Genomic DNA, 115,343 nt, shown 5'->3' with positions numbered 1-115,343 from the left:
GGTATCTTTAGCCCCATGAAGGCCATCGCCTTCGTCCTCCTGCTTACCACTCTGGCTGCCTGCCGGAACGATGCACTCGTGCCCAGTGAACCTCAAAGACCGTCGGAGGTAAACGCAAAGAAAGGTTTTGGTGACATTATCTTCTACGCCCTGGCCGGGGGTATCCAGCTCGACAAGTACTCGACCAAAAATCCGGAAATGCTGCTACAGTCGGTGACGATTACCGGCCTGCAAACCGGCGAGCAAATTAAAGGTATCGATTTTCGGCCGAGAAACGGGAAATTGTACGGACTGGGGAGCACCAGCCGGATTTACGTGATCAATCCCGAAACCGGTGTGGCTACTATGGCGGGTACAGGACCGTTTACGCCTATGCTGACCGGCAATGTGGCCGGCTTTGACTTTAACCCGACCGTAGACCGCATCCGGATCGTCACGGATCAGGGGCAGAACCTGCGGGTAAATCCGGACAATGGTATGGTGGTGATGAACGGGGTAGACGGCATGATTAACGGCCAGGCCGGTGCCCGGATCTCGGCGGTGGCCTATACCAACAACATGGACGGGGCAATGACCACGACGCTGTACGATATTGATATCAGCAGCCAGAAGCTCTTTAAGCAGATGCCGCCCAACAACGGTACCCTGGTGGAAGTCGGTTCGCTGGGATTAAAGGTAGTCGGTGAGGGTGGTTTTGATATTTCACCCAGCGGAGTGCCCCTGGCGCTATTTGAAGTAAATAAAAAAGCCACGCTGTTCACCATCGATCTGGAGACGGGCCGGGCCACCACCATCGCCAAGTACGACAAAGACCTGATGTATACCGGCATTGCTATTCCGACCATGCCTTAGCCGGCAATTTCCCGTAGTGCTTTTACAAAGGCATCCAGTTCCGGCGTGGTGGTAAACAGGTGGGGCGTAACCCGCACACCCTGCACGTTGGCGGAATCGATGGCTACCGTAAAGATCGTGTACCGGTCGAACAGGCGTTTCGCCAGTTCGACCGGTTTTATGGTTTTAACGCCCACATTGGCAATGGCGCAGGTCCGGAAAGGGTCGGCGGGGGTGTTCAGGATAATGTTGGGGTGGTTCCGAACCTGATCGGTCCAGTAGCGCTGCAGATAGCGCAGCCGGGCCTCCTTGCGGGCAATGCCGATCTGCTGGTGAAAGCGGATGGCGTCCTGAATCGCCAGATCGGTTGCTACCGGATGGGTGCCGGTATGGTTCAGCTTCCGGATATCATCGTCGGCAAAGCCCGATTCGCCAAACATCGGCCAGAGTGGCTGAATTTTGTCTTTCCGTACATACAGCAGGCCCGCGCCCAGCGGGGTTCCCAGCCATTTGTGCAGGCTGCTGCCGTAGTAGTCGCAGCCGCCCAGATCGGCCATGCGGAAGTCCAGATGCCCAAAAGCGTGGGCACCATCCACCAGGACCTCCACATTGCGCCGGTGAGCCATCTCCACAATTTTCCGGACCGGCAGGATCTGCCCCGTAATATTCACCATATGGCAAACCATCAGCAGCCGGGTCTTGGGCGTAATGGCTTTTTCGTACAGGCTGACAATGGCTTCGTCCGATTCCGGATGATTGGGAATAGAAATCAGCCGGTTGACCATGCCGTACCGACGGGCCTGGAGCCTGAACATATCGAGCATGGCCCCGTAGTCCTGCTCGGCCATCACAGCTTCGTCGCCCGGCTTCCAGTTGATGCCCGCAATAACCGTATCCAGCGATTCGGTGGTGTTGCGGGTGATAATTACCTCCTCGGTTGAGCAGCCCAGCAGCCCGGCCAACTGCCTGCGGGATTCCAGTTTATCGTCGAACTGCCGGGTGCGCATGTAGTACGACGATACGGCGTTTATCCGGCGGATATGCTGCTGGTAGTTGTCGAGTACGTCCTGCGCGGCCAGGGAGTAGTAGCCATTTTCGAGGTGAATAAAATCGCTGGTGACGGTATAGGCCGACCGGATTTGCTGCCAGAAGGGTTCGTCCCGCGCCAGTTCGGTGGGCGTTAAGGCCGCTACCCGGTCAAACGCTTCGGCCGGGTTAAAGCCGGACAACATCGTCAGACCGGTGGTGCCGGCGATGGTTTTCAGAAAGTCACGTTTTGTCAACGGGGGCATAGCGGCAAGGACGTTTTGGCTGTTTTTCTCGGCCTAATGTACGCAATCTTACGGGCCGTCAAAACTTCACCACACCCCAGAAGGCTTCTTTCGGCTGGTAATTCTGGTCGAATAACAGCGGGTAATCTTTCCGGCCGGGAACGGGGAAGTTATCCAGCCAGGTCGTTTTGTCGGATACATTCCAGAACGTAACGCCGGTCAGGGTCCGTTTGTGTTTCCGGAAGGTGTCAAACAGCATTTTATACTGAGCGGTCTGCTGTTTTACCATCTCGGGCGTCAACTGACTGGTATCGGTGGGCTTTTTCGCCCGGCGTTCGTGCTCTTTGGGGTAAACCGACACATCTAATTCTGTGATCTGAACCTGAAGGCCCAGGCCGGCAAACTGCCGGATGGATGTTTCCAGTTCCTGCCGGGTCGGCTCGTAGATGGACCAGTGCCCCTGAAGGCCCACGCCGTGGACCGGCACTTTCTTGGCGGTCAGCTTCTTCAGCAGCCGGTAGATTTTTTCCCGCTTGGCGCTGTTTTCGGTATTGTAGTCGTTGTAGAACAGTTTGGCATCCGGGTCGGCTGCGTGGGCGTATTCAAACGCTTTTTCGATATAGTCTTCCCCGATGATTTCGTAGAACTTCGACTGCCGGTAAACAGCCTCGCTGGTATCGGGAACGGCTTCGTTCACAACATCCCAGGCGTATATCCGACCTTTGTACCGGCCAACCACCGCGTCGATGTGTTGTTTCAACCGCCCCAGCAGCACGTCCCGGCTCACCTGTTTGCCGGTAGAGTCGGTAAAGAACCAGCGTGGCGTCTGGTTATGCCAGCACAGGGTATGGCCCCTGACCTTCAGCCCATTCTTTTGGGCAAAATCCACAATTGCGTCGGCATCGCGCCAGAGATACCGGTTTTCTTCCGGATGAATAGGCCCCATCTTCATCGCATTCTCCGGTGTTACGCTGCTAAACTGCTGTACGATCAGATCCGCTTCGGGACCCGTCAGGTTCCGGGGGCCAACAGCCACGCCAACGGGAAAATAGTTTTTATAGGCTTCCTTTAAAGAAGGGGTGGCCGGCGGTTGTACCGGCTTCAGGGTAGCCGCCGAAAGCAGCAGGCCACCGGCAAAAAGGGCTAATCCAATAGTTTTTTTCATGGGTAAGCAGGTCGTGTTGTTTAGGAATAACAGTCTGGTTACGGCGTATCGGTCCGGAACGGCGAAGCCGGTAAACCTTCTTTGTTGTACAGATTCGGGTTGACGGGGTTGTCGGCCCAGGCATAGCGCACATATCGGGGCGAAGGCACCTCATCGCTCCACACCACTACAGTACCACCGTCGATGCGGGCTTTTGCCCAGACGAATTTTTTGTCGCTGCCGGCAATGGCAAACTCACCAGGGGCTTCGCCATCGCTGGTAACCAGCCCGCTGCCCACGTGGTCGAAGCTGATGATGATCCGGTTGCCGTCGATCGTCGCCGATTGGTACAGCGGGCCGGAATAAACCACATTTTCGTGGTAAGCCAGTTTCAACGCGGCCAGTGCCAGCCGTTCCCCCACATCTTTTTTGTTATCGGGGTGAATATCGTTCCACTCGCCCAGGTCGATGGCTACCACCATAGCTGTGTTGGGTACCGACAACGCATTGCGCTGGGCCTCCCGCAGCACGGCCCAACTGCTTTCGGACGGCAGGTAGTTGTAATCCATAAAGCCCGGAAGCTGAACGTACAGAAACGGCAGATCTCCCTGCTTCCACTGACGTCGCCAGTCACGAATCAACGCCCGTTGCAGGGGTTCGTATTCCTGGGGCCGACCGGCATTGCTTTCGCCCTGATACCAGCAAAAGCCCTTGATGGCATAGTCGATGGCCGGAGCCACCATGGCATTGTACAGCGCCGTGGGCTGATTCTGCGCACTGATGCCAACGGCTGGACTGCCCCCGTCTGGATTGGCCCTCGATACAGGCCGGAAGGCGGTGCCTACTTTATACTGCCAGGTTCCTTTCAGGTCAACGGTGTCGGCTCCCGCAAAAATACAGTAGGGCTTATCGGGCACAAAGCCACCTTTGCCGGCGGTGTTGGTCACCCGCACCACAAACACGTTGCGGCCGGGCTTCAGCACATCGGCCGGCACTTTATACCGGCGCTGCGGGTACTGGTAGGTGGTGCGACCCACCGGTTTGCCGTTGATGTAAAGCTCATCGGCGTCGACAATCCGGCCCAGAAACACGCCGGCCGCCCGGCCCGCCATCGAGGCTGGTAGCTGAACCTCCCGGCGGTACCAGACCACGCCGTTCAGGTCTTTAACACCCTGATCTTCCCAATAACCCGGAACGTTGATGTTGCGCCAGCCTTTGGGCGTGTAGGCCGGGGCATACCAGTTAACCGCACCTGCCAGGCCCAGATCGGCCGGGGGCGCGGGGCGGGGGGCGGCAGCGGCCCGGCGACTGAGGCTATTGACGTACGCCGTGTCTTTGTTTTTATCGATGAGCGTTTGCTGCACCGGCATCCCGGTAAAGCCCTCCTCGCTCATCCAGGCTTCAATGGGCGTACCCCCCACGCTGGCATTTATAATGCCAATGGGCACTTTGTACCGCTGATACAGCTTTTTGGCGAAAAAATAAGCCACCGCCGAGAACGGCCGGACGTTTTCGCCGACCGCAGCTTTCCATTCGCCCTGCGGAAAATCGGTTACGGGGCCTTGCAGATTGGTCAGCGTCGGTACCCAAAACTGGCGAATCTGCGGATAGTTGGCCTCCGCAATGTCCCCGGCATAGGTTACGTCGTGGATATTCATCTGGTGAACCATGTTGCTCTGCCCGCTGCAAAACCAGACATCGCCCAGCAGAATATAGGTTAGGGTCAGCCGGGACGCACCGCCGGTAATGGCCATAGAAAACGGCCCGCCCGCCGGCATAGGCGGCAGGGTAAGCCGCCATATGCCCGCGTTATCCGTTGTGGCCTTGTAGGTTTTGCCGGTAAACCGGACGGTTATTTTCTCCCCGGCCTGAGCCCAGCCCCAGATGGTCAGGGGGGTGTTTCGTTGCAGCACCATCCCATTGCTGATTAACCTGGGCAGGCGAAGCTGGGCCTGCGCGGTCAGGCTCGTCATGAGCAGCAACCAGCAGAGAGCAAAACGGTTTATCATGGTAGGGTCAGGAATAGCCAGGTTCTGGTGGCTGGCGGCTCATATCCGGCTCCGGGCCGGTCGGTAATCAGGCAACCAGGGCCGCTTTCTTGTGATCCGCCAGGAATTTAGCCAGGCCGAGATCCGTCAGCGGATGGTTCAGCAGGGCCGTAATGGCGCTCAGCGGTCCGGTCATCACATCGGCCCCAAACTCGGCACATTTGATAATGTGCATGGGGTGCCGCACCGAAGCCGCCAGAATGTTGGTTTCAAAACCGAAGTTATCATAAATCAGCCGGATCTGTGCAATAAGCTCCAGACCGTCCGTTGAAATATCGTCCAGCCGGCCCACGAACGGCGATACATAGGTGGCCCCGGCCTTGGCCGCCAGCAGCGCCTGTCCCGCCGAGAAAATCAGCGTACAGTTGGTCCGGATACCTTTTTGGGCAAAGTATTTAATGGCCTTGATGCCGTCTTTGATCATCGGCACCTTCACCACAATGTTAGGGTGCAGAGCCGCCAGGGCTTCGCCCTCCTCAATGATGCCGGGCAGATCGGTGGCAATTACTTCGGCGGAGATGGGGCCGTCGACCAGTTCGCAGATGGCTTTATAGTGGTTAATTACGTTCTCCTGACCAGAAATACCTTCCTTCGCCATGAGCGATGGGTTGGTGGTAACGCCGTCGAGGACGCCCAGGTCACTGGCTTCTTTGATGTCGGCGAGATTGGCCGTGTCGATAAAAAATTTCATGGTATTTGGGTCAGATATATTGGTTGATCAGACTTTCCAGCCACTCCTGCTTGCCGCTGCGCAGTGGGGGTTCGCCGTTTTCCAGCGTGTAGGCCCGCAGATCGTCCAGCGACAGGGTACCTTCTTCAAAGGCTTTGCCTGGCCCGCCATCGAACGAAGCATACCGCCCGGTCCGGAACGTCAGGTAATCCGACTCCCGCAGAATCCGGTCGGCCACGATAAACGCCCGGGCAAATGCATCCATACCGCTGATGTGGGCCACAAACAGGTCTTCCGGATCGGTCGAGTTCCGGCGTACTTTGGCGTCAAAATTTATGCCGCCCGGTTTGATGCCTCCTGCCTGATGAATCACCAGAGCGGCTTCGATCAGTTCGTAGAGGTTGATGGGAAACTGATCGGTATCCCAGCCGTTCTGGTAATCGCCCCGGTTGGCGTCGATGCTGCCCAGCATGCCGGCATCGGCCGCTACCTGTAGTTCATGGTCGAAGGTGTGACCGGCCAGGGTGGCGTGGTTCACCTCAATGTTCAGTTGAAAATCCTTGTCCAGGCCGTATTGGCGCAGGAACCCGATCACCGTGGCGGCATCGTAGTCGTACTGGTGTTTGGTGGGTTCCATGGGCTTGGGCTCGATAAAAAACGTGCCGGTAAAGCCCTGCTTCCGGGCATAGTCGCGGGCCATGGTCAGGAACCGGGCCAGGTGTTCCACCTCGCGCTTCATATTGGTGTTCAGCAGCGACATATAGCCTTCCCGGCCACCCCAGAACACGTAGTTTTCGCCGTTCAGGGCGATGGTGGCATCAATGGCGTTTTTCACCTGGGTGCCCGCGTAGGCTACCACGGCAAAATCCGGGTTGGTGGAGGCCCCGTTCATGTACCGGGGATTAGAAAAAACGTTGGCCGTGCCCCATAACAGTTTCACGCCACTTGCCTGCTGCTTCTGGCGGGCGTATTCCACAATGGCCTGCAGCCGCTGCTCGTACTCACGGGCCGATGATCCTTCGTCGACCAGGTCGATGTCGTGGAAGCAGTAGTACGGCGCACCGATTTTGGTAAAGAACTCAAAGGCGGCATCCATCTTATGCCGTGCCCGGGTCAGCGCATCCGACGCCTGATCCCAGGGGAAGATACGCGTGCCGGGACCAAATGGATCTCCGCCGGTGCCGCAGAAGGTGTGCCAGTAGCTGATGGCGAAGCGCAACTGCTCGCGCAGGGTCCTGCCGCCTACTATCAGGTCGGGATTATACCATTTAAAAGCCAGCGGATTTCGGGAAGCAGGGCCTTCGTAGCCGATAGCGTTGACTCCCTTGAAGTATTCCGTGTCGCCCAGGGTAATCGGTGAAACGGGTGAAAGCGTTGACATGCGTCTGAACGGGTTTATGAGTGATTGACTGCCTGACCGATGCGGAATCTACCAGTATCGGATATTAGGTGTAAAGTTGACACATAAATTTTAAATGTCAAGCAGACACGTAAACTTTTTTTTACAGAAGCGCCGAATAGCTTATTTTGCACCAGCACGTTTACCTTAGCAACAGCGCGTAGCGCAAGTCAGCTTGATTATGACCGGTACCCAGCATTTCATGTTAGATCAGTATAAACAGCAGCATCCGTATCTGGTAGCTTTAGATTCCATCATTCTGGGTTTCGACGGTGACAATCTTAAGGTCTTGCTGGTGAAACGGGGGGTGAATGAAGAAACCTGGTCGCTGATGGGGGGCTGGCTGCAACCCGATGAAACGCTGGACCGGGCGGCAAACCGAATTCTGTTTGAGTTAACCGGATTAAACGATGTGTATCTGGAGCAGCTTCATGCCTTTGGTGATCCGCACCGGGACCCCATCACCCGTACCGTGTCGGTGGCGTATTTTGCATTAATTAAGGTGGGAACCGACGAATCCGGTCTTTCCGATGCCTACCAGGCACAGTGGTTCTCGGTCTACGAGCTACCCCACCTGCTTTTCGACCACGCCCAGATGATCGAGCTGGCCCTAAAGCGGCTCCGGTACAAAGCCGCCCATCAGCCCATCGGCTTTGAGCTGATGCCCGAAAAATTTACGATTCCTCAGCTCAAAAAGCTGTTCGACGCCATTTATAACACGGACTTCGACCGGCGAAATTTTAGCCGGAAGATCTTATCGACGGGCCTGCTGATTAAACTGGACGAAAAACAAAAGGGGTTTTCCAAGAAGGGAGCGTATTATTACCAAGTTGATAAGGAAAAGTACCAACAGGCCAGCGAGTCGTTGCTGAGTTTTATTGCCAATTAAGGAATCCGTTACCAGATAGCCCGACGAATTACCCCGCCACTGCCAGCGCCTTCCGGACCTTGTCCAGAAATACCGGCACCTTCACGCGGGGATCGCCTTTGCCCAGCGTCTCAATGGGCAGATAGCCCCGGTAGCCGGACTCGCGCACAATGCGGACAATTTTATTCAGATCAGTTTCAACCTCTTTACCGTCGACGTACAGATTTTCCTTGATTTGCCAGGTAGCGGCATGCGGGGCCAGCCGGGCAATCTGTGCGTAGGGATCGCCGATCCGGAAACTGCCAATATCCAGGTTCACCGTCAGCCATTCTGAACCGACCATCGTAAGGAGTTGTAGCACGTGATCGGCCGTTTCGATAAAGTCGGCGTGGTTTTGCAGGGCAATCATCACCCCGTGCCGGGCACCGTAGTCGGTACATTCGCGGAGGGCGTCGGCTACGCGGTTGGTTACTGCGTCGCGGTTCTGGCCGGCCGTTAGCGTTTTGCCGGAGAAAACCCGCAGGTTGGGCGCCCCAAAACGAGCAGCAAAGCCAATCCAGTTTTTCACCAGGTCAATTTGTGCCTTGCGCTGGGCCGGGTCGGGGAGGGTAAAGTCGTTGCGCACACCGGTGCCGCTGATGTCGAGCCCTAGCCGGAAGGCCATCCGCTTGATGTCGTACACATAGTTATCGGCGGGTAGGGTGGGGTAGTTAGGAAAATAGTACGCCGTTGGATCGACGGCGTCGAAACCCAGGTCGGCGCAGAATGCCAGCACCTGTTCGAGCGTCATCTGGCCGGTGGTGAGGGGTTCATTGAATGAGTACAGGTTACAGCTTAGCTTGATATGGCCCGGCTTCGTCTCGTTGGCAATGGGGAGAGTGGTCGACGCCAGGGGCGTAGTGATGAGCGGCAGGCCGGCTGCGGCTGTTTTCAGAAAAGTTCGTCGGGTCGTCATGGGCAGGTTCAGAAATGGCGAAAGATAGATATAATCGGGGGCCGAGTGGGCGTATTGTAGCCCTCATCCAGCATCATCTCCGGAAACGGTTCCAGGGCAATGGTTTTGTCGTGGTGGTAAAGGGGATACAGACCGGCCACCAGGGCGGCTATCGTTCGCTGGTGGATAAATGGGGCGTTGGTGCCCATCTCATCTTCGTGAGCCATCCAGGGGGAGCCGGGTCCGGGCGTGTACATGAGCATCAGGATAGTTTTGCCAGACAATTTACAAAATTTCCTTATCTGATTTCGGAGACTGAGTGTACATAACCAAATACCGGCGTATAGGGATCAAAACGACACTATCCCAACGAGCAAACAGACTCGTTGGGATAGCAGAAGTCGGAATGGATGTATTGTATTACAACAGTACCGGCTGACCTGTGCGCACGGATTCGTCGCAGGCGAAGGCGATACGGAGGCTGTTGACGGCATCCTGCAGGTGATCGATCAGGTCGAGATCGTTCTGAATAGCGCTGAGGAAATAGCGTTGCTCGCGGTTGCAGAGCTCCTGGTGATCGGGCTCGTCCTGCATATCGATCCAGTTGTCGGCCTGGGTAAACTGATCGTTCTGGTCCAGCGTGGCATAATGCACCCGCAGCGATTCGGTTTTGGTGTGCGAGTCGACATCGTCGGATTTACCGGCGGCTCCGGCGTTTTTGGCGACGATGGACACACAGCCTTTCGGGCCGATTACGTCTTTGACAAAAAAGGCGGTTTCGCTCATCATGGGTCCCCAGCCGGCCTCGTACCAGCCTACCGACCCATCGTCGAACCGGATCTGCAACTGACCGTAGTTGTAGTTGCCGGCCGGGATCTCGTCGGTCAGCCGTGCACCGATGGCGTTGACCTGCACGGGTTTGGAGCGGGTCATCTGGCACATCACGTCGATGTAATGCACGCCACAGTCGACAATCGGGCTGAGGCTTTTCATCAGGTTGCGGTGCACAGTCCACATGGTGCCGTGGCTCTGCTGGTTCAGGTTCATGCGCATCACCAGCGGCCGGCCCAGGTCATGCGCTATTTCGACAAACTTCGCCCAGGAGGGGTGATGGCGCAGAATATACCCGACCACCACCTTTTTACCCGCCTTTTGAGCGGCTGTCACCACGCGCTCTGCCCCTTCGACGGTATCGGCCAGGGGTTTTTCAATGAACACGTGGCAACCCTGTTCGAGAGCCATGATGGCAAAGGCTTCGTGGGTGTCGGGGTAGGTAGAAATGCAAACAGCGTCGGGCCGGGTCGTTTGCAGGGCCGTGGCATAGTCATCAAATAACGCATAGCCACCGCCGAGTTTTTCATTGAGGACTTGTTTGCTGTTGCCGGTGGAGACGATGCCGCAGATTTCGAAATCGGCCAGCAGTTGATAGGCTTTCGCGTGCGAAGAACCCATGTTGCCGCAGCCGACAACGAGGACACGCACAGGATTGATTGATTGGGACATGCAAAAAGAAGCAGACTAAAACGATATGTTCTGGTCGCCAGGAAAAGATAAGAAGGAAATTGGAAATAAGACCAGGCGACTGCTTTTGCGGATAAGCGACTAAAGGAATCGCCTGGTCGTAGAAACTATTCGTAGTCGTAGCGGCTGCCGCCACCGCGCCGGTTGTCCCGGTCCCGGTCACGTCCACCGCCCCCTTTATTATAGCCACCGCCACCCCCGCCACCGCGGTTATAGCCGCCACCTGAGTTGCCTCCTCCGCCCCGGTTGAAGCCGCCACCCCCGCCACCGCGGTTGTAGCCACCACCCCCGGAGTTGCCCCCGCCCCCGAAATTGCTCCGGCGTGGGCTATCACCCCGTTTCTCTTCTGCTTCGTTTACCACGATTGTCCGACCGCCCACTTCAGCCCCGTCCAGCTCAGCAATGGCTTTTTTCGCTTCTTCATCATTCGCCATTTCCACGAACCCGAATCCCCGGCTTTTTCCCGAAAACTTATCCATGATTATGGTTGCTGAACTAACCTCGCCGTACTCTTCGAAGTACTCCCGCAACTCGTCGTCCGCCACCGAAAAGGGGAGACTACCTACAAAAATTTTCATGATTAACAGTGCTCTAAAAATGATTTGGTATTCGTCGGCAAAATAGGGTTATTTTAACAAAATCTGCTGATTCGTAGCTAAATTGTTGTGAGATTGTAAACGAATTTTATTGAAGGTTGGCATCTTCCCGGCTGTTAAAGGTATCGCCCTGCTCAATATCGCCGGTTTTGAACCCTTTTGTAAACCAGTATACGCGCTGGGCTGAGGTACCGTGCGTAAAGGCATCGGGTACTACATACCCCCGCGTTTGCTTCTGAATGCGGTCGTCGCCAATGGCGTTGGCCGCCCGCAGGGCCTCTTCAATATCGCCGGCTTCCAGATAATTCCGCTCCTGGTTGATGTAGTGCGCCCACACCCCGGCCAGAAAATCGGCCTGGAGTTCGAGCCGGACAGACACGCGATTATTATCCACTTTACTTAACCGGCCCCGGAGCTGAGATACCTGGTCGGTTATACCCCATTGGTCCTGAATGTAGTGGGCTACCTCATGGGCTACTACATAGGCCATCGCAAAATCGCCGGGCGCATTGAACCGGGTGTGGAGCTCGTCGTAAAACGACAGATCGATGTACAGCTTTTTGTCGCCAGGGCAGTAAAAGGGCCCCATAGCCGCCGAGGCCATGCCACAGCCTGACTGCGTACTGCCCCGAAACAGAACCAGTACCGGTGGCCGGTAGCGTTCGCCCCGCTGCGCAAACAGTTTTGTCCAGACATCTTCGGTATCGGCCAGTACTGTTTTCACAAACCGGGCCGCTTCATCTTCCTGGGGGTTACTGGTTTGCACCTGGGCGGGCGCACCGGTATCCGAGTCGGTGCCGATATAGGAGGACGGATCACCACCCAGCAGATAAATGATAACAGCGATGATGACCGTTCCCAGCCCACCACCTACCAGCATTCCGGACCCACCGCTTCCCCGGCGGTCTTCTACATTACCGCTTTCGCGTCTGCCTTGCCAACGCATGATTCTGTTTTCAATTAAATTCGTTCAAGCAATCAACCAGCGTATAGGCTTTTTGTTTGGCGAAACCGTTGGAATGGGAGTGGCGTTAGCGTACTGGGTTCATTCGCGTTACAAACACTCGTCTCGCCCGTCTTGCGATACAATCGCGGACGAGCGAGAGCGAGAAGCACAGACACGGACGAGCTCCGCTTACTTACGAAACGCCTTTGAACAACTCCTGCTCGGCAAACGGCTGATTGTACAGGCGCTTGCCGGTAGCTTTGAAGAAGGCGTTGGCTGCGGCTGCTCCGGTTGGTGGCAGGGCGGGTTCGCCCAGACCGGTCGGGTCAATGCCGTTGTCGACAAAATGCACGTCGACCTCCGGAATTTCGTTGAGCCGGATCAGCCGGTAGTTGTTGTAGTTGGTCTGCTCGGGCGTGCCGTTCTGGAACGTCATTTTCCCGTACATAGCATGGCCCAGTCCATCAACGATACCACCCATGATCTGCTGCCGGGCACCGCTCTGGTTCACCACGATACCGCAATCGGCGGCTGCGTAGATCTTCTGCAACACGGGCTTGCCTTTCTGCATCACCACTTCGCCGACCTGCGCTACGTACGACAGGTGCGAGAAATACACGCTGAAGCCCTGGGCTACATCTTTCTTTTTGCCCCAGTTCGACTTCTCGGCGGCCAGCTTAATGACCCCGATCATGCGGTCGATGTCGTATTTAACATCGCCAACCGGCGCTTTTTTTGCCTTTTCGAGCAGATCCAGCCGGAACTGTACCGGGTCTTTACCGGCCGCCTGTGCCACTTCGTCCAGGAACGATTGCTCGGCAAAGGCCAGGAAGTTGGTAATGGGTGCCCGCCAGGCTCCCGTGGTGATCGGCGATTTATGGTCGACGGAGTCAATGAGCAGATTTGGTACCGCACCCGACGGGAAATTATGCTCCCGCGTGGCGTTACCGGCGTTGATGCTGGCACCGCGCAACCGGTAGCCGATCATAGTTCCCTGCGCATCCAGCGCGGCTTCAAAGCGGTACCGAACGGCCGGCCGGTAGCTGCCGCCGGTCATATCGTCTTCGCGGGTCCAGATCACTTTTACCGGCGCTTTTACCAGCCGCGATACCTCTACAGCATCATGCACATAATCGGCCTTGAGCCGGCGGCCGAAGCCACCACCCTGACGGGTCAGGTCTACGGTTACCTTATCGGGTGTAATGCCCAATAGTTTTGCCGTTTCGTTGCGGGCCAGCTCAGGGGTTTGGGTGGGTCCGATGAGTTCGGCGCTGACGGGTTTATCGCCGTCGAACTTCACGTGCGCGAAGAAGTTCATCGGCTCCAGCGGGCTGTGGGGCAGGAACGGACACTGGTATTCGGCCTTCACTACTTTAGCCGCATTTTTAAAAGCCGCTTCGACATCGCCGTCTTTCCGGCGCACGGTGGCGTTGCCGCTGGCAAGCATCTCCCGGAACAGGCGGTCGTGGTCGCTGCTGCTTTCCAGTTCATCAGCTTTTTCGTATTCGGCTTTTACGGCCGCGCGGGCTTTTTTTACCTGCCAGGTCGACTTGCCGACGATGGCGATATTGTCTTTAAACGTCACCACATCCACAATCCCCGGCATGGCCTTGGCTGCTATGGCATCAACCGATTTGAGCTTATTGCCAAAAGTGGGCGGATGCTGCACCATCGCAATCAGCATGCCCTCCCGTTGGGTATCCAGCCCAAACAATGGCTTACCGGTGGTGATGGCTTTGTTGTCGACGTTGCGGACGCTGCTACCGATCAGCTTGAAATCTTTCTTGTCTTTCAGCTTCACATCCGTCGGTACGGGGATCTGAGCGGCCTCGTTAGCCAGTTCACCATAGGTAGCTTTGCGCTTGCCGGCCGCGTGAATGACAGTGCCTTTGTCGGTCGTTAGTTCACCCACCGGTACGCTCCAGCGTTTGGCGGCTGCTTCCATCAGCATCTGACGGGCAGTAGCGCCGGCTTTGCGCAGCCGCGTCCACGAGTGCGGGATGGAGCCGCTACCTCCGGCCACCTGCCGCTCGAAACGCTTACTATCCAGCGGAGCCTGAAGCACCTTTACTTTGGTCCAGTCGACATCCAGTTCTTCGGCTACGATAATGGGGAAGGCGGTTTTGATACCCTGTCCCACTTCGGGGTTGGGGGATAAAATGGAGACAGTCCCGTCGGGAGCAATCGACAGGTAGCTGTTAAACTCAACGGGAGCCACAGCAGAAGCGCCATCGGCTTCGATATGGTCAAGGGCACGGGTGCCGGTCCAGGTGAAGCCCAGCAGCAAACCACCGCCACCAGCCGCCGTCCATTTTAGAAAATCACGTCTTGAGGTTGACATATCTTGGATGGGTTTGAGGTTTGAGGTTTGAGGTTTGACGTTGGGTTCCTGCGCGTGGAAAGCGTCAGGTAAAACCTCAAACGCCAAACGGTAAACCTCAAACTATTTTTTCGTTGCTGCTACTTGGACGGCCTGACGGATACGATGATAGGTGCCACAGCGGCAGATATTGCCCGACATGGCCGCGTCAATGTCGGCATCGGTCGGTTTGGGGTTGCGCTTCAGGAAAGCGGCAGCGGTCATAATCTGACCGGCCTGGCAGTAGCCGCATTGCGGCACATCGATCTCGTCCCAGGCTTTCTGTACCGGGTGGTCGCCGTTGGCCGACAGACCTTCGATGGTGGTGACTTTGGACGTGCCGACGGCCGATACCGGCAGGACACACGAGCGGGTGGCTTCGCCGTTAAGGTGGACCGTACAGGCACCACACGCAGCAATACCGCAGCCATATTTGGTGCCTACCAGGCCAAAATTGTCGCGCAGAACCCACAGTAGCGGGGTATCCGGGTCAACATCCGCCTGATAGTCACGGCCGTTGATTTTTAATTTATACTGAGCCATGGTTTGGACGTATAGATATAGGGTTATGATTTCGGACCAAATTACAAAATTTGGAATAAATGATTGTTCCTCAGGGTAAGAAAGGCATACGACATTTTGAACTACTCAATTGGGCCGGCTTAGAGTATGGCTAGTGGTAGGAGCCATTTATCCCGCAGATCGTGTTTGTGTAAACCCTTGCCGGTTCCCTCCCGATTACTCCAATACCTGGTCCGAACAGTTCCGGGGCAACGTAGTTAGCGTATAGTGAGGAGCGAGCGGTTGGCGGGCCGTGTGTTTGCTGCCGCCGGTAATTAATTTACTAAAACCAGACAAGCTCATGGGAATCAGTAAAATGGTTGATAAGGTTAAACACGAGATTGAGGTAATACTGGGAGACGAAACCAAAGATAAGACGTACGCCAGTGAGAACGCCTTCCGCGACGAGCAGGCTGCGCAGGAGGCTTTTACCGCGTCCGTCCGGAAATTATTTGACGTAAACGGCTGGTCGAATTTACCCGGTCTCAATTCAGAATTTAAGCTCTATGATTCGGCGGGCCAACCGAAACCGAACGGGGAGCCGCAGGTGGGCGATTATATCCGGATTAATATTCCCGGTCCAACGTCGGAGAACTGGGTACAGGTCACCGACCGGCATCAGGGCGATACAAGGGCCGAATTTACCGTGAAGCCCAGCCCCGATCCGACGGAGAGCGGAGAACGGGAGCAGGGTGAAATTGACCATTTTTTTGCGAAGGAGGCTAGTAGCACGTTCCGGGTCGAGCGGCAGGGTAACCAGTTGCGGGCGTTCGAGATTGGCAAAAACGAACGACCAAATAACCAGGGTAAGGAAGCCGGCAACCGGGCGATTACCAACACGCTGGTAGCCACCGGAGGCTGGATGTTTTTTCAGCAGGTGCAATGGGAAAAGCTGACAGACTATCTGGTCCATCTGTAAGATGTAGCCGGTTTTTCGGGGCTTCATACCTGGGCAAAGTCCCGAAAAACCGGTTAATTGGTATGGACTAAACGCTGGTCGATAAATAAACCCGCAAACCCGAATAACCAGGAGAGCCCAGAGTAAAGCATAGCCGTACAGCGAGCCGATGCGGGGTGGAAAAAGCAGTCTGCCCGCTTAATCAACATAATCAGGTTCGGTTTGTTTACTAATCAGGAGCAAATCAAGCCGTTATGTTATCGTTTCTTTTCAAGAAGGCCTCTTCGCGGCCACCGTGGTTTGTGTCTAATTTTGATTCAGCCACCGGACTGGTCAAGGCGCTGGCCAACAGCCTGCACGGCGAAGGGTTTCCGGGGGCCGGCAGCCTTCCGGAAAGAGAGTGGCTGGCCCAGGCTATAAACCTCCTGCCCTGGCCGGTGCAGCAGCGCCTGTATATCATGGGGAGCGCCAAAGGGGCGGTAGCGCCTGAGCAACTCGCTTCGGTGCAGGCGGAAGCGTTTGCCGAATGGGTCGTCAGTCTATACCCCAAAAAGACGTATCCGGCCATTTTTATCGGCTCTTCCAACGGGGCCGCCATGCATCTGGCAGCCGCTATGGGGGTTCCCTGGCTGCCGCAGACGTTCCTGATTCCGGTTAAAACGCCCAACCTGTCGCCCGACGATCCCAAAGGACGGATCGCGTGGGCCACCCCCTTTGCCCAGCAACTGCTGGATCACAACCCGGCTCTGCAACTGCACCACATGATGGACCCGCTTCAGGATCGGCCGATGATCCCGCATACCTCGTATTTCCGGGTAAAGTTGCGGAGTCTGGGACCGGCGTATGCGTCGTTTATCCGGGATCACCTGGCTGAAGGCGGCACCGTGTTTCTGATCGACTGCCAGAAACGCTGGCCAGTTACGCAGGTAGGAGACCGGCATTATTTTCAGTTCGGCGGGTTGGGTGGCCTACGGCCGGAAGAATACCAGCAGGGCAGTGAGCTGGTAACCGAATTTCTGCGTGACGCCGGTGCGGACGTTGCCAAATGGGATGCTCCGGTACCGGATTGTGAACAGCCGGAGTCGGAGTGGGGTTTTGTGGCTTCGCTTGGGGAGGAGGTATCGCAACTGGCTGAAACAGCTGGCTATCGGGTGAGCCGCCTGGTTTTTGATGAACCGGAAGAACTGAGTCCGCACGTAGCCGATTTGTATCGCTGGTGGTACCGGCAGCGGGGAATGCCCGCCCGTACGCTCCTGGCGGAGATGTTTTTTCTGGTGGAGCCGTATTGGGCTTTGCGTACCGGAGCGGTTCCGTTCTGGATAGCCTTCAATGCGCAGCCGTCTGCCGAGCGTTTACGGCATTACCTGCAGCAGACAGAACCCTTTGACAACATATTCCTGCTGCCGTTCTCAAACGGGGTGGCGGGTCCAGGCCTTGCTACCGAAAAAGAACTGAACGCCATTCTGGATGCTGCCCGGCAGCGGAGTGGGTTTCTGGGAGCCTCGCCCGGTCGGTATCCATTTGATTTCGGTATCTACGCCCGCTACGAAAAAGACCTGAAGGAAAAAATGCCTGTGCGGTACTCCATAACGCCCAGACTGACCACTACAGACGTGGCGGCTTTTACCCGGCAGACCATGACGGACAGGCCAATCGGTTCGATATGGATTGGCTGACCAGCCGCCTGCCGGCAATCAAGGTATCTGCTGTAAAAAAACCTGGCTAAATTAGTTGCTCGTTACTTTGTATATATAATTTTCTTATATATATTTGGTTAACGATAGCCAACATACGAATGAGCCGGACCGATTCACGGGAACTGCTCCGGGGAACACTCCGGACGATAGTGCTGAAACTGTTAGCGGAAAATCGCCGGATGTACGGCTACGAAATTACCCAACAGGTTAAGGAGCGGACAGGGGGTACGATTACGTTGACGTACGGGGCGTTGTATCCGGTGCTGCACAAACTGGAAGAGGAAGGCTGCCTGCTTACCGAAACCGAAGCGGTAGACGGTCGCCTGCGAAAATACTACTCGTTAACGCCTGCCGGTACGGCTACGGCTCAGGTAAAGGTGGCCGAATTCGAGCGGTTTATGGCGGCCATGCAGGCTCTGATGCAGGCCGGCCCGGGCATAGCTAACCAGAAGCACTAACTCAACATATCCCGTTTATGTATCTGCTGACCGACCACCAACTGGATACCCTGCGTAGTCACCTGCGCCAGAGTGCTATTTCCCCCGATCTGCTTCCCGAACTGACCGACCACCTCGCCTGCGACCTGGAAGAGGCCATGTGGGCCGGTATGTCGTTTGACGAAGCCCTGCCGAAGATCCTGAAGGAAGCATCGCTGGATACCCTGTCGCAGTTGCAGGAGGATTATTGCAGCATTCTGGGCCTGGAGCCGGAGTCCGAACCCGCCACGCTGCGCGACATTGTATTCATGAACCGCAACAAGCTGTACGGAGCCTACGACCTGCGCGAACATTACACGGTAGCGACCGAACAGGCCCTGCTCTGGGGCATTGTTATTTTTTCGGTAACGGTGATGGCGCTGGGCCTGCACGTCAGCCGGCAGGTGCAGCGGGAGCGCAGTAAAACACCGGTCAGAAGCATCTATAATCAGCCTATTTTCCCCCAAAAAACCGGGAGTCTGGCCATTAAACCCGGCTAATGGTCTACCAGGAACCGATTACCTGCAATGGGTGAATAGACAGTTCTCAGCGGCTGCACCTTTCTAACTGTCAGTATTCGGGGATTGGGGCTTTGACCGCGTCTCCGGCCGCTCGCCGTTGGGTAGTCGCCAGTCCCGCTGCGGACCAAAGGGCATTTTCCACAGCTCAACCAGCGTTAGCTCCTCTTCGTCCCGGTAGGCCGGAACGCCAATGGTCAGGTCTTTCTGGGCAATATCCATGCGGTGGGTGCGGTGCAGCCGGTCCCACCACGAAAACAGCGTACCCCAGTTGGCGTTAAATTCGTCTTTGATGATGGAGTGGTGAATGCCGTGCATCCGGGGCGTTACCAGCACCGTATTGATCCACCGCTCTACCCGCTGGGGTAGTTTCCAGTTGGCGTGGTGGAACTGGGCGGCAATTTCAAAGACTATCTCGTAGAGAAGGGCCGCCAGGACGCTGATGCCCAGTGTCACCACCGTAGCTGTCCGGAACAGAACGCTCAGCAGCAACTCCCCGAAATGGAACCGCATGGCCGTAGAGACATCCATATCCAGGTCGGTGTGGTGTACGTTGTGGAAGCGCCACAGCAGCGGAACTTTGTGGGTTGCGTAGTGCCAGCCATAATAAGCATAGTCGAAGAGAAGGAACCCCAGAGCGGTATGGACCCACGCCCACCCGCCTTCCTGCGGCAGCAGCCAGTTGAGTAGGCCCAGGCCATTCCGGGCGGCCCAGGCAGCCGCCAGCAGGGGCACCGGCAGCAGCAACAGGCGCAGGGTGATAAACGCCGGAATGGAGAAACCAATGTTGCGCAGCACCCTGCCCAGAGTCCGAAACTGCTGCCGGCGCAGCGGACTCCGGGCTTGTACCCACAGCAGCACCGCAAAGGCTACCACCAGCAGGGGGGCGCCAACGTAATCGAAGAGAGGAATGGTGAACATGGGGTAGTCGGGTGGTTTGTCTATAAACATAACCGGCCGGACTACGGTTGGGTTTGGCCGCTGCTTCCGGAAAAAATTTACCTGACACTCAGTAACGTATACTTGACCGGGTAAAACAATAGCACGTTGGTCGGCTTGATAGTAAGCACGTGCAGATCAAACCACAACCGAAGACGTGTACCTGACCATTGAGGGTAAGAAATGGCTGAGAGACGGTGAACAGCCGCAGATACATGCCGACTGCTGTTACTGCCGGCTGCCATTGCGTTAACGCTTTTTACGTGCGCACCAAACGAAAACTTCTGGTTGGATTCTTCGATTCCCCGTATAGAAACACCGGCCGGCGAGATTGCTTACATCCGTACTAAGTGGAAAAATGGAAAGCATATCGAAACTGTGCTGTATGACCGGCAGGATCGGGTTCTGGAGGTATTTTGTTTTGGAAGGAACAACTCAAAACGTCTGAACCGCTACACCGGAGAAAACAATACAACAACCATTTCTTACGACCACAGTGACAGCGTTCCACCCGGCTATGTAGAAATTGACACCCTACGGCGCGAGTTTGATGCGGCAGGAAGAGTGGTTGTTGAATCCCGTACCAGTGTCTCGTTTCAAAGCCATCAAAAGCCTGTTGTACGTGGCTTTACAAAACGTGCGCTTACGTATACGGCTACCGGTGATACGCTTTTCAGAACTCTTGCCGATAGTTATAAATTGCCCGACAATGATTCTACACAGGTAGCGAATATTACCCGGTGGGAACGGGACAACAAACAACGGCTCAGGCACCACTATCGGCTGTATGTTATACGCCTGGGAAGACCCAGCGGGCTTGATACAATTTTTCTCTACTCGCGTCGGTATGCGTACGACGCTACCGGAAAACTGCAAACGGTCTGGTTTGATGATATGTACCTGGACCAGCATTATAGCCCCGCCGGACCTGATACGGTTTGGTACCAATACGATTCCCGGAACCGCCTGGTGGCAGAACGGCATCAGTACACGACTGATATGCGAAACAAACGGGAAATGGACACAACCCGACTTGCTGCAAGTGAAAAAGAGTCTATCAGGTATTATAGAGATTTGTTCCTCAAACCGGGTTCTTTTTGGTATAACAACCGGGTCGACAGCGTTCAGTACCGATACGAAACATTCGATCCTGCCAGGCACCTGCCCCTAAAGATTCCCGTTGAGGAGTAAGCAAACAACCTACTCAATCGCCTGGGTCCATTCGTTATGGCCGCACCGCTCGCATTTCTCGGGCTGGTTGGCCGGCTTGTCTTTATGATTACCGCAACTTTTGCAGACGAAAACTGTAGGTGATGGTTTCTGCTGGGCCAGAAAATCGGTGTCCCAATCGGGCAACCCCGATCAATAAGGCAATGTTTAAGCACTGGGTTTGGCAAAAAACCATTCTGTGAGGGAATGACATTAAAATAGAAGAATACGGAGATTGGCTTGTCCGGATTCAGGCTTACTGCCGGCTTTTTTGCCGCTTCTGCATTTCCTGCATGAACTTCTGCCGTTCGGCGGGCGACATATTCATCATGCCCGCCGGATCGGGGGCGTCTACTTTTTTGTAGTCGCTGGGAATCTGAAACAGCGAAGCCGCCACGGGTTTGGTATCGTACCGCTCCAGTTCCATCAGCATTTCGCCCCGGCCGGTACTGGTTGCCATCCGGACAAAGAACCCATCGGCTCCCTTCTTTTTTAGTTCCTCGTACAGATTGGCGTTGCCCATGCTGCGGTTGGCACGCATCAGGGCCTGCATGTCGGCGTAGCCGGGGATTTCTTTGGTGGTCCAGACGTCCATAGTACCCTGCCCGATCTTGACTTCGGCATGGGTGGTATTCAGGTTCTTGATTTTTTCTTTACCGATTACGGTGACGGTAATGTTCTGGGCACCGGTGGCTTTTTCTGCGTCTTTGAGGGAGGTTTCGCTGTATGTGCGATTGGCTTCGTTCAGCATATACAGGGTATTCGGTTTATTGGCCAGGAGCAGGATCGTCTGCTTCATCGACCGGGATACACCGGGCAGGGCCACGTTTATTTCCGTCCGTACGTTGCCTTTGGCGTAGTACATGGTACTGGTCGAGGATACCGCCTGTGGCCCACCCATCATGGTGGTTTTATACTCCACGGTACCCTGCTGGGCGAGGGTGGGGAAGGAAAGGAGGTGAGCAACAAAGGAGAAAGGGAGGAAGGGGGACAGGAGCGAAAGGATACGTTTCATGGTAGTATGGTTCGTTTGTGCTGTACTTATTTTCACCTATTAATCAGACCTCTATAACGACTAATTGTTTGCCGATTGTACGCCAAAACAGAAAATCGGCCATTCCGGCTACCGCAGTAACCCAAACGGCCGACTCTTCTCTTTCCGGTCTCCCTGCCTCCTACATTTCCTTCATCAACCCGCGCTTACGGAGCAGCGGCTTAATGTCGGGCTCGGCACCCCGGAAGTTCTTGTAGAGCGTCATAGGCTCGTCGGTGCCACCGCGCTCCAGCACGTTCTTGCGGAACGACTGGGCCGATTTCTGGTCGAACAGCCCTTTCTGCCTGAATACCTCAAAGGCGTCGGAGTCAAGTACTGCCGACCAGATATAGCTGTAATACCCGGCCGAGTAGCCTCCCGCAAACACGTGCTGGAAATACGTGCTGCGGTAGCGCGGAGGAATCTGATCGATCAGGCCGATTTTATCCATTGCCTGCTTCTCAAAGGACACGATCTCATTTGCCGATGGGGTCTCGCCCGGCTTCAGTGTGTGGTACGCCATATCGAGCAGCGAAGCCGCCAGGTACTCGCCGGTGGCAAAGCCCTGGTTGAACAACTGACTCTTTTTGATCTTCTCGATCAGGGCGTCGGGAATAACCTCGCCGGTTTTGTAATGTTTGGCGTACAGCTTCAGCATTTCCGGCTCCGGTGCCCAGTTCTCCATGATCTGCGAGGGCAGCTCCACAAAATCACGCGGCACCGACGTGCCCGACTGGCTGCCGTATTTTACGTTCGACAGCAGGCCGTGGAGGGCGTGACCAAATTCGTGGAAAAACGTTTCTGTTTCGTTCATCGTAAGCAGGGCCGGGGTATCGCCGGTCGGCTTGGAGAAGTTGCAGACGATGGAAACGACCGGAGTAATTTTCTTGCCGTTCTCGACTTCCTGACGCCGGTAGCTGGTCATCCAGGCACCTCCGCGTTTGCTGGCGCGGGGGAAGAAATCCATATACATGATGCCGATGTGGCGCCCATCTGCTTCTTTCACTTCGTAGGCCACTACATCCTCGTGGTAAACGGGCAGGTCGGTTCGTTTTTCAAAGCGCAGGCCGTAGAGCTTGTTGGTCAGCGTAAAGATACCCTCGCGAACGTTATCAAGCGAGAAGTACGGCCGCAGTTCCTGCTCATCCAGCGCGTATTTTTCTTTCCGCAGCTTCTCGGCGTAGTAGCGCCAGTCCCAGCCTTCGAGCTTCTGGTTCTTATTTTCTTTGTCCATCAGCGCCTGCAGTTCGGCGGCTTCCTGCTTGGTCACGGGCACAGTAGCCGTCCAGAGCTGATTGAGCAGTTCGTTTACTTTGGCCGGTGTTTTGGCCATGCTTTCCTCCAGCACGTAGGCCGCGTGGTTTTCGTAGCCCAGCAGTTGCGCTTTTTCGGCGCGAAGGGCTACCAGGCTGGCCATGATGGCTTTGTTATCCTGGGCGTTGTTGTGGTTGCCCCGCTCCAGATAGGCTCTAAAGATCTGCTCCCGCAGGTTACGGTTGTCGGCATATTGCAAAAACGGCATCACACTCGGGTTTTGCAGGGTAAAAACCCACTTACCGGCCAGGTTCCGCTTATTGGCATCGTCGGCCGCAGCGGCAATTACCGATGCGGGCAGTCCACTCAGGTCTTCTTTCTTGTCGATCACCAGCGTATAGGCATTATTTTCGGCTAGCAGGTTCTGGCCAAACTTCAAGGTCAGCACCGAGAGTTCACCGTTGATCTTCCGCAGGCGCTCCTGCTTCTCGGGCGAGAGAGCCGCTCCGCTTCGGACAAACCCTTTATAGGTTTTTTCGAGCAGGCGCTGCTGATCGCCGGTCAGTTTAAGCTTGCTCCGCTGGTCGTACACGGCCTTAACGCGCTGGAACAGCACCGGGTTCAGGTTAATGTCATCGTAGTGTTTCGACAGGCGCGGGGCAACAGACTGGGCCAGTTTTTGCAGCGCATCGTTGGTGTTGGCGCTGTTGAGGTTGCCAAATACGGTGTTTACCCGCTGCAGCAGGTTGCCGCTGGCTTCCAGGGCCTCAATGGTGTTGGCGAAGGTCGGGGCAGCTTTCTGGCTGGTGATGGCCGCAATCTCGGCCGCCTGCTGCTTCATCCCTTCGTCGAGGGCGGGTTCAAAATGCTCCGGCTTGAACTTATCAAAAGCCGGCACCCCAAATGGGGTGTTGTACGGGCTGAAAAACGGGTTTTGTGAAGTAGGAGTTTCCTTCACCTGCGCAGATGCCGCCAGCACAGACACCGATAGCAGGAGGGCAAGGGTTACTTTCATATGGGGAATAAAAATTTAAATGAAGTCATGCAAATACTTTACAAAAAACGGCTTAATGGGCGGATTCGTTCCCAGGAGGGGGGTGAACAATGGTGTATCATAGAAACAGGTAGCGGAGTTTTCGGGTAATTGATTTGACGTAAATAAGCCTGTTGGTACGTTGGCTGCCGGTTTGTCATATCTCAAAACTGTTGCCCCGGCTGCGTAGTTGTGATACAAACCCTATAAATTATGTATAGCTCAACGTTTTTTATAAAGAAATTTAACTCCCGGACCCCTGCTTTCAGGGTAAAGGGGGTAACCTTCCTGTTACTGTTCGTACTGATAATAGGCTGGACTGGCTGCCGCCGGCAATTGCAATCGAATAATGCCTCCAATCGGGGCGAGCGCCTGGAAGTGAAAATAGGAGAGATCAGAGAGGTAGCGTTACCGGGTGCTTTGATTACGCCGGTTGAACTGGTCGGCACCAGCGAAAACAAGGAGATCGTAGAGGTTTCACGTCGGCGGCTTACTGCTCCGATCGATACTCTGAGACCGAGCGATCCGGGACCGGCCGTTTTTGAGATCAAAGGAGTGACAACCGGCACCGCTCGTGTTACCTTCTCCGAGAAGCGCACCGACGGCAAAGGAAAAGAGAAGCTCCGGAAAGCCTACGTGGTGAAGGTGGTACCCAATTAAACAAAGAGACGTTATGAAAAAGCTTATGATACTTAGCTGGCTGCTAATGGTCGGCCTGAGCGGGTTCGCCCAGGGGGTAAACTCGACCAGACAGGCACCCCGGCCACCCCGCACGACTAACCATAACCAGCAGGCGATGGAAAAAGCCCAACAGAAGCGCCAGAAGGCCCGCGATGCCCGGCTTTCTGCCAGCGATACCCTCCAACAATTCCGGCTCCGGCCCGATTCGCTCCGACGCGGAGGGGCCATGAAGGTGGATACGTTGTAAGTTGATTAGCGGGCTCACCTAAGCAGCGACAGCACCGCTTCGTCACCCGTGACGGCGCTTGCCGGGCGGGGGTGTTCGGCGTTGAAGACGCTCAGTTCAGCGGGGGAGAGTAGCGTATTAAGGCTTTCGTCAATTTTGTTGTCTTTCAATACCCGGTTGAGGTCCAGCTTCAGGTGTTTGGCCAGGAAGCGGTAGGCGGCTTCGCGCTTGCTGGGGCCGTAGTCGTGGCCTTCGGTGGGCAAGTGGACGTTCTCTACCCGGTTTTCGGCGTTGTAGTAGCGGTAGATGTTGCGGATGTAGGGGTATTCAACGTCGGGGGTATTCTTGGTCCAGTCTTTCCCGTCGGAGACCAGCAGCAGCGGGCGGGGAGCGGCCAGGGCGGCTATTTCGGTATTGTTGGTCTGGTGCGTAGGGCGGACGTGAATCGGCATTCCGCTTTCGCAGACGCAACCGCCGAAAAAGTGGGCCGACACCATTACTACCGGCACCGCTACTTTCACCCGCTGGTCCAGCGCCGTCAGCAGGAATGTCTGCGTGCCACCGCCGGACTCTCCCGAAACGCCCACGCGGTTAGGGTCGACCTCTGGTAAGCTGGTCAGGAAGTCCAGCGCCCGTATACTGTTCAGCGTTTGTAATTTCAGGGCTTCCGGTAGTTTGTGGTCGCACTGTTTGGAGTCGCCATAACCGAGCATATCGTACACAAATACCACCGCGCCCATGCGGGCCATGGTGGCGCAGCGCTGCTGAGTCTGCTCCACAAACCGGGCGTCCTGTTTCGCCGTGTGGCCGTGTGGGCACAATACAGCCGCAGTCTTGCCTTTCATGCCTACGGGGCGATACAGATTACCTGTTACAAAAAAGCCCGGTACACTTTCAAAAGCTACATTTTCGACTGTATAGCCGTTCATGGTTCGCAGGCTGTGACGCATAGGTTTTAGCGGAGCAAAGGCCGGCATCTTCTGTAAGCCCATACCGTCCAGAATACCCTGCCGGATCTGCGCGGCCCGTTTCTCCCAACTGCCTTTATCGTGGTGCGTCTGACCATTCGCCTGCAACGCTGCCGCACCTTCGGCTTCGGTAAAAAAGGCTCCCTGGCGCAGGTCCGGACGGGTAGGGTTGGGTTGGGCGGCACCCGGTTGGGCCGCAATTACAAAGGCCAGGAGTATGGCCGATAACAGATAAGCAGACCGGAAGCGCATAAACAATGAGCGTTTAGGAGAGATAATACAGCAGGAAAAGGCAAGGCAACGTCCAATCTAATCGGCCGGTGTGTGGAGTAAACCAGTGACGTTAATATGTTAAATTATTTATGAAGAAAATTATATTTTTTGGATGAATTGTCTATAAAAGGTAAGGTTTTTGTGGCTGTAGCGGGTGTGGAATATAATTCTACTTAATCTGTAGGCAATTAGAAACAGATTAGGAATTACTGTTACGTAACTCACAGATTACCAGAGTTGGTATAGTTATTGACTGGTTGGGCGTATTTACTCTTCAACTTAACTGCCGGATATGATGACACCTGACCATTCCCACAATCTCCATAGTTTGAGAAGCGAGGAAACGGACCAAACCCGGACGTTTCCCGTCATTGAAGAGCAACTTCATGTTGACAAGCAGGTTGTGGAAACAGGCAGGGTGAAAATCTCCAAGCAGGTTCGGGAAGAAGAGCAAACGGTGGATGTTCCTATTGTAAATGAGGAAGTAAATATCGAGCGAGTAACGGTAAACCAGTACGTTGAAGCGGCACCGGCGGTTCGCTACGAAGGAGAGACCATGATTATTCCGGTTCTGAAAGAGGTGGTGGTCGTTGAGAAACGGCTGATGCTGGTGGAAGAACTTCATGTAACAAAGCGCCGGACAGAAACTACTGAGACGAGACAGGTGACTCTTCGCCAGGAAGAGGTAATTGTTGAGCGTTTTCCGGGCAACAGGACCGTCTAATAGCTGTCTATTTACTTCCATTAATCAATTAGTTACTCAATTTAAACACACGGAACTATGGCACAGACAGTAGTCGGCATTTTTGACAATGCCCATGATGCACAACAGGCAGTAGAAAAACTAGTTGACAAGGGCTTTAACCGGGGTGATATTGACATGACCAGCCAAAGCGAAGGTTATCAAACCGATGGATCGTATAGCCAGCAAGGGTATTCAGGCAACACAGCCGGCGGCTCTATGACTGATCCGGGCGGAAATTATACAGACAGCTCTGTAAATTCCGGACCGACGGGCTATACCACGGGTTCAGGTACTACCCCGGATTATAACCGGAGCTCCAGCGGAACCTGGTCTGACGATACCCGAACCGACCGCGATTACCGGGATCGCGATAAGGATTTCGGCGACAGCATCGGTGATTTCTTCCGGTCGCTGTTTGGTGGTCGGGACGATAGCGACGCATACCGGAACTACGCTGAAGTAGGTCGCCGGGGCAGCATTGTGGCGGTGCATGTAACCACCACGCACGAGGCAGAACAGGCCGCTGAAATTCTTGACGATTGTGGCGCCATCGATGTCGATGAACGGGCCAGTCAGTATCGAAGTGGTACAATGGGCGCAATGGGAGGCAGTGGTATTGCCGGTGAAAGTGACAAGACTACCCACCTGCAGGCCGATGCCGGTATGGGTACCGACACGACTATGACCGACCAGGATTACAACCGCACCGATAACGACCGGGCTATTCCGATTATTGAAGAGGATGTGCAGGTTGGGAAGCGGGAAGTTGAAACCGGTGGTGCCCGCATCCGAAGCCGGATTGTTGAGCGTCCGGTCGAAGAGCATCTGCGGTTGCGTACCGAACATGTTCAGGTAGAGCGTAATCCAGTTAACCGCCCTGCTTCCGACGCCGATCTGAATGCGTTCAAAGAAGGCGAAATTGAAGTGACCGAGCGTGCAGAGATACCTATTGTGAACAAGGAAGCGCGTGTGGTAGAAGAAGTCAAGGTATCGAAAACCGTAGAAGAGCGGGACGAAACCGTTCGGGAGACAGCCAGAAAAACGGAAGTAGATGTAGACAAGATGCAGTCTGACAAAAATCGCATGACTGGCGATACCTACCGCGACGACACAAACCGTCGCGACAATTTCTAAGCCGGGTAAAGCACCCGACACCAGAAACGGCAGGCTCTAAATGGGGCCTGCCGTTTCTGGTTTGGTAGTGCATGAATAGTGAAATTACATCAGCTCAACGTCGTAACACTGATTGGCTTCCGTGTCCAGGTCAATATCGATTGTCTGCCCATTGGCGGCCCGGAACTCACAGTAATGAAAACCCGGTTCTACCGTAGCAACGGGTGATTTGGCATCGCTGCAACCGGGTGCGCTGCCGCTTACTTTAGACAGTGTGCCGATCTTTTTGCCGTCGACGTAACAATCTACCTTGATGTTTTTGATGGCTTCGTTGCTCGACCAGAACACGATCTTGCTGATCGTCTGCGGTTCGGGGTCGTTGTTGTGCTTACACGAGATAATGCTGAGAGCCAGCAGGCTTACCGTCAGCAGGTTGCGGATAAACGGTTTCATTTTTGGGGTGTGTTTGGTGTGGAAAAGTAACGATACAAAGGTGCTGCCGCGTCCGGTAAACTGAAATGGGGTTTTGCTCCAATGGCTGAAACTGGCTGTCGAAACGGTGATTTCGGCTGATGAACCGGTATGAAGATTATACTCCGGCGTTCAAGCCCGGATTGTTCGGCTGGTGGGCAGCCGGGCTCCTGCAAAATTGCCGGCCAGGCGTTGAATCTTACCTGAGTGCAATTTGTTTTGGAGTAAAGAAACCAAAGTAAATGTGGGTAAAATTGTATTCTGCTGGTTTTTTGTTCTATAAAACACACAATTACAGCCTAAAAATTTGCAATTGTGGCTTTGCCCCTTAACTTGCTTTGGAGAGTGGTACCCGTAACGTTAACCGAATAGTGATGATGAATATTGAGATAAACCTGGATGCCCTGATCCGCTACCGGATTACGCCATCGCAATACGTGTTCCTGTTTCTGACCCATACCCGGCAGTATGCTGCTTTGTATAAGTACGGACAGGAAGGCAATGGGTTTACGGCGGAGGAGATTCAGGACCTGATCGACCGGGACTTTATTATTGACCTGAACAAAGACGGCTATTATTACGTCGATTTTTTCGTAGTGACCGACGAGATCGGCAAAGACCTGTTCGAGACCGACCGCGAGAAAGCGGCCCTGGAGTTTTGGAATGCCTACCCGGTGCAACTCCGTGACCCTGATACCGGCCAGATCTATTCTTTGGTCAAAACCAACAAACCGCGTTTTCTGGCCGACTATTACCTGCGCATCGGCCATTCCGACGAAAAGCACCGGCAGGTGATGGAAGCGCTGCACTACGCCATTGACAAAGGTATGATCGACATGACCATCCGCCAGTGGTTCGATTCGGAGCAGTGGACGCTGATTCTGGAGATCAAAGGGCTTCAGCAGGCGGCATAGTCAGAAACCGCCGGGCGGCCGCCCGGCGGTTCTCAATTCATCCCTTCTTCTGTTCCTTCGCCCAGCTATCCTTCAGGGTGACGGTCCGGTTGAAGATCAGTTTGTCGGCCGTGGTGTCCGGGTCGAGGCAGAAGTAGCCTTTGCGCATGAACTGAATCCGGCCTTCCTGCGCATCGGTTTTAATATTCTTCAAGGATGGTTCGACCAGGCCACGGACTACCTGTAGCGAGTTCGGGTTGATGAACGCCTTGAAATCGCCCTCAGATGGGTCTTCTACCGTCAGCAGCCGGTCGTACAGCCGCACCTCGGCTTCAACGGCGTGCGGGACGGATACCCAATGGATGGTGCCTTTTACGTTGATGCCCGATGTATCGGAGCCGGAGCGGCTTTCGGGAATGTAGGTGCAGCGCAGTTCGGTTACTTCGCCGGCATCATCTTTCATCACCTCATCGCATTTGATGATGTAAGCCCCTTTCAGGCGCACCATGCCGCCGGGAAACAGCCTGAAAAATTTCTTCGGCGGGTTTTCCATAAAATCTTCCCGCTCGATCCAGACCTCGCGGCTGAAGGGCACGTCGCGCTCACCGGCGGCCGGGTCTTCGGGGTTGTTTTCAATCCGCAGCGTTTCGGTCTTGTCGGCCGGGTAGTTGGTCAGCACCACTTTCAGCGGTTTTTCGTCCAGCACGGCCATCACGCGGGGGGCGGTTTTGTTCAGTTCCTCGCGGATGCAGAACTCCAGCAGCCCTACGTCGATCAGGTTCTCGCGCCGGGCAATCCCGATGCGGTCGCAGAACTCCCGAATGGATGAGGGCGTGTAACCCCGGCGACGCAGGCCCGATATCGTCGGCATGCGCGGATCATCCCAGCCGCTAACGTGGCCTTCGTTGACAAGTTGCAGCAGTTTCCGTTTACTCATGACCGTATAGGTCAGGTTCAGCCGGGCAAACTCGATCTGCTGGGAGGGGAAGATGTCCAGCTTTTCGATAAACCAGTCGTACAACGGCCGGTGAACCACAAACTCCAGCGTACAGAGTGAGTGAGTGATGTGCTCGATGGCGTCGGACTGCCCGTGGGCGAAGTCGTACATCGGGTAAATGCACCATTTGTCGCCGGTGCGGTGGTGATGCGCGTGTTTAATACGGTACATCAGCGGGTCGCGCAGGTGCATATTGGGCGAGGCCATATCAACTTTGGCCCGCAGCACCTTGGTGCCGTCGGGGAACTCTCCGGCTTTCATGCGCCGGAACAGGTCCAGGTTTTCTGCCACCGGTCGGTCACGGTAGGGGCTATTGGTGCCCGGCTCGGTCGGGGTACCTTTCTGGGCCGCAATCTGTTCGGCGGTAGAATCATCCACGTACGCCAGCCCATCCTGAATCAGCTTTTCGGCGAATTCGTACAACTGATCGAAGTAATCGGAAGCATAAAATTCATTTTCCCACTCGAAGCCCAGCCAGCGCACATCGGCCTTGATGGAGTCGACGTACTCCACATCTTCGGTAACGGGGTTGGTATCATCGAAGCGGAGGTTGGTCTGTCCGCCGTACTTATCCGCCAGCCCGAAGTTGAGGCAGATGGATTTGGCGTGACCGATATGCAGGTAGCCGTTCGGCTCAGGCGGAAAGCGCGTGTGAACGCGGCCCCCGTTTTTGCCGGCGGCTAGGTCTTCTTCAACAAGTTGCTCAATAAAATTCAGGGAACGTTCCGCCGGATCGCGGTCAGCGGATTCTTTGGGTACTTCCGTCATGTAACGTACAGGTTGTAAAAAAGCGAAATTACGGGGATTAGACGGTATTGACAAATGATAAGGGCGGGCAAACCGGCTGATTTTCTTTTTGCGTGTATTAACACGATTCTTTTTGAACAAAGCGGGGCGATTTTGTAGTTTGCATAAAACACACCGCCGGTTGCCCACCCTGGCCCGGTGGTGGTCCACGCTATTATTATGAGACGTTGTGTTTTTGTCCTTGTGCTTCTCCGGGTACTTACAGGTTCAGTTTATGCACAAACGCCGGCACCGACCTTAGCGGAGCCGGCCGACCTCACCAACTGTATTCAGTACGCCCTGCAAAACCAGCCGAACGTGCGTCGGGCCCTAATCGATCAGGAAATTACGGAGCGGACAGTGCGCAGTGCTTTAGCTGCCTGGTACCCGCAGATCGGCTTCGGCTACAACATCCAGCATTTTCTGAAACTGCCGGTGACGCTAATTCCTGATCAGGCTACGGGTGAACGGCGTCCGGTAGCCCTGGGCGCCAGAAATACCTCATCGTTTCAGTTTACGCTTAACCAGAACATCTTCAGCCGGGATTTGCTGCTGGCCAACCGTACGGCCGATGTCTACCGGGCGCAGGCGACGCAGGCTACCGTCAGCAATAAGATCGACGTGGTGGTGGATGTCAGCCGGGCCTTTTACGACCTCATCACCACCCAGTGGCAGGTAACGATTCTGGATCAGGACATTGCCCGGCTGCTGCGCAGTCAAAAGGATACCCGCAACCAGTACGAAAGCGGGCTGGTGGACAAGACCGACGTGCAGCGGGCGACCATTGCGCTGAACAACGCCCGGGCGCAGCTAAAGCAGTACCGCGAGCAGGTGAGCAGCAAATACCAGACGCTGAAGCAGCTTATGGGCTACCCGCCCACGGTCGGGCTCAGGGTGGCGTACGATACGCTGCAACTGACGAATGAGGTACTGCTGGACACCAATCAGATGGTGAATCCACAGAACCGGATCGAGTACCAACTGCTGCAAACGCAGGGGCTGCTGCTGGATGCCAACGTGTTGTACAACAAACAGGCATATCTGCCGACGGTGTCGGCTGTCGCCAACTATAATTTCCTGTACCAGAACAATACCTTTTCGCAACTGTATTCGCAGAGTTTTCCGAATTCGCTGATCGGGCTGACCCTGGGTATGCCTATTTTTCAGGGTGGCCGGCGGGTGCAGGAAATACGGCGGGCCGAGTTGCAGGTCAGGCGGTTGCAATGGGATCTGGCGGCTCTGACCAGCGCCGTCGATGCCGAGTATGCCAGAGCGCTGGCCGATTACAAAGGTAATCTGGCCAATTACTACGCCTTGCACGAGAACCTGCTGCTGGCCCAGGATGTGTACCGTATTCTGAGTTTACAGTACCGGGCCGGCATCAAAGGGTATCTGGATGTGGTGATTGCCGAAGCGGATTTGCGAACGGCGCGTTTGTCGTTGTACAACGCGCTGTATCAGGTGCTGGCCAGTAAGCTGGAAGTGCAGCGGGCGCTGGGCGCTATCCGGTTCTAAAATTTTGTTACATGGCGCACGAATGATTAATTGATAAACGAGCAGAAATAGGCTTGCTAATCATAGATGTTAAGGAATTGACCGAGCCATTTTAGGCTTGCCCCTCCGGGGCAGTAAAAAGTTCACCAAAAGGCTGGGGCTACAAACCGCTGACCCCTCCGGGGTAAGTAGATAGATATAGTTACCCCGGAGGGGTCAGCGGTTTGTAGCTACTGCCGAAACGTGCCTTATTCGCTGCCCCGGAGGGGCAAGCCAAAATGGCTCGGTTAATTCCTTAAAACCAAAGAGGGGCAAGCCTATTTCTGCATGGTTATTTTCTTAAAAAAAATAAAGCGCTAACCTGTTTTGGCTCGCTTTAATACGTATGAGAGATTACATAAAACAGACAGGATTATGGGGGCTAATCTTATTGCTTGTAGCCTGTGGCGATAAAAAAGCCGGGCAGCAGCAGGGGCCACCGCCCCACACACCTGTAACGGCGGTGAAAGCAAGCCGGGAAAATGCGGTGTACTATGACCAGTTTCCGGCCACGGTTATAGCGGTAAAGGAGGTGGAACTGCGGCCGCAGGTGGCCGGCTATATCACGGGTATGCACTTTCAGGAGGGAAGCCGGGTCCGCCGGGGGCAGAAGCTGTATTCCATCGACCAGCAGCAGTACCAGGCGGCCTACGAGCAGGCCCTTGCCAACCTGAATGCCGCGAAGGCCAGTCTGGTGCGGGCGCAGCAGGATGCCGAGCGCTACAATACCCTGGCGCAGCAGGATGCCGTGGCCCGGCAACTCGTTGATAATGCGCGGGCCACGCTGGCATCGGCCCAGCAGCAGGTAGCGGCTGCCCAGGCCAATGTGCGGCAGGTGCAGACCACGCTGCGCTACACCACCATCAACGCACCCTTCGACGGTACCATTGGCATCTCGCAGGTGCGGCTCGGGGCGGCTGTGACGCCCGGTCAGACCTTGCTGAACGTGATCTCGTCGGATAATCCCATTGCGGTGGACATTAACATCGACGAAGCCGAAATCCCCCGCTTTACCCAACTACAGCGCCGGCCGGCCGCCCCGCGTGACTCGCTGTTTACGCTTCAGTTGCCGAATGGTAACCTGTATGCGTATCCGGGTTCAATCCAGACCATCGACCGGGCGGTTGATCCGCAGACGGGAACGCTCCGGGTCCGGCTGACCTTCCCGAATCCGGAGGGGCAACTGAAGGCTGGGCTGAACGGTAACGTGCGGGTGAAAAACAACACCAGTGCCTTACCGCTGCTGATACCGCAGAAGGCCGTGACCGAGCAGATGAGCGAGTATTTTGTGTATGTGGTGGGCGACAGCAGCAAAGTGACCCAGAAAAAAGTGACCCTCGGTGTACGTATCAACGATAAAGTGATCGTGAAAGACGGCCTCACTGAAGGCGACCTCGTCGTCACCGAAGGCACGCAGAAGATCCGGGAGGGAGGGGTTGTGAAGGTAAACCAAAAATGATTGAGTGGTTGAATGAAAACTAAGCCGGTCTCATAGTTCACTCAACCACTCAATCACTCAATACCAGACTTATGTTTGCAAAAATATTCATCGACCGGCCGGTAACGGCCATTGTGCTGTCCATCGTGATCGTGGCCCTGGGCTTGCTGTCTATGCTGGGGCTGCCGGTCAGTCAGTACCCCAGCATTACCCCGCCGGTGGTGCAGGTCTCGGCAACCTACATCGGGGCCGATGCCCAGACGGTGGAGCAGACCGTGGCAACGCCCATTGAAACGCAGGTGAACGGTACCCCCGGCATGAGTTATGTGCAGACCAACGCCACCAACGACGGCCGCATGAGCATGAACGTGACCTTCGACGTGGGAACGGACGTGAACATTGCCGCCCTCGACGTGCAGAACCGCGTGGGCATTGCGCAGCCGCAGTTGCCCGAAGAGGTAAACCGGCTGGGCGTTACGGTCCGGAAACGGAACCCCTCGCTGTTCATGCTCGTGGCCATTTACTCGCCCAAGGGTACGCATAATGTCTCGTTTCTGGATAACTACGCCAATATTTATATCCGCGATGCCCTGCTGCGGGTCAAGGGCGTCGGGGATATTTTCAGCCGGGCCGATGATTTCAGTATGCGCATCTGGCTCAAACCCGACCGGCTGGCGCAGCTCGGCATCACCGCCGACGAAGTCACGGCGGCTCTGCAGGAGCAGAATCTCCAGATTGCGGGCGGCTCAGTAGGCGGGCCTCCGCAACCGCAGTCGCAGGCGTTTGAGTACACGGTGTTTACCAACAGCCGGCTCAGTTCGGAAGAGGAGTTTCGGAACATTGTGGTCCGCAGCGATCCGGCAAGGGGCGCGCTGGTCTACCTGAGCGATGTGGCGCGGGTGCAGTTGGGCAAGTTTTCCTATACCAGCAACTCGTTTGTCGACGGTAACCGGGCGGCTTACCTGCTGCTCTACCAGTTGCCGGGCAGCAACGCCCTCGAAACGGCCAAAGGCGTGTATGCCGCTATGGATGAACTGAAAAAGTCGTTTCCGAACGACGTAGCCTATGTGGTTCCCTTTGAGTCGGTGTCGGTGATTCAGGTGTCCATCAGCGAAGTGGTCAAAACGCTGCTGGAGGCCATCGGGCTGGTGATTCTGGTGGTATTTCTGTTTCTGCAAAGCTGGCGGGCCACGCTGATTACGCTGTTAGCTATTCCGGTATCCATCATCGGCGCGTTCGCGGTGTTTACCCCACTCGGCTTCACCATCAACACCCTGACGCTCTTCGGCTTTGTGCTGGCTATCGGTATTGTGGTCGACGACGCCATTGTGGTGGTCGAAGCCGTGCAGAAGAATATCGACGACGGCATGTCGAACCGGGACGCTACCCTCGATGCCATGCGCAAGATTTCGGCTCCGGTCGTTGCCACCTCGCTGATTCTGGCGGCCGTGTTTGTGCCGGTCGGGTTTATTCCCGGCATTGTGGGGCGGCTGTACCAGCAGTTTGCCATTACCATTGCCGTATCGGTGCTGCTGTCGACGCTGGTAGCCCTGTCGCTGACGCCCGCACTTTGTATGATGCTGCTGAAGCCCATGCACTTCAGCGAGAAGTCGACGGGCCTGAACAAGTTCTTTTACCGATTCAATCTGTGGTTCGGGCGGGTGACCGATTCGTATTCTAACAGTGTTAAGCGGCTGATCCGGCGGACACCGCACGTGGTCATCGGCCTGGTGGTGCTGTATGCCGGCACGGTGCTGCTGTTCCGGGTCAAGCCCACCGGTTTTATCCCAACCGAAGACGAAGGCCGGATATTTGTGACCTACGAAATACCGGAAGCAGCCTCCACCGCCCGCAGTCTGGAGGTGCTGAACCGCATGATGACGATCCTGAAACAGCAGCCGTACGTCAGCCACTTTTCCGCGCTGGGCGGACTGAACGTAATTACGTTTGCCTCCAAATCAAACAGCGGCACCATTTTTATCCAGCTAACGCCCTGGAGTGAGCGGAAAGATCCCGGCATGGTGGCTGATTCCCTGGTGGGCAAACTACAGCGTGCCTTTGCGGGGCTGTACGATGCGCGGGTACAGGTGGTGCAGCCGCCGGCTATTCCCGGTTTGGGGCAAAGCTCTGGCTTTACGATCCAGGTTCAGCAGCGGCAGACCAACGACGATGTGCGGGCGTTCGATGCTGTGGTGCAGAACTTCCAGGCCGAAGCCATGAAACGCCCCGAAATTGGCCGGGTCTTTTCGTATTTTACCTCAAAGAGTCCGGCGTACCGGGTAGAACTGGACCGGGACAAGGCTAAAAAACTGGGTATCTCCGTCAGCAATGCCTACCGCACCATCCAGACCTTCCTGGGCAGCCAGTACGTCAACGACTTTATTCTGTACGGGCGTAAATTCCGGGTAGTGGCGCAGGCCGATACCAATTACCGGACCGATGTGCAGAACGTCGGGCAGTTTTACGTCCGCAACCGGGATGGGCAGATGCTGCCCCTGAGCACTGTAGTCTCCACCCACATCATTGAAAATGCCCCGCTGATCTCGCACTTTAACCTGTTCCGCTCCGTCGAGTTGAACGGCGGAGCCCGCGAAGGCTACAGCAGCGGACAGGCCATTGAGGCCCTGCGCGAAGTGGCCGAAAACGTGCTGCCCGCCGGGTATTCGTACGATTTCTCGGGTCTGAGCCGGGAGGAGATCAATGCCGGCAACAGTTCCATTTACATTTTTGCGCTGAGTATCGGCTTTGTTTTTCTGTTTCTGGCGGCCCTGTACGAGAGTTGGTCCATACCGTTTTCGGTGCTGCTGTCGGTGCCCATTGGTGCCCTGGGGGCTATTCTGGCTCTGCTGCTGTTTCCGTATCTGAGCAACAACATATACGCCCAGATCGGGTTGATTACCCTGATTGGTCTGGCCGCCAAAAACGCCATTCTGATTGTGGAGTACGCCAAAGAGCGCGTCGACAACGGCGAAGACCTGCACGAAGCCACCATCGACGCCATCCGCCTGCGGTTACGCCCCATCCTGATGACATCGCTGGCGTTCATTCTGGGCGTTATTCCGCTGGCTATTGCCAGTGGGGCCGGGGCCGTGGCCCGGATGACCATCGGCCGTACCGTACTGGGCGGGATGCTGGCGGCCACGTCGCTGGCCATCTTTGTGATACCCGTGCTGTTCATTGGCATTACGCGGCTGGCCTACGGCAAAAAGGGACTGGCCGAGTTACGGAAGAAAGCGGAAGCGCAGGAGGCCGAGAACCAGCCGGAGCCGCAGCCCCAAACCGTGGATAAATAAGCGGTAGAGGCAATTAGACCTTATTTTTTAATTATGCAAAAGACCCTGTTTTCGTTTGTCTGCCTCCTGACACTGGCGCTGCACCCGGTGGCAGCCCAGACAACCCAGCCTGTTGCTGCCGCCAAAGCAGCCACGTACACCAATCCCCTGAACGTACAGTTTGGTGACCCGTACGTGTTATACACCGGCGGAACGTATTACATGTACGGTACGGGTGGTGGCGCAGATAAGGGCTTTGCCGCCTATTCGTCGAAAGACCTGGTGAACTGGAAATCGGAAGGGCAGGTCTATTCCCACGACAACAAAAACGGCTGGAGCGATCCAAAAGCCAGTTGGGGCGGTGCGTACTGGGCCCCTGAAGTGTATGAAGTAAAGGGCAAATTCTACCTGTTTTACAGTGCCCAGTGGAAGGAAAATCCTACCAGGGAAGTAGAAAACTTTCGCATCGGGGTGGCGGTAGCCGATAAGCCTACCGGACCGTTCATCGACTTGGCGAACCGCCCGATTTTTGATCCCGGCTACCCCGTTATTGATGCCAATGTGTTTTTCGATTCCAACGGGCGGGTCTATCTGTACTACTCGCGGGCGGCTTACAAACATCCGGTAACGAGCGAAGTGGCCGACTGGGCCAGACAGAAAGGCTGGTTTACGGAAGTTGAAGAAAGCTGGGTGTACGGCGTTGAACTGAAGCCTGATTTTTCCGGCACCATTGGCCAGTCGGTTTTAGTGCTGCGGCCCCCTGTCCGCCTGAACGACAAACAGGCCGAATGGGAAAGCCGGTCGGTAACGGCCAAGGAGGTGAACCGCCGGTGGACGGAGGGCTCCGTTACCTTCAAAAAAGGAGGACTGTATTACATCATGTATTCAGCCAACTATTTTGGCGGGCAGCATTATGCCGTTGGGTACGCTACCGCAACGTCGCCGTTGGGTCCGTTCAAGAAAGCCGCCAACAATCCGGTGCTTCAGAAAAATACGGCCAAAGGCGTTACGGGTACGGGGCACAACAGCATCACGTACTCGCCCGACGGCAAAGAGATGTTCTGTGTCTACCACGGCAGAACTACCAAAACCGGCGATGAGCGCGTTGTTTTTATTGACCGTATGCAGGTGAACGATGGGAAAATAACGGTCTTCGGTCCAACGACTACTCCGCAAAAACTGCCCTCCGGCATAAATACAGTTCGTAACCGTTAAAATGGGCGGAAGACTTAGCGCTTGTCTACTAGGTTTTAAACCAGTGGGCGTTCCGGTCGAGCAGGTCGATTTTACCAGAGAAGAAAAACCCTGTGAACAGATCACCAAGCGTATCCATAATGGAAAGGGCGATGATTCGCTGCCTTGACAATCGCGTGTTTGACAGGCGCTCGTACGTCCTGACGATGATGTCATAATAATCGGGGTAGTCCAGAACATAGCGGCTAAACTCCCGGTGGACATCACCAAAATCCGCATCGCCAAAATCTATCACGCATGCTAACTGCCCGTTTACCAGCAGTATGTTTTCGTGGTGGCTGTCGTTGTGGCAAAAGCGGAAAATCGACTGGGCGTTTGTGTCCAGAATGGTATGATATATGGTCAGAACCAGGTCCTGGTACGTTTCCGGAATAAGCGGATGATCCAAAAACCGGAGTAGATCACCATCCGTTTCTTCGTTGATCTCCAGTTCTTTGTTGTTCAATAGCGCCAGCTCGATCAACTCGGGTTCGGTTAACGTATTGCCCAGTTCATAGTGGAACTGGCCCAGCTGCTCGCAGAGCGATGTTCGTTCAGCCTCGGTCAGGTCGGCCCAGGCCTCGCTCATCATTCGGCCCGGTGCATACCGGTAGCCGTACATTCTCGGGTTTTCGCAAACAAAGATTATTTGGGGAATTGGAAGCAGCGGGTTCTTCTCATTGAGCGTTTTCAGAAGGTTACCTTCGACGACCAGGTTGTTTTGCTCTTCCTCATATTTTTCCAGCCGTTCCTGTTTAACCAGGTACGTTTGCTGGTCGTACGTATCGGCGTACCAGATCGTGTTGCACATGCCCTGCCCCATCTGGGAGAGGCTAAGCACTTTTTGGCCGAGCCTGTGCTCAATAGCTGATTTTAACGTATCATAATCGGTAAGCATACCTCCTGATCATTATAAACTTTATGCGTAAACTATTGGATGAAAAAGTTTTGGACAGGATGTTTGATAGCCGCTTAACGTTACGGCCGCACAACTGCCGGCAGTACCTCTTTGATACTGTTGTAAATCGCTTCGTTCGACTGGTTCCTTTGCCGAGAAATAGATTTGCTTTCCGTCGATCTTCACGATCCGAATCAGCGGCTTCTGGTCTGAATTCAGAATCAGTTTGACGGTTTTTACCTCGCTGGTTTTAAAATAACCCTTCCAGACAGTTCCCAGGGCAAAGCCATTGGTTCGTAGGATAATGGCAGGGAGCTGATCCACAAGGTCAACAGCCCTGTTGATGTCGACCTGCTGCCTTTCTGCCTCATTCAGGGTGTTGTAGCCGGCAAGCAGATACCGGGCATTCGATTCGGTTACCGCAAAGCCAATGGCAATAAACAGTAAACTGATTCCGAGCAGTACGTAAATCATTGCTGTTTTGCTGATAATTGGTTTTATGCCAGTAAATTACCGTGTAAATCAACTACAATCTACACTTTTGGTCTAGGGTATAGGTCAGCATTACCAAACCACTGGAGTAGGTTTTGGTATCGGCAAGGGTTAACGGTATCCTGTTTTTAAGATTTCCGGCCAGCGGCTTGCCGGCACCGAGCAGAATGGGATGAACCGCCAGGATGATTTCATCAATAAGGCCAAGGCTCAGCAGTGAGGCCGTCAGATCGGCCCCGCCAAACAGCCATATGTCTTTGCCCGGCCCGCTTTTAATCTGCTTCACGGCTGCCTCTGTTTCCTCGCTGATCAGAATGACGCCGGGCTTTACGTCGGTAAGGGTAGTCGAAAAAACATAAGTGGTCAGTTCCGGCAAACCGGGCATATCGGCATCATCCATGGTCAGCAAAAGCTCGTAGGATTTTCGGCCTATAAACATACTGTCGATTCGTTTATAAAAATCCGACATGCCATAGTCCTGATCGGTGAAGCACCAGTCGTATTCACCATTCGGTCCTTCAATGTAGCCGTCTAAGCTTACCGCTACCTGTAAAATGACTTTTCGCATAAGAATGTCCGTGAATAGTGGCCCAATATACAGCACATGAACTTAAACCAGATGGGCAAAGTAATTGTATAAAGTAAAGCGTCGCATCAGCGGCAGAAAATAGCCGGCTAAGAACGAACTACATGAAAAATATAAGTGAGATTACCTTCAGGAATGACTTTGTTGAAACCTTTCCGGGCGATGATACCGGCAACAGAAAGCCGCGGCAAACACCCGGTATGTTGTATAGCAAAGCCTTGCCGACTCCGGTTGACAAAGTGACTCTGTTGGCCTGGAGTGACGAACTGGCTGAAGAACTGGAACTAGCAAAACCAGGTTCGCAGGAGGAGATCGATTTGTTGGGTGGCAATGCGGTAACGCCTTCCATGTACCCGTATGCAGCCTGCTACGCCGGTCACCAGTTTGGTAACTGGGCAGGACAACTGGGCGATGGCCGGGCCATTACGCTGGGTGAACAGGTTACGTCGAAAGGGCAGAAATGGGAGTTGCAGCTCAAAGGCGCAGGACCAACCGCCTATAGCCGCCGGGCAGATGGCAGGGCTGTATTGCGGTCGTCGGTCAGGGAGTACCTGATGAGTGAAGCGATGCATTATCTCCGGGTGCCCACCACCAGGGCTTTGAGTCTGGTCAGCACCGGTGAGCCCGTTTTGCGCGATATGTTTTACGACGGAAATCCGGCGTATGAACCCGGTGCCATTGTGATGCGGGTGGCTCCCAGCTTTTTGCGTTTCGGGAATTTCGAGTTGTTGGCGGCCCGAGAAGAGATCAATCAGTTGCGGAAACTAGTCGACTGGACCATCGACAACTATTATCCTCACCTGCAGGGCGAAGACCGGGTGCTGACCTGGTACCGGGAAGTGGTTGACCGGACCGCGAGGCTGATGGTGGAATGGATGAGAGTGGGCTTTGTACACGGCGTGATGAATACCGATAACATGTCGGTTCTTGGCCTGACCATCGACTATGGGCCGTATTCGTTTGTTGATAATTACGATCCCCGTTTTACGCCCAACACCACCGATCTGCCGGGCAGGCGGTATGCCTTTGCAAAGCAGCCATCGGTGGCCAAATGGAACCTGGGCTGTCTGGGCGGGGCCATTCTGCCGCTGGTTTCCGGTCAGGAGGAGTTGGTCAAAATTATCGATGAGTACGATGAGGTGTATTGGACGGCATTCTATTCCATGATGGGCAATAAAACAGGGCTGGATGAAGTCAGAGCCGAGGATATTGCATTGATTGACGACCTGCAAACCATGCTGGGTACCGTTAAACCGGATATGACGATTTTTTACCAGCTTCTAAGCCGGCTTCCGGCAGAAGCTGACAACAAAGAAGACGTGCTCCGGCACTTTGAGGATAGCTTTTATCAGGACCTTGCTGAAAAACAGGCTGATCTGTTCTTCGACTGGGTGAAACGCTATCAGGCCAGAATAACGACCAATACCATAAGCGCTGAAGAAGCCGGCAAACGGATGCAGGAACATAATCCCCGCTTTATTTTACGTAACTACCTGCTTCACCAGGCCATTGAAGAGCTGGACAAGGGAGATGATCGTCTGTTTGTAAAACTACAGCAGGCTCTCAGAGAACCTTATTCGACAAAATACGATGCGTTCTTTCAGAAGCGGCCATCCTGGGCAAGCCAGAAAGCAGGCTGCTCCATGTTAAGTTGCAGTTCCTGAATTCATCCGAAGCGAAAAGCATATTCTGAAATCCAGGAAGATTTTTATTCCTGGATTTCAGAATATAAATGGCTGATAGTCAAGAAATTGTAATGAAAAATGGTTGAACTATATAAACGTAGAAGACGTTATTCTACTATACCACTCAACGAAACCCATGCCGGAGTTTATTCCATCAATTATCCTGTACACCGCCGACGCCATGAACGAGCGGGGCAAAACGGTGCTGGAGCAATACCCACAGGCCGAGATGCTGGAAGTGCGGCAGCATAACCGCCTGCCCGAGCTGGGTATGGGTCACTTCAAAGTAAAATCAGATGTGCTGGTGCTGGGTCGGCTCAAAACGCTGGAGTGCAAGTGGAGCGGTCGCAGCTCGGATTATATTGCGCCCAGTCTGGCCAATGGCTGCTTTGCCGGCTGTGCGTACTGCTACGTCGACCGGCACAAGAAGGTGAACCCCATTACGCTGTTTACCAATGTGGAGGAGATTCTGGCAACCATCGATACCCACGTGATGAGCCTGCCCTGGCCCAAAGAACCCAACCAGACCGATCCGGTGTACTATACCTATGACATTGGGTGTAACTCCGATATTTCGGTCGACTACAGCCTGTCCGATGGTATCCGGAAAGTATTCGAGTTCTTCCGCGACCATCCCCGCGCCAAGGCGACCTTTGCCACCAAGTTTGTCAACCCCGACCTGCTCGATTTTGATCCGCAGGGTAAGGTACGCATCCGCTTCAGCCTGATGCCCTCACACGTGAGCAAGCTGGTGGATGTCCGGACGGACTCCATCGAGAAGCGTATTGCCGCCATCAACGACTTTTACGAGGCCGGCTACGAGGTACACGTCAACTTCTCGCCCGTGATTGTGTATGGGGGGAACGGGGGCGACCGTCGCCAGTGGCGGGACGATTACCGGGCGTTGTTCCGGCAGTTGGACGAGGCCCTGCGGCCGGAAGTGAAGGCGCAGCTCAGGAGCGAAGTTATTTTTCTGACCCACAACCAGTGGCAGCACCAGGCCAACCTGGCCATCAACCCCAAGGCCGAAGAACTGCTTTGGGTGCCGGAGTTGCAGGAGAACAAGCGCAGCCAGTTTGGTGGCTGGAACATCCGCTACAATCACCAGCTCAAGGCGAAGATGATTGCCATTTTTCAGCGCCTGATGGTAGAGGAAATTCCCTGGTGCGAGATTCGGTATATATTCTGACAAAAAAGGCTCCTTCGTTCAGAAAGAGCCTTTTTTGTTACCTAAACACTGTTCGATTGCTGTTTGCCCTGTCCGGGCGTTTCGCCAATTATAGTGTTTCCGTTGGCTTTCCGGTTGCCGGTGCCTTTATGGATTTTATCGGCATCGTCCGGCAAATCCAGCTTATCGCTATCGGTGCTTTTGCTGTTGGTAGCGGTCCGCTGTTCGGTATCCCGGTTGCGATGTTCCTTTTTCTCGCCTTTGTCGATGATACCGCCACCGTCGTTCTTCTCCGGCGCAAAATAGGGCTGGTTTTTCATAGCCTCTCGTGTTACAAGGGATTTGCCCACGTTTAGTTGCTGTGCCCACCTTTGTTACCGCCGGTAGAACCACCCCCACTCTTGGAGCCTTTGCTGCTGTTACTGTGTGACGTAGCACTGCGCGTTCCTTTAGAACCATGCTGCGTACCGGTATTGGTCTCACCCTGTCCGTTCACCACCGGGCCTTCCAGCTTTTCGGCGGCTTTCTTCAAATCTTTATCGGCCATAACGTTGTTTGTTGGTTGGTTTAATGGTTAACTGGTTTATTGGTTTGCTGGCTATTGAACCACTCAACCAATGAACTAATCAACCAATCACCGTTCGTGTTCGCGCATGTAGGTATCCACCGAGAAGCGGCCGGAGCCGATAATCAGGAAGATAATCATCAGCATCAGTACCAGAACCGACAGCCAGAGTTCGGAATTAAGGGCCGAAAAGCCACGGGAGATATTGACGAAGAAAACAGCGCCGATCAGAATAGGTAACTGGATCAGAATAGCAAAGCGGGTGAGGGCACCCATTGCGATCAGCAGCCCACCCACCAGATGCGCAAAGGCTACATAGTGAACCAGCACCACCGGGAATAATTGAAAACGAACCCCGCCCACCAGGCGCATCAGGTAATCGGTATCGCCAATGAAACTAACGCCCTTCAGGAGTAAGATTACTCCCAGCATAATGCGTAGCGCGTCCATCCACACGGGGTGATGTGTATCGCCCCAGTGCTCAATCCGGTGTAAAACGTTCATAGCTGTTTCGGTTTAGATCAACAGAAAGATACAACTATTCCCGGAAAAAATACAAGAACGCCGGCAATTAATTATCACCGGGCGGCAAACCGCTGGGCGGCAAACCGCAGATCGGCCACAAGGGCTTTATGGTCAGATTCAGGAACGGCAAGCGTCCGGAAGCGGGTGGTTTGGAAACCGCTGTTGACAAAGGCATGGTCGAGGGGGAGGTAGGCTGGTGGGAAAAAAGCCGGCCAGGTGGGCTGCCGGCCAAAGCCCTGCCGGCAGGCGGTCAGCTCCGGCATGTCCAGATAGTCTTTGTACACCGGCGACCACATAGTAACGTTAAAATCACCCAGCAGCACCGTTGGCTTCGTCTGCTGCCGGGCCAGTTGCGACACATAGGCCAGTTGCCGGTTGCGCTCCCGAAACCAGGATGGTATTACCGGTGTGCGCGGGTGAACGGTAATGAGCGACACCGGTTGCCCCTTGACCCTTGTCTGGATATGGATGACCCGTTGCTGCCGGGCCGACGCCTGATCCGCTACAAAAGGCGTTTTGCTGCCAACCAGCAGGTAGCACGGCCCTTTCGACCAGATACTGACCCGGTACGGATAGCGGGTCGCCAGCGACTGCATGGCCTGAATACCCGCCGGGGTCATCTCCTGCAGCACAAACACATCCGGGTTTTCGCGTTCGATAAGCTGCCGGATGGGCTGGTAGTTGTGGCGGGAGAACAGCACATTGGCGTGCAGCACCCGGACATCCGCTGGAGCGGCAGCGGCCGGTTGCCTGCCACTAACCCACGGATACACCTGAACGCCATGCCAGAGAAAACACCCGATTGCCGGCAGCACCAGGTAGTGGGGCCGGATCAGCCAGTACAGCACCAGCACCGCCGAGACCAGGAGATACTGAACCACAAAATGGCTAAAGAGCTCGAACAGGAAAAACCACCGCCCCAGCAGGGCCAGCAGTGAGACCGCCAGCAGGGCCAGCGTGGCGGCTTTAGCCCAGAAAAAAACGGATTTGTAAGCCGGTCTCCGGCGGGCAGAGCGCCGGGTCGCAACGGGGTACGGTGCTGTCGTATTCGTTGGCACGTTGGATAAAACGTCGTTATTGTATCGGTACAACAACCGGTTCTGCTGCTATGGTTCCGGCCTCAGATAACCGGGCAACTGGTACTACCCAGGTTGCGTGGCCGCTTCTGCTTCGGCATTTTGCCCGGCTTCTCCCGGTGGGGTTTGGGAACCTCCGGGATTTCTTCGTCCATAAAAATAAAGTCGTCGACCATCGTCAGCTCGGTAGGGCGGAGGGGAATAGGCTCAACGGGGAAATGGTGTTCACCGGGGAAGTTATATTGGTCAAACTCAAAGTCGTACAGGTATACATTGATGTAGCCGTCGCGGCTGTACCTGGCGCTGATAGACTGGGTTGGCATCAACCGCTGCCCCAGGCCAATATCCGGCCGGCGTTCCAGGTCTTTTTTGAAGTACGTCTGGTAAATTTTGTAGCGGTTATAATGATACACCACGTTGGCGGAGTCGAGCTGAATGGCAATGTTCAGGTAATACCGGGCAATATCACCCTTATTCTGTACGGCAAAGGCCACGCCCATGTTGTTGAGGGCGCTGCGGTCGAGATGCCCTTCGTAGCTGGAAAACGCCTTTTCGAATTCACCGGTATTTTTGTAGACATTGCCCCTATTGTTGAAATACTGTTTTCGGGTGGAGTCGGCCTCGCGGGCCATCTCAAAATCCCGCAGGGCACGATGGTAGAACTGCTGTGCCCGGTGGGGCTGCTTTTCTTTCTCCATCCGGAGCGCCATATACGCGTAAACAATACCCCGGTTATTGAATAAGTAGGGTCGTTGCGGTCCGTGGGCGATCAGGCTGTCGTACAGGGCCATGGCGGCCGGCAGGTTATCCATCTCCAGCAGGGTGATGCCCAGGCCGTTCAGCGCGTTTACATTTTGCCGGTTGTGCTTAATGGCCCACGAAAAACTCGGGTGGGCTTCATGAATTTTGTTGACCATCAGGTGCATATTGCCGATGTTGGTCAGCAGTTTATCATTCTGCGGGGAGAGCCGGACGGCTTTTTCGAGAAACTCCACGGTGTAGCGGTAGCTGTTTTTTTGGCGGTATACCTCGCTGAGGCCGGCATAGGCGGCCGCCGTGCGTTGCAGCCGGGCCGATTTGTGAAGATCGGCTAGTGCTTCGTCGAGCCGGTTGAATTTCAGCAGCACCATCCCCCGGCTCAGAAAGGCGTCGGCCAGATCGGGGTTCCGGTCGTCAAATACCGCTTCGGCCTGCGTTAAGGCCTCCAGGGCTTCCTCATAATGGCCCTGCCGGTAGCTGACCACGCCCAGCCCAAGCTGAGCCAGCGGGTGGCAGACATCCAGCGCAATAGCCGACTCGTAGGCCATGCGGGCCTCTTTGTAGTTGTGCAGGCTACAGAGCGCATTACCCAGGCCGATATGCGCCGGCACGGAGGTTGGTTTCAGCGAAACCGCACTCCTGAACTCGTTGGCGGCCCGGCGGTAGTCGCGCTGGCCGTAAAAGGCGCTGGCCAGTCCGTAGCGGGCGTCAAAATGATAATCGGGGTGGCGCAGCGACAGGTAACGCTGGTAATACACCTGTGCTTCCGGGTATTTCTTCAAACCCAGCAGGGTCTTGCCCAGGCGAATCAGCAAACCTGGGTTATGTTGTTCTTCCTTTTTATACAGCAATTCGTAAATATGAAACGCATCGGTAAAGCGTTCCCGCGCCAGCAGGATGTCGCCTTTCAGCAGGCGGTAACGGGGATTGTTTTTCTGGCGGATGGCGGCTTCGATGGTTCGTTCGGCATCGGCGGGGTTTTCGTCCAGCAGATAGGCCTGCGCCCGGTTGTACAGCAGGTGACCGGCCTGCTCGGGCCGGGCCGTGGCCGTCTCCAGCAGCTGGATACCCTGCCGGACCTCGCCCATCAGGCACCGGAACACCCCTTCGTTGAGTTGCGAATGCGGCCAGTTGAGGGATGACATCAGGTGCGCGGCTTCGTCGTACCGCCCGGCCCGTCCCAGCACCAGCGCCCGGTTATACCGAAGGGTATCGCTGGGCCGGCCCGCTTCGGCCCGGTCCAGCAACTGAAGCGATAAGCCGAAGTTGCTGCGTTCGGCCAGTTTAATCGCGGTATTGTTCAGCCCTTTGATAGTATCCCGGCCGGCCAGGGACGTGCGTTGCGGATGAAAAGAGACGGAGAAGCGAAAACCTGTTACCAGCCAAAGTACTACTGTAAAGACGGGTAGCAACTGCTTCATATGAGAGCTAGAGGTCGATAAGTTGCCCTTAATATAGAGCCAATAGCATTACGTTGCAAAAAAAATCAGTATACGTACGAAAATTGAAGAAAAAGAATAGTAAATGGCTCCGGTTGGGGGTGGATCGGCCTATTCTTTGTATTTTTGAGCTATACGTATGCGCACTCCACCCAAGAACGAAAATCTGTCGGTCGCCACGCTCGACTTCCTGCTCGATTGGACCTAATAACTGACATAATCACTGATACTGCTATAAAATTTGGTACCAGGTCTCTTCTAACAGTGTTAGATAGCCCAGGGCGACGAATAAAAAGTTAATTTCCGTAACAAAACAAATATGAGTGAACAGGACATGATTCGGGTAACGCTACCGGATGGGAGCGTTCGGGAGTACCCCAGGGGAAGTAGCGGCTTAGCGATTGCTACCAGCATCAGTGAAGGTCTGGCGCGGAATGTGCTGGCCGCGAAAGTAAACGGCGTGGTGCAGGATGCCACCCGCCCCATAGATACCGATGCAACGGTGCAACTGCTGACGTGGAACGATACCGAGGGGAAATCTACGTTCTGGCACTCGTCGGCCCACCTGCTGGCCGAAGCCCTCGAAAGCCTGTACCCCGGTGTGAAATTCGGCATCGGCCCACCTATTGAAAATGGGTTCTACTACGATGTCGATCTGAACGGGCAGCATTTTTCGCAGGACGACTTTAAAAAAGTTGAAGACAAAATGCTGGAGCTGGCCCGGCAGAAGAGCGAATACTCTCGCCGGCCGGTGCCGAAAGATGAGGCCGTTGCTTATTTTGAGGAGAAAGGGGATCCGTACAAAATTGACCTGCTGAAGGACCTGGAAGACGGAACCATTACCTTCTATTCGCAGGGCAACTTTACCGACCTGTGCCGGGGGCCACACATCCCGAATACCGGCTTTATCAGGGCGGCTAAGGTCATGAACGTGGCCGGTGCCTATTGGCGGGGCGACGAGAAAAACAAGATGCTCACCCGCATCTACGCTATTACATTCCCGAAGCAGAAAGAACTGGACGATTACCTGCACCTGCTGGAAGAGGCAAAAAAGCGGGATCACCGCAAGCTGGGTAAAGAACTGGAGCTGTTTGCTTTCTCGGAGAAAGTAGGGCAGGGATTGCCGCTCTGGCTGCCAAAGGGTACGCTGCTGCGGGAGCGGCTGGAGAATTTCCTGCGCAAGGCGCAGATCCGGGCCGGCTACTCGCCGGTGGTCACTCCGCATATCGGTAGTAAGCAGCTTTATGTGACCTCGGGCCACTGGGAGAAGTACGGCAAAGACTCGTTCCAGCCGATTCACACGCCCGACGAAAACGAGGAGTTCCTGCTGAAGCCCATGAACTGCCCGCACCACTGCGAGATTTACAAAACCAAGCCCCGCTCATACCGCGACCTGCCCCTGCGGCTGGCCGAGTTTGGCACCGTGTACCGCTACGAGCAGAGTGGCGAACTGCACGGCCTGACCAGGGTACGCGGTTTTACGCAGGACGATGCCCATATCTTCTGCCGGCCCGATCAGGTGAAGGAAGAGTTCATTAAGGTAATCGACCTGGTGCTATACGTGTTCCGATCACTGGGTTTCGAGGATTTCAGCGCCCAGATTTCGCTGCGTGATCCCGAAAACAAGCAGAAATACATCGGTGGCGACGAAGCCTGGGAGAAAGCGGAATCGGCCATTGTAGAAGCCGCTGCCGAGCGGGGCCTGCGCACCGTAACCGAACTGGGCGAAGCTGCCTTCTATGGCCCCAAGCTCGATTTTATGGTAAAGGATGCCCTGGGCCGGAAATGGCAGTTAGGCACCATTCAGGTCGATTATCAGTTGCCGGAGCGCTTCCAACTGGAATATACCGGCTCGGATAACCAGAAATACCGGCCGGTAATGATCCACCGGGCACCCTTTGGCTCGCTGGAGCGTTTTATTGCTATTCTGATCGAAAACTCTGCCGGCAATTTCCCGCTCTGGCTTTCACCCGATCAGGTAGCCATTCTGCCGATTTCGGAGAAGTACGAAGACTACGCCAATGAAGTATTCTTCAGCCTCCAGGAAACCGACATCCGGGGCTTTGTGGATCACCGAGATGAAAAGATTGGGCGCAAGATCCGCGATGCGGAGGTCAGTAAAGTGCCGTTTATGCTCATCGTTGGCGAAAAAGAGCAGGCCGAAGGCAAGATTTCCGTCCGGCGTAAAGGTCAGGGCGACCTAGGTGCGATGAGCATTCCGGAGTTCGTGACTTTATTTCAGGAAGAGGTTAAATTATTAGTTTAGAGTTTGAAGTTTCAGGTTTCAGGTTAAATAACAACTGGTGCATCAGCAACTTGGAACCTGAAACCTGAAACTTCAAACTCTATATTGCAGAGTATCAGCATTTTTTTTAGTTTACCGAAACTTTTGATTACCCCTTACGTTATTTGAACAAATTTTCGTTTTTGACAACGCTAAACACACTCTATGGCATTACAGCGCAGACCACCCCGGCGCGTGGTTGAAGAACCTTACAAGATTAACGAACGTATCCAGGCCCGCCAGGTTCGGGTAGTTGGTGAGAATGTAGAACAAGGTATATACGATATACAGCAGGCCCGGGCGCTGGCTCAGGCCCAGAATCTCGATCTGGTAGAAATTTCTCCCAACGCTGTCCCTCCCGTTTGTCGCATCGTCGATTACTCCAAGTTCAAATACGAACAAAAGAAGAAGCAGAAAGAAATCAAGGCGAAGGCACAAAAGGTTGTTATCAAAGAAATCCGCTTCGGCCCGAATACCGACGACCATGACTTTGACTTTAAGCTAAAGCACGCCATCAGCTTCTTGAAAGAAGGAGCCAAGGTAAAAGCTTACGTGCAGTTTGTGGGCCGCGCCATTGTATTCAAGGAGCGTGGATTTCAACTGCTGGATCGTTTTGCAAAAGGTTTGGAAGAGCACGGCAAGATTGAGGCCGAACCCAAGCTGGAAGGGAAGCGGATGAGCATGTTCATCGCCCCTAAGGTGGTCGCTAAGAAATAAGTGAGCAGTTGGCAGTCTTCAGTAGGCAGCAGGCAGACGGAACTCCGGTTTTTGCCTGCTGCCTACTGGGAACTGCCGACTTTTTTTTCTATCTTTGCGGCCTGTTTTACTTTTTTCAACACGTTAAGGGATTCAGTCATGCCTAAGTTAAAGACTAATTCGGGAGCCAAGAAGCGGTTCAAGCTGACTGGCACCGGTAAAATCAAGCGGAAGCACGCCTTCCACAGTCACATTCTGACAAAGAAATCAAACAAGCGGAAGCGGAACCTGGTTCAGACGACGCTGGTTGATGTGACCAACGAGCAGCGCATTAAAGCACTGCTGGTAGCTTAATTTAGTAAGGGGCGCAGGTTTGCGTCCTGGTTTCATGTTTCACCCGACAACCGGCCTTAAAGAGTAATGATGTATGATGAATGATTAACGATGAATGAATGGAGGCTGCCAGGTACACATTTATCATTCATCTTTATACATTTATCAGTAACGAATTGCCGCCGGCGTCAAAAAACAATTAATACAATATGCCACGTTCCGTCAATCACGTTGCCTCACGCGCACGTCGGAAAAAAATTATGAAGCTGGCCAAAGGCTATTTCGGCCGGCGTAAAAATGTCTGGACGGTAGCCAAGAATGCCGTCGAGAAAGCGTTAGTATATGCCTACCGTGACCGGCGCCAGAAGAAGCGGGATTTCCGTGCCCTCTGGATTCAGCGTATCAATGCCGGTGCCCGTCAGAACGGTCTGTCATACTCTGCCTTAATGGGCGCAATTCATAAATCAGGCATCGAGCTGAATCGCAAGGTACTGGCCGATCTGGCCATGAACCACCCGGAAGCGTTTGCCGCCGTTGTTGAAAAAGTAAAATAAGTCGGCGAGCCGACAGAAATAGAAACCCCGGTCACATGGCCGGGGTTTTTTGTTGCCCTTAGGTTTCCACAACAGGCTAGGCGTAACGAATACGTACTTATACGCTTTACATCGGTCCATTAAGGGTATATATTTGATTACTAAACCCTTAATCTGAGACCGAGCGTGGAAAACATAGCCCCCCAACGGCAAAACCGGCTGTTCAAACTGTTGGCCAACAGCTATAATTATCTGAAAAGTCAATACTATCGTCACTGGCAGGAGCCTTTATCGCGGTCTTTCTTTGCTGAGATAGGAAACCTGCTGAAAACGCTCTTCTCTATTTTATTTCTGCACCCATATCTCAAAGTGGCTATCCTGATGGTGCAAACACTGTGGCTGATTATTCTGCTGCTTTTTCTGACCTACCTGCCTTTATCATCCATGGATCAGGCAACGGATGTCTTCAGCGTTGTTGCGGAGGGTGAAAACCTCTGGTGGACTCTGGGAGCCCATATCTCCGTTTTTGTGTTTGCGCTGACGGTTTGGTTCAGCTGCCGGATGCTGTTTATTTTCTTTGACCTCGGAAAAATTAAAGAGCGGGTGTATACTGAAGAGGCTATCTCTAAACAGCAGGAACATGCGCTACAGGGGCTGATGCGCTGGATACCGCCCTTGCTGGGTCTGTTGCCTTTTTTTATTTTTATGGGCAGTCTGTCCGGGCATTCTGGGAGTGGCATACAGATCGCTGTAGTGGTTTTGCTGATCGGTGGGTACTTCATTGTGCTGAGCCAGAATACCCGGTTTATGAAGGACTTGGAGTTGGATACCGGCCCGGTCGACGAACAGCCGGCAGAGACGATGATTCAGGTGCCGGGCAAAGAAAAAAAGGATTACCTGTCGTTGCAAAAGCATACGTTCGGGCAGTTGCGTGTCCGGTACCGGCTGCTGACGTACGTGATGTATCTTTTCTGTTTTCTGTTGTTTGTGGTTTGCGCAATATTTCCGGTTAACCTTTGGTTCTCGCGGCTGATAGGCGTTGTGGCCGGCGTATTTCTGGCAATGAGCATGTGGGTTTTTCTGGCTCATGCGCTGCTGTTGCTCGATCATCAGTACAAAGCGCCTATTGCCGTGCTGATTGTGGGTATCATTCTTTTCTTCTGGAATACCAATAATCATCAGATCCGGACGGTCAGAGATCCTTATTTTCTAAAGTCGGACGAGCTCCTTATACCGAACCATTTTGTAAAGTGGATCGAGCAGCGGGAAGATTCAATCAATGCCTGGGTAAAAGACGCTAAGGACAAAGGACATACCCAAACGTATCCTATTTACATTGTGGCCGCGGAAGGAGGAGGATTGCGGGCGGCTTACTGGACAGGGGCTATTCTGGGGGAGTTGAGTAAGCGAATCCCTGGTTTCTACAACCGGGTTTACGCACTCAGCACCGTCTCCGGCGGGTCGGTGGGAGCCGCCATCTACACCAAACTGTACGCCGACAGCCTGTCGTACCAGCAGTCGACACAGACCCCTTCCAGGGTATCAGGCACTGTGTACGCGAAGGCTACGGGTATCTTGAGCCAGGATTACCTGTCTCCGCTGACTATGGCCTTTCTGGTGCCGGATATGGTTCAGAAGCTGCTGCCGGTCAGCATTGGCTCTTTTGACCGGGCTCAGTACATTGAAAAAGCGTTGAGTAAAGCGTATACTGATACCGTGAGCCGGTTTTTGCCGGTTGCACCCGCGCCGGGCGGTGCGGTTAAAGCCGGATTTTTCTCGGCTTTTCTCTCCCGTTTTGCCAGTGATGATCGGGTAAGCCCTTACTCGCTGGACTCATCGTTCCTGAGTATCTGGCGCAAAGACAAGCTGTATACGGTACCGTCTCTGTTTATGAACTGCACGCGGGTTGAGGACGGTGCCAAAGTGGTTTTATCTAATCTGCTGATTAAAGGGAATGCCTTTCAGGGGGTAAACAGCCAGGAGGTTATTGACCTGCAGGAGAAGATACACAAACATATTCCGATTGGCACGGCGGCTTTTATGAGCGCGCGTTTTCCGCTGGTGACACCACCAGCTACCATTCAGTCGACCAAGTCTGATCGACCCGACTGGTTTAATGTAGTCGACGGGGGGTATATCGATAACTCCGGTCTGGAAACGGCCATTGCCATTCTGACGAGTATCTCCGAAGCACCGGGCTGCATTGATCGGGTTTATGCGAACGGTGATCAGGCGAAGGCCAATCAGATCCGGGCTTTATTAAGCAAAGTGGAGGTCCATCTGGTGCTTATTAAGAACTCGGAGCAAAACGACGACGATCTTTCCCCTGTTCGGGGGTTGTACGAAATCAAAACACCCCTGCTCGCTTTTTTTAACTCCTGGGACCGGCATATCGGCTCTAAACTCAATATTACCCGGCAGCATTTACGACTGGCGGCCACTCAGATACTGCCGAAAGACTCGGTCAGTATCAAAGTAGATTCCACCCTGGTGCTGTTTGATCTGGACCGAAAGCAGGAATTAGTGCCGCTGGGCTGGTTTTTGTCGAAACGGGCACAGCGATGTATGAGGATTCAGGCCGACAGTTTACCCAATACCAATGCCTATCGGCAGCGTATTAATTTCAATCTGAGGCATATTGCTTCGGCCCGGCCCGCCACTAAGTAAGGCCGGATACACCGTTGGCTAGGTCTCCACCACCATCGTCTTCAACCCGGCCCAAGTGCCGTCGGGCTGGCGGCCGAGCAGGTAGAGCGTAATTTCTGTTTCGCCGACGCGGAAGTACTGCCGGTCGGTGAGGTGCTCGTTCACTGTAGCTTTGAGCTGCCCGAACTGAGCGGTGCGGGCTTTTTCATCCTCACCGTACCATTCTTTTTCTTCCGTAACGGGTGACCAGAAATCGTCTTCGGCTCTTTCTTCAATGGGTATTTCAGCCGGGAGTTGGAGCCATTCCCGGAGGTGAGCGTCGGTAAGCGGGCCTTCCAGGTTTAGGGGGGAGGTGACAAAGTCGACGGGTTCGTCGGATTCGCTGGGGTAGTACAGGTCGGTAAGCAGGGGCTGGAGTTGCGCTTCCAATGATAATTTGTCTTCCATAAATGGGTTACTATTGTTCAGGGCGGGCGTCTTAAAGAACAAAACTTGCGCGGGCAAGTTACATAAAACTGATAACCTAATAAACCATCTCTTCCCATGTTAGACACGCTGATGAATCTGGTGCGCGATCAGTCGGGCGACGCCATTGTAAATAACCCTGCCATTCCGAATGAGCAAAATAACGTAGCCATGGAGTCCGTTATGAACGGTATTCTGGGCGGCCTGAAACAACAGGCTAATGAAGGGAACATCGGCGGGCTTCTGAGTACCATTATGGGTCAACAAAGCACGTCGGCGCAAAACCCCGTAGTGAGTGGGGTTATGAATAATGTAACCGGCCAGTTGGCGGAGCGCCTGGGTATATCACCCCAGATTGCGTCGAGTGTGGCGGCCGCTGTTGTACCGATGGTGCTGAGCCGGCTGTTCTCCAAAGCAACCGATCCGAACGATTCCAGCCTGGATGTAGGAAGCATTATGACCACGGCCACCGGCAATAAGCAGGCTTCCGGTATGGATTGGGCCGGGATGGCACAATCGGCAATGGCCGACGGCAAGCTGGATATGAACGACCTGATGCGCCTGGCCGGCGGCTTCATGGGCGGTGGCAGCAGCGGCAGTTCCGGTCAGCAATCAGGCGGTGGCCTCGGCGGTATGCTCGGCGGCCTGTTTGGAGGAAAGTAGAAGGGAATGATGAATGGGTCGCATTAACCTAATGTAATGAAGCGCCAGCCCGTTCATCATTCATCATTCTTTTGTCAGCCTTCGTGTCAGCTTCTAATCAAAGTTCCGTCATATTGGTCCGTGGGGTATTTTAGGCCTGTCAATCTGTCACAAAAAAAGGGGATTCCGGGGTGTGGCATATGTCTTGTTAGATACAGGATGTCTGTCACAGAATGTCTGGCAGCGTTAACCACAGCAAGAAAGTATAGCTAAACCAGTATTATGGGAAAGATTATAGGCATTGACTTAGGTACAACCAACTCGTGCGTGGCCGTTATGGAAGGTAACGAGCCGGTGGTGATCCCGAATAGCGAAGGCCGTCGGACCACTCCGTCGGTTGTTGCGTTTATGGACAACGGCAACGGCGAGCGTAAAGTGGGTGATCCTGCCAAGCGTCAGGCAATCACAAACCCGAAAAACACTATTTCGTCGATTAAGCGGTTCATGGGGAAACGCTACAACGAGGTACAGAACGAAATCAAAAACGTGTCGTATACCGTTGAGCGTGGTCCGAATGATACCCCCCGCGTTCGTATCGGCGATCGCCAATATACCCCGCAGGAAATCTCGGCGCTGATTCTGCAGAAAATGAAGCAGACGGCTGAAGATTACCTCGGTCAGACTGTAACCGAAGCCGTGATTACGGTACCCGCTTATTTCAACGACGCCGAGCGTCAGGCTACCAAGGAAGCCGGTCAGATTGCAGGGCTGGATGTAAAGCGGATTATCAACGAGCCGACGGCCGCTGCCCTGGCCTACGGTCTGGATAAGACGCATAAAGATATGAAGATTGCCGTCTTCGACCTGGGTGGTGGTACGTTTGATATCTCTATCCTGGAACTGGGCGACGGCGTATTTGAAGTAAAAGCAACCGACGGTGATACCCACCTGGGCGGTGACGACTTCGATCAGGTCATTATTGACTGGCTGGCCGGGGAGTTCAAGGCCGACGAAGGCATCGACCTGCGTCAGGACCCGATGGCCCTTCAGCGTCTGAAAGAAGCGGCTGAGAAGGCTAAGATCGAGCTGTCAAGCTCCTCGTCTACGGAGATCAACCTGCCGTATATTATGCCGGTAAACGGCATTCCGAAGCACCTGGTACGCTCGCTGAGCCGGGCTAAGTTCGAGCAATTGGCCGATTCGCTGATTCAGCGCAGCCTGGAGCCCTGCCGCCGGGCCCTGAAGAACGCCGGTCTCTCGGCCGGTCAGATTGACGAGGTCATTCTGGTAGGTGGCTCAACCCGGATTCCGAAAGTGCAGGAAGAGGTTGAGAAACTGTTTGGAAAGAAGCCGTCCAAGAACGTTAACCCCGATGAGGCTGTAGCCGTGGGTGCTGCGATCCAGGGTGGCGTTCTGACCGGTGAAGTAAAAGACGTGCTGCTGCTCGACGTAATTCCGCTGTCGCTGGGTATCGAAACGATGGGTGGCGTGTTTACCCGCCTGATCGAATCGAACACCACGATTCCGACCAAGAAATCAGAAGTGTTTTCGACGGCCTCCGACAACCAGCCGAGCGTAGAAATCAACGTGCTGCAGGGTGAGCGCCCGATGGCGCAGCAGAACCGGCAGCTTGGTCGCTTTATCCTGGATGGTATTCCGCCGGCCCCGCGTGGGGTACCGCAAATCGAGGTAACCTTCGACGTGGATGCCAACGGTATTCTGCACGTAACGGCCCGCGACAAAGGCACCGGCAAAGAGCAAAAGATCCGGATTGAAGCGTCCAGCGGGCTGAGTGACGCCGAAATTGAGCGGATGCGGCAGGAAGCTAAAGCTAACGAAGAAGCCGATAAGGCTGAGCGCGAGAAAGTCGACAAGGTAAACCAGGCCGACTCGATGGTGTTCCAGACCGAGAAGCAGCTGAAGGAGTACGGCGATAAGCTGTCTTCGACCAATAAATCGGCCATTGAAGATGCCCTGGCGCAACTGCGCACCGCCCACGGTTCCCGCGACGTAGCAGCCATCGACGAGGCTATGGAGAAGCTTAATAATGCCTGGCAGGCCGCTTCGCAGGATCTGTACAACGCCACCAACGCCCAGGCTAACCCAGCCGATGGGGCAGCCGGTTTCGATGGCAACGGTGCCGGCGCGAACGGTCAGGGTGGTCAGCAGACCGGTAATACCGACGGTAACGTATCGGATGTGCCGTACGAAGAAGTGAAATAGTCAGAACTAGGATTTAGCGGCTCTGAAGGATTCGCTGAATATTGAAGCCCCCGCCGGTACCGGCGGGGGCTTTTTGCATTAAATCGTTAGCGTATCCGGCGACTCAATACGTTGCCGCCGAACGGCGCTATACTGCGGGCCAGCGCTTCAAACGCCGGCGCGTTGTGCTTTAGAAAGCGAAGAGCAGCGCGTCTGGTTAGTGTCCAAATCAGTACGCTTCGTTTTGGGCTTGTAAATGCCCTGTTTTTTAGATTCAAGGTTTGCATAACGTTTTCAATTAGTTGGAAATCAACGCCATTGGTTGAAAGGTATTTAGTTGATGCCACTGGTAAAGTAACATTAAGAATGACGTAAAAGATCTTGGTGTATGGGAAAAGTACCAAAAGTGCATTTGATTAGACAGTAAATACCGGGATAGTCATAAAGATTCTTTAAATTGACCGTTGGTATAGCTGACCGTTTACCCAACATGGAACATCATTTTATCCCTACCAACGGCATCCGGCTGCACGTGGTACAGGCCGGTCCGGTCGATGGACCGCTGGTGATCCTGCTGCACGGCTTTCCGGAGTTCTGGTATGGCTGGCGCAGGCAGATCACCGTTCTGGCAGAGGCCGGTTACCGGGTGTGGGCACCCGATCAGCGGGGCTATAACCTGAGTGACAAGCCCGAGGGTGTAGGCGCGTACCAGACCGATACGCTGGTGGCCGATATACTGGGGCTGATTACCGCATCCGGCCGGCAGAAAGTATTTCTGGTGGGGCACGACTGGGGCGCTATCGTGGCCTGGCGCCTGGCGGCCCGGCACCCGGAGCGGTTGCATAAACTCGTCATTCTGAACGTGCCACACTGGCGGGTCATGAAGCAGTTTGTGCTGCGGCAACCCCGTCAGTTAGTCCGTAGCTGGTATATAATCTTTTTTCAACTGCCCTGGATACCCGAAACACTCGTAAAATGGAGGAATTACCGACTGATGGTGCAGGCCCTGCTGGGAACGAGCCGGCCCGGTACATTCAGGCGCGATGATCTGAAGCAATACAAACAGGCCTGGGGGCAGCCAAACGCCTTTCGGTCGATGATTAACTGGTACCGGGCGGCTGTGCGGAAACCACCTACGGAACGGATTAAACCGACCATTCAGGTGCCAACGCTGATTCTGTGGGGCAAGCAGGATCGTTTTCTGATGGCCGAAATGGCGCGGCAGAGCCTGGCATACTGCGCCGAGGGCGAGCTTGTTTATGTTGAGGAAGCCACCCACTGGCTTCAGCACGAAGAAGCAGCAAGGGTAAATACTGCACTAATCGATTTTTTTGCCCGCTTCGGGCCGTTATGAATAGGACGAAATGTAGGCGGTATTTTTTAGGCCGGCGCAGAGCCGGGTAGGGGAGGGGTGCCGGGAAAGGCAGCCGAATGGCGCTGCCGAATAAGGTAAAAAGCCGATTTCCGGCGTTTGTTTTACTATTTCCTAAAAATTTCGTATATTTGTGTATGCGCGTTACTGGCGTAAAACTGGTGGCGCTGAATAGGAAAATTTTGTGAAATACCCCTCTCTTATATGACGGAAGAAACCAACGGCACGGAGGTGCCTAACAACATTATTCCCATTAACATTGAGGACGAAATGCGCGGTGCCTACATCGACTACTCGATGTCGGTTATTATCTCCCGCGCATTGCCCGACGTGCGCGACGGTTTGAAGCCGGTGCATCGGCGGGTACTGTTCGGTATGGCCGAACTGGGCGTCAACTACAACAAGCCCTATAAAAAATCGGCCCGTATCGTAGGGGAGGTGTTGGGTAAATATCACCCCCACGGCGATGCGTCTGTGTACGATACGATGGTTCGAATGGCCCAGGACTGGTCACTGCGCTACCCGTTGGTTGATGGTCAGGGTAATTTCGGTTCTGTCGACGGCGACTCTCCGGCTGCCATGCGGTATACCGAAGCGCGGCTGAAGCGCATTGCCGAGGAAATTTTGAATGACATCTATAAAGAAACGGTCGACTTCCAGCCCAACTTCGACGACTCGCTGGAAGAACCCTCCGTTATGCCGGCCAAATTGCCCAATCTGCTGCTCAACGGCTCGTCGGGTATAGCTGTAGGGATGGCTACCAATATGGCTCCGCATAACCTGTCGGAAGTAGTAGACGGTATTGTGGCGTACCTGGACAACCAGGATATCGATGTTGAGGAACTGATGGAGATCATTCAGGCTCCGGATTTTCCTACGGGCGGCACCATCTACGGGATGACAGGTGTACGCTCGGCCTTCCGCACCGGCCGGGGTCGCGTGATCATGCGGGCCAACGCTACGTTTGAGACCACCAAATCAGGCAAGGAGCAGATTATCGTGACCGAGATACCGTATATGGTCAACAAGGCCATGATGCTGGAGAAAACGGCTGCGCTCATCAACGAAAAGAAACTCGAAGGGATCTCGGCAATCCGTGACGAATCGGACCGTGACGGGATGCGGGTGGTGTACGACCTGAAGAAAGACGCTATCCCCAATGTGGTCCTGAATAACCTGTATAAGTATACGGCCCTGCAGTCGTCATTCGGGATCAACAACGTGGCGCTGGTGAAAGGCCGGCCGATGCTGCTGAACCTGAAAGACATGATCCGGTACTATGTGGAGCACCGCTTTGAGGTGATTACGCGCCGGACTCAATATGAACTGCGCGAAGCCGAGAAGCGGGCGCATATCTTACTCGGTCTGCTGATCGCGCTGGATAACATCGATGAAGTGATTCAACTGATTCGCAGCGCCAAAGATCCGGATGCCGCCAAAGCCGGTCTGATCAGTCGTTTTGAGCTGAGCGAGGTGCAGGCCAAGGCCATTCTGGATATGCGTTTGCAGCGCCTGACCGGCCTGGAGCGCGATAAGATTCAGGCGGAGTACGACGAACTGATGCGCGAGATCGCCGACTACAAAGACATCCTGGCCCGTGAAGAACGGAAGCGGCAGATTATCAAAGACGAACTGGTCGACCTAAAGGCCCGCTATGGCGACGCCCGCCGGACCAAGATCGAAATGTTTGCCGACGGCGACATTGATGATCTGGATCTGATTCCGGACGATGAGATGCTGATTACCATTTCGCATGAAGGGTACATCAAGCGGACCCCACTGATCGAATACCGGTCGCAGGGCAGGGGAGGAGTCGGTTCGCGGGGCGTTGCCACCAAAGATGCCGACTTTACCGAGCACCTGTTCCCGGCTACGATGCACAACTACCTGCTGATTTTTACGCAGAAAGGGCGGCTGTATTGGCTGAGGGTGCATCAGATTCCGGAAGGCAGCAAAGTGTCGAAAGGCCGGCCGATCCAGAATCTGATTAATATCGAATCCGACGATAAGGTGCGGGCGGTGATCAACGTTAAGACGTTAGAAGATGCCGACTATATCAACAACAACTTCATTGTGATGTGTACAGAGCAGGGAACCATTAAGAAGACCATGCTCGAAGCCTTCTCGCGCCCCCGTCAGAACGGTATCATTGCCATTTCCATCGACGAAGAGGACCGGCTGCTGGATGTAGCCCTGACCAACGGCAACAACGACCTGGTCATTGCGTCGAGTGCCGGTCGGGCGGTGCGCTTCAACGAGAACCGCGTGCGCCCGATGGGTCGTACGGCAGCCGGGGTGCGTGGCATTACGCTGAGCGAAGAAGACAAAGACGATAAGGTAATCGGCATGGTGTGCATTAGCCGCGAAGATGCGCAGTTACTGGTCGTATCGGAGAAAGGCTATGGCAAACGGTCGGATGTAGAGGAGTACCGGGTAACCAACCGGGGGGCTAAGGGCGTGGGAACACTCAAGGTAACCGAAAAGGTTGGTAAACTGGTGGGTATTCTGGAAGTAGGGGATACCGACGACCTGATGATCATCAATAAGTCGGGCATCATCATCCGGATGCCGGTAGAGGAGGTACGGGTCATTGGCCGAAATACGCAGGGGGTAAAGCTGATCCGGCTCAACGAAGGCGACGAAATATCGTCGGTGACCAAAATTGAGCGGGACGAAGCGGAGGGAAGCCTGCCGGTGAGCCATCCCGTAGAAGCCGAGACCGCAGAGGGATCAACGGAAGGAGACGCCACAACTGAGTTAACCACTTGATATTACCGGGAATTATACGGTATTTTCCGTAATTTCGTTTTTCAAATAAAATTCAACCTAAATATTGACACATGAAAAAACTTTCGTTGTTCCTGCTGGCCAGTGTGTTTTCGGCGGGAGTGTATGCTCAGGGCCTCGACGCAGCCCTGGAGCAGAGCGTAGCAAAGGACAAAGAAAAGAGTGATAAGGCGATTACCGACGCGAAGGCTTCGGCTAAGGCAAGTACCTGGATGGATCGGGCGAAGACCTACGAGAACATTGCCGTTCAGTACGTGAAGCTGGATTCTAACGCTGCCATGGTCGCTTACGATGCTTACAAGAAAGTTATCGAGTTAGATAAAGATAAAAAAGGTGCTCCGGGTAAGCTGGCCAAAGAAGCCGAGACAGCCATGAAAGGGCAAGGTATGTATAACGCCTTTATGCAGACGGGTGCCGCCAAGTATCAGGGCAAGAACTTTACCGAGGCTGCCAAACTGATGGCGATGGCCGGTGAGGTAATGCCGAAAGACACGACCGCAGCGTTGTATGCCGGTATTGCGGCTCAACAGGCCGAAAACCCAACGGTAGCAAAAGAGCAGTTTGAACGCTACATGACAGTTGGTGGTAAAGATCCCAGTGTTATTTACACCCTGGCGAATATTTACCGGCAGGAGAAGAATGTGGATAAGGCTATTGCTACCCTGGAAAAAGGCTTGGAGATTCTGCCTAACAACAAGGACTTGTCGGCAGAGCGCGTAAACATTATGCTGGCGGCCGGCCGCATGAACGATGCCATTGCCAGTATGAAGCAGTTGGTTGAGCGGGAACCGAACAATGCCCAAAACCTGCTGAACCTGGGTATTCTGTACGATAACTCCGCGAATGAAACGGAAAGAGAGCTTCAGAAGCTGTCTGATAGCGTAAAGAAAGGTCCTGATCTGAGCAAACAACTGGCAACGCAGAAAGATGCGCTGGCCGCTATGCAGGGTGAAGTGACCCGGCTGAATGCCCGGGCCAAGAGGGAGCCGAAAAACGCTGATGTAAAGCGGCAGCTTACGCAGGTAAATCAGATGATTACCGACAAGCGTAACGAAATTGCCCAGCTTGAGAAAGACATTCAGGAGCAGCAGAGCAAGGCAACGCAGTCGGTAGATAATCCGGAGCAGAAGATCGCTGATCTGACCAAGCGTCAGCAGGAGTATCGCACAGCTGCTAAAGAATATTACACCCGTGCGCTACAGGTTGATCCGAATAACTACGATGCTAACTTCAATATGGGTGCGTTGTACTTTAACGAAGCGGTTGCCCTGAACCGTCAGCTGAGCAACATGGATATGAAGGAGTACCAGGCGAAAGGCAAAGAAGTTGAAGGTCGGGCCTGTGGTCGTTTCAAGCAGGCGCTGCCGTACCTGGAAAAAGCAAAGTCGATAAAAGATACGGAAGAAGACCTGAACGAAAACCTGAACAGCCTGCGGGATATTCTCAAGCAGTTTGAGGAGAAGAAGGTAGTCTGTGTAGATTCTAAATAACAGGAAAAGGGCAGACCGGATAGAGGCTGCCCTTATTTTCTGAAGCTCTACTTAACATAATATAAATTATAGAACTAAAGTATCTGTTTTTATCCACACGTAATCCACAACATATCCACGTGGAACACTAAAGTATTCATATATAAGGATTTAGGCAGAAAAGGGCGGTTTCTGAGCAGTTTTTACGTGTTTTCAGGGGGGACTATAGCAAAAAAGACCGGCATCGAGCCGGTCTTTTTTGCCTTTATGCTGGCCTGTTGATAGATTGAATGGATTCACTTATTTAAAATAAAATCCAGACGGAATTAAACCCACCCGCAACGAGTCGATTAGCTGCCCACCCGAACGATACCGGAACACATAGCCAGTCTGGGTAAAGTTTCCGGCATAGGCGCCGTACAATGTATTCGTGGCATTATCGTAGCCCAGGCCGTAAAGGTTTTTCCGGATCAGTGGCGCATCAATCGAGGCCACAGTAGCTGATATGGCCATAGAATAAACCGCATTGTTAAGGGTGAAATAAAGGATCGTACCATCGCCATTGATCACCAGATTATCCGGATTGCCGTTGATGTGCTTACCGCCGATGGTTATCCGCCCCACAATTTGTTTGGTTGTTGCATTTATTCGTATCAATTCTGCCTTCGTTAGCCCATCGGTACTGCTCCAGGTTGGTTTGCCGCTGCATAATACCCAGATGTCCTGGTTGCGATCCATAACCAGTTGAGTGGGTACATCCCCTACGGGAATGGTGGTTATGACAGCATCTGTCTGGGTGTTAATGACGCTTACGGTATTATCGACATCAAACCCGCCGGAATTGGCAACGAAGAGGTCGGTCCCCTTTAGCAGCATACCTTCTGGTCCGGCTCCAGTAGTGAGTTGCTTTACCACGACCCGATTAGCCAGATCAACAACGGCAACTGATCCTTTCGCGCTATTTCCCCAGCAACTCACAAATGCTTTGTCTTTCGAAACGGGTACCATATACCGGCACTGTTCCAGACCGGATTCAATGGTTCCCGTTGATTTAAAGGTATTGGCATCGACGATTTCGACTTTGTTGCTGTTGTTGACCACCAGATACCCTTTGCCGGCAATTTCAACATACGATTGCAGTACATCGCCGATAGCGCGGTTATTCACTTTCTTAAAAATTTCAGTTGTAACCTGGCTTGTCTGCCGGTTAATATAACTGATGGATGCATTTCCTTTCTGAAACGCGCCCTCTTCAATAACCAGAATCCCACTCTCGTAGGGCTCTACAACAACATCAGTGTCAACTTTACAGGCTGTCAATCCGCCAAGGAAAGTAATAGCAAGTAGTGCCTGGTGCAGTAAACGATTTGGAAGTAGCATATTTAGAATTAAACTAATTAAATTTAAAGAAAAAGGTAAACTGATAATTTATTCCGGGCATGGCCCGGTTTTCGACTGTCTGGTATGTAGTATTGCTCAAATTATAGCCCGAAAACATAATACGAAGTAGCTGTTTGTTCCAGCTAAGCTGCTTACTCAATTGGGCATTGATGAGCATATATCCAGGAAGAAATGCGCTAACATCGGTCAGTGTATACCGGCGACTGATATAGGTGTTCTGGATGCCCAGCTCCCAGCCGTTCCAGCCAATCTGGTTTTGTTGATTGAGTGAAATCAGGGGGGCATACATCAGTTGATTTCCTTTTGTTTGTACATCTGAACTGCCAATAGCCTGTTCGTTACTGATCCGGTTGTAGGCTAAGCTAAGTTGGTTATTAATACGTATCTGTCCAACAGACCACATATACCTAAACGCAGTTTCAATACCCCGGCTGCGGACCGTCTGGAGATTCTGTGCCGACCAGTAGGTTTCATTTATACCAGGTCGCCATAGAATCCAATCATGAATCAGGGCATGATAAACAGTGGCGGAGGTTTCCCAGGAAGCGCCTGATGTGGGAGTGCTTTCGGGCTTATGGCGAATTAGAATCCCTCCCTCCTGACTCCAGCCTGTTTCCGGCCGCAGATCAGGGTTGCCCCCTGGTCGCCAGTACCGGTCGTTGAGCGTGGGTACCCGATACACCCGCGACAAATGTGCTTTAGCGGTAATGGTCAGATCATCTCCGGATCGAATCCGGTAGTCGACACCCAACGATGGCACAATGGGCGGATCGAACCCGGTTATCCAGCCCTTTCGTATTTGTCCGGATACACGTAACCGGTTATTTTCGTACGTGGTCATGCCGTAGCCCTCTCCCCGCCATTGGGTTTGCAGTACCTGATAAGCCGGAACGGTGGCCGTTGCCAGGGCTCCTTCTACTCCGGTTTTCAGGTACCAGTTAGCCTGATTACCTTGTAATTCCCATTGTTCTTCTACCCGAAACTGTGTTTGCTTCGCAACCGAGATATCGTCGGTACGAATAACCGGGTTAATATACCGGATTTGTTCGGCCGACTGACTAATTTGTACCAGCGAACTATGCCGGTTATGACTGCCGACTACTGACAAAACAAACCGGAGGGCGTTATCCTGCTGCGTTTCAGTACCCGATATTCCGATGCCCGGCTGTAGTTGCCGGTCGGCTTCGGTGTACCAGCTATTCAGGGAGATGTAGTATCGGTTGGATAGTTTACCGTAGATATCCTGAACGGCGGAGAACTGTCGGACGGCCGCATGTTTTTGTCGTTCTATAGGCTGACCGAAGCGGGAGCTATTCCGGTACGGAAAATCATTGCGGATGGTGAGCCAGGAAATTCCGGTTCGGCCGGTCCACCGGGCATTATCGGTTCCATAACGGGTGGATAGTTGCATACCTCGCCGACCGAAGCTCCCGAACTGCGCCGAGGCCTGAGCGCTGAGTCCAGACTGCCAGCGGGGTTTAGAGGTAAGCAAAACTGCTCCCGAAACAGCGTCGGTACCTACCAGGGTATTGGTAGCCCCCCATTGAACAGAAGCCTGATCGAAGGCGATGGATTGGATGAGCGATAAATCCTGCTGCCCCAGCATAGGCGAATTAATAGAAACGCCGTTCCAGTTAACCGCCGTATGACCGGGACCTGTTCCCCGGATAGAAAGCACACTGAGCATTCCATTCCCATAGTTACGGATGGGAATGGCCGAGAATTGTTCGAGGATTTGGCCCATGTGTAGCAGGGTAGCCATCCGAAGCTGGGCCGAATCAAGCTGGGTGGCTGAGCGCCCGGCGCTGAATGTTTGGTGGGCACGTTCGATGATACGAACAGTATCCAGCGTATGGTTTTGTGATGGTTCCTGAGCCAGAGCAAGTCCTGCTGAGGATAGCCATACCGGGAGGAGCGAATACCAAGGTATTCTCCGGCTGGGTTGCTGCCCATCCCTACGTACACCAATTACGACCATTCTTTATCGATTTTGCGATCAGTTCGCTGTTTTCACCCGAAACAATCGAACGATAGATTCTATACGGCAGGTCTCCTGGCTTGCGTATCGGCTGTGGCCTTCCCACCCCTAAGGGAGCAGTGGCATGAAGTATCGGGAGCCGACAAGTGTAGCATACAGTTGCGGGGACAGCACCGGTCTTGCACCGGTTTCCCTTTTAAGCCCGGATAACACTAATGGAATCCAGACACCGTATTGAAAGACAAAGGTACGGAAAGTTTGGCAGCTTATTCCGGAGAAAATTCGCGGAAGGTGCCATCGGTGTAAAAGATCAAAATACGCTCAATTTTCTTTTCGCGTTTCAGATTGTCTGGTTCGCTAGTAGCCTGCGGTTGACTGTTAGTCGCGTTATTGTCTACCCGTCGTTGCCGTGGAACAGTAGCTGACATACTAGTTTCCCGGTAAGGAGAGGCAACGGTTTCGTCGCGCCTGATTGCCGATTTTGCGGTTATATTGGGCAGATTAATTGATGTTTGTGAATCGTCTTCCAGTATCCAATCGTAACCGAGGTCGGGGAATCGACGAATAATTTTTTGAATAATGTCGAAGCTGGGTCGATTTCGACCCGAGAGGATATGGGAGATACTGGATCGTTGCACACCAATCTCATCAGCAAAGTATGATGGAGACAAGTTCTTGTCAATCAGTATCTGTTTAATTTTGTCATTAATATTCATTTCTGTAAATTAAAGGATATGCTACAAAAGTAAATTCATTATTATAAATCACAAAATTAAATCAATTTAAATTTTTAAACTGATTGACAAAAATAAATGCCGTGACTTACGTCTGTAAACCACGGCATCCGTTGTTAATTTAGCTATGTGAATTACAATTGTAATCGTTAAACCGCTACTTGATTCTCACGGAGAGCATCATTCAGCGATGTTTTCAGATCGGTAGATTCTTTCCGCCGGCCGATGATGAGGGCGCATGGGACCTGGAACGCGCCGGCCGCAAACTCTTTAGTATAACTCCCCGGAATAACTACCGAGTTAGCCGGTACAAATCCTTTATATTCCTTGGGTTCGGTGCCGGTTACGTCAATAATTTTAGACGAGCCGGTAATGGTTACCCCTGCTCCGAGTACAGCTCGTTTGCCGATGTGAGCACCCTCTACTACAATACAGCGGGAGCCGATAAACGCCCCGTCTTCAACTATAACAGGAGCGGCCTGTGGGGGTTCCAGAACCCCTCCTATTCCGACGCCACCGCTCAGGTGAACATCTTTCCCGATCTGTGCGCAACTTCCTACTGTGGCCCAGGTATCGACCATGGTACGCTCATCAACGTAGGCGCCGATGTTGACATACGATGGCATGAGAATTACCCCAGGGGCCAGAAATGAACCATAGCGGGCCACAGCCGGCGGAACCACCCGAACCTTCTTTTCCTGAAAATCGCGCTTCAACGGGATTTTGTCGTGGAAGGTAAAAATACCAACTTCGTCGGGGGTCATCTGCTGGCTGATAAAGTAAAGCAGAATTGCTTTCTTCACCCACTCATTGACTAACCAGGTATCTCCCTCCTGCTCCGGTGGTGTGGCAACGCGAATTTCTCCAGCATTTAATTGCCTGATTACTTCGCGAATTGCTTCCAGCGACGACGATTCGAACAGTAAGCTTCTGTTGTTCCAGACTTGCTCAATTGTGTTTTGACTAAGCATAAGTAAGTAAATAATAAATTGAGGTAACCAATGTAAAAACCCTGAAAATCAGTTCAATAAAATTTGAAAAATTACTGTCCTATTTCAAGTCAGAATTTTATTTGGCGCGCTCCTAAATTGGTAAAACAGGTAAATAAGCTTCCCTATCAGGGAATTTCTGATGCAATATTAAAGGGATTATTTGTAACGACCTTCTTTATGCTTGTTTAATAAAAAGCTTCAAGTTGACAAAATGTGGACAGCAACTCCTGATTGAATTTCTGCTTTTATGTACATTGTATAGTGTTGCCATAGGGAATAATTAGGTGGCTTTAATCAGGACGCTTCTCCAGGAAATATAGAACTAATGCCGGCTGGTATCAGAGTAAAAACTTTGTGGTAGTGCCCGACCGACTCCCGTTAACTAGCTACGAGCTTTAATTTAGGAGTGGATTTAGCCGGAGAAAAGATGGAGTACATTTTATTGAAGGCATTGCGGCCAAAGAGTGCAATTTGTTTTTGCCATTCTCTTTCTTAACATCTATAGAAATTACCTAACGAAGAGAAAGAGGTAGTGGATCAAATATTAGCACACACAGGAAAAGTATACGCAGGTAATTAAAGCGCGGCAAACCGGCATCGAGCCGGTTTGCCGCGCTACTTATCGAGAATTAAATAACGAGTCTGGTTTAGATCGCGTAATTGAAAGAGTCGGGCTCTCTCCTACTCCTTATACAAAACAAATTAATTTATCTCGATTAGCAAAAACATAATCCATATACCATTATATTTAGTAAATTTAAAATTAGTACGAATATTTTTAGCAAATAAAAATTTAATACTAAACTAGTTAGATTGCTAATTAGTATTTTACTAATAATTAACCGCGCACTGTACTATAGCCTTTATTATCTTTGAGCCGTAAAACCAAACACTAGTATAGGAATGGACAAAATAAGAGTTGCCATTAATGGTTTCGGAAGAATAGGTCGCCTGTCATTCAGAACACTACTTGAAAAAGAGAACATCGAGGTAGTAGCCATCAATGACCTTACAGACAATTCCACTTTAGCGCACCTTTTAAAATACGACTCAGTACATGGCCGATTTAACGGAGATGTCTCTTCAGATAATGAGAGCATAACTGTAAATGGCATACGTATTAAAGCCTTCGCCGAACGGGATCCCAAGAATTTACCGTGGCAAGAATTAGAAATCGATGTCGTACTGGAATCAACAGGACGTTTTGTTGATGAAGCCGGTGCCGGTATGCACCTACAGGCTGGTGCAAAAAAGGTTGTGATCTCCGCCCCTGCCAAGGGAAATATCCCAACGATAGTCCTCGGTGTAAATGAAAATACGCTGACCGGTGAAGAAACTATTGTATCCAATGCATCATGCACCACAAACTGCCTGGCACCAATGGCCAAAATTTTGGATGATGCTTTTGGAATTGAAAAAGGATACATGACCACCATCCACGCCTATACCGCCGATCAGAATCTTCAGGATGCTCCGCATTCCGACCTGCGTCGGGCACGTGCAGCAGCGCTGTCGATTGTACCAACGTCAACCGGTGCCGCTAAAGCAGTAGGACTTGTGCTGCCACACCTAAAAGGCAAACTAGACGGCAACGCCATGCGCGTTCCGGTACCCGATGGGTCTATTACCGACTTTACCGTGATCCTGAAGCGTGAAGTTACCGTTGATGATATCAATAACGCGGTAAAAGAGGCAGCCAATAACCAATTGAAGGGCATTCTGGAGTATTGTGTCGACCCGATTGTGTCAGCCGACATTGTGGGTAATCCGCACTCCTGTATCTTCGACGCCAACCTGACTGCCGCCAACGGCACCTTTGCTAAAGTTGTTGGCTGGTACGACAACGAATACGGCTATTCAAGCCGTATCGCCGACCTGATGGAGCTTTTAATGAAAAAGCAACCGGCATAAGTAAAACGGAATTACATTCCGTTTTACAGCGCGGCCTCATCGGCCGCGCTTTTTTTGCATTGCAGGTACTTGATCGAAAACCCTTTGTTGTAAAATAGCTCTTCGTACTTGGTTTTGATACCGAGATGAATGTTGTTCAGCGAAGAACTATATAAATCATGGGTGTATACCAGATCTGTAAATCCATTCTCCGGGAGAACTTGCAGGCTATAATCGAAGAACGCGGTATTATCGGTCTTGAGATGAAGCTTACCCCTTGACGACAATATAGTACTGTAAATTGCCAGGAAGTACGGGTAGGTAAGCCGGTGTTTTTCCTGTTTATCGCGAGGCTGCGGGTCGGGAAACGTAATCCAGATCTCATCCACCTCACCTTCGGCAAAAAACTCCAGCAAATACCGAATGTCCGTACGCAGAAACGCCACGTTTGTAAGCCCGCCGGCCAAAGCAGCCTGTGACCCACGGGCGATCCGGTCGCCTTTAATATCGACCCCAATAAAATTTTTGTCCGGATACGCGTTGGCTAATCCAACCGTGTACTCACCTTTCCCACAGGCCAGCTCCAGCACAATAGGATTATTATTCTTAAAATATTCCTCCCGCCAGGTACCTTTAATGGTTCTAAACAGCGGTTTGCCAGTTTCAATGACGTTGGGACTTTCCCAATTCTGCTGGAATCGTATTAACTTTCTTCTCACGTACTTACAAGGCTTGCAATTCAGCTACCACATAGGTGCTGCCTGTTACAACTACTAAATCCTCCGCCGAAGCCTCGGCTACCGCCGATGCCAGTGCGGCATTTACATCCGGATATACCTGCCCCTGTAACCCTGCTGCTACGGCTTTTATAAATAAATCATGAACAGCCAGGGCACGGGGCGTATTTGCCTGACAAAGATAGTACTTGGCAGATGTTGGCAGCAACGCAAGAACCGATTCAACGTCTTTATCCTGGACAAAGCCTATAACCAGATGCAGTTGCCGGTGCTGTATCGTGGGTATCATCGCCAGCAGGCTTTCAAAGCCGGGTTTGTTATGGGCCGTATCGGCCACTACATAGGGATTTTTCCGTAAAACCTGCCATCGACCTTTTAACCCCGTAAGGCGGGTAACGGAAGCCAAACCGTTTTGCAGTTGCTCAGTACTAACCGGAAACTGCTGCAACAGAAAAACACTTTGCAGCACAGCCGGTAAATTAAGCAACTGATATTGGCCCAGCAGATCGATCGTCAACATAAGAGCTATCAGACTTTCTGAATTCAATGACTGATAGAGAACCTCAACCTGCCGTTTCCCGGTCAAAATGCCCTTATCGATACACAGAAAACTATCCTGCGCAAAATATATCGGGGCCTGTTCTTCCTCCGCTTTTTTAAGGAAAACCGCCGTGGTCTCCGGCTGCCTCTCTCCTATTATAACCGGGATCTGCGGCTTAATGATGCCTGCTTTTTCGGTGGCAATCTTATCCAGGGTATCACCCAGCAAATCCATATGATCCCAGCCAATATTGGTAATCACCGACAAAAGCGGCTGTAGGATATTTGTAGAGTCAAGTCTTCCTCCTAAACCCACTTCAATAATGGCCAGATCAACTTCCTTCCTTGCAAAGTAATCAAATGCCATCGCTACCGTAACTTCAAAAAACGATGGATTTACAGCTTCGATCAGTGCCTGAAAGGTCGTTACAAACTGGGCTACCTCTTCGTCCGGAATAGGTTGACCGTTAATGCGTATACGCTCGGTAAAAGACTTCAGATGCGGAGAAGTATACAGGCCAACCCGATACCCGGCGGCCTGGTAAATGGCAGCCAGCATGTGTGAGGTACTGCCTTTGCCGTTGGTGCCGGCTACGTGGATGGTCTTAAAACGCGTGTGCGGCTGTTCCAGAGCCGCACACAGTTTCTCAATATTCGCTAAGCCAGGTTTGATAGCCTTAGCGCCTATACGATGGAAAACCGGCAGCTTATCGTACAGATAAGCCAGCGCTTCCTGATACTGCATTTATTTAGATGTAATAATAAACGTTATGGTTCCGGTTGAAACCGGTGGCGTAACCGACGATTTAGGAACCAGCCTCAGCCGCTCTACCGCTTTCCGATATACCTCGACAACCGAAGGGCTTACTGTAGTTTGCATCGTCCGCACCGAAATAATATCGCCACTCTGGTCTACCTTCAACTGAAAAACAATCTTACCTGTCTCGTCGGAGTTGTCGTTGACATTCGGGCGGCCGGTCAGCGACCAGCCCGATACGTCAAATGCCACGCCGGAGCCGGTGCCACCCGGCGTTCCGTATAAGCCTTTGGCATCGACTTTTCCGTTCGGGTTTCCCTTATCGCCAACGCCACTGGCGTCGTCGCCGTTATTATTACCTCCTTCACCGGCTGCCCGGCCCGACGTACCGTTAGACCCTCCGCCCCCGGATGTCCGTTTAAAGAGGGCATTCGGATCTACATTCTCCGCCTTTTTTGCCGGTTCTGTTTTGGGAGGGGCTGGCGTAGGCTTGGGTGCCGTTGATTCGGTTTTCTTCGTCTCGGCTTTTTCGGGCACACTCACCGGACTTTCTACCTTGCTGGCAATAACCGGCTTTTCGGTAACAACCTTGCTGGGTTTAGCCTGTTCTACTTTCGGAACAGGCGTTATCGGCGTCTTCTCTACGCGTGGCGTGGTCGTAATTTTCGGGTTAGGTTTGGTCTCGGCCCGCTTTACATCGACCGCTCTGGGCGAAGGACTGGGCTTATTAAAGGTCTGCACATTCCCACTGCCCACGGCATCCGTTCCAAAATTAACCTCCACAAATTCGATCGGCGGAGGCTGCGGTTTCATAAACGAAAGCTTAACAAACAGAAGTATAACCACCAGCAACAGGTTAAAGGCAAAAGAGCCTGCCAGTGCCAAAATGCGAACTTCTTTCTCGTTTTCAAATGCCGTGCGGTTCATCAGGTACCTATAGTTCTTGCCGTACTAACGCTAAAATCGTCTTTTTCGTTTATGAAACAATGCGATGAAGTAAATATTGGGGCAACGGAGAGTTAAAGGAAGAAACGTCTGCTAATTCCGGCAACCAAAAAAGGCAACCGTTTCCGATTGCCTCCTGTTTATTGAATACGATGCACCCGGTATCGGCTAATATTCCATGATCCAGGCATCCAGGCCAGTGATGGCAGATACCTCATCAAGTTTACCTACTGCATCTAATCGGTTAACACTGCTAAACACACCGACCTTAAATAATTGCCCTTTCCGAAATGGCTTAATAATATAAGCATCACTATACCCTTCTTTCCGCATTTGTCGCTGAAAACGACCGGCATTCTGTCGATTTGAAAAGCTTCCGGCAATAACAATGTACTGCGGCCGGACTATTGCGGGTTTACCTTTTTCTTCGGTTACCTGTTTTACTTCAACTATAACCTTTTCGGTCGGCACCGGTTTCGCTGCTGCATCCTCCGGTTTATTATCCTCAACGGCAACAGCCGGCACTGTTTGGGTAGATGTTGCCTGGGGCATATCTACGGCAAGCTGCTTATCCGGTGCACGTTCTGCCGTTGTTCCCGCTACTGGTTTTACCGATACATGTTCAGCCTCCGGTTTGGTCATAAATGATGGCAGATGGAGCAACGACGATGGGCTTAAACTACTTTGCAGCAGATCGTCGGTCTGAATCACCGAAACATAGCTGATTCCAACTAACGAGCCGACAAACACTGCGGCCGCTACCCATGGCCAGTATGACCGGCGACGTCGCTGAGCGTCTTCCTGACCGGCAGGAATCTCCTCGGTTTCCATCAGGCCGGCACTCGTTACTACCGGCACAAACGCCACATCCTCCTTTTGCGCCTGATGGATCCACTCACCTACCTGAACCGGTTGCATGCCGTATACCTCACCATTGAAGTTATGCCGCAACTCTGGGTCAAACTGAAGTTTACCTTCTTCGTTCTGAGTGAACAGCCCAATACCGTCTATAGACAAACTACCTGTCTGCCGGACCTCCTGCTTCAGTTCTGCTACAAACGCGGCAATATGCCGCAGAGCCTCCTCCCGACCACAGCCTTCGTGCAACACAACATAGTTGGTCAGAATGCCGTCGTCCAGGCGAAGCGCTTCATTAAACGCCAGTCTCTTGCGGGGAGGCATATAGAGGCCGGTTGATTCCACATAGGAGGCCGGTAGCAGGTGAGTTAGAAAAGCCCCTAACTCCGGAACGACAATACAGTCGTACTGATACAGCAGTTTTTTGACGTAGGCGCTTACAGGTGTCATGGCAGGTGGAGCAACCGGTTATGGGTTAGAACGAATAGGAAATTCCTCCGAGAAAGTTAAGGCCTTGAACCCGATAATACAAATACCGCTGGTAATTCTGACCGAAGACATTATTTAACGATACGAAGGCGGAGAACTGCTTGCCTAAGAAATAGTCAATTTTAAAATTCAGGTCTACAATGGGTTTCAGCGTATAGGCCTCTCCAGACACAAAATTCTTTGCCCGGATACCCTCGTAAAAGTACAAGTCGGAGGTGATAAATAATTTTTTGTTCAGAATGTAAGAGTTCGACCATTGCCCGGCAATGCGCGGCCGATGCCAGGCCTCCTCCAGCCGGTCGAGCCCGTAACGGAACACATCGCCTTTGAGAATGGATCGAAACTTGTCTTTCTGCGAATAACCCAGCTGCGCCGAAATCGTCAGCACCTTTGCGGTACCGCCATCGTAAAGCGGAAAGAACCTGGAAGTGTCAGGCCATGTATTGTTGAAAACATAAAAATTGCGGTACTGGGCGTACGACACTTTACCCTCATAACTGAATCCCCCACCCAAATCTCCTTTGGTTCCGCCGTAGATGTCCGATAGCTTAACAGTGTTAGATAGCAGTGCCTGCGGCCCTAACCATCTATTTTCTCCTAAAAACGTCCGCAGCGTGTTCCGGATTACGTCGCCGTCGTGGCCCACATAAAAGTGAATATTCCCCGTCGGTACAAAGTCGATTTCCCCGATTGGAAAGCCATACGTTTTGTTAATTCCCTGCCGCTTGTCGGTTTCATTGGCGGCAGTCAGACCGATCATGGCCGTAAACCGGGGTGAGGTGTATTTAAACGCCGGCTTCACCCGGTATACATTCCGGTTATCGACCGGACCATCTGTCCGCTGGGTTACATAGGCATCGGCACCCACCAGGGCCACAAAATTGTCGGTAATACCCACCGAGCCGTTGAAATTGGTACCCCAGTCAAATTCGCTGGCATTGTAGGCATCGTTCAGCGAATAAATTCCAGTCTTCAGCGAATAGTCGATGAGGTTATCCGAATCTACGTTTTCGATACCTACATTGAGGTTGTAGGTATTCAGTCGTTGCCGGATGGTTTCGCGGTCTACCCCTTCCGGCAACCGCCGGCCGTAGAAGTAGTACTGATCGCGGTTATAACCCAGCGTTCCACTTAGCTTAAACTGTTCCGTCAGATACTTTCCGGTAAGCCTTCCTTTCGTTTCGCTCTGGGCCGAGTTTTTACCGTCGACCGGGCCGATAGAGGAAGACAGATGCCGCAGCGATCCTTCAACGCCATAATTTGGCTGGTTATGAATACCCATAAACCCCTCACCGTAGAACGTACCGTAATTACCGGCCCCTACTTTGACATAATTATTGTACACCGGATTCTGGGCCGGCTGCGTAGCCGAGACCGGCAGGGCGTTCAGATTAATTCGCGGATCCCCTACAGATAATTTCCGGTCCTGAAATTCGTAGGTCAGTTTACGCTGCTCGGTGGATGGCTTGACTGATGGTATTTTGTTAAAGATCCGGTTGGCGGGCGGCAGTTCGATGCGCCGGTTTTTCTCCACCGTAATTTCCTGGTTCTCTACTTCGCCCTCCTTTACCGGTGGACGTGCGGGGCGAGGTTGTTGCTGCGCTTCGGCAATCAATGAGGCAGAAAGTATTCCGGCCGCCAGGGTGAGCTGGGTAAGCCGCACGGTCCGGGTGCTACGGGACATAGTGTTAAATAAGGTCAATCGTGTGGTTAGTTACGTTCTTCAAGCGCTTTTAACTTCTGACGGGCTTCATTGACAATCTCCGGCTGCGAAGCATTGTCAATGATTGAACTCAGCACAGCTTTGGCCTGGGCAATTTCGTTCAACCCGACATTGTTGTCGGCTACCAGCAAAAAAGCTTTCCCTTTCCAGTACTCGAACTCGCCAAACTGCTCGTTGAATTTCAGGAGGGTGGCTATAGATTCTTTATATTTCTTTTGCCGGTACTGAATATCGCCGATCAGGTAATTGGCTTCGGCACCGTTAACATCTTTCGCCAGGGCTATGGTCCGTTCAAATTCTTCCTGTGCTTTTTTCTGGTCGCCTTTCTGCAGAGCCGCCTTACCCAGGGCGAGCTGCGCCCGGTTCTGCGCACCCGGCACCACACTACCGGCCGTTAAAATTTCGCGGGCATAATACGTAGCTGAATCTGGTTTGGAGCCGGCCAGGTAGGTATCCATCAGGCCCAGCATAGCCGATACCTGATCGTTTTTGGTGCGTGCCTGTCCCAATACCACCTGGTAGTTCCGTACCGCCCGTGCATAGTTCCGCTGCGCCAGTTCAATCTCGGCCGCCCGGCTTGCCGCCCGAACCGTAAAATCGGAGTTGCGATCGTTAATAATCAGGTTATAGTACCGCAAGGCGTTGGCGGCATCGTTGGTCCGGTAATACGAATCAGCCAGGTAGTACCGCGCTTCGCTGGTACTGGGACTCGCCGGATACTCCTGCATAAAGCCAAGCAGCGCCTGAATAGCCTGAGCGTATTTTTCGTTAAAATATAAGCCTTTAGCATTCTCAAACTCAACTTTCGCTACATCCGTACTACCCGGATTGGTTTTCTTGTACTGTGCCAGCTCACGGCTGAACTCATCCGCCCGGCCGGCATCGCTCAAGGCGTTTTGCAGCCCTAATAAGGCACTCTGCGCTTCGGGAGCGGTTCCGTATTCGTTCAAAATCCGGCGGTAATCGACTACAGCCTGATCGTAGGTTTGCAGGTTGCTGTAGGCAATGGCCCGCTTCAGCAACGCCTGTGGTATGAGTGAACTCTTGGGCTTATCCTGAATAAGTTTGGTAAATCCGCGAATGGCTACCTGGTAAGACCCTTTCTCAAAATCGACATTGGCAGCCTGGAACAGGGCATCTTCCGCATACCGTGAATTTGGATTTTGCCGCAGCACCTGATCGAACATGGCCTTTGCCTCCACATCACGATCCATAAAGCTCAGGATACGGCCTTTCTGGTAAGTAGCGTAATCTTTATCGACCCGGCCCTGCGCAATGGCCTGGTCATAGTACCGCATAGCTTCATTATACTGCTTGTTGGCCAGGTACGAATCGGCAATGCGCACCACAGCGTCACCCACCATACCGGGGTCTTCGGCACTGCCACGGCTTACAAAATCCCGGAAGTACTGGAGCGCCCGCGTGTAATCCTTTTTATTGTAGTAGGCGTACCCTAAGGCATATTGACTTTTAGCCCCGAATTCGGAATTGCGTGCCACCTGGCCATACAGCGGAATGGCTTCGTCGTATTTGCGCTGAGCCGAGAGCGATTCAGCTTTCCAGTAAGTAGCGGCTGTGCGTAGTTCAGCATCCACCGGATTCTGCAACGACTTATCGAAGTTCTGGATCGCCTGGGTGTACCGCTCAGCATTGAAGTCGTTCACGGCCTGGTTGAAGGTCAGCCGCTGGTAGGTAGCGTTGATTTTGGGCGTCCGGCGCTTCAGCCCTTCGATGTAGGAAATAGCGGCCGGGTAGTTGTTGGAAGCAAAATAGGCTTCGCTGATGAGTTCGTTGGCTTCGTTCTCGAATTGGCTGTTCGGGTACCGACGCAGAAACTCGGTCAGCTCTTTGGCGGCTTCGCCCCCGTTATTCAGATCCAGTTGCAGTTTGGCGTGGTTGAAAAAAGCCTCTTCCTGGATAGCCGGATTGAACGGCAACCGGCTCGCCTGATCGAAAGAAGTCAGGGCGTACTGCGGATTCTGCGTCTGCAGGTAACTGATGCCTAAGGTATAGGCAGCATACTGCGCCGTAGTATCTTTCCCGCTCGACACCTGTTTCAACTGCGCAATGGCGTCGGGGTACGCCCCGGTTTTAAACAGCGACTGACCATACCGGAAACGGACCGCAGCCGGCACCCGCACGTTTTTACCGGAAATATACTGGCGATAGTACGGAATTGCTTTCGGGTAATTTCCCTGCTGGTAATACACCTCCGCCGTAAACAGGGCAACCTCCGGCAAGGCACTGGCACCTCCGCGACGCAACAGGGGTTCCGTATACGCCAGCAATTCATCAAACCGCTGTTCCTTATATAAGGCCTGGGTAATCCAGCCCGGCACTTCGTTCTGGTAGGTAGGATCTTTCTCAATCCGCCGGAAATCACTGACCGCTTCCCGGTAGCTACCCTGCCGGAAATTGATAACCCCCGCGTAGTAAGAAGCCGCCGGTGCCACCGCCAACTGGGTATCCTGTTTAATGGCGTTCAGCAAGGGCAAGGCTTTCGGCAGGTTCTGGGTATTGTAGTACGCCAATGCCAGCTTAAACTTGTTCTCTGCCTGCTGGGTATAGTTCTGATTCTGCTGCACGGCCTTCTCCAGAAAACTGATGGCCCGGCCGTAATCTTCTTTATTAAAATAGTAATTCCCCAGATCGGCATAGAGTTGGCCGGCCTTCGGGTGCTCGCTATGGTTCTTCACAAAGCGGTCGACCATCACTTCCGCCCCCGGCTCATCGATGTACAGGCTCGTCAGGGCAACGTAGTACTCGGCTGATACGGCATTCTGGTCGTTGGTATTGAGGATATTCTTCCGCCGATCCAGATACTGCTGGAACTCATACCGGGCAGCGGCATAGTTATCTTTTTCAAACAATTCAACGCCGGTGCGGTAATGATAATCAGGCTCGGTATAACTAAGGGTGCGCTGAGCCGATGCGGTAAGCGGAGCCAACAGGGTTCCGGCGATCAGGAAAGTTCGTCGTAACGGGTACAAGGAGGATAGTAGCATAGATTACACAAAGGTTGTGAATCCTTTGAAAGCATTGTAGTTTCGCCGACAATTTTAGCTAAGCTGCGTAAGCCTGCCCCGTCGGATTACGTTAAAAACGAAAGTACTCTTATTTCCGTATGAAAAAAAAATCCTGTGAAGTGTTTTTATGCTGTGTCTGGTTGCTGGTCGGAATCGTATCCTCTGCTCGGGCCGAAAATGAACCGGCACCCGTACCGACCATCGCTTATACCTTATCCATGCCGCAGCCGCAGACCCACTTTTTTGAGGTGGAAATGCGCCTGAGCAATATGGCCAATCAAACCAATCTTAAAAAATTCGGCTACCTCGACGTGAAAATGCCGGTCTGGACACCGGGCTCGTACCTGATCCGGGAGTATGCCAAAAACGTAGAAGGTTTCTTGGCCCTGGCGAATGGGAAACCAGTTCCCGCCCAGAAGATTAATAAGAACACCTGGCGGATTGCCACTACCGACGAAAACATAACGCTTCGCTACCGCGTATACGCCAATGAGCTCTCTGTCCGAACCAGCCACCTGGACATGAGTCACGGCTACCTGAACGGAGCCAGTATTTTTCTGTACCAGGATGCCCTGAAGGCTTTTCCGCATCAGGTGGTAATTCAACCGTATACCGGCTGGACTAAAGTAAGCACCGGGCTGGAGCCGGTGAGCGGGCAGCCGTTTACCTTCCGGGCGTTGAATTATGATATTCTGGTCGACTCACCCATCGAGATCGGCAACCACCGGACGTTTACCTTCACCGCATCCGGCATTCCGCATACCGTAGCCATGTACGGGGATGTGGAGTACGACGAGAAAAAGCTGGCGGCCGATTACAAGAAGGTCTGCGAAACGGCGGCTACCGTCATCGGCGAACACCCCTGCGAGTCCTATACCTTTATTGTCCACCACTTCGGCAACCCCAGCGGGGGCCTCGAACACCAGAACTCCACCACACTCCAGACTACCCGCGAAGCTTATAAGAACGAAACCAACTACAAGCGCTTTCTGACGCTGGTAGCCCACGAATACTTCCACCTCTGGAATGTGAAGCGTATTCGGCCCATTGCCCTCGGACCGTTCGATTACGACAACGAGAACTATACCCACATGCTCTGGGTGTCGGAAGGCTTTACTTCGTTTTACGAAGATTACATTCTGCGCCGTGCCGGCTACTTTACCCCCGATCAGTACCTGAACATCCTGGCGGGCGACATCAACGGCATTGAAAATCAGCCGGGCACCCGTGTCCAGTCGGTAGCGGAGTCCAGCTTCGACGCCTGGATCAAAGCGTACCGGCCCAACGAAAACTCCATTAACAGCACCATCTCGTATTACACCAAAGGAAGCGTTCTGGCCAATCTGCTGAACCTGACGATTCTGGCAAATACCAACGGTACCCGCAACCTCGACGACCTGATGCGGTTTTTATGGAACGAGTACTACAAGAAACGGCAGCGAGGATTCACCGACGACGAATTCAAAAAAGCCGCTGAGCAGATCGCCAACCGCAACCTGGATGATTTCTTCCGAAAATATATCTACGGTACCGATGCAATCGATTACAATTCATTCGTGCAACCTTTCGGTTTGCAACTGGTTAATGTCGCTATTCCCAATAACCAGGGTTACCTGGGAGCCGGCACAACCTTTGCCAACGGCAAGCTCACCGTCTCCTCCGTGCGCCGGGGCTCGGCCGCCTGGAACGATGGATTAAACGTAAATGACGAAATTCTTTTTGTCGACAGCGTTCGTGTAAGTAACGATCTCAACAACGCATTAACGGGTAAGCGATCCGGCGATAAGGTTCGCCTGCTGGTCAACCGCGACGGTCTCCGCAAAGACCTAACCCTAACCTTAACCGAAAATCCGCTGGTCAGCTACCGCTTCGACATAGTGCCTAACCCCACTTCCCAGCAACGGGCGCTGCTAAACCGCTGGTTGTACATCCAGCACTCGGCGGGTGCGGCTGCGGAGGGACGGTAGTCCATCATACCACCCCATTCCGCTCCATAGAAGCACGCCAGTCGGTGGTCATGTCCTGGAAACGACGGGTTACCTGTTCCAGGAACAGCGGGTCGAGCAGGGCCTCAACGTCTTCGGGACCGGTAACGTCGAGTTCGCTGATTTTATAGGTTTGTTCCAATAATCCGTGTTCAACTTTGACAATAAACTTGTTGTTCCAGGCAAAAAGGGAAATCCGGAACTGTGCATGAGGAATATCTTGCAAATGACGCATAAGAGAAATAGACAATATAGTGGGAACGGAAACCCGACCAGCCGGTTTCTGGTACAAAGCCTGCTGGCGGCTGTTCTTCTGGCAATGATGGGCAGCTGCTCGGATACCAGGCAGGAAGAAGCCGCTCAGTTTTTTCTGAAAGGCAATATACAGCTTAACAAGCAGGAATACCGGGAGGCTATCCGTTTCTACACGGAAGCCATCAACAAAAAGCCTGACTTTGCCGATGCCTACAACAACCGGGGCCTGGCCAAATACCGCAATGGTGACCTGCCTGGTGCCCTGGCCGATTATGACAAAGCCATTGATATCGACCCCAACTTTGAAGCGGCTTACCTGAACCGCGCCGACGTGAGAAATGACCTGAACGACGCCCAAAACAGCCTCGCCGATCTCCAGCGTATCGAAAAAACGTATAAAGACTCGGCGTTTTACCAGGCCCGGCTCGGCGAGACGTACACCCGGCTCAACAACCTTGCTCCCGCCCAGGCCGCCTTTGACAAAGCCATCCGGCTGGACCCCAACAATGCCGAAGCCTTAACCAACCGGGGTGCGCTGCTCTTCCAGCAAAAAGCGTATAAGCTATCACAATTGGATCTGGAGCGGGCCCTGCAACTAAATCCGAAACAGCACGAAGCTCTGAACAACCTCAGCATGATTCTGGCCCGGAGCAAAAATTACGAATCGGCCCTGGCATACGTCAACCGGGCACTCGAGCAAAAGCCCAACCAACCGTACTACCTGAACAACAAAGGATATTACCTGATGATGCTCGACCGGGACAAAGAAGCCTTGCCGTTCTTACAGGAATCTCTGCAGCTTGACAACCAGAATGCCTGGGCTTACCGGAATATGGGGATTTTCTACCTCCGCCAGAAACAAGCGGGTCAGGCGATAGAAGCCCTCCGAAAAGCAGAACAACTCGACTCGTCGGTCGATCAGGTGTATTATTACCTGGGAAATGCGTATCAGGAAACCGACAACCTCCTAAAAGCCTGCGAAACCTGGCAGACCGGTGCGCTTGCCGGTGATAACCAGGCCAGACAGCAACGAACCATTTTCTGCTCCGCCCGTTAAACTCCGCCAAAAAGGCGTTTAACCTTATCCTTGTATTGCTGGAAAGCCGTTGCATTCACCCGTTTGTCGGTAAAGACTTCCAGTAGTCTGGCTTTACTACCCGGCGTGAAAAAATCGGCTAAAGCCAGTTGGAGTTCCGCACGCCCGTGGCTGCTCCGGTACCCAATACCGGCTTCTTCGGCGGTGGTGCGCCCCGTCAGGGGTTGCTCTGTCTCGAAATAGGTTTCCAGTTCGGGTTGCTGAGCCGGGCCGTCGATCATCCGGAAAATATGCCCCCCCTGATTATTAAACAACACAATACGCAGGTTTGCCGGCACATACGAATTCCACAACGCGTTGCGGTCGTAGAAAAACGCAACATCACCAATAAACAGCGTGACAAGCTGATCGGTAGCCAAAGCCGCACCTACGGCCGTACTCAGACAACCGTCGATGCCGCTGGTGCCCCGGTTAGCCGACACGGCTATGTGTTGGTCGGCGCGGATACCGCACAGATTGGCGTACCGCACCGGCATGCTGTTGGCCAGGTGTAGAACAGAATGGGGTGGTACCGCATCCAGGATGGTTTGCACGGCTGCCCATTCGGTAAAAGGCTCCGCCGGTTGCAGCGTCTCCTGGACCAGCTTACCGGCCCGCCGGTCGGCCATTTGCCAACGCTCCAGGTATTCGTTTTCCTCGGGTTCCTCTTCCCCCTGCAAAAACCGCTGGTAATCGAGATCGGCAAACAGCTTCCCGAAAAAGTATAGCGGATCGGTGGGAATCAGTTTAGTCAGGGACTGAAACGAATCGACCAGTCGGTCGGCCGACGGCTGGATATGCCAGTGCTGCCGGGCGGGGTATTTGCGGAGAAATGTTTTCAGATTTCTGGCCAGGAAAGATTGCCCGCACGTTAGCAGCAGGTCCGGTCGCAGTTCTTCCAGGAAGTCTTCTCCTGCAACGCTGCTCAAAAAGGTATCCGATTGGGTAATAAAAAGCTGATTCTGGTGCTGGTTACTGATAATTTCGCCCACCACCGGTACGGCCAGTTCTTCGCTGATTTTCTGCAATACCTCTGTTAGCTTTGGGTGGTAAGGCAACTGCCCCACCGCAATTAACTTACGTTCAGCCCCCTCCCACTCGCTCAGCAATTGGTGCCAGGTTTCGGCAGGTAGTTCCTGCGTTACCAGTACCTGGTCGATCACGCGGACTGGTTCATACCGAAAATGTTCTCCTTCTTTGGGATAGAACGGTTCGCGCAGGGGAACGTTGATATGCACAGGCCCTAGAGGTGTTAACCCACTCAGGTTCAGGGCTTCATTCACCGACCTTTCAATGTACCAGCGGGCATCCGGATGGCTATAGTCGGCCGGTAAATCATAGCTGCGTTTCACGTGACTCCCGAAAATACCGGCCTGAAAAATAGTTTGCCCATCCTGCTGCTGCACCCATTCCCGCGGCCGATCGGCCGTTAGCAGCACCAGCGGTATTTCCTGAAAATAGGCTTCGGCCACCGCTGGGGCGAGGTTGTACACTGCACTGCCGGAGGTGCAGATTATGGCAACAGGTTTAGGTTGCCCATTAACAATACGCTGCTGTGCCAGGCCCAGGGCAATAAATCCGGCAGATCGTTCGTCGGCAATAACCCGCACCCGCAGCTTCGGGTGCCGGGCCACGGCCAGCGTCAGCGGGGCCGACCGGGAGCCGGGCGAAACAATAACATCGGTTATACCTTTCTGGTACAGCAGTTCTGCCAGGTTGACAATGGGTTGCAGGATAGGCACGGAACAATGAGAGTTTAAATCAAAAAAGCCCCCAATGACGGGGGCTTTCCTCAAAACAATGTATGTCTTTTATCCTAAATAAGTTTTCAGCGCTTTGGAGCGTGACGTATGACGCAGGCGACGAATGGCTTTCTCTTTAATCTGACGTACGCGCTCGCGGGTCAGGTTAAACTTTTCGCCGATTTCTTCCAGCGTCATGGCGTGCTCGCCGTTCAAACCAAAATATAAAGCAATCACATCGGCTTCCCGTTGGGTCAGCGTCGACAGCGCCCGTTGTACTTCTTTCCGCAGCGAATCATTGATCAGACCCGAATCCGGTTTATCTTCGCCGTCGTTCTCCAATACGTCGAGCAGGCTATTTTCTTCACCCTGCACAAACGGCGCATCCATCGACACGTGACGACCCGAAATTTTCAGGGTATCTACCACCTCGGCGGCAGTAATATCCAGCACGGCGGCCAGTTCTTCCGGTGACGGCTCCCGCTCAAATTTCTGCTCCAGATCCGAGAACGTCTTCGAGATCTTGTTCAGCGACCCTACCCGGTTCAGCGGCAACCGCACAATCCTCGACTGCTCAGCCAGGGCCTGCAGAATAGACTGACGAATCCACCAAACAGCGTAGGAAATAAACTTAAAACCCCGGGTCTCGTCGAAACGCTGAGCTGCTTTAATCAATCCTAAGTTTCCTTCGTTGATCAGGTCACCCAGTGATAGGCCCTGGTTCTGGTACTGCTTGGCCACCGACACGACAAAGCGCAGGTTGGCTTTCGTCAGCCGCTCCAGGGATAGCTGATCCCCTTCACGAATCTTTTGAGCCAGCATCACTTCCTCGTCGGGCGTAAGCAGATCTACTTTGCCAATTTCTTGTAAATACTTGTCCAGCGATTGGCTCTCGCGGTTGGTAATTTGTTTACTTATCTTTAGCTGTCTCATGGGACGTTACACCGGATTTGTGGCTATATAACGTATTGTGGTAACGCGGCAATACACAGAAAAGTAACAAATCACTCTGGATTTTTGTTCACTGGCTTCGGCAGAAGTACTTTCCGCGACAAACGGTATTTTCCGGTCTTTTTATCGACCTCTACCAATTTTACGCGCACTTCTTCGCCAACCTCCAATACCCCTTCCATGTTCTCCAGTCGCTCCCACTTGATCTCGGAAATGTGCAAAAGTCCGTCTTTTCCTGGGAGGAACTCGACAAACGCACCGAACGGCATAATGGTCTTTACTTTACCGTCGTAGATTTCACCAATTTCGGGAACGGCTACAATGCCTTTTACGCGGCTTAATGCTTTATCCATGCCGTCTTTGTTAGTAGAGAATATACTAACCCAGCCGGCATTGTCCCGCTCTTCGATAACGATAGTCGTACCCGACTCTTTCTGGATCTCCTGCACTACCTTACCACCCGGCCCGATTACGGCACCGATCATGCTCTGATCGATTTTCAGGATGGTAGCCCGGGGCGCAAACGGCTTCAGGTCGGTACGCGGAGCCTCCAGGGCTTTCTTCATCTCGCCCAGAATATGCAGACGACCAGCCCGGGCCTGTTCGAGGGCCTGCGAAAGTACCTCAAATGACAAGCCGTTAACTTTCATATCCATCTGACAGGCGGTAATTCCCTTTTCGGTACCCGTCACCTTAAAGTCCATATCACCCAGGTGATCTTCATCACCCAGAATGTCGGATAAAACAGCATATTTATCTGAGTGCTGATCAGTAATCAGACCCATCGCAATACCGGCTACCGGTGCCTTGATCTTCACCCCGGCATCCATCAACGCCAGAATTCCGGCGCAAACGGTTGCCATTGACGATGACCCGTTAGACTCCAGAATATCTGAAACAACGCGTATGGTGTAAGGGTTATCAGCATCCACCGGCATTACTTTCTTGATAGCCCGGTGGGCCAGGTTACCGTGCCCAATTTCACGCCGGCCCGGTCCGCGATTCGGCTTCACTTCACCGGTCGAATAACCCGGGAAGTTGTAGTGCAGCAGGAATTTGGAATAACCCTGACGCATAGCCTGATCTACGATCTGTTCGTCCAGCTTGGTACCCAGGGTAACGGTCGTAAGCGACTGCGTTTCGCCCCGGGTGAACACGGCCGAACCGTGCGCCATGGGCAGAAAATCAACTTCGCAGCTAATCGGCCGGATCTCATCCAGTTTCCGGCTATCAAGGCGATAGCGTTCATCCAGGACCAACCGGCGGGAAGCCTCCCACTCCAGGTCGTGGAAATACGTTTTGATCAGCGTCTGGTTTACTTCGGTACCTTCGGGGAAGGTAGCCAGAAACTCGTCCAGCACCGCCTTGGCTGCATCCCGGCGGGTCTTTTTATTAGCCTGACCCAGACGGACTGCCGCATAGATCTTATCGTAGCAGAAGGCACGCACCTGCGCCCGCAATTCTTCGTCGTGCGTTTCGTGGCTGTACTCGCGCTTCTCGGTCTTGCCAACTTTGACTTCCAGTTCTTTCTGAGCCTGGCATTGACCTTTAATTACATCGTGGGCGATACGAAGAGCCTCCACCACCTCAGCTTCGGAACATTCCTCCATTTCGCCCTCCACCATGCAGATGTCGCGCTCGGTAGCGCCCACAATCAGATCCAGGGTCGCCCGCTCCAGATCGGAAGTCAGCGGGTTAATTTTGTATTCCCCGTCAATTTTCGCCACCCGCACTTCGGAGATGGGTCCGTTGAACGGAATGTCCGATACCGCCAGGGCTGCCGAAGCCGCCAGAGCCGCGAGCGCATCCGGTAACACCTCCGGATCAGCCGAGATCAGGTTGATGTTTACCTGGGTGTCGGCGTGGTAATCTTCGGGGAAGATCGGCCGCAGCGCCCGGTCGACCAGCCGGCTAATCAGAACCTCATGGTCCGACAGTTTGCCTTCCCGACGCTGAAAGCTACCCGGAATCCGACCGGCAGCCGCAAATTTTTCCTGATAATCGACAGATAAGGGAAGAAAGTCGACGCCTTCTTTAGCGTCTTTGCTGGATACGACGGTAGCCAGCAGCATTGTATTACCCAGACGGACCACCACGGCACCGTCGGCCTGACGAGCCAACTTGCCGGTTTCAATGGTAATCTCTCTTCCGTCGGGGAGTGAAACAGTTTGTGTGGTGATTTGAAACATAGTGTTGTTATTACGCCCTTCTACAGCTTTATACCGCACCGGCGCACCGGTTTACTCTGACTTATTCCTGTTTTCGTCCGCGTTCACCACCTGCATGGGAATGCAAAAATCGGGGAACCCAATGCAGAGCTCCCCGATACGAATGGCTGGTTATTTTCGGATACCCAGCTCGGCAATAATGGTACGGTACCGATTAATATCCTTTTTGATCAGGTAATCCAACAGTCTTCTGCGCTTACCTACCAGTTTCAGCAGGCCCATACGGGTGCTATAATCATGCTTATGAACTTTTAAGTGTTCGGTCAGGTGATTGATCCGGTACGTGAACAGCGCAATCTGGGATTCGGCCGAACCAGTATCTCCTGCTTGTTTCTGGAAACCCTGGTTAGAAAAAATTTCCTGCTTTTTTTCGGTCGTTAAATACATCTGCAGACAGCGTTTGTTACATAAAAAATTTAGCAGCCGCAAAGATAGTGAATTTTACGGCCAAATGCCAATATGGGCGTTTGAAGTTTGAGCCGGGCGGCCGGTGCCGTTTAAAGTTGCTTCGCCTTTTTAACGTCAAACCGCCTTCATCAACCGTTTCTTTAGCCGCTCCAGCGCGATGGTGTACACATCTTTGTCGAACAGCCGGGAGTCGTGCCGGGCCTGCCGCATAAAATAGAGGCCAATCGGAAACAGGACTACGTTGGCCATCCAGGCTCCTACCGGCACCCATACCAGGCCATCTTTGGCGTATTTATCGCCGGTCAGGGTGAGCACGTATAATAAAATGAAAAAGATAATCGACACCAATACGGGTAAGCCAAAGCCGCCTTTCCGAATAATGGCACCTAGCGGTGCCCCAATCAAAAACATAATAAAAACCGAAATAGCCTGGGTAAATTTATGGTGAGTTTCCAGCTCGTACCGGAAAACCGTTTTTTCTTTTTCAATCAGGTAGGACACGTTTGACGAAGCATGCGACAGCAGATTCTGCGCCTGACCCAAAGCCGTCTGCTTCAGCTCCATAAGCCGGAATGGGTGTTTTGCCAGCACCGAATCTACCCAGGTACCAGCCTCAACCTTTTTTACCTGAGGAGGAGCCGCATCTGACTTAAACTGATACGTGAAGTATTGCCGCGAAGTACCGGCTACGCTTAAACTGGACTGTTTGAGATCTTTCTTCAGAGAATCGGTCTGGGATACCAGCTGACTGAGGTTTTTCATATACTCGTGGTACTGAAACTGATCCTCATCTGTCCGTTTAATCCCAAAAGACTCTAAACTCACGACCAGTTTATAATGATGAAACGCATTGCGGAGAAACTGGGCCGGCTGGGCCAGGGTACCGGTACTCGTATACGAGACCCGGCCCGGCTCACCGTATTCCTGATAATCGTTGCCGTCATAGAGTTCAAACACCAGATAGGTTTTGTCCGCGTCGGTGTACATCTTACCGGAATCGGCCAGAATAATTTCCCGGTTACCCGTTTCAATGCCCGTAGTCGGGTGTTTGTAAATCACCAGCCCTTTCAGCGTCACGCCATCAGGCATTTTCTTGTCTACCTTGATACTGTAGCCGGGCAGATCATTGTAAAAAATGCCTTCTTTTAGATTCAGCGACGCTTTGGCGGTTTTAATATCGTACAGGAGACTGTAGCCTTTCAGATTGGCCCAGGGGGCTACTTTATTGTTGAACCAGAACGAAAAGAGACTAATACCGATGGCCACAATCAGCAGGGGTTGCATGGCCCTGGTCAGCGAAATACCGGCGCTTTTCAGGGCGGTCAGTTCAAAGTATTCGCCCAGGTTACCGTAGGTCATCAGCGACGACAGCAGCACGGCCAACGGCAGGGCAACCGGAACCGTATTCAGCGAAAAGTAAAACAGAATTTGACCAAAAGTAGCCAGGTTGATGTCTTTGGAAACAAACTGGTCGACATAGAACATCAGCAGCCGCATCAGGAAAATAAAGATGACCACACAGAGCGTCAGCACAAATGGCCCCCAAAACGATTTGATAACCAGCTTATCTACTTTCTTCATTTAACTTCCAACAATCTCTTTCAGCTTCTCTAACAAACCGTTCCAGAGCGATTTAAGTTCGTCGGCATCCGAGTTGGCGGAGTAGTCAGTGACCCGCAGAAAGGTCGACTGAGTAAGTTCGCTGACATCAACCCGGAAGTCAATATAATTATTATCGGAACCGTTCTCACCGGTATCCAGAAATTCAAACCGAACACTTTTGTTCTGCCGCAGGGAAACCTGCCGCGCGGGGTGACTTTCGTTATCCCAGTAGAAATCATACTTATGGTCGGGTAGCACGTTGACTTTGGTAGCGAACCACTGCGATAAGCCGGATGCCGTACTAATGTACGGGAAAAGCATTTTAGGCGATGCCCGCAACTCATATTCCGCAACAAACTTATACTTCTCCATGTCAGGACATTTAATGGGTATGCAGCAAAGGTAAAGCAAAAAAAAAACGAAAATCAACGCTCTCCCGTTGCGCAAGCGGTATTTTTTGCTACTTTTGCACTACTTAACGGCGGGGTAGCTCAGATGGTTAGAGCGTAGGATTCATAACCCTAAGGTCGGCAGTTCGATCCTGCTCCCCGCTACCGCAAGCCCTGATTTCAGGGCTTTTTTGTTACTTCCCTTTTTCTTTTTCCCTACTTGTCGAGGTTTTTCCTGTTATGACGTTCCAGCACCGGAACGTCATTCAGCGTACCTATTCGGTAATTTTTTTAGATCACATAAGCTAATTGACAGAAAATCTTATATTTATGCCCTTATTTACGCTGTACTGACTATGACCCGGCCCCCGCTTATACTGGCTGTGGACGATAATGATCAAGACTTATTTCTGATTCGGCACGTTTTTGAATTGCTCAGACCCTCCTGCCTCGTCCAAACCTTTACCAATAGTCAAACGCTCATTGATTTTCTCTGCCAAACCGATCAACTGCCTTCACTAATTCTGGTCGACTGGCATATGCCCCTGGATAACGGTATTCATGTGGTCGAAGAAATACGCCGGAGCTCCCGGTATTTTCGGGTACCTATGTTCCTGCTCTCGTCAGATGCCAATCCGACAGGCCATTTCAAGGCTCTCGATAATGCGGCCACCGGCTTCCTTATCAAACCTGCCAACTATGCAGAGTGGAATCGGTTGGCGGAACAACTTGCGCATGATTTTCTGGATGCTTACTTCTGACTACGCCAGCAGTAGTTCGCGGTTTACAAGCTACTTTTCATGAATTTTTAACCAAAAGGGGCTGCTTTTTAATGGGGTCTCAATCTAGCCCTTCGCTAATGGCTGTACCTTTGAAACAAACAACCGGAGATAATGGCAAGCCGGTGTTTCCGCCCCCGTAACAGACCGATAGAGTGTTTTCATAACGTTGAGTATATGCCTTACAACCCGTTGTCATATGATGGCGGGTTTGTTTTTTAGCCTCCCGTATCGTTTACAGGCCTGCCCGACAAAAGCAGGCGGATTAGTATACAGGCAAGGACATAGTTGGCTTTTCATGGTTATAAAGAATAATTGACTTAACGTTTGTGAACTATGGAAGGAGAACATCAGGCAACAACCTCATTTTTCGAGCGCTTTGCCTCCGGTGTCGCTAAAGCAACCGGCACCTCAACCGCATGTATACTGGCCCTGCTCGCCGTTATTATCTGGGCGATCACCGGCCCGCTCTTTGGGTATTCGGAAAGCTGGCAGTTAGTGATAAATACGGGCACCACGATTGTAACCTTTCTGATGGTGTTCGTTATTCAGAAAGCCCAGAATAAAGAATCAAAATCGGTCCAGTTAAAATTAAACGAGCTGATTGCGGCTACCAAAGGAGCCAGTAACCGACTGGTTGCGGCCGAGAACCTAACTGACGAAGAACTCGATATTCTCTATAAACATTATTGTACAATGGCCAATTTAACCCAGAAAGCAAGTGATCTGCGGAAATCCCACTCGGTTGAAGAGGCTATTCGGGAGACAACTAACAAGTTGATAGAAGAAACAACTGACAATGGTTCAGAAACATAATTTTTACATTTTCTTGATTATATATACTTAAATGTTATAATTTTGGCTAATAGATTATTTATTTTAAAACATGTAAACTGAAATAGCGATTTAGTACCGTAAAAACCTACTAAAACATCTGTGTATATGAAGAATCGATTTCACGTTCTTATTGCCGAAGATGATCCGTTTATCAGAAAAGTGTTGCGTCATGCGCTGGAGGATGAGTTTGAGGTCAGCACCCAGGTAAATGGCATTGAAGCTATGTCGTGGCTTGAAAAAGGGAACCCGGTCGATATTCTGGTTACTGACCTTCAGATGCCTCATATGGATGGTCGTGAATTAATCAGGACGGTCAGGTCCAGCCCCCTGTTTGCGAAGCTGCCCATCATCATTTTATCAACCTTTGAAGACAGCAACACCCGGATCACCTGCCTGGAACTAGGTGCCGATGATTATATGACCAAACCGTTCAATCCCCTGGAGGTCAAAGCTAAGATCACGGCGGTTTTGCGCAGGAGCGGCATCCGGCTTGTAAATTCTTAGCGAGTTTAAATACAATACGGTGTGCGCTCCGGCGAAAACTATAACTAACGGCACCTCACCAATAAACAGCGAAAAACCGTGGCTGCGGCAAACAAACGAACTTTTCAGGTCTTATACGTCGAAAACGACTCCAGACAAGCCGAAACATTCACCGCTGCTTTTGGCAATCTGGTTACGATTTCGGTAAAGGCAGATCCTCAGGAAGCCCTCCGGTATCTGGAGGCTAACCATCTGATCGACCTGGTTATTTTCAATGACCAGCTCGATAGTCAGCTCTTTTTCAGGAAAATTCAGTCAAAGGTGTATTTACAGGAACTTCAGGTAATTCTGATTTCGACCCAATCGGAGATTGACCTTAAAAACCGCCCCTTTGGCGATCATGTGATCGATATTTTTCCGCCCGATTATTCGATTGAGAATTTACGGACGCGTTTGTCGTACCTGGTTAAAAAGCGGGACTACGAACAAAGCGTTGGCCATCCGAACAAGGGGGCCCCCATCTGGATGCCGGTCGGTAAACGGGTGTTTGATCTAGCGGTTTCGGTTACAGTCCTGCTTTTTCTGTCGCCCCTCCTGATCATTGTGGCCATCCTGATCAAGCTGGATTCGAAAGGGCCGATATTTTACAGTTCCAAGCGGGTCGGTACCGGTTACAAAATTTTCGATATGTATAAGTTCCGGACCATGCGGACCGATGCCGATAAAATGCTGTCGAGCATGGCCTCCAAGAACATGTACAATAAAGAAACGGCACGGGTTGGCCTGAGCGACGGTCGCTGTGACGTCTGCCGGGCCAATCAAACAGCTTGTCAACGACCACTTTTCCTCGATGACAAGCAGGTCTGCGAAAAACTGTATCAACAGCAGAAACGCGAGAAGGCCATGTTCATGAAATTTAAGGAAGACCCACGGGTGACACGTCTGGGTAAATTTCTGCGCAACACCAGCATCGATGAATTACCTCAGTTGTTCAATATCCTCAAAGGAGATATGTCATTTGTGGGGAACCGGCCGCTGCCACCCTACGAAGCGGAAAAATTGACGGCCTCCGGATACGCCCGCCGTTTTGCCGCTCCGGCCGGGCTTACCGGCCTCTGGCAGGTTACCAAGCGGGGCACCCGCAAAGTTTCAGATCAGGAGCGGATTCAGCTCGACATTCTGTACGCTAAAACATATTCGCTACGCACGGACCTGATTATCCTGCTTAAAACGGTAAAAGCAGTATGGCAAAAGGAGAACGTATAGGTGAGTTTCCGCTTGTTTCCCTCATTACGATCAATTACAACCAGGCCCGGGTTACCTGTGAGCTGCTGGAATCGACCCGCCGGCTTACCTACCCTAACTTTGAGGTAATTGTTGTAGATAATGCGTCAAAAGAAGACCCAACCGATCTTGTTGTAGCCGGCGATTATCCAGGAGTAAGGGTGGTGGTCAGCCCCACAAATCTCGGCTTTTCGGGTGGCAACAATCTGGGTGTTCAGTACGCCAACGGCGAATACCTTTTTTTCCTGAACAATGATACGGAAGTTACGCCCGACCTGATCGACCAACTCCTGCTGCCGTTTTCCGTAGACCCGACTGTAGGCGTTACCTGTCCTAAGATTCGGTTTTTTGACCATCCTACCGTAATTCAGTATGCGGGCTACCACCCGCTGAATAAATTTACCGGCCGTACCTGGGCCATTGGCCTGCAGGAAACGGATCTGGGTCAGTACGACCAACCCGGACCTACGCCTTTTGCTCACGGCGCAGCCATGATGGTGAGCCGGCGGGTTCTGGAGCAGGCCGGCTCCCTGGATGAAATCTTTTTTCTGTATTACGAGGAACTGGACTGGTCGGCCCGCATTCGGCGGGCCGGCTTTACCATTTATTATCAGCCGCAAGCCCTCATTTTCCATAAAGAATCAATGAGCGTTGGGAAAGCCAACCCCCTGAAAGAATATTACCATATCCGGAACCGGCTGCTTTTTATGCGCCGGACTGTAACCGGATTACCGTTATTTGTTTTTTACCTGTATTATTTTGGCATTGCGCTGCCCAAAGCCGCACTGGTTTTCCTGGTTCGCGGACAGGCCGAATACCTGAAAGCCCTGAAAAATGCCATTGTCTGGAATATTAGAAACAAGGCCTGGCAGCCCGCTACCAAGCCGGCTCCGGTGGTCGCCCGATCCCGTTGATACCCTATGGAAACCATTTTCATTAGTTGTATTGCGCTGGTCTTCTACACCTACTTTGGCTACGGTTTGGTGGTCTGGCTGCTGGTGCGTATGCGGGAACGCCGGAAAACTCAGTTTGATGAGCGCTTTACGCCTGATGTCACCCTAATCATTCCGGCCTATAATGAGCGCTCTATCCTGGTGGATAAGGTCGCTAACTCCCTGGCTCAGGATTATCCGAAAGACCGGCTGCATATTCTGGTGGTTACCGAAGGATCAACCGACGGCTCTGCCGAATTCCTCCGGGCCAATTACGCCGGCTTGATCGATGTGATGGGCGGAACGGAACGGTACGGGAAAGTGGCGGCCATGAACCGGGCTATGGATCGCGTTAAAACCTCCATTGTGATCTTCACCGACGCCAATACCCAGTTGAATCTTAAGGCGGTCAGTCACCTGGTGCGGCACTTTTATGATCCCACGGTAGGGGCAGTAGCCGGCGAGAAACGGATAGCCACGCAGCAGAGTGAATCGGCCGCCGGTTCGGGTGAAGGCCTTTACTGGAAGTACGAATCGTTTCTGAAACGACTCGACTCAGATCTGAAAACCATTGTGGGCGCAGCCGGTGAACTGTTTGCCGTCCGGACTGCCTTATACGAACACACGGAGACGGATACGATCCTCGACGACTTTATCATCTCGCTGCGCATTGCCGGAAAGGGCTACCGGGTCGCCTATGAACCTGACGCATACGCACTGGAAGCGCCTTCGTTCTCAATCAAAGACGAGCAGAAACGTAAGGTCAGAATTGCCGCCGGCGGTTTCCAGTCCATTGCCCGGCTAACCTACTTGCTCAACCCCTTCCGGTATGGGCTGCTTACGTTCGAGTACATCTCGCACCGGGTAATGCGCTGGGCGGTTGCCCCGTTTTGCCTGCCCCTTATTTTTCTCGCAAACGGCTGGCTGGCCGGCAAGGCGCTCAGCCACCCGACGCCGGCCGGAACGGTATGGATTGGTCTGCTGATAGGTCAATGCCTGTTTTACGGAGCCGCAGCGATTGGGTACTGGCTGGAGAACAAGCAGATGCGGTGGAAGCTTTTTTTCGTTCCGTTTTATTTTACGTTTATGAATGTCTGTGCCATAGCAGGACTGGTTCGGTACCTGCGCGGTAAGCAATCCGGAGCCTGGGAAAAGGTACGCCGGGCCGACAGTGTGCCGATAAACGTGTAAGGTAATTGGTAGCAGTATGGCAAATTCACTGATTTCGGAGGTACGGCAGGGGCGTTTCTGGATAACCGGTTCAGTAGGAATCGCCGGGGCCTTACTGGCCGGCTTCCTGATTGCCACGGCCGGGTATGTTGGTTCGGCGGTGGTGGTCATGCTCCCGCTGGCGCTGCTGGTCCTGATCGGGATCCTGCTGGAACCCCGTTTTGGGATGCTGGTATACCTGCAGTACAGTTTTCTGATTAATGTGCTGGGGCGTTTTGCCCAGATCGATTTTCCGTTTGGGGTTATTGTCGACGGCATTCTGGTACTTACAGCCTTAAGTGTGGTGCTGAACGGGAAACGGATGGAATGGCACCGACTCAACCACCCTACCTTTTACCTGCTCAGCATCTGGTTCATGTATACACTGCTCCAGTTGTTTAACCCGGAGGCCCCGAACAAACAAGCCTGGCTTATTCATGCCCGTCCGTTTTCGCTGCACTGGTTTTTTGTAGGATTTATTATGCTGGTCACGCCTATCCAGCGCTCCGATATGGTTATCCTGCTCAGAACCTGGCTCATCTGGTCGCTGCTGGCAGCGCTCTGGGCCTTTAAACAACAGTATATTGGATTGACCCCCGGCGAACAACTATGGCTTGACACCTTCGGGGCGAAAACCCACCTCTTATTCGGGCATCTGCGTAGTTTTTCCTTTTACTCCGATGCCTCTCAGTTCGGGGCCGAAATGGCCGGGGTGTCGCTGATCTGTCTGATCCTGCTGCTGGAGCGTAAACAGTGGATATCCCGGCTGGGTTATCTGGTCCTGATCCTGATTTACTTCTGGGGGTATGCGGTGTCCGGTACCCGTAGTGCTTTGTTCATTCTGCTGGCCGGTTACCCGTTTTACCTCTTGCTGAAGCGTGATTTCACCAAAATTCTGGCCGGTGGCGGAGCAGCCGCCGTTCTGCTAGGTATACTCCTGTACACCAATATCGGAAACGATAACTACCAGATTTTCAGGATCAGAACAGCCTTGCGTCCGCTGGAGGACGCTTCCTTCCTGGTCCGGCTCGAAAACCAGCAAAAATTAGCCAACTACCTGCAGCATCTGCCGTTCGGGGCCGGTATCGGCACGTCCGGTGATGCCGGAGCCCGTTTCTCGCCTGACCATTTTGCCGCCCAGATTCCGCCCGATAGCTGGTTCGTCGAACTGTGGATCGAAACCGGTATTGTCGGTCTGACCCTTTACATCCTGATGCTTTTAGCCATTATCGGCATTGGCACTTACAAGATATGGCACCTGAACGATCCCTGGCTTAGGACCATGATGTATTTATTCATTGCCGAATTTACGGGCGTAGCGGTGATGGGGTACTCGAATCCGGTCATCGGCCAGTTTCCGACCAGTTCCATTGTCTTTATCAGTTCCATCCTGTTTACCAGTTGCGACCGCTGGGATACGCCGGTCCGGAAGCCGAATGCGGAACAGGTTCCGGCCTCATGGTAGGTTAACCGCCGATGAGGCCGGCGGTTTTACCCATTCGCCCGTTGCAGCATTATACTGCTTCAGCATTCGGGCCGGGTTGCCGCCCACTACCGAATAGGGCGGCACATCGCGGGTAACAACGCTTCCGCCGGCTACTACCGAATGTTTGCCGATAGTAACGCCCGCCGTTATTACTACATTGGCCCCAATCCAGCAGGCTTCTTCAATAACAATCGGGCGGGTGGTGACTGGCTGCTCCCGGATTGAACGCTGAATATCGGTATAGGTGTGATTCAGTCCGGACATCACTACATGCTGGGCAATGATCACATCGGACCCAATGCTGACCGGACCAATCAAAACTGCTCCAATGCCGACTGTACAGTTATCCCCGATCAGTACCGGCCCGACTCCATTGTTCACCACCGAGAACGACTCGATGGTGCTGTGTCTGCCCAGGGTGAAGGCATTGAACGGCAGCACATCCAGCCTCACCGACGAGCGAATGGCCGATGTCCGGTGCCGCTTATGCACAAACGGATTGACGAACCAGCTCACCCAACGGCGCGGCCGGGCCTGTCCGGCTGGAATAAGCATCCAGTGTATAAATCGCTTAAGACCGGGCCGGTCATCTATGTACGCCTTAATATCCACGGTATTAGGTAGTTTGGGGCTGAGCTGCCAGCCGTTTGGTAATCTCGCTGACCAGTGCACCAACCGAGTTCTCCCAGGTATGCTCGTGCGCAAACGCGATGCGCGCCTGCGGGGTCGACAATTCTTGGCCGGTGAGCGCTTCCTCGATTCCGGTAATAAACTGATCGATACCGCCGGCCAGGTACACATGGTTTTCGAACAGCGACATGGTTTCGGTTTTAAACGCCACGACCGGCTTTCCCATGGCCAGGTATTCGTCGATCTTGCGGGGGTAGTTGCCGATGGTGACTTCGTTCAGGATCTGCGGATTTATCAGCACATCCATAGCCGCCAGATAGGGCGGAATGTCGGCCGGTTTTTTTGAACCCAAAAAGGTAATATTCGGCAACGCATCCAGCCGTTCCTTTGGAAAAGAATCATCGGCATGACCAATCAGCACCACCTGCCAGTCGGGCCGGCGACGGGCAATGGCTTCAATCAGGTCACCGTCGAGCCGCAGTCCCGTCAGCGCACCTGCATATCCGATCCGGGGGCTGGGAATCCGGGCAATATCGGCCGGCGCTACGTCCCCCGACGCTGGTTTGAACAAGGTAAGATCGCAGCCCTGCCCGATGTACACCGAATTCGGGTTATACCGGGCAGCCTGGTTGGTCAGGTAAATTGAATTGCTGGCTACCAGATCAACCTTTTGCATGAGGGCCGGTTCGAGCCGTTCGCCATGACGCTTCCAGTAATTGACGGCCAGGAAATTGTCGCGGAGGTAATAAACGTACAGGGCAGGTTTTACCAATTCTTTCAGGTAAAAGCCCTGCAACATATCGTTGTCGTTGAGCAACACAACCGACGGCCAGTTCAATTGCTTTACAGCCGACCGGATCTCTGCCGCGAGCCGCGAGGCATTCTGCCTATTGAACCAGTCGTAAATGAAATTATCGGGGAGCCAGTTATAGGAACCCAGGACGCTTTTCGGATTCAGCACCCAGAGATTGTTGGCCACCTCTATCAGATGCTGGCCGTTATGGGTAGCCAAAAATTCGTTGCGGAGAGCTGCCCGGCCGGATTTCTTCGACACGGCAGCCGCCCAATCCATAGGATCATTCACGAACAGAACCTTATAGGTTTGCGACAGACAGCGGGCCATATCCCGAATGTTGCTGCCCAGATTCTTCTCTTCCCAGGGCTGTCGGGAGGTAATGACAAAATAGAGGTCATCGAGTGTAGTGCGCATCGAAACCGAATTTAAATCCTGTTAAACTTTGGCCAATAACCTATAGATAAACATGATTATCGGCTTTAAGGAAAGAGATGAAAATACTTTTGACATCTCGCGTCAAAATAAACTGTTTTTTTGTATTTTTATGCATAATGTTCCCATTTCACAAAATATGACAACTCGTTTTTACAGGCAGGAGCAGCAAAAATTTTTGCGTACCTATTGCCTGTGTTTTGGCGTCGTTTTTTCTCCTTTTCTTTGTTTCAGTCAATCAACTCCTGCGGCCCGGCCATCGGCAGGTAATCCGGTGGTAACGGCACGGCCAGACACTGTTTATTTCGACTTCAACCAGGATGTAGCGGCCCAGCTTATCCCGTTTGAACAGCTGGTTAAGCTTGCCGTATCTTTCTCGCCACTCGTCCGGTACGAAGCCAAAGTCTCCGAGTCGCAACAGGCCATTTACCGGTTATCAAAGTATCAGATTCTGCAAAGTCTGAGCGGCTTTGCTTTATACTCTACCGGCGACCAGGCAATTGTTTCAACCAACAATACCGGCACCGAAGCGCTGGGGCAGATTGCCAACGGCTACCGGGTGGGGGTCAACCTTCAGGTTAATTTATATGATGTATTCGGGCGACCCCATTATATGCGCCAGTACAAAGCTAATCAGGAAGCCGCCGTTATCCGCCGGGAGGGAATCGAGTTGCAGGTCAAACGTGAGCTGATAGACGTTTACCAGAACCTGCTGACGGCCCAGCGTATTCTGAAAGTCAGGTTACAGGATGAGCGTAACTCACTGGCAGCCCTGCAGATTGCTGAAGTAGAATTTCAACAGCGCAGAATAGACCCGAACGTTCTGGCTAACGTCAGCAACCGGTATTCGATCGCAAAATCATCGTCTGAGGAAGCCAAGGGTGAACTGCTGAAGAACTTTTTCAATCTGGAAGCCCTGGTTGGCGTACCGCTTACGGAATTAAGACGTAAATAATCTACCCGAATGACAATTCAAGTGTTTTTTCGCGTACTCCGGCAGAATCTGCTCTGGTTCATACTTCTGCCACTCCTTACTGCCGTTACGGTCTTTTTTCTGACCAGTAAGGAAACCAAAAAATACACCTCACAGGCTACCGTATATACAGGTATTGCATCTGGTTATAACCTGAAGTCCGACCAGACGGATGGATATATGGATTATTCCTCCGTAGTTAACGCCTTCGATAATCTGCTGACTACCTTAAACGCACGCCAGACCCTGCACCATGTCGGCATTAGTCTGCTGGAACAGCACCTGCGGCTGGAGCAGCCGGACACCCTGGTCCTGGCCAGCCCTGGTTTTCAGAGATTGCAAAAGGCCATACCCGCCCCTTACCGCCGGAACCTTACCGCCGGTACCGACTCGGCCAGCCTCCACCAGAAACTCGATGCCTTATCGCGAAGCAAAGGTTTAAATCCCGTAAAATCCCTGGTACAGCAGCCTACTTCGTATTATTCCGTAGCGTATATCTCGAAAAATCTGCGGGCAAACCGCAAAAACTCCAGCGATATGCTCGATATGGCCTTTGAGTCGGATGATGCGGCTGTGGCCCAGCAGGCCCTGAGTAATGCCATCCGGTTGCTAAACCAGAATTACACCTCGCTTCGGAGCGCCGAAACCAGCCCGGTTATCCAGTATTACGAAGAAAAAGCCGGGCAGGCCCGGCAGCGGCTGGATCAGGCGGAAGGCCGCTTGCGCGCGTTTAACGTGCAGAACCAGATCATTAATTTCGACGAAGAGACCAAGAATATGGCGTTTACCCGCGAAACCTTCACCAACAACTACAACGAAGAGTTGATGAAGAACCGGGCCGCCCGCGCATCACTCGATGCTTTGAACCGCCGGATGGGACAACGGGGTAACCTGCTGGCCATCAACACCGAAATCTCGAACAAGCAGGCCGAATTGAGTGCTGCTGAAACCCAGTTGATCAATGCGCAGGCCAACAATCAGCCCCGGCCCGTGATCGATCGGCTACAGGCACGCGTTACGCAGGTATCGGAGGAGTTACGGGCCACAGCCCGCAAGTACTACGCTGCGGGCGATTCGCCGGAGTCCGTACCCCAGGAGGCTCTACTGAGCGAATGGCTGGCAAAAGTTATTGCGCTGGAAGAATCAACGGCCCGCCTGACGGTTTTCAGAAAACGGCTGGACGAATACGAAGCCCGGGTAGCCGCCCTAAGCCCCCTGCAATCCCAGCTTCGGCAGTTGACCCGTGAGCTCTCCGTGGCTGAAAAAGAATATTTTTCCTTAACCGAAAATCTGAACCAGGCCCGCGCTCACCGGCAGGACATCGCCATCGACCGGAGCCTGAAGGTGCTCGACCCGCCTACCTATCCGTTCAGGCCCGAATCGTCGAAGCGGTGGGTGTTCGTAGCCGTTGGTCTGGCGATCGGTTTATTTCTGGCGCTGCTGTTAACCGCCCTCCGCTTCTGGCTGGATCAGCGGATCACCACCCCGGAGCAGGCAGAGCGAATAACTGGGCGCCCGGTTGTGGCCCTGTTTCCGGTAGTCCGCAAATTCTCGGTGGATTCCAAAGAGAGCCGAACCGCCCTGAGTATGCTGGAACAGCTAGCCAGCGCCATCAATATTGACATTATCCGGGCCATCGATAAACCACATCCGCCGATCATCACTCTCTTTAGTGTTCGAACCCGACAAGGCAAAACCTGGCTTGCGCATGGGCTTGCCCGGCTGTATGCAGAAACCGGTCAGCGGGTGGCTTACTGCTATCCCAGAACCTCCAACGCGGACCATAAATTCGAACAGGACAACGTGACCTTCCTGCCGTATACCTTACGGACGGATTTTATGAATATGGCGGGTATTGATGAGCTGCTCCTCCCCGATTTTCAGTTCAAGCCTATGCAATACGACAAAATTATTCTTGAACTCCCGGCGCTGATCAGCAGTCCGATTCCGCTCTACCTGGTGAACCAAAGCTCGGTTTCGACGCTGGTAATCGACGCCGACAGCACCTGGAAGCGGGCCGAAAAACTAGCCCTGGCTATGTACATGAAGTCGGCCAGTCCCGCTATTCTTACGGTGCTGAACCGGGTAAGCAAAGACTTTATTGATGCGCCCAGCCGGGCCGATTTCAACCTGAGGCCGGGCAAGCCCGAACGGCTGCTGGAACTACAAGGCACCCGATCACCCCAACATGAACGCTAAGCAGCTAATCTGTAGACCTAAACGTCAGGCCTGTTTTCATGAGTAATGCACAGAAAGCGATCAGCGGAGGCAAGTGGATCACTGTTTCCACGGCCGTATCCACGATTTTTCAGTTTGTACAGGTAACTATTCTGGCGCGTATACTAGACCCGGCCGCTTTTGGCCTGGTCAGCGTAAGTACGCTCATCATCAACTTTTTTTACATCTTCAGCAACCTTGGTTTTTCAAACTCGATCATCTACAAACAGGAAGATGATAAAAAGGTATTATCGAGCCTCTACATCCTGAGCCTGATGATGGGGGTGTTTATTTTTGCGCTCGTTTACCTGAGTGCACCCCTCATTATAGCGTATTATAAAGAACCCCGGCTCGATCCGGTTGTCAAATTAGCGTCCTTATACTTTCTGATTATTTATTTCGGGCAGCTCTATCTGTTTCTTATGCAGAAGGAGCTGCAGTTCAGGCAAATAGCCATCATGGAAATTTCGGGGGCCGTGGTCGGCACTGCCGTAGCCATAACACTGGCCTACAACGGTCACGGCGAATTTTCCCTGATATACGGGCAGTTGGCGATGCACACAGTTCGTACTGCGCTTCAGATCCTGTTTGGGCGAAAACTCTTTACGCCCCAGTTTTATTTCAATTTCGGCCTCATTAAAGAGCATATCCGGTTTGGGGTGTATAACGTAGGTGACGGCTTACTCGGCTTTATCCAGGGCAACTCCGACAATATTATCATCGGAGGACTACTGGGCGTTAAACCCCTGGGGTATTATACCGTTGCCTACCAATTGGCCGTTTTCCCCATCACCAAACTTAACCCCATCATTTTACAGGTAGCGTATCCGATTCTGGCAAAAATGAAAGAAGATGCGTCGGAACTAAAGCGTTCGTATATTAAAATTCTGGATCTTATCAGCTACCTGAATCTCCCGCTGCTGGCCGGCCTGTTTATCACCGCCGATGGTCTGGTACCGCTGGTGTACGGCCCCGGCTGGGAGCCAACGCTGCCCCTGATTAAGATTTTCGTGTTTCAAAGCTTTTTCAGTTGTCTGGCGCATCCGTTGTTTACCCTGGCATTCACCAAAGGAAAGCCCAACCTGCTTTTCTACCTGAATCTGATTACGCTGGCGGTTAAGATACCGCTGCTGTTTGTGTTCGGTAAATACTGGGGGGTCATTGGTATAGCGCTGGCTTTCCTGACGGCCACTATCATCAATCTGGTGATCAATTTCTTTATGGCGCACTCGCTGATTGGCAGTTTCTTCAGGGATTTCGTTGCGAATATCCTGAAACCGCTCACCTTCTGTTTGCTGATGGTGGGCCTGATAGCGCTGTATAAACTGGCATTTGGCCACGAAGGCCCGATCCATCTTTTTGTCCAGATTGCCCTGGGCGGTCTGGTCTTTGTTGGACTTACCCTGAGGTATAAACTGTCGCTGGCCGAAATCAAAGCGTTTCGCCGTTAACTGAAGAATGGACTGATGTTACCCAACTGGCTAAACAAGCATCTTTTTACGTACAATCCGGACAAGCTTCCGGAACCACTTCTGGTGGATCTCCGGGCACGCCTGGCCCGGTTCAGCCCGGAAAACCCGGCGATTTCTATTGTGATACCGGCCTATAACGAAGAAGCCAGCATTCTGAATATGCTCTCCTCGCTGGCTGACCAGCGCGGTAGCGTACCCACTGAAATTCTGGTGGTAAATAATAACTCAAAAGACCGTACGCAGGACCTGCTCGACCGCTGCGGAGTTCGCTCCATCCTGGAAACCCGGCCCGGCGTTGCCAACGCCCGTCAGGCTGGACTGGAAGCCGCCCGCGGCCGGATACAGGCAAACGCAGATGCCGACTGCCTGTATCCGGCCGGTTGGGCAGAGACTATTACGAATCCTCTTAGAGACCCTGCGGTCGGCTGTGCCTACGGGCTGTATTCTTTTTTGCCGGGGCCTACCTCATCGCGGCTGGCGCTGATGGGGTACGAAAAAGCGGCTTATCTGGTCAACAGCATTCGGAACCGGCACAAGGCGTACCTGAATGTGTACGGATTTAACTTTTCGTTTCGCCGGACCGACGCCCTGGCGGTAGGGGGCTTTCTGCTGGACTCGGGTCGGGAGGGCTCGGTAGCCGAACTGATAGCCGCCGGAATAGCCCCGCCCCCGTCGGGCCGGTGCGAAGATGGCTGGATGGCCTTATCGCTCCAGCAGCAGGGAAAAGGCCGGACGGTGCGCGTAACGCATCCGGATGCGCGGGTATGGACCAGTGACCGCCGGCTGATGGCCGACGGTAGCCTGGGAAAAGCCTTTGCCAATCGTGTCTGGAAAACCATCCGGGAGATGGGGGCCTACACCACCCCGAAAACCGACGACACCACCAACCCGTAATTGCAGCCTGCCTATGTTCAGATGGCAGAATCTCAGCAGCACACCCACAGGCAACAGCCTCTTTTTAACGATCCGGATGCTGATCCTGCTGCTGTGGACGCAGATCGCAGCCGGGCAGTTTTGCCGGAATGGTTCAGCCACGGTGGTGTTCACCCAAACGTTCGGCAGCGGATCAAACCGGCCGTCGCTGGCCAGTCAGACCCGCTACGATCTGGTGACGGATCGTTGCCCCAACGATGGCCAGTACAACATTCAGCCGGCGGTGAGCGGCTCCTGTTATACCAACAGTTGGCATGATGTGCCGCAAGACCACACGCCGGGCGACATAAACGGTAATATGCTGGTACTGAACGCAGCCTACATAGGCGAAATCTTTACGCAGCCCCTGCCGGCCGTATGCCAATCGGCTACGTATGAGTTTTCGTTCTGGCTTCTGAACCTCAATCTGGAGATGCCCCCCGGTACCTGCGGTATCCTGGTTCCGCATAATCCCAACCTGACCCTTCAGGTGGTGATGCCGGATGGGACCATCCTCCGGACATTCAGTACCGGGACGATCCAGCGTACGAAATCACCGGTCTGGTACCCGTTTTCGTTTACCTTTTCGGTGCCTGCCGACACCGGCGAAGTACTGATCCGCTTTATCAACAACGAACTGGGAGGATGCGGGAATGATTTTGTACTCGACGACCTACAGGTAATTCAGTGCGGGCAGTGCCGGTATCCACGGCTCTTCATTCCGGATGCGTTTACGCCTAATAACGACGGAATCAATGACGCCCTGGATATTATCGGGCAGGACATAGCGACCTATATGTTGACGATATATAACCGCTGGGGCACCGTTATTTTTGTCAGTAACACCCTCGACCACAAATGGGATGGCACCTACCAGGGGCAGCCTTGTGAGGGCGGTATATACGCCGTAAAAGCAACCTTTGAACACGCTGACAATACCGGACCACCCCAACAATTTATCAGCAGGAAGCAGGTCCTGCTGATTCGCTAAGGCAGAACGTTATACCAACTGATACCTCGTAAACCCTATGAACAACCACTTTGCCGGTGTCACCCTACTGGTCACTCACTACAACCGAAGCAGCTCCCTTAAACGGTTACTGGAAACGTTCCGGCAGCTCGGTTGTTCGTTTGAAGACATCGTCGTTTCGGACGACGGCAGTAAGCCGGACCATCTGACGCTGGTCCGGCAATACGCGCAAACCTACCCATTCCGGCTGATTACAACCCCAGTCAATAAGGGTCTCGGCAACAATATCAACAAAGGGCAGGATGCGGTGCAAACCCCCTATACCCTGTACATTCAGGAGGATTTTGTGCCTAAAGCGTCGTTTGCCCGGCATTTTGCGGATGCGCTGGCGTTTATGCAGCAGGACCCAGGTCTGGATCTGGTGCGTTTTTATGCCTACTTCCGCTACCCCTACCTGAAACCTTACGGCAAGGGATTTTCGGAAATGATCTTCAAACCAGAGCTTTGGTACAGCGACCACCTGAAATTTTACCTCTATAGCGACCACCCTCACCTTCGGAGGAGCCATTTTCCGGACAAGTTTGGCCGGTATGCAGAGGGTATTCATTCCGACAAAACCGAGTTTCTGATGTGCCTGTCGGTCATTAAAAAGAAAGCCCGCGGCCTTTTCCTGAACCAGTTCAGCGAAATGTTCGACCAGCTAAACCCACCCGAAGAACCCAGTACCATCGGCCGGAGCGACTGGCGGCAAAGCCGGAACCCCTTGTTTCTGCTGCTGCGCTGGGGTTACCTTAAAATCAGACTTGTCAAAAACAGCTATGAATTAGCCACGCTCACCGAGTAGCCATTCTCCCGTATTAAACTCTCAATGGAACCAACATCAACGCATTTTCCGGGGGTAACCCTGCTGATTACGCATTTCAACCGAAGCAGTTCGCTCAGGCGGCTACTGGACGCATTCAGCCGGCTTCAGTGTACATTTGAAGACATTGTGGTGTCTGATGACGGCAGCAAGCCCGAACACCTGAGTGTGGTTCAGGCGCTGGCGGAGACCTATCCGCTCCGGCTGATAACGACCCCCAAAAACAAAGGCCTGGCCAACAACCTCAATAAGGGGCAGGTCGCGGTACGTACCCCCTATACCCTATATGTTCAGGAAGACTTCGTCCCCAAAGCTGCGTTTGCCCGGCATTTTACCGATGCCCTAAGGTTTATGCAGCAGGAGCCCGATCTGGACATTGTGCGCTTTTACGCGTACTTCGCCTATCCGTATTTACGGCCCTACGCCAACGGATATTCCGAAATGCTTTACCAGCCCTGGTACCTCGATTACAATAAGATCTACTATTACAGCGACCACCCCCACCTTCGGAGGAGCCATTTTCTGGACAAGTTTGGCCGCTACGTGGAAGGAATCAAATCCGACAAAGCGGAATACCTGATGTGTGTGTCCTTTATAAAGAACAAAGGCCGGGGGCTGTTCCTGACCGACTTCCGGGCCATGTTCGACCAGGTGAATCCGCCGGAAGAGCCCAGCACGGTAAGCCGGAACAACTGGCGTCAACAAAGCCGGAACCCTTTCATTGTTGCGCTCAGAACCGTATATCGGCAGCTAAAATACAATTACGACCTGCATCTTTCCGGCAATAAAGCGCGTATCAACTAAAACAAAACAGGCAGCCCGTCCGGAACTGCCTGTTTTGTTTCAACCCTTACGTTTTGCCTCAACGACTTTTCAGAACTTTACGAATAACTCGTTCCGACCCGTTCCTTATTTCCAGCAGATACATGCCCTCCTGTAAGGCTGACACGTCGAGCTTGTACGTCGACTTGCTTCCGGTTGGGTGAATCGTGAGGTGCCGGTATTGTTTACCCAATCCGGCATCGAACAGACTGAGTTCAAAAGCCTCCGCCCGGTCGGCCGGAATATCGATCAACACATAATCGGTGGTAGGATTTGGATACACCCGAATCAACTGCTCCAATGGGGTTGTGGCGTTTTCGGTGGCTTGCGACTCAGTGACAGCAGCCACAGCCGTTCGCCCTCCGTTGGGCGTCTGGTTCGACGCAATTACAAACACCGGTGTTTCGGTTACCGTGAGTGTCAGTTTCCCCTGTACCGTATTTACCTCCTGCACCTCCATCGTGTTGCTACCTGCTTTTGGGGTGTAGATTTTGGCTTGGGTAGCGGTGCCTAAATCCAGCGTATACTGTGCAGTTCGGCCGGTTTCGTCCGGAACCACCAGTATATACGCCGATTTTCCGCCCGACTCGTAGCGGTCCACAATCGGATCAGCGTGGAGTGTCTGCCTGTAGGTGTACTCACCCAGCAGTTGGTTGACCTGGTAAATGTAATCGGCAGCCGGTTTACGGGTATGGTTGGGGTTCATCAGGCCCGACGAGCCAAACTGGATCGGGCTCAGGAAGTTATCGTCGTATAGCTGATAGAGAAACACTTTTTCGATCCCCAAACGGGCATAAAACAGTGCCGTCCGCAGTATCCAGTCGGCCTGGGTTTGCAGCGCCGATTTGTTACCGATGGGAATGGCTTTGATCGGACTCCCCTGATTGACATCATAACCGGTTTCGGTAATCCAGACCGGCATATCGCCGGCCAGTGCGTGCGCAACGTCGATAAACTCTTTGGCAATCCGGCCGGCAGATGATCCCTCCGGCGCCACTCCCCTGGTTGAGGTTCCACTCTGCGAAGAGTTGGCATCATCGGTATAGAGGTGGTAGTTGATAACATCCCAGCACAGGTTGATTCTGCCGTCGGGCCGATAGCCCCGAAACTCCTTACACCAGTCAATCATCCCTTTCAGGTAGTCGGCACCGGCATAGGCCGAGGCTAGTCCCCCCATCACGACTTTCACCGACGGGTCGGCGTTTTTAACCCCAACGCCCGGCCCCATTGTATTTTTGTGTCCGTCATAAAAAGCTGATAAGTTTGCTGCGTATTCGCGGGCGGTCTGGTAGGCTTTTCTGCCTTTCCACCATTTGTCGCGCTCGTTGTCGCATTCAATATAGGAGATCAGGCCCAGGCCAATTTTAACGGTGTTCACGCCATCGCCGGTCCACCGCTGCGCACTATTTACGCTCAGCAGGGCCGGGTTTACAGCCGGATTATGACCATACCGGGCAATGTACTGAAAAGCCACTTTTGCCTGCTCGATATAGGAATTGGGGTCGGAATAGTCTTTACCGTACCGCACCGGTACGTTCTCAGCATCCCGCTCGGCCTCCGGGTAGGTCAATTGCATCCAGTGGGGAATCGTTTTCAGGTCGGCCAGCACTTCAATGCCTTCTGCTTTACAGCGTTCGTAAATAATATCGTAGTTCCAGCCTCCGCTATGCACCGGATTATAGGTGTATTTCCCTTGCTGGGATTCCAGCTTCTCCCAATCCATGTAATGACGGATACCCGTAAACGTTTTTACGGCCTGAAGCTTGGTTTCGTTAATAACCGTCGGATTCTGGCCATCTTCAAAGTCCCATTCAAAGGCATTGATCCCAAACATATTTTTCAGCTTGATGGCTTTTGCCGGGGCCGGGGTAGGTGTCTGGCTTGATGGCGTATAGGAGCCGTAAATCTCCATTTCGTTGGGATAACCCCAGTATGCATTAATAACCAGGTAACGGACGCCTGATATGGGCGTATCCAGCTTGAACCGGGCGTCACCAGTGGTAGGGCGATTGGGATAGGGCCCAACCCAGGTATTGTATTCCTGCCCCGTAAATGTGGCAATAGGAATCCGCTGCCATTGATTTGTGATAACTGAAACCGTCATGGGGGCATCCTGCATGGAGCCTTCTCCATCGTAAAATTTAATTCCTTCGATGGTCATTTCCTCGCCGTCGAGCAGCGGATAATACGCATCAAAGTTACTTAGTATCTTACCCCATCCGGTTTCAACCCGCACATTGGTCTGCCCGTCGAATAAGCCATCCAGACCGTTGCTCACATTGTTTAGCTGGTACCAGCGCTTCGGGTCGATAGGAATTTTAACGCCGAACGAAACCACCGGCGGATTATTGATCGGAGCTGCCTGCACCGTCAGGCTCCGCGAAACGGCTTCTGCGGTTATAAACTGCGCATTACCCGCCTGAGATGCCGTAATCGTAGCCGGTCCCGCCCCCACTACTGTAGCCTTCCAGCTTCCGGTCGAGTTGGAAACCGATACAACAGCCGGATTGGACGAGGTAAACGAAATTGGGGTTGCGGTATTATTGCTGGTAGCGACCAGGTCAAAAGCGGGGTCACCCACCGTTTTAGCGGGCAGGTCGCCGAAGGTGATCACCGACTGCGTTTGCGAAGGGGGCGGAGTTCCGCCACCAATTACCTCCAGCCAGTTGAAGTTCCAGTCGCCATTGACGGCAAACACCCGCAGCACCTGATCGCCGGCGGGCAGGCTGACCACCATGCTAAGAGTAGTCCAGCTCTGCCAGCCTCCGGTTTGGGGAACGCTAACCTGCCCCAGCACAGCCCCATTTGCTGCCCGAAGCTGAATGATCCCGTTACCGTAGGCGTTAGCTACCCGGAAGTTTACGGTATATGTACCGGCTGTGGTGGTTCTGACGTTGAAGTCAAGCCAGTCATTGGCGTCGATCCGCCCCACGTTGAGCCCCCCGCCGGCGTCTGAGGTGGTCTCCGTCTGGATTCCGAACATGGCATCGTAATCTTCCGCTTCAAGTTTGGCGGGGATTGGTTTGGCGGCAAACGCTTCGAAGTAGTTAAAATTCCAGGCCCCCTGTTCGGCATAGATGCGCAACACCTGAGAGCCGGCGGGCAGCGGGACAATGGTGCTGATGATGGTCCAGTTTTGCCAGCCCCCGGTTTGCGGTACGCTAACCTGCCCCAGTATACTCCCCCCTGCATTCCGGATCTGAATTTTACCGTTGCCGTAGCTGTTGGCTACCCGGAATTTAAAGGTGTAATTTCCCGCCGACGCTACGCTCACGTTATAGTCCATCCAGTCGCCGTCATCGATCCAGCCCACATTCTGCCCTCCGCCGGCATCGGCCGTATTCTCAGTCTGAACACCCGACATGGCATCGTAGTTTTCGGCTTCAATTTTACCCGGAATGGATTTAACCGGTACCAGCTCCAGCCAGTTGAAGTTCCAGTCACCCTGTACTGCATACACCCGCAACACCTGAGAGCCGGCGGTGATTGTCACCGGAATACTAAGGGTGGTCCAGCTCTGCCAGCCCCCTGTCTGGGGTATGCTGGCCTGCCCCAAAACAGCGCCGGTGGCCGTTCTGATCTCAACGACCCCATTTCCGTAACTGTTGGCCACCCGCAGGTTCAGCTGGTAACTTCCTGTCGAAGCAATAATTACGTTATAATCGAGCCAGTCACCCGCATCGATCCAGCCTACGTTCAGCCCTCCGCCGGCATCGGTAGTAGCCTCCGTCTGGATTCCCGACATGGCATCGTAGCTTTCGGCCTCCAGCTTACCGGGTAGGGGCCGGGCACTGCTGACCTCAAACCAATTGAAATTCCAGTCGCCCTGAACAGCATAGATCCGAATCGTTTGCGCTCCGGCAGTGAGTGGAATAATGGCGCTGATGGTAACCCAGCTTTGCCACCCGCCCGTACGGGGAACAGGAAGTTGCCCCAGGGCCACGCCCCCAGCATTTCGGACTTCAATTTTACCATCACCGTAGCTGTTGGCAACCCGAAACCGAAAGGTATAATTTCCGGTGGCGGGCACCACCACCTGGTAATCCATCCAGTCACCCGCATCAATCCAGCCCACATTCTGCCCCCCACCAGCATCAGAGGTATTTTCTGTTTGGACACCATACATAGCATCATAACTCTCTGCTTCTAGTTTACCAGGCAGGGTTTTTTGAGCTACCGAATAGGATAAGCCGGCAATTGACCATAAAAAGAAAACGGCAGGTAAAAGTACGTTCATAGAGACTAGTAATAAAGTTTAGACGTGTAAACTAAAATGTGCACAATACATTCATCTACCAGACAGGTAGATTGCTATTCAATAGATACGCCGATGAAGAAAGGAATAAGTGTGGAGACGTTGTATACAGATATCGGCTGTTTGAAAACCATTGTTTATTATTGCTTAAATTAAGCAATTAAATTATGATTAAACAATAAGATATGACCAAATTTGTAAAATTTAATGTGACTTGCTGCTTCCTTTTTCGTTACGGGGTTTGATTTAGCAATTCGGCTTATTTAACTTACCTTGCCTACAGAAATTATATCATTACAGACGATTTAGCCTATCAACTGCAGCATGGACATTTTGGGGTACCTTTTCTTTCTTCCGCTTGGCCTGTTCCTGTTCTTTAATGTTATTTACCTGTTTATCTTTGCCCTGGCCGGCCATTTTACCGGCAGTGATGATATTTCTCCGGCCAATCCGCCAACGCGTTACCGACGAATTGCCATTCTGATTCCCGCGTATAAAGAAGATAAAGTCATTATCGACTCGGTACAAGCCAATCTTAGCCTGGACTATCCCCGGCAGTCGTTCGACCTCTTTGTTATTGCCGATTCCTTCCAGCCGGTTACGCTGCAAAAACTGGCAGATTATCCAATAAAGATCGTTGAAGTGTCATTTGAACAGTCGACGGTTCAAAAATCCATTTCCTACGCACTGGCGCAAATTCCCGACCACGCTTACGACATAATATTGATCTCGGACGCCGATAATCATATGGCCCCGGATTTTCTGAGCCGGATCAATCTGGCGTTTGACAAAGGCTGGCGGGCGGTTCAGGGGCACCGGGTAGCTAAGAATACCAACACCAGTGTGGCAGTTCTGGATGCCATGAACGAGGAGGTCAATAACCATATTTTTAGGGCCGGGCAGCGGGCAATGGGGTTGTCGGCCTCTCTGATTGGCTCAGGTATGGCCTTTGAACCTATCCCGATGAAATCGGCAATGAGCCGGATTCATACCGTTGGGGGCTACGATAAGGAGCTGGAGATGAACCTAATGGTCGACGGCCTGGTCATTGCGTATCTGAAAGACGCGTTTATCTACGATGAGAAAGTTCAGAATCTGGACGTTTTTGAACGGCAGCGTACGCGGTGGATTGCGGCTCAGATTCAGTTTGTATCGGTATTTTTCAGGACCGGTATCCGCCAGTTTCTTCGGGGGAATTTTCACGCAGCCAACGGCCTGCTCAAAGCCCTGGTTTTACCCCGAACGCTGCTGTTAGCTGTTCTGACGGTTGGTTTCCTGCTGACCCTGTTCCTGGCCAACGTTCAGTTCCAGCAGGCCTATGGCTTTATGCTGGGCATACTCGTAATCAGCCTGTTAATGTCGGTACCCGGTTATCTCTGGCGAAAACTTTCCCTGCGTGATCTGGCTACATTTCCTCTGGTCGTTTTCCGGATGGTCAGATCGTTGCTTAAGTTCAACACGGCCCGCAAAAAATTTCTGCATACGCCCCATGGCGAATCCACTCCTCAGCAGAACAACTAAGAAACCGGGTCAGGTATTGGGCAATTAATGCAGTATGTCAAAAACCAGTTGCCGGAGAATATCCCCCTCGTTCATGGATGGCGATTCAATGCCTTTGGCCAGGGCATCTGACCGGCGGATGGCGTGAATGATTGCCACCACTTTCGGCAGTGGAAAGGTGCGGGCCGCCGATAAATAATCTTTGGCAAAGAAGGGGTTAATGCCCAGCAAAGCGGCAACGGCTTTATCCGACTGCTCTTTAGTTGCCTGCACCATCAGCACCCGGCTGAAATACTGGAACAGTTGCGTGAGAATGACAATTAAGGGGTTGTCCTTGGCGTTGCGACCAAAATAATCGACAATGCGGTTCGCCTTCACCACGTCGCGCTGCACCAGGGCTTTCTGCAACTCAAAAACATTGTATTCTTTGCTGATACCCACCAGCCGCTCCACCGTGCCGGCCGAAATCTCTTCGCCTACGTGCAGGTTCAGCAGGATTTTGTCAATCTCCCCCGCCAGCCGCTTCAGGTCGTTGCCGATAGCGTCCACCAGCATCTGGCAGGCTTTGGGGCTTACCTTTGCGCCCTGCTCATGGCAGTAATCGGCAACCCAATCGACTAGTTTATTTTCGTAAAGCTTTTTAACGCCCAACAACACGCCTTTTTGCCCAAAGGCTTTCACCCAGGTTTTGCGCTCATCCAGGCCGGCCTTGCCGTCTTCTCTGGTGAAACACATCATCAGAATCGTGCTCGTCAGCGGATTTTGGGCGTAATCTTCCAGAAGCTGCTGGCTGCTTTTATCCCCGATGCCACCCATCAGTTGGGCCTCTTTGACCAGTACCAACTGCCGCTCGGCCATAAACGGATATCGTCGGGCGTAGTTCAGCACCGCCCCCACATCGGTATCTTTGCCAAACAGCACGAACTGGTTGAATCCCCGCTCGGCCACCGGCACGGCCACTTTTTCGAGCTCGTCGGCGATGCGGTCCAGGTAATAGGGTTCATCGCCGTGAATCAGGTACACGGGAGCCAGTCGTTTATTTCGAATATCTTTAAGCAGCGTATTAACAGCGGGGATCATAGCAGGGCAAAACTACGCGAAACCGGGCAAACTGACCAGCCTCTCGCGGGCAAAAGCCGCCAGCTGCGGCCAGAACCGCTCAAAGCATTGCCCAATAAAGGCGTAATACACATTAAAATCGTCGATAGCCGTGTCCAGCCCCGACGGAAAAGCCGTCCGGCGCGAGAGTCCCTTCAGCGAACGATCGATGCCTTCGGTGCTTTGGTAATGGCTCAGCCAGTCGTACCGGATCATAGCCTCGGCCATCCGGTCGGCACCCGGCGGCAGCCGGTCCCAATGGCGCTGCAGCACATCGTAAACAAAGGTGCGAAACTCACTCAGAGAGTCGACCGGACTAGCCTTAAGATTCAGGGCCAGGAAATGGTCGAAAAAGATATCGACAGCCACCCCGGCGTATTTATGACAACGCGGGTACAGCAACTGCCGCACAGCCGCCACCTGCGCATGGGCATCGGTGTATTCGTCAATGGCCCGGTGCAGCCACACGCCGGCCTGCTCATCAGCCGTGAGGCCATGACGCGGATTCGCCGGATTTCCTTTGATAAAATCAGCGATGAAATTACCGACAATCAGGCTTTCGTGCCGGCCGGAGAGGTATGCATGGGCCAGAATGTTCATGATACCGGCAACAGGCTGGGTTCTGAGGGTATCGAGAGCAGTTCCGATGGTTCGTACCGGTCGACCGTTACACCAAACCGGCGCAGAAATTCAACGCCTTCATCCACGGGTATTCCTTTGTATTCGGCATACGAATGGTAATAAATCACGCGGTCGATCTTCATACTGAAAATAATACGGGCGCAGGCAATGCAGGGCGAGAGTGTCACGTATAAGGTCGCGCCTTCTACACTGGAGCCGTTTTTAGCCGCATACAGAATGGCGTTCTGCTCGGCATGAAGCGCCAGTGAGCAGCTTCCTTTCGAGTCGCGGGGGCAGCCTACACCCGGAAACTCTTCGTCGCAGTTGTGGGTACCCGCCGGGGGGCCGTTGTACCCGATCGAAATAATCCGGGTATCTTTGGTCAGCACCGCGCCAACCTGGGCTTTAATGCAATGCGACCGTTTGGCCAGATTAACGGCCAGTTCCATAAAAATATCGTCAAATCTGGGTTTACCCATGCCGGTGGATTCAATCTGTTTTCGGAAAATAGTCAGAAAAGCTCAAATTGGCAAATGCCGCTTTTGCTTTCTTTCCCTTCCGCCGAATTCACCGGCACCCTAACGTCCAGGTAATCAATGCATCAGGCCGTAG

At 52.9% G+C, this 115,343-nt stretch carries 97 protein-coding genes, 1 tRNA gene and 1 riboswitch (2 of these 99 running past the window's edge); of the genes, 47 read left to right on the top strand and 51 right to left on the bottom strand.

The window, feature by feature from the left end; genetic code table 11:
• Window positions 1-852 carry the 3' portion of a DUF4394 domain-containing protein gene (locus ABD931_RS17215; protein ID WP_345269072.1) on the top strand. Its footprint begins 6 nt before the window's first position, so only the last 852 of its 858 coding nucleotides appear in the window; its start codon lies off the left edge, out of view; its stop codon occupies window positions 850-852.
• Here ABD931_RS17215 and ABD931_RS17210 read toward each other — a convergent pair.
• From ABD931_RS17210 to xylA, 5 genes are all read right to left on the bottom strand, one after another.
• On the bottom strand, window positions 849-2,123 hold the full coding sequence (locus ABD931_RS17210; protein WP_345269071.1) for an aminotransferase class V-fold PLP-dependent enzyme: 1,275 nt from the start codon (window positions 2,121-2,123) through the stop codon (window positions 849-851). The genes ABD931_RS17215 and ABD931_RS17210 overlap by 4 nt on opposite strands.
• Window positions 2,124-2,181: 58 nt before the next feature.
• The gene (locus tag ABD931_RS17205; RefSeq protein WP_345269070.1) at window positions 2,182-3,267 is read right to left on the bottom strand and encodes an endo-1,4-beta-xylanase; all 1,086 of its coding nucleotides are present in this window, start codon (window positions 3,265-3,267) and stop codon (window positions 2,182-2,184) included.
• A 38-nt stretch (window positions 3,268-3,305) separates the two neighbouring features.
• The gene (locus ABD931_RS17200; RefSeq protein ID WP_345269069.1) at window positions 3,306-5,255 is read right to left on the bottom strand and encodes a sialate O-acetylesterase; all 1,950 of its coding nucleotides are present in this window, start codon (window positions 5,253-5,255) and stop codon (window positions 3,306-3,308) included.
• A gap of 67 nt (window positions 5,256-5,322) precedes the next feature.
• Complete coding sequence (gene fsa, locus ABD931_RS17195) at window positions 5,323-5,985, bottom strand: fructose-6-phosphate aldolase (protein ID WP_345269068.1); 663 nt, start codon at window positions 5,983-5,985, stop codon at window positions 5,323-5,325.
• 10 nt (window positions 5,986-5,995) lie between these two features.
• Window positions 5,996-7,345 carry a xylose isomerase gene (gene xylA, locus ABD931_RS17190; protein WP_345269067.1) on the bottom strand — a complete coding sequence of 450 codons (1,350 nt, stop codon included), beginning with the start codon at window positions 7,343-7,345 and terminating at the stop codon, window positions 5,996-5,998.
• Between the two features lie 220 nt (window positions 7,346-7,565).
• On the opposite strand from xylA, the gene ABD931_RS17185 reads away from it, so the two are divergent.
• Window positions 7,566-8,252: an NUDIX hydrolase gene (locus tag ABD931_RS17185; RefSeq protein WP_345269066.1), complete on the top strand. Its 687-nt coding sequence runs from the start codon at window positions 7,566-7,568 to the stop codon at window positions 8,250-8,252.
• Between the two features lie 28 nt (window positions 8,253-8,280).
• Here ABD931_RS17185 and ABD931_RS17180 read toward each other — a convergent pair whose 3' ends face one another.
• The 7 genes from ABD931_RS17180 to ABD931_RS17150 form a co-directional block, all read right to left on the bottom strand.
• Entirely contained in the window at window positions 8,281-9,186 is a 906-nt protein-coding gene (locus ABD931_RS17180; RefSeq protein WP_345269065.1) for a sugar phosphate isomerase/epimerase family protein, read from the bottom strand.
• Window positions 9,187-9,194: 8 nt separating this feature from the next.
• On the bottom strand, window positions 9,195-9,428 hold the full coding sequence (locus tag ABD931_RS17175) for a hypothetical protein (RefSeq protein WP_345269064.1): 234 nt from the start codon (window positions 9,426-9,428) through the stop codon (window positions 9,195-9,197).
• Window positions 9,429-9,585: 157 nt separating this feature from the next.
• Complete coding sequence (locus ABD931_RS17170) at window positions 9,586-10,668, bottom strand: Gfo/Idh/MocA family protein (RefSeq protein WP_345269063.1); 1,083 nt, start codon at window positions 10,666-10,668, stop codon at window positions 9,586-9,588.
• Between the two features lie 125 nt (window positions 10,669-10,793).
• Window positions 10,794-11,264, bottom strand: a complete 471-nt coding sequence (gene rbp / locus ABD931_RS17165; protein WP_345269062.1) for an RNA-binding regulator — start codon at window positions 11,262-11,264, stop codon at window positions 10,794-10,796.
• A 106-nt stretch (window positions 11,265-11,370) separates the two neighbouring features.
• Complete coding sequence (gene ypfJ / locus ABD931_RS17160; protein ID WP_345269061.1) at window positions 11,371-12,228, bottom strand: KPN_02809 family neutral zinc metallopeptidase; 858 nt, start codon at window positions 12,226-12,228, stop codon at window positions 11,371-11,373.
• A gap of 193 nt (window positions 12,229-12,421) precedes the next feature.
• On the bottom strand, window positions 12,422-14,569 hold the full coding sequence (locus tag ABD931_RS17155) for a xanthine dehydrogenase family protein molybdopterin-binding subunit (protein ID WP_345269060.1): 2,148 nt from the start codon (window positions 14,567-14,569) through the stop codon (window positions 12,422-12,424).
• A gap of 102 nt (window positions 14,570-14,671) precedes the next feature.
• Window positions 14,672-15,130 (bottom strand): (2Fe-2S)-binding protein, encoded by a 459-nt coding sequence (locus tag ABD931_RS17150; RefSeq protein ID WP_345269058.1) that lies wholly within the window; start codon window positions 15,128-15,130, stop codon window positions 14,672-14,674.
• Window positions 15,131-15,449: 319 nt separating this feature from the next.
• On the opposite strand from ABD931_RS17150, the gene ABD931_RS17145 reads away from it, so the two are divergent.
• The 4 genes from ABD931_RS17145 to ABD931_RS17130 all read left to right on the top strand — a co-directional run bounded on the left by ABD931_RS17145 (window position 15,450) and on the right by ABD931_RS17130 (window position 18,719).
• Complete coding sequence (locus tag ABD931_RS17145; protein ID WP_345269057.1) at window positions 15,450-16,067, top strand: hypothetical protein; 618 nt, start codon at window positions 15,450-15,452, stop codon at window positions 16,065-16,067.
• 233 nt (window positions 16,068-16,300) lie between these two features.
• On the top strand, window positions 16,301-17,722 hold the full coding sequence (locus tag ABD931_RS17140; RefSeq protein ID WP_345269056.1) for a hypothetical protein: 1,422 nt from the start codon (window positions 16,301-16,303) through the stop codon (window positions 17,720-17,722).
• Window positions 17,723-17,841: 119 nt separating this feature from the next.
• Window positions 17,842-18,201, top strand: coding sequence for a PadR family transcriptional regulator (locus ABD931_RS17135; RefSeq protein WP_345269055.1), 360 nt, complete (start codon window positions 17,842-17,844; stop codon window positions 18,199-18,201).
• Window positions 18,202-18,218: 17 nt separating this feature from the next.
• A complete protein-coding gene (locus ABD931_RS17130; protein WP_345269054.1) occupies window positions 18,219-18,719 on the top strand; it encodes a hypothetical protein in 501 nt (166 codons plus the stop codon).
• A gap of 63 nt (window positions 18,720-18,782) precedes the next feature.
• On the opposite strand, the gene ABD931_RS17125 is transcribed toward ABD931_RS17130, so the two are convergent.
• On the bottom strand, window positions 18,783-19,658 hold the full coding sequence (locus ABD931_RS17125; RefSeq protein ID WP_345269053.1) for a sterol desaturase family protein: 876 nt from the start codon (window positions 19,656-19,658) through the stop codon (window positions 18,783-18,785).
• Window positions 19,659-19,964: 306 nt separating this feature from the next.
• Between ABD931_RS17125 and ABD931_RS17120 the strand changes: the two genes are divergently transcribed.
• On the top strand, window positions 19,965-20,867 hold the full coding sequence (locus ABD931_RS17120) for a hypothetical protein (protein WP_345269052.1): 903 nt from the start codon (window positions 19,965-19,967) through the stop codon (window positions 20,865-20,867).
• Between the two features lie 274 nt (window positions 20,868-21,141).
• On the opposite strand, the gene ABD931_RS17115 is transcribed toward ABD931_RS17120, so the two are convergent.
• Entirely contained in the window at window positions 21,142-21,900 is a 759-nt protein-coding gene (locus ABD931_RS17115) for a DUF4412 domain-containing protein (protein WP_345269051.1), read from the bottom strand.
• A gap of 160 nt (window positions 21,901-22,060) precedes the next feature.
• Window positions 22,061-24,187, bottom strand: coding sequence for a M3 family metallopeptidase (locus ABD931_RS17110; RefSeq protein ID WP_345269050.1), 2,127 nt, complete (start codon window positions 24,185-24,187; stop codon window positions 22,061-22,063).
• Between the two features lie 231 nt (window positions 24,188-24,418).
• Between ABD931_RS17110 and ABD931_RS17105 the strand changes: the two genes are divergently transcribed.
• Together ABD931_RS17105 and ABD931_RS17100 are read left to right on the top strand one after the other, a co-directional pair.
• Window positions 24,419-24,865: a hypothetical protein gene (locus ABD931_RS17105; protein WP_345269049.1), complete on the top strand. Its 447-nt coding sequence runs from the start codon at window positions 24,419-24,421 to the stop codon at window positions 24,863-24,865.
• A gap of 13 nt (window positions 24,866-24,878) precedes the next feature.
• Window positions 24,879-25,133 (top strand): hypothetical protein, encoded by a 255-nt coding sequence (locus ABD931_RS17100; protein ID WP_345269048.1) that lies wholly within the window; start codon window positions 24,879-24,881, stop codon window positions 25,131-25,133.
• Window positions 25,134-25,147: 14 nt separating this feature from the next.
• Here the strand turns inward: ABD931_RS17100 and ABD931_RS17095 are convergent, their stop codons facing one another.
• Window positions 25,148-26,332 (bottom strand): alpha/beta hydrolase, encoded by a 1,185-nt coding sequence (locus ABD931_RS17095; protein ID WP_345269047.1) that lies wholly within the window; start codon window positions 26,330-26,332, stop codon window positions 25,148-25,150.
• 349 nt (window positions 26,333-26,681) lie between these two features.
• Here ABD931_RS17095 and ABD931_RS17090 point away from each other — a divergent pair, with 349 nt between their 5' ends.
• Both ABD931_RS17090 and ABD931_RS17085 read left to right on the top strand, forming a co-directional pair.
• Complete coding sequence (locus ABD931_RS17090; protein WP_345269045.1) at window positions 26,682-27,077, top strand: YsnF/AvaK domain-containing protein; 396 nt, start codon at window positions 26,682-26,684, stop codon at window positions 27,075-27,077.
• 57 nt (window positions 27,078-27,134) lie between these two features.
• Complete coding sequence (locus ABD931_RS17085) at window positions 27,135-28,232, top strand: YsnF/AvaK domain-containing protein (RefSeq protein WP_345269044.1); 1,098 nt, start codon at window positions 27,135-27,137, stop codon at window positions 28,230-28,232.
• 84 nt (window positions 28,233-28,316) lie between these two features.
• Here the strand turns inward: ABD931_RS17085 and ABD931_RS17080 are convergent, their stop codons facing one another.
• Window positions 28,317-28,664 (bottom strand): hypothetical protein, encoded by a 348-nt coding sequence (locus tag ABD931_RS17080; RefSeq protein ID WP_345269043.1) that lies wholly within the window; start codon window positions 28,662-28,664, stop codon window positions 28,317-28,319.
• Between the two features lie 392 nt (window positions 28,665-29,056).
• On the opposite strand from ABD931_RS17080, the gene ABD931_RS17075 reads away from it, so the two are divergent.
• Window positions 29,057-29,596, top strand: a complete 540-nt coding sequence (locus ABD931_RS17075) for a hypothetical protein (protein ID WP_345269042.1) — start codon at window positions 29,057-29,059, stop codon at window positions 29,594-29,596.
• 37 nt (window positions 29,597-29,633) lie between these two features.
• On the opposite strand, the gene ABD931_RS17070 is transcribed toward ABD931_RS17075, so the two are convergent.
• Entirely contained in the window at window positions 29,634-31,340 is a 1,707-nt protein-coding gene (locus tag ABD931_RS17070; RefSeq protein ID WP_345269041.1) for a glutamine--tRNA ligase/YqeY domain fusion protein, read from the bottom strand.
• A gap of 198 nt (window positions 31,341-31,538) precedes the next feature.
• Here ABD931_RS17070 and ABD931_RS17065 point away from each other — a divergent pair, with 198 nt between their 5' ends.
• The 4 genes from ABD931_RS17065 to ABD931_RS17050 all read left to right on the top strand — a co-directional run bounded on the left by ABD931_RS17065 (window position 31,539) and on the right by ABD931_RS17050 (window position 38,816).
• Entirely contained in the window at window positions 31,539-32,873 is a 1,335-nt protein-coding gene (locus tag ABD931_RS17065) for a TolC family protein (protein WP_345269040.1), read from the top strand.
• 364 nt (window positions 32,874-33,237) lie between these two features.
• A complete protein-coding gene (locus ABD931_RS17060) occupies window positions 33,238-34,350 on the top strand; it encodes an efflux RND transporter periplasmic adaptor subunit (protein WP_345269039.1) in 1,113 nt (370 codons plus the stop codon).
• Window positions 34,351-34,421: 71 nt separating this feature from the next.
• On the top strand, window positions 34,422-37,622 hold the full coding sequence (locus ABD931_RS17055; protein WP_345269038.1) for an efflux RND transporter permease subunit: 3,201 nt from the start codon (window positions 34,422-34,424) through the stop codon (window positions 37,620-37,622).
• 33 nt (window positions 37,623-37,655) lie between these two features.
• Complete coding sequence (locus tag ABD931_RS17050) at window positions 37,656-38,816, top strand: glycoside hydrolase family 43 protein (protein WP_345269037.1); 1,161 nt, start codon at window positions 37,656-37,658, stop codon at window positions 38,814-38,816.
• Window positions 38,817-38,844: 28 nt separating this feature from the next.
• Here ABD931_RS17050 and ABD931_RS17045 read toward each other — a convergent pair whose 3' ends face one another.
• The 3 genes from ABD931_RS17045 to ABD931_RS17035 are packed head-to-tail and all read right to left on the bottom strand — an operon-like array spanning window position 38,845 to window position 40,792.
• Window positions 38,845-39,732: a phosphotransferase family protein gene (locus ABD931_RS17045; protein WP_345269036.1), complete on the bottom strand. Its 888-nt coding sequence runs from the start codon at window positions 39,730-39,732 to the stop codon at window positions 38,845-38,847.
• Between the two features lie 21 nt (window positions 39,733-39,753).
• Window positions 39,754-40,206, bottom strand: coding sequence for a DUF3784 domain-containing protein (locus ABD931_RS17040; protein ID WP_345269035.1), 453 nt, complete (start codon window positions 40,204-40,206; stop codon window positions 39,754-39,756).
• A 52-nt stretch (window positions 40,207-40,258) separates the two neighbouring features.
• Complete coding sequence (locus ABD931_RS17035; RefSeq protein ID WP_345269033.1) at window positions 40,259-40,792, bottom strand: dihydrofolate reductase family protein; 534 nt, start codon at window positions 40,790-40,792, stop codon at window positions 40,259-40,261.
• Window positions 40,793-40,914: 122 nt separating this feature from the next.
• Between ABD931_RS17035 and ABD931_RS17030 the strand changes: the two genes are divergently transcribed.
• Both ABD931_RS17030 and ABD931_RS17025 read left to right on the top strand, forming a co-directional pair.
• A complete protein-coding gene (locus ABD931_RS17030) occupies window positions 40,915-42,474 on the top strand; it encodes a protein adenylyltransferase SelO (RefSeq protein ID WP_345269032.1) in 1,560 nt (519 codons plus the stop codon).
• 157 nt (window positions 42,475-42,631) lie between these two features.
• Window positions 42,632-43,684, top strand: a complete 1,053-nt coding sequence (locus tag ABD931_RS17025; RefSeq protein WP_345269031.1) for a spore photoproduct lyase family protein — start codon at window positions 42,632-42,634, stop codon at window positions 43,682-43,684.
• Window positions 43,685-43,725: 41 nt separating this feature from the next.
• Here ABD931_RS17025 and ABD931_RS17020 read toward each other — a convergent pair whose 3' ends face one another.
• From ABD931_RS17020 to ABD931_RS17000, 5 genes are all read right to left on the bottom strand, one after another.
• On the bottom strand, window positions 43,726-43,983 hold the full coding sequence (locus ABD931_RS17020) for a hypothetical protein (RefSeq protein WP_345269030.1): 258 nt from the start codon (window positions 43,981-43,983) through the stop codon (window positions 43,726-43,728).
• Window positions 43,984-44,015: 32 nt separating this feature from the next.
• On the bottom strand, window positions 44,016-44,210 hold the full coding sequence (locus ABD931_RS17015; protein ID WP_345269029.1) for a hypothetical protein: 195 nt from the start codon (window positions 44,208-44,210) through the stop codon (window positions 44,016-44,018).
• A gap of 87 nt (window positions 44,211-44,297) precedes the next feature.
• On the bottom strand, window positions 44,298-44,732 hold the full coding sequence (locus ABD931_RS17010) for a DoxX family protein (RefSeq protein WP_345269028.1): 435 nt from the start codon (window positions 44,730-44,732) through the stop codon (window positions 44,298-44,300).
• A 74-nt stretch (window positions 44,733-44,806) separates the two neighbouring features.
• A complete protein-coding gene (locus tag ABD931_RS17005) occupies window positions 44,807-45,811 on the bottom strand; it encodes an endonuclease/exonuclease/phosphatase family protein (protein WP_345269027.1) in 1,005 nt (334 codons plus the stop codon).
• 62 nt (window positions 45,812-45,873) lie between these two features.
• Window positions 45,874-48,009, bottom strand: a complete 2,136-nt coding sequence (locus ABD931_RS17000; RefSeq protein ID WP_345269026.1) for a tetratricopeptide repeat protein — start codon at window positions 48,007-48,009, stop codon at window positions 45,874-45,876.
• A 337-nt stretch (window positions 48,010-48,346) separates the two neighbouring features.
• Here ABD931_RS17000 and thrS point away from each other — a divergent pair, with 337 nt between their 5' ends.
• From thrS to ABD931_RS16975, 5 genes are all read left to right on the top strand, one after another.
• The gene (gene thrS, locus ABD931_RS16995) at window positions 48,347-50,293 is read left to right on the top strand and encodes a threonine--tRNA ligase (protein WP_345269025.1); all 1,947 of its coding nucleotides are present in this window, start codon (window positions 48,347-48,349) and stop codon (window positions 50,291-50,293) included.
• Between the two features lie 183 nt (window positions 50,294-50,476).
• Complete coding sequence (gene infC, locus ABD931_RS16990) at window positions 50,477-51,028, top strand: translation initiation factor IF-3 (RefSeq protein WP_345269024.1); 552 nt, start codon at window positions 50,477-50,479, stop codon at window positions 51,026-51,028.
• 138 nt (window positions 51,029-51,166) lie between these two features.
• Window positions 51,167-51,361: a 50S ribosomal protein L35 gene (gene rpmI / locus ABD931_RS16985; protein ID WP_345269023.1), complete on the top strand. Its 195-nt coding sequence runs from the start codon at window positions 51,167-51,169 to the stop codon at window positions 51,359-51,361.
• A gap of 188 nt (window positions 51,362-51,549) precedes the next feature.
• Window positions 51,550-51,894, top strand: a complete 345-nt coding sequence (rplT, locus tag ABD931_RS16980) for a 50S ribosomal protein L20 (RefSeq protein ID WP_345269022.1) — start codon at window positions 51,550-51,552, stop codon at window positions 51,892-51,894.
• 165 nt (window positions 51,895-52,059) lie between these two features.
• Complete coding sequence (locus ABD931_RS16975) at window positions 52,060-54,540, top strand: patatin-like phospholipase family protein (RefSeq protein ID WP_345269021.1); 2,481 nt, start codon at window positions 52,060-52,062, stop codon at window positions 54,538-54,540.
• A gap of 18 nt (window positions 54,541-54,558) precedes the next feature.
• Here the strand turns inward: ABD931_RS16975 and ABD931_RS16970 are convergent, their stop codons facing one another.
• Window positions 54,559-54,966, bottom strand: coding sequence for a nuclease A inhibitor family protein (locus ABD931_RS16970; protein WP_345269020.1), 408 nt, complete (start codon window positions 54,964-54,966; stop codon window positions 54,559-54,561).
• Between the two features lie 96 nt (window positions 54,967-55,062).
• Between ABD931_RS16970 and ABD931_RS16965 the strand changes: the two genes are divergently transcribed.
• The 5 genes from ABD931_RS16965 (at window position 55,063) to ABD931_RS16945 (ending at window position 63,477) form a co-directional block, all read left to right on the top strand.
• Complete coding sequence (locus ABD931_RS16965) at window positions 55,063-55,647, top strand: hypothetical protein (RefSeq protein ID WP_345269019.1); 585 nt, start codon at window positions 55,063-55,065, stop codon at window positions 55,645-55,647.
• A 261-nt stretch (window positions 55,648-55,908) separates the two neighbouring features.
• Window positions 55,909-57,849 (top strand): molecular chaperone DnaK, encoded by a 1,941-nt coding sequence (gene dnaK / locus ABD931_RS16960; RefSeq protein ID WP_345269018.1) that lies wholly within the window; start codon window positions 55,909-55,911, stop codon window positions 57,847-57,849.
• 469 nt (window positions 57,850-58,318) lie between these two features.
• Window positions 58,319-59,182 (top strand): alpha/beta fold hydrolase, encoded by an 864-nt coding sequence (locus tag ABD931_RS16955; protein WP_345269017.1) that lies wholly within the window; start codon window positions 58,319-58,321, stop codon window positions 59,180-59,182.
• Window positions 59,183-59,404: 222 nt separating this feature from the next.
• Entirely contained in the window at window positions 59,405-61,969 is a 2,565-nt protein-coding gene (gene gyrA / locus ABD931_RS16950) for a DNA gyrase subunit A (RefSeq protein WP_345269016.1), read from the top strand.
• Between the two features lie 71 nt (window positions 61,970-62,040).
• On the top strand, window positions 62,041-63,477 hold the full coding sequence (locus ABD931_RS16945; RefSeq protein ID WP_345269015.1) for a tetratricopeptide repeat protein: 1,437 nt from the start codon (window positions 62,041-62,043) through the stop codon (window positions 63,475-63,477).
• 279 nt (window positions 63,478-63,756) lie between these two features.
• On the opposite strand, the gene ABD931_RS16940 is transcribed toward ABD931_RS16945, so the two are convergent.
• The 4 genes from ABD931_RS16940 to ABD931_RS16925 all read right to left on the bottom strand — a co-directional run bounded on the left by ABD931_RS16940 (window position 63,757) and on the right by ABD931_RS16925 (window position 68,540).
• Complete coding sequence (locus ABD931_RS16940; protein ID WP_345269014.1) at window positions 63,757-64,776, bottom strand: YncE family protein; 1,020 nt, start codon at window positions 64,774-64,776, stop codon at window positions 63,757-63,759.
• Between the two features lie 73 nt (window positions 64,777-64,849).
• Window positions 64,850-66,835, bottom strand: coding sequence for a TonB-dependent receptor plug domain-containing protein (locus ABD931_RS16935; protein WP_345269013.1), 1,986 nt, complete (start codon window positions 66,833-66,835; stop codon window positions 64,850-64,852).
• A 48-nt stretch (window positions 66,836-66,883) separates the two neighbouring features.
• A riboswitch (cobalamin riboswitch) is annotated at window positions 66,884-67,084 on the bottom strand.
• A 17-nt stretch (window positions 67,085-67,101) separates the two neighbouring features.
• Window positions 67,102-67,551, bottom strand: coding sequence for a helix-turn-helix transcriptional regulator (locus ABD931_RS16930; RefSeq protein WP_345269012.1), 450 nt, complete (start codon window positions 67,549-67,551; stop codon window positions 67,102-67,104).
• 167 nt (window positions 67,552-67,718) lie between these two features.
• A complete protein-coding gene (locus tag ABD931_RS16925; RefSeq protein WP_345269011.1) occupies window positions 67,719-68,540 on the bottom strand; it encodes a 2,3,4,5-tetrahydropyridine-2,6-dicarboxylate N-succinyltransferase in 822 nt (273 codons plus the stop codon).
• A 924-nt stretch (window positions 68,541-69,464) separates the two neighbouring features.
• On the opposite strand from ABD931_RS16925, the gene gap reads away from it, so the two are divergent.
• Window positions 69,465-70,472, top strand: coding sequence for a type I glyceraldehyde-3-phosphate dehydrogenase (gap, locus tag ABD931_RS16920; protein WP_345269010.1), 1,008 nt, complete (start codon window positions 69,465-69,467; stop codon window positions 70,470-70,472).
• 23 nt (window positions 70,473-70,495) lie between these two features.
• Here gap and trmB read toward each other — a convergent pair whose 3' ends face one another.
• The 6 genes from trmB to ABD931_RS16890 all read right to left on the bottom strand — a co-directional run bounded on the left by trmB (window position 70,496) and on the right by ABD931_RS16890 (window position 79,505).
• Window positions 70,496-71,170, bottom strand: a complete 675-nt coding sequence (gene trmB, locus ABD931_RS16915; protein ID WP_345269009.1) for a tRNA (guanosine(46)-N7)-methyltransferase TrmB — start codon at window positions 71,168-71,170, stop codon at window positions 70,496-70,498.
• 4 nt (window positions 71,171-71,174) lie between these two features.
• On the bottom strand, window positions 71,175-72,473 hold the full coding sequence (locus ABD931_RS16910) for a bifunctional folylpolyglutamate synthase/dihydrofolate synthase (RefSeq protein ID WP_345269008.1): 1,299 nt from the start codon (window positions 72,471-72,473) through the stop codon (window positions 71,175-71,177).
• Window positions 72,474-73,412, bottom strand: coding sequence for an energy transducer TonB (locus ABD931_RS16905; protein ID WP_345269007.1), 939 nt, complete (start codon window positions 73,410-73,412; stop codon window positions 72,474-72,476).
• Window positions 73,413-73,598: 186 nt separating this feature from the next.
• A complete protein-coding gene (locus ABD931_RS16900; RefSeq protein WP_345269006.1) occupies window positions 73,599-74,738 on the bottom strand; it encodes an HU domain-containing protein in 1,140 nt (379 codons plus the stop codon).
• A gap of 25 nt (window positions 74,739-74,763) precedes the next feature.
• Complete coding sequence (locus ABD931_RS16895; protein ID WP_345269005.1) at window positions 74,764-76,461, bottom strand: TonB-dependent receptor; 1,698 nt, start codon at window positions 76,459-76,461, stop codon at window positions 74,764-74,766.
• 26 nt (window positions 76,462-76,487) lie between these two features.
• Window positions 76,488-79,505 (bottom strand): tetratricopeptide repeat protein, encoded by a 3,018-nt coding sequence (locus ABD931_RS16890; protein WP_345269003.1) that lies wholly within the window; start codon window positions 79,503-79,505, stop codon window positions 76,488-76,490.
• Between the two features lie 119 nt (window positions 79,506-79,624).
• Between ABD931_RS16890 and ABD931_RS16885 the strand changes: the two genes are divergently transcribed.
• Window positions 79,625-81,493: a M61 family metallopeptidase gene (locus tag ABD931_RS16885; protein ID WP_345269002.1), complete on the top strand. Its 1,869-nt coding sequence runs from the start codon at window positions 79,625-79,627 to the stop codon at window positions 81,491-81,493.
• A gap of 4 nt (window positions 81,494-81,497) precedes the next feature.
• Here ABD931_RS16885 and ABD931_RS16880 read toward each other — a convergent pair whose 3' ends face one another.
• A complete protein-coding gene (locus ABD931_RS16880; RefSeq protein ID WP_345269001.1) occupies window positions 81,498-81,746 on the bottom strand; it encodes a hypothetical protein in 249 nt (82 codons plus the stop codon).
• On the opposite strand from ABD931_RS16880, the gene ABD931_RS16875 reads away from it, so the two are divergent.
• Window positions 81,738-82,823: a tetratricopeptide repeat protein gene (locus tag ABD931_RS16875; RefSeq protein WP_345269000.1), complete on the top strand. Its 1,086-nt coding sequence runs from the start codon at window positions 81,738-81,740 to the stop codon at window positions 82,821-82,823. The two genes, ABD931_RS16880 and ABD931_RS16875, sit on opposite strands and share 9 nt — an antisense overlap.
• Here the strand turns inward: ABD931_RS16875 and menD are convergent.
• The 6 genes from menD to ABD931_RS16845 all read right to left on the bottom strand — a co-directional run bounded on the left by menD (window position 82,820) and on the right by ABD931_RS16845 (window position 90,144).
• Window positions 82,820-84,583 carry a 2-succinyl-5-enolpyruvyl-6-hydroxy-3-cyclohexene-1-carboxylic-acid synthase gene (gene menD, locus ABD931_RS16870; RefSeq protein ID WP_345268999.1) on the bottom strand — a complete coding sequence of 588 codons (1,764 nt, stop codon included), beginning with the start codon at window positions 84,581-84,583 and terminating at the stop codon, window positions 82,820-82,822. The two genes, ABD931_RS16875 and menD, sit on opposite strands and share 4 nt — an antisense overlap.
• Window positions 84,584-84,652: 69 nt before the next feature.
• Window positions 84,653-85,516, bottom strand: coding sequence for a sigma-70 family RNA polymerase sigma factor (locus ABD931_RS16865; protein WP_345241526.1), 864 nt, complete (start codon window positions 85,514-85,516; stop codon window positions 84,653-84,655).
• Between the two features lie 71 nt (window positions 85,517-85,587).
• A complete protein-coding gene (locus tag ABD931_RS16860) occupies window positions 85,588-87,723 on the bottom strand; it encodes a polyribonucleotide nucleotidyltransferase (RefSeq protein WP_345268998.1) in 2,136 nt (711 codons plus the stop codon).
• Window positions 87,724-87,873: 150 nt separating this feature from the next.
• Window positions 87,874-88,149, bottom strand: coding sequence for a 30S ribosomal protein S15 (rpsO, locus tag ABD931_RS16855; RefSeq protein ID WP_345268997.1), 276 nt, complete (start codon window positions 88,147-88,149; stop codon window positions 87,874-87,876).
• 135 nt (window positions 88,150-88,284) lie between these two features.
• Window positions 88,285-89,751 carry an LptF/LptG family permease gene (locus ABD931_RS16850; protein WP_345268996.1) on the bottom strand — a complete coding sequence of 489 codons (1,467 nt, stop codon included), beginning with the start codon at window positions 89,749-89,751 and terminating at the stop codon, window positions 88,285-88,287.
• Window positions 89,752-90,144, bottom strand: coding sequence for an START-like domain-containing protein (locus ABD931_RS16845; RefSeq protein WP_345268995.1), 393 nt, complete (start codon window positions 90,142-90,144; stop codon window positions 89,752-89,754).
• Window positions 90,145-90,252: 108 nt separating this feature from the next.
• Here ABD931_RS16845 and ABD931_RS16840 point away from each other — a divergent pair.
• The 8 genes from ABD931_RS16840 (at window position 90,253) to ABD931_RS16805 (ending at window position 97,150) form a co-directional block, all read left to right on the top strand.
• Window positions 90,253-90,326, top strand: a tRNA-Met gene (locus ABD931_RS16840).
• 191 nt (window positions 90,327-90,517) lie between these two features.
• A complete protein-coding gene (locus ABD931_RS16835; protein WP_345268994.1) occupies window positions 90,518-90,922 on the top strand; it encodes a response regulator in 405 nt (134 codons plus the stop codon).
• A 354-nt stretch (window positions 90,923-91,276) separates the two neighbouring features.
• Window positions 91,277-91,756 (top strand): low affinity iron permease family protein, encoded by a 480-nt coding sequence (locus tag ABD931_RS16830; protein ID WP_345268993.1) that lies wholly within the window; start codon window positions 91,277-91,279, stop codon window positions 91,754-91,756.
• 126 nt (window positions 91,757-91,882) lie between these two features.
• Entirely contained in the window at window positions 91,883-92,281 is a 399-nt protein-coding gene (locus tag ABD931_RS16825; RefSeq protein WP_345268992.1) for a response regulator, read from the top strand.
• A gap of 78 nt (window positions 92,282-92,359) precedes the next feature.
• Window positions 92,360-93,526, top strand: a complete 1,167-nt coding sequence (locus ABD931_RS16820) for a sugar transferase (RefSeq protein ID WP_345268991.1) — start codon at window positions 92,360-92,362, stop codon at window positions 93,524-93,526.
• Window positions 93,505-94,458, top strand: a complete 954-nt coding sequence (locus ABD931_RS16815) for a glycosyltransferase family 2 protein (protein ID WP_345268990.1) — start codon at window positions 93,505-93,507, stop codon at window positions 94,456-94,458. Before ABD931_RS16820 ends, ABD931_RS16815 begins: the two co-directional genes overlap by 22 nt.
• A gap of 6 nt (window positions 94,459-94,464) precedes the next feature.
• On the top strand, window positions 94,465-95,667 hold the full coding sequence (locus tag ABD931_RS16810) for a glycosyltransferase family 2 protein (protein WP_345268989.1): 1,203 nt from the start codon (window positions 94,465-94,467) through the stop codon (window positions 95,665-95,667).
• Between the two features lie 16 nt (window positions 95,668-95,683).
• Window positions 95,684-97,150, top strand: coding sequence for an O-antigen ligase family protein (locus ABD931_RS16805; protein WP_345268988.1), 1,467 nt, complete (start codon window positions 95,684-95,686; stop codon window positions 97,148-97,150).
• On the opposite strand, the gene ABD931_RS16800 is transcribed toward ABD931_RS16805, so the two are convergent.
• Complete coding sequence (locus ABD931_RS16800; RefSeq protein ID WP_345268987.1) at window positions 97,142-97,726, bottom strand: acyltransferase; 585 nt, start codon at window positions 97,724-97,726, stop codon at window positions 97,142-97,144. The two genes, ABD931_RS16805 and ABD931_RS16800, sit on opposite strands and share 9 nt — an antisense overlap.
• A 61-nt stretch (window positions 97,727-97,787) precedes the next feature.
• A complete protein-coding gene (locus tag ABD931_RS16795) occupies window positions 97,788-99,011 on the bottom strand; it encodes a glycosyltransferase (protein ID WP_345268986.1) in 1,224 nt (407 codons plus the stop codon).
• A 157-nt stretch (window positions 99,012-99,168) separates the two neighbouring features.
• On the opposite strand from ABD931_RS16795, the gene ABD931_RS16790 reads away from it, so the two are divergent.
• The 7 genes from ABD931_RS16790 to ABD931_RS16760 are packed head-to-tail and all read left to right on the top strand — an operon-like array spanning window position 99,169 to window position 107,239.
• On the top strand, window positions 99,169-99,984 hold the full coding sequence (locus ABD931_RS16790; RefSeq protein WP_345268985.1) for a TolC family protein: 816 nt from the start codon (window positions 99,169-99,171) through the stop codon (window positions 99,982-99,984).
• A gap of 9 nt (window positions 99,985-99,993) precedes the next feature.
• Complete coding sequence (locus tag ABD931_RS16785) at window positions 99,994-102,201, top strand: GumC family protein (protein WP_345268983.1); 2,208 nt, start codon at window positions 99,994-99,996, stop codon at window positions 102,199-102,201.
• 38 nt (window positions 102,202-102,239) lie between these two features.
• Window positions 102,240-103,670 (top strand): MOP flippase family protein, encoded by a 1,431-nt coding sequence (locus ABD931_RS16780; protein ID WP_345268982.1) that lies wholly within the window; start codon window positions 102,240-102,242, stop codon window positions 103,668-103,670.
• Window positions 103,671-103,685: 15 nt separating this feature from the next.
• Window positions 103,686-104,585 carry a glycosyltransferase family 2 protein gene (locus tag ABD931_RS16775; RefSeq protein ID WP_345268981.1) on the top strand — a complete coding sequence of 300 codons (900 nt, stop codon included), beginning with the start codon at window positions 103,686-103,688 and terminating at the stop codon, window positions 104,583-104,585.
• 13 nt (window positions 104,586-104,598) lie between these two features.
• Entirely contained in the window at window positions 104,599-105,594 is a 996-nt protein-coding gene (locus tag ABD931_RS16770; protein ID WP_345268980.1) for a T9SS type B sorting domain-containing protein, read from the top strand.
• A 37-nt stretch (window positions 105,595-105,631) separates the two neighbouring features.
• Window positions 105,632-106,417, top strand: a complete 786-nt coding sequence (locus ABD931_RS16765; RefSeq protein WP_345268979.1) for a glycosyltransferase — start codon at window positions 105,632-105,634, stop codon at window positions 106,415-106,417.
• 24 nt (window positions 106,418-106,441) lie between these two features.
• The gene (locus tag ABD931_RS16760) at window positions 106,442-107,239 is read left to right on the top strand and encodes a glycosyltransferase (RefSeq protein WP_345268978.1); all 798 of its coding nucleotides are present in this window, start codon (window positions 106,442-106,444) and stop codon (window positions 107,237-107,239) included.
• A 58-nt stretch (window positions 107,240-107,297) separates the two neighbouring features.
• Here ABD931_RS16760 and ABD931_RS16755 read toward each other — a convergent pair whose 3' ends face one another.
• Complete coding sequence (locus tag ABD931_RS16755) at window positions 107,298-111,494, bottom strand: carbohydrate-binding protein (protein WP_345268977.1); 4,197 nt, start codon at window positions 111,492-111,494, stop codon at window positions 107,298-107,300.
• Window positions 111,495-111,836: 342 nt separating this feature from the next.
• Between ABD931_RS16755 and ABD931_RS16750 the strand changes: the two genes are divergently transcribed.
• Window positions 111,837-113,033 (top strand): glycosyltransferase family 2 protein, encoded by a 1,197-nt coding sequence (locus tag ABD931_RS16750; protein WP_345268976.1) that lies wholly within the window; start codon window positions 111,837-111,839, stop codon window positions 113,031-113,033.
• Window positions 113,034-113,057: 24 nt separating this feature from the next.
• Here ABD931_RS16750 and holA read toward each other — a convergent pair whose 3' ends face one another.
• The 4 genes from holA to ABD931_RS16730 form a co-directional block, all read right to left on the bottom strand.
• On the bottom strand, window positions 113,058-114,092 hold the full coding sequence (gene holA, locus ABD931_RS16745) for a DNA polymerase III subunit delta (protein ID WP_345268975.1): 1,035 nt from the start codon (window positions 114,090-114,092) through the stop codon (window positions 113,058-113,060).
• Window positions 114,093-114,104: 12 nt separating this feature from the next.
• Window positions 114,105-114,710: an acyl carrier protein phosphodiesterase gene (locus tag ABD931_RS16740; RefSeq protein WP_345268974.1), complete on the bottom strand. Its 606-nt coding sequence runs from the start codon at window positions 114,708-114,710 to the stop codon at window positions 114,105-114,107.
• Window positions 114,707-115,210 (bottom strand): deoxycytidylate deaminase, encoded by a 504-nt coding sequence (locus ABD931_RS16735; protein ID WP_345268973.1) that lies wholly within the window; start codon window positions 115,208-115,210, stop codon window positions 114,707-114,709. The genes ABD931_RS16740 and ABD931_RS16735 overlap by 4 nt, the downstream gene beginning before the upstream one ends.
• Before the next feature lie 122 nt (window positions 115,211-115,332).
• Window positions 115,333-115,343: the 3' end of an ABC1 kinase family protein gene (locus ABD931_RS16730; protein ID WP_345268972.1), read on the bottom strand. It continues 1,336 nt past the right edge of the window; the window shows 11 of its 1,347 coding nt (coding positions 1,337-1,347); its start codon lies beyond the right edge, outside the window; the stop codon is at window positions 115,333-115,335.

The organism is Nibrella viscosa (assembly GCF_039541875.1).
GTDB classification, from domain to species: Bacteria; Bacteroidota; Bacteroidia; order Cytophagales; family Spirosomataceae; genus Nibrella; species Nibrella viscosa.
This window is presented reverse-complemented; position numbering and strand designations above follow the sequence as displayed.

Excerpts from the sequence above, each read along its gene's own strand:
- ABD931_RS17125 (WP_345269053.1), bottom strand. The coding sequence starts at position 19,658 with ATGTTCACCATTCCTCTCTTCGATTACGTTGGCGCCCCCCTGCTGGTG.
- ABD931_RS17075 (WP_345269042.1), top strand. The coding sequence starts at position 29,057 with ATGATGAATATTGAGATAAACCTGGATGCCCTGATCCGCTACCGGATT.
- holA (WP_345268975.1), bottom strand. The coding sequence starts at position 114,092 with ATGATCCCCGCTGTTAATACGCTGCTTAAAGATATTCGAAATAAACGA.
- ABD931_RS17070 (WP_345269041.1), bottom strand. The coding sequence starts at position 31,340 with ATGACGGAAGTACCCAAAGAATCCGCTGACCGCGATCCGGCGGAACGT.
- ABD931_RS17010 (WP_345269028.1), bottom strand. The coding sequence starts at position 44,732 with ATGAACGTTTTACACCGGATTGAGCACTGGGGCGATACACATCACCCC.
- ABD931_RS17050 (WP_345269037.1), top strand. The coding sequence starts at position 37,656 with ATGCAAAAGACCCTGTTTTCGTTTGTCTGCCTCCTGACACTGGCGCTG.
- ABD931_RS16850 (WP_345268996.1), bottom strand. The coding sequence starts at position 89,751 with ATGAAGAAAGTAGATAAGCTGGTTATCAAATCGTTTTGGGGGCCATTT.
- ABD931_RS16925 (WP_345269011.1), bottom strand. The coding sequence starts at position 68,540 with ATGCTTAGTCAAAACACAATTGAGCAAGTCTGGAACAACAGAAGCTTA.
- ABD931_RS17200 (WP_345269069.1), bottom strand. The coding sequence starts at position 5,255 with ATGATAAACCGTTTTGCTCTCTGCTGGTTGCTGCTCATGACGAGCCTG.
- rpsO (WP_345268997.1), bottom strand. The coding sequence starts at position 88,149 with ATGTATTTAACGACCGAAAAAAAGCAGGAAATTTTTTCTAACCAGGGT.
- ABD931_RS16955 (WP_345269017.1), top strand. The coding sequence starts at position 58,319 with ATGGAACATCATTTTATCCCTACCAACGGCATCCGGCTGCACGTGGTA.
- ABD931_RS17140 (WP_345269056.1), top strand. The coding sequence starts at position 16,301 with ATGTTATCGTTTCTTTTCAAGAAGGCCTCTTCGCGGCCACCGTGGTTT.
- ABD931_RS17000 (WP_345269026.1), bottom strand. The coding sequence starts at position 48,009 with ATGAAGCAGTTGCTACCCGTCTTTACAGTAGTACTTTGGCTGGTAACA.
- ABD931_RS17085 (WP_345269044.1), top strand. The coding sequence starts at position 27,135 with ATGGCACAGACAGTAGTCGGCATTTTTGACAATGCCCATGATGCACAA.
- ABD931_RS16790 (WP_345268985.1), top strand. The coding sequence starts at position 99,169 with ATGACAACTCGTTTTTACAGGCAGGAGCAGCAAAAATTTTTGCGTACC.
- ABD931_RS17100 (WP_345269048.1), top strand. The coding sequence starts at position 24,879 with ATGAAAAAGCTTATGATACTTAGCTGGCTGCTAATGGTCGGCCTGAGC.
- gap (WP_345269010.1), top strand. The coding sequence starts at position 69,465 with ATGGACAAAATAAGAGTTGCCATTAATGGTTTCGGAAGAATAGGTCGC.
- ABD931_RS16945 (WP_345269015.1), top strand. The coding sequence starts at position 62,041 with ATGAAAAAACTTTCGTTGTTCCTGCTGGCCAGTGTGTTTTCGGCGGGA.
- ABD931_RS16750 (WP_345268976.1), top strand. The coding sequence starts at position 111,837 with ATGGACATTTTGGGGTACCTTTTCTTTCTTCCGCTTGGCCTGTTCCTG.
- ABD931_RS16770 (WP_345268980.1), top strand. The coding sequence starts at position 104,599 with ATGTTCAGATGGCAGAATCTCAGCAGCACACCCACAGGCAACAGCCTC.
- thrS (WP_345269025.1), top strand. The coding sequence starts at position 48,347 with ATGAGTGAACAGGACATGATTCGGGTAACGCTACCGGATGGGAGCGTT.
- ABD931_RS16805 (WP_345268988.1), top strand. The coding sequence starts at position 95,684 with ATGGCAAATTCACTGATTTCGGAGGTACGGCAGGGGCGTTTCTGGATA.
- ABD931_RS16775 (WP_345268981.1), top strand. The coding sequence starts at position 103,686 with ATGTTACCCAACTGGCTAAACAAGCATCTTTTTACGTACAATCCGGAC.
- ABD931_RS17055 (WP_345269038.1), top strand. The coding sequence starts at position 34,422 with ATGTTTGCAAAAATATTCATCGACCGGCCGGTAACGGCCATTGTGCTG.
- ABD931_RS17095 (WP_345269047.1), bottom strand. The coding sequence starts at position 26,332 with ATGCGCTTCCGGTCTGCTTATCTGTTATCGGCCATACTCCTGGCCTTT.
- xylA (WP_345269067.1), bottom strand. The coding sequence starts at position 7,345 with ATGTCAACGCTTTCACCCGTTTCACCGATTACCCTGGGCGACACGGAA.
- ABD931_RS16900 (WP_345269006.1), bottom strand. The coding sequence starts at position 74,738 with ATGACACCTGTAAGCGCCTACGTCAAAAAACTGCTGTATCAGTACGAC.
- ABD931_RS17045 (WP_345269036.1), bottom strand. The coding sequence starts at position 39,732 with ATGCTTACCGATTATGATACGTTAAAATCAGCTATTGAGCACAGGCTC.
- ABD931_RS17035 (WP_345269033.1), bottom strand. The coding sequence starts at position 40,792 with ATGCGAAAAGTCATTTTACAGGTAGCGGTAAGCTTAGACGGCTACATT.
- ABD931_RS17155 (WP_345269060.1), bottom strand. The coding sequence starts at position 14,569 with ATGTCAACCTCAAGACGTGATTTTCTAAAATGGACGGCGGCTGGTGGC.
- ABD931_RS16880 (WP_345269001.1), bottom strand. The coding sequence starts at position 81,746 with ATGCGTCATTTGCAAGATATTCCTCATGCACAGTTCCGGATTTCCCTT.
- ABD931_RS17110 (WP_345269050.1), bottom strand. The coding sequence starts at position 24,187 with ATGAAAGTAACCCTTGCCCTCCTGCTATCGGTGTCTGTGCTGGCGGCA.
- ABD931_RS16935 (WP_345269013.1), bottom strand. The coding sequence starts at position 66,835 with ATGGTCGTAATTGGTGTACGTAGGGATGGGCAGCAACCCAGCCGGAGA.
- ABD931_RS17170 (WP_345269063.1), bottom strand. The coding sequence starts at position 10,668 with ATGTCCCAATCAATCAATCCTGTGCGTGTCCTCGTTGTCGGCTGCGGC.
- ABD931_RS17105 (WP_345269049.1), top strand. The coding sequence starts at position 24,419 with ATGTATAGCTCAACGTTTTTTATAAAGAAATTTAACTCCCGGACCCCT.
- ABD931_RS17210 (WP_345269071.1), bottom strand. The coding sequence starts at position 2,123 with ATGCCCCCGTTGACAAAACGTGACTTTCTGAAAACCATCGCCGGCACC.
- gyrA (WP_345269016.1), top strand. The coding sequence starts at position 59,405 with ATGACGGAAGAAACCAACGGCACGGAGGTGCCTAACAACATTATTCCC.
- ypfJ (WP_345269061.1), bottom strand. The coding sequence starts at position 12,228 with ATGCGTTGGCAAGGCAGACGCGAAAGCGGTAATGTAGAAGACCGCCGG.
- ABD931_RS17115 (WP_345269051.1), bottom strand. The coding sequence starts at position 21,900 with ATGAAACGTATCCTTTCGCTCCTGTCCCCCTTCCTCCCTTTCTCCTTT.
- rplT (WP_345269022.1), top strand. The coding sequence starts at position 51,550 with ATGCCACGTTCCGTCAATCACGTTGCCTCACGCGCACGTCGGAAAAAA.
- fsa (WP_345269068.1), bottom strand. The coding sequence starts at position 5,985 with ATGAAATTTTTTATCGACACGGCCAATCTCGCCGACATCAAAGAAGCC.
- ABD931_RS16830 (WP_345268993.1), top strand. The coding sequence starts at position 91,277 with ATGGAAGGAGAACATCAGGCAACAACCTCATTTTTCGAGCGCTTTGCC.
- ABD931_RS17030 (WP_345269032.1), top strand. The coding sequence starts at position 40,915 with ATGAAAAATATAAGTGAGATTACCTTCAGGAATGACTTTGTTGAAACC.
- ABD931_RS16895 (WP_345269005.1), bottom strand. The coding sequence starts at position 76,461 with ATGTCCCGTAGCACCCGGACCGTGCGGCTTACCCAGCTCACCCTGGCG.
- ABD931_RS16785 (WP_345268983.1), top strand. The coding sequence starts at position 99,994 with ATGACAATTCAAGTGTTTTTTCGCGTACTCCGGCAGAATCTGCTCTGG.
- ABD931_RS17080 (WP_345269043.1), bottom strand. The coding sequence starts at position 28,664 with ATGAAACCGTTTATCCGCAACCTGCTGACGGTAAGCCTGCTGGCTCTC.
- ABD931_RS16910 (WP_345269008.1), bottom strand. The coding sequence starts at position 72,473 with ATGCAGTATCAGGAAGCGCTGGCTTATCTGTACGATAAGCTGCCGGTT.
- ABD931_RS17135 (WP_345269055.1), top strand. The coding sequence starts at position 17,842 with ATGAGCCGGACCGATTCACGGGAACTGCTCCGGGGAACACTCCGGACG.
- ABD931_RS16970 (WP_345269020.1), bottom strand. The coding sequence starts at position 54,966 with ATGGAAGACAAATTATCATTGGAAGCGCAACTCCAGCCCCTGCTTACC.
- ABD931_RS17130 (WP_345269054.1), top strand. The coding sequence starts at position 18,219 with ATGTATCTGCTGACCGACCACCAACTGGATACCCTGCGTAGTCACCTG.
- ABD931_RS17025 (WP_345269031.1), top strand. The coding sequence starts at position 42,632 with ATGCCGGAGTTTATTCCATCAATTATCCTGTACACCGCCGACGCCATG.
- ABD931_RS16735 (WP_345268973.1), bottom strand. The coding sequence starts at position 115,210 with ATGGGTAAACCCAGATTTGACGATATTTTTATGGAACTGGCCGTTAAT.
- ABD931_RS16965 (WP_345269019.1), top strand. The coding sequence starts at position 55,063 with ATGTTAGACACGCTGATGAATCTGGTGCGCGATCAGTCGGGCGACGCC.
- ABD931_RS16860 (WP_345268998.1), bottom strand. The coding sequence starts at position 87,723 with ATGTTTCAAATCACCACACAAACTGTTTCACTCCCCGACGGAAGAGAG.
- ABD931_RS17060 (WP_345269039.1), top strand. The coding sequence starts at position 33,238 with ATGAGAGATTACATAAAACAGACAGGATTATGGGGGCTAATCTTATTG.
- ABD931_RS17020 (WP_345269030.1), bottom strand. The coding sequence starts at position 43,983 with ATGAAAAACCAGCCCTATTTTGCGCCGGAGAAGAACGACGGTGGCGGT.
- ABD931_RS16755 (WP_345268977.1), bottom strand. The coding sequence starts at position 111,494 with ATGAACGTACTTTTACCTGCCGTTTTCTTTTTATGGTCAATTGCCGGC.
- ABD931_RS16890 (WP_345269003.1), bottom strand. The coding sequence starts at position 79,505 with ATGCTACTATCCTCCTTGTACCCGTTACGACGAACTTTCCTGATCGCC.
- ABD931_RS17145 (WP_345269057.1), top strand. The coding sequence starts at position 15,450 with ATGGGAATCAGTAAAATGGTTGATAAGGTTAAACACGAGATTGAGGTA.
- dnaK (WP_345269018.1), top strand. The coding sequence starts at position 55,909 with ATGGGAAAGATTATAGGCATTGACTTAGGTACAACCAACTCGTGCGTG.
- ABD931_RS16905 (WP_345269007.1), bottom strand. The coding sequence starts at position 73,412 with ATGAACCGCACGGCATTTGAAAACGAGAAAGAAGTTCGCATTTTGGCA.
- ABD931_RS17065 (WP_345269040.1), top strand. The coding sequence starts at position 31,539 with ATGAGACGTTGTGTTTTTGTCCTTGTGCTTCTCCGGGTACTTACAGGT.
- ABD931_RS16810 (WP_345268989.1), top strand. The coding sequence starts at position 94,465 with ATGGAAACCATTTTCATTAGTTGTATTGCGCTGGTCTTCTACACCTAC.
- ABD931_RS16815 (WP_345268990.1), top strand. The coding sequence starts at position 93,505 with ATGGCAAAAGGAGAACGTATAGGTGAGTTTCCGCTTGTTTCCCTCATT.
- ABD931_RS16800 (WP_345268987.1), bottom strand. The coding sequence starts at position 97,726 with ATGCTTATTCCAGCCGGACAGGCCCGGCCGCGCCGTTGGGTGAGCTGG.
- ABD931_RS16795 (WP_345268986.1), bottom strand. The coding sequence starts at position 99,011 with ATGCGCACTACACTCGATGACCTCTATTTTGTCATTACCTCCCGACAG.
- ABD931_RS16780 (WP_345268982.1), top strand. The coding sequence starts at position 102,240 with ATGAGTAATGCACAGAAAGCGATCAGCGGAGGCAAGTGGATCACTGTT.
- infC (WP_345269024.1), top strand. The coding sequence starts at position 50,477 with ATGGCATTACAGCGCAGACCACCCCGGCGCGTGGTTGAAGAACCTTAC.
- ABD931_RS16740 (WP_345268974.1), bottom strand. The coding sequence starts at position 114,710 with ATGAACATTCTGGCCCATGCATACCTCTCCGGCCGGCACGAAAGCCTG.
- ABD931_RS16765 (WP_345268979.1), top strand. The coding sequence starts at position 105,632 with ATGAACAACCACTTTGCCGGTGTCACCCTACTGGTCACTCACTACAAC.
- ABD931_RS16760 (WP_345268978.1), top strand. The coding sequence starts at position 106,442 with ATGGAACCAACATCAACGCATTTTCCGGGGGTAACCCTGCTGATTACG.
- ABD931_RS16865 (WP_345241526.1), bottom strand. The coding sequence starts at position 85,516 with ATGAGACAGCTAAAGATAAGTAAACAAATTACCAACCGCGAGAGCCAA.
- ABD931_RS16885 (WP_345269002.1), top strand. The coding sequence starts at position 79,625 with ATGAAAAAAAAATCCTGTGAAGTGTTTTTATGCTGTGTCTGGTTGCTG.
- ABD931_RS17185 (WP_345269066.1), top strand. The coding sequence starts at position 7,566 with ATGTTAGATCAGTATAAACAGCAGCATCCGTATCTGGTAGCTTTAGAT.
- ABD931_RS17150 (WP_345269058.1), bottom strand. The coding sequence starts at position 15,130 with ATGGCTCAGTATAAATTAAAAATCAACGGCCGTGACTATCAGGCGGAT.
- ABD931_RS17180 (WP_345269065.1), bottom strand. The coding sequence starts at position 9,186 with ATGACGACCCGACGAACTTTTCTGAAAACAGCCGCAGCCGGCCTGCCG.
- ABD931_RS17015 (WP_345269029.1), bottom strand. The coding sequence starts at position 44,210 with ATGGCCGATAAAGATTTGAAGAAAGCCGCCGAAAAGCTGGAAGGCCCG.
- ABD931_RS16875 (WP_345269000.1), top strand. The coding sequence starts at position 81,738 with ATGACGCATAAGAGAAATAGACAATATAGTGGGAACGGAAACCCGACC.
- ABD931_RS17040 (WP_345269035.1), bottom strand. The coding sequence starts at position 40,206 with ATGATTTACGTACTGCTCGGAATCAGTTTACTGTTTATTGCCATTGGC.
- ABD931_RS16930 (WP_345269012.1), bottom strand. The coding sequence starts at position 67,551 with ATGAATATTAATGACAAAATTAAACAGATACTGATTGACAAGAACTTG.
- rpmI (WP_345269023.1), top strand. The coding sequence starts at position 51,167 with ATGCCTAAGTTAAAGACTAATTCGGGAGCCAAGAAGCGGTTCAAGCTG.
- ABD931_RS17175 (WP_345269064.1), bottom strand. The coding sequence starts at position 9,428 with ATGCTCATGTACACGCCCGGACCCGGCTCCCCCTGGATGGCTCACGAA.
- ABD931_RS16825 (WP_345268992.1), top strand. The coding sequence starts at position 91,883 with ATGAAGAATCGATTTCACGTTCTTATTGCCGAAGATGATCCGTTTATC.
- rbp (WP_345269062.1), bottom strand. The coding sequence starts at position 11,264 with ATGAAAATTTTTGTAGGTAGTCTCCCCTTTTCGGTGGCGGACGACGAG.
- ABD931_RS16845 (WP_345268995.1), bottom strand. The coding sequence starts at position 90,144 with ATGGAGAAGTATAAGTTTGTTGCGGAATATGAGTTGCGGGCATCGCCT.
- ABD931_RS16835 (WP_345268994.1), top strand. The coding sequence starts at position 90,518 with ATGACCCGGCCCCCGCTTATACTGGCTGTGGACGATAATGATCAAGAC.
- ABD931_RS17205 (WP_345269070.1), bottom strand. The coding sequence starts at position 3,267 with ATGAAAAAAACTATTGGATTAGCCCTTTTTGCCGGTGGCCTGCTGCTT.